The sequence below is a fragment of the Candidatus Accumulibacter propinquus genome (assembly GCF_056856495.1).
This window is the reverse complement of record NZ_JBSEHC010000007.1, coordinates 57672-170864: the sequence shown is the minus strand read 5'-3', so window position 1 is coordinate 170864 and position 113193 is coordinate 57672. Positions and strand designations below refer to the sequence as shown.

Annotated in this window: 105 protein-coding genes and 4 pseudogenes (2 of these 109 running past the window's edge); 46 read left to right on the top strand and 63 right to left on the bottom strand. The window is 63.0% G+C overall.

The genetic code is table 11. The features are described 5' to 3' along the window. The 7 genes from AC15MQ_RS21580 to AC15MQ_RS21550 form a co-directional block, all read right to left on the bottom strand. A protein-coding gene (locus tag AC15MQ_RS21580) for a hypothetical protein (RefSeq protein WP_483081291.1) crosses the window boundary here: on the bottom strand, nucleotides 1-65 show its start. Its footprint begins 130 nt before the window's first position; 65 of the gene's 195 nt are visible here — the first part of the coding sequence; the start codon lies at nucleotides 63-65; the stop codon falls past the left edge of the window. 170 nt (nucleotides 66-235) lie between these two features. Then, on the bottom strand, nucleotides 236-1027 hold the full coding sequence (locus tag AC15MQ_RS21575; protein ID WP_483081290.1) for a hypothetical protein: 792 nt from the start codon (nucleotides 1025-1027) through the stop codon (nucleotides 236-238). A 97-nt stretch (nucleotides 1028-1124) separates the two neighbouring features. After that, nucleotides 1125-1412 (bottom strand): HigA family addiction module antitoxin, encoded by a 288-nt coding sequence (locus AC15MQ_RS21570; protein WP_483081289.1) that lies wholly within the window; start codon nucleotides 1410-1412, stop codon nucleotides 1125-1127. Continuing rightward, nucleotides 1409-1861, bottom strand: a complete 453-nt coding sequence (locus AC15MQ_RS21565) for a helix-turn-helix domain-containing protein (protein ID WP_483081288.1) — start codon at nucleotides 1859-1861, stop codon at nucleotides 1409-1411. Before AC15MQ_RS21565 ends, AC15MQ_RS21570 begins: the two co-directional genes overlap by 4 nt. A 1-nt stretch (nucleotide 1862) precedes the next feature. Next, nucleotides 1863-2180: a DUF4258 domain-containing protein gene (locus AC15MQ_RS21560; protein WP_287668522.1), complete on the bottom strand. Its 318-nt coding sequence runs from the start codon at nucleotides 2178-2180 to the stop codon at nucleotides 1863-1865. A 65-nt stretch (nucleotides 2181-2245) separates the two neighbouring features. After that, entirely contained in the window at nucleotides 2246-3577 is a 1332-nt protein-coding gene (locus AC15MQ_RS21555; protein ID WP_483081287.1) for a tyrosine-type recombinase/integrase, read from the bottom strand. A gap of 341 nt (nucleotides 3578-3918) precedes the next feature. Beyond that, a complete protein-coding gene (locus tag AC15MQ_RS21550) occupies nucleotides 3919-4836 on the bottom strand; it encodes a C1 family peptidase (RefSeq protein ID WP_287655130.1) in 918 nt (305 codons plus the stop codon). Between the two features lie 523 nt (nucleotides 4837-5359). On the opposite strand from AC15MQ_RS21550, the gene AC15MQ_RS21545 reads away from it, so the two are divergent. Continuing rightward, on the top strand, nucleotides 5360-6169 hold the full coding sequence (locus tag AC15MQ_RS21545) for a DNRLRE domain-containing protein (protein ID WP_332336903.1): 810 nt from the start codon (nucleotides 5360-5362) through the stop codon (nucleotides 6167-6169). A gap of 142 nt (nucleotides 6170-6311) precedes the next feature. Here the strand turns inward: AC15MQ_RS21545 and AC15MQ_RS21540 are convergent, their stop codons facing one another. From AC15MQ_RS21540 to AC15MQ_RS21530, 3 genes are all read right to left on the bottom strand, one after another. Next, entirely contained in the window at nucleotides 6312-8606 is a 2295-nt protein-coding gene (locus AC15MQ_RS21540) for a nitric oxide reductase activation protein NorD (RefSeq protein ID WP_483081286.1), read from the bottom strand. Between the two features lie 21 nt (nucleotides 8607-8627). Continuing rightward, a complete protein-coding gene (locus tag AC15MQ_RS21535) occupies nucleotides 8628-9431 on the bottom strand; it encodes a CbbQ/NirQ/NorQ/GpvN family protein (RefSeq protein ID WP_287668531.1) in 804 nt (267 codons plus the stop codon). An 88-nt stretch (nucleotides 9432-9519) separates the two neighbouring features. Beyond that, a complete protein-coding gene (locus AC15MQ_RS21530) occupies nucleotides 9520-10899 on the bottom strand; it encodes a ribulose-bisphosphate carboxylase (protein ID WP_332336905.1) in 1380 nt (459 codons plus the stop codon). 324 nt (nucleotides 10900-11223) lie between these two features. Here AC15MQ_RS21530 and AC15MQ_RS21525 point away from each other — a divergent pair. From AC15MQ_RS21525 to fba, 4 genes and pseudogenes are all read left to right on the top strand, one after another. Continuing rightward, nucleotides 11224-11520 (top strand): annotated as a pseudogene (locus AC15MQ_RS21525) (transketolase); the annotation flags it as partial. Nucleotides 11521-11751: 231 nt separating this feature from the next. Next, complete coding sequence (gene gap, locus AC15MQ_RS21520) at nucleotides 11752-12750, top strand: type I glyceraldehyde-3-phosphate dehydrogenase (RefSeq protein WP_287655136.1); 999 nt, start codon at nucleotides 11752-11754, stop codon at nucleotides 12748-12750. A gap of 54 nt (nucleotides 12751-12804) precedes the next feature. Further along, nucleotides 12805-14238: a pyruvate kinase gene (gene pyk / locus AC15MQ_RS21515; RefSeq protein ID WP_287655137.1), complete on the top strand. Its 1434-nt coding sequence runs from the start codon at nucleotides 12805-12807 to the stop codon at nucleotides 14236-14238. A 62-nt stretch (nucleotides 14239-14300) separates the two neighbouring features. Continuing rightward, nucleotides 14301-15365 carry a class II fructose-bisphosphate aldolase gene (gene fba / locus AC15MQ_RS21510; protein WP_287655138.1) on the top strand — a complete coding sequence of 355 codons (1065 nt, stop codon included), beginning with the start codon at nucleotides 14301-14303 and terminating at the stop codon, nucleotides 15363-15365. Between the two features lie 99 nt (nucleotides 15366-15464). Here the strand turns inward: fba and AC15MQ_RS21505 are convergent, their stop codons facing one another. Next, nucleotides 15465-16529, bottom strand: a complete 1065-nt coding sequence (locus AC15MQ_RS21505; RefSeq protein ID WP_287668534.1) for a methyltransferase — start codon at nucleotides 16527-16529, stop codon at nucleotides 15465-15467. A gap of 107 nt (nucleotides 16530-16636) precedes the next feature. Continuing rightward, nucleotides 16637-17578, bottom strand: a complete 942-nt coding sequence (locus tag AC15MQ_RS21500) for a ThiF family adenylyltransferase (RefSeq protein WP_483081285.1) — start codon at nucleotides 17576-17578, stop codon at nucleotides 16637-16639. A gap of 587 nt (nucleotides 17579-18165) precedes the next feature. Here AC15MQ_RS21500 and AC15MQ_RS21495 point away from each other — a divergent pair. Continuing rightward, complete coding sequence (locus AC15MQ_RS21495; RefSeq protein WP_483081284.1) at nucleotides 18166-19209, top strand: hypothetical protein; 1044 nt, start codon at nucleotides 18166-18168, stop codon at nucleotides 19207-19209. Between the two features lie 136 nt (nucleotides 19210-19345). Here AC15MQ_RS21495 and AC15MQ_RS21490 read toward each other — a convergent pair whose 3' ends face one another. Next, entirely contained in the window at nucleotides 19346-20281 is a 936-nt protein-coding gene (locus tag AC15MQ_RS21490) for a PEP-CTERM sorting domain-containing protein (RefSeq protein ID WP_483081283.1), read from the bottom strand. A gap of 431 nt (nucleotides 20282-20712) precedes the next feature. Between AC15MQ_RS21490 and AC15MQ_RS21485 the strand changes: the two genes are divergently transcribed. The 3 genes from AC15MQ_RS21485 (at nucleotide 20713) to AC15MQ_RS21475 (ending at nucleotide 24506) form a co-directional block, all read left to right on the top strand. Continuing rightward, nucleotides 20713-21918, top strand: a complete 1206-nt coding sequence (locus tag AC15MQ_RS21485; protein WP_483081353.1) for an ABC transporter permease — start codon at nucleotides 20713-20715, stop codon at nucleotides 21916-21918. 31 nt (nucleotides 21919-21949) lie between these two features. Continuing rightward, entirely contained in the window at nucleotides 21950-23161 is a 1212-nt protein-coding gene (locus AC15MQ_RS21480) for an ABC transporter permease (protein WP_287655144.1), read from the top strand. 307 nt (nucleotides 23162-23468) lie between these two features. Next, a complete protein-coding gene (locus AC15MQ_RS21475) occupies nucleotides 23469-24506 on the top strand; it encodes an SGNH/GDSL hydrolase family protein (RefSeq protein ID WP_483081282.1) in 1038 nt (345 codons plus the stop codon). A 19-nt stretch (nucleotides 24507-24525) separates the two neighbouring features. Here AC15MQ_RS21475 and mnmA read toward each other — a convergent pair whose 3' ends face one another. From mnmA to AC15MQ_RS21460, 3 genes are read right to left on the bottom strand one after another with little or no spacing between them, the layout of a single operon-like run. Then, nucleotides 24526-25623, bottom strand: a complete 1098-nt coding sequence (gene mnmA / locus AC15MQ_RS21470) for a tRNA 2-thiouridine(34) synthase MnmA (RefSeq protein WP_483081352.1) — start codon at nucleotides 25621-25623, stop codon at nucleotides 24526-24528. A 13-nt stretch (nucleotides 25624-25636) separates the two neighbouring features. After that, the gene (locus tag AC15MQ_RS21465; RefSeq protein ID WP_483081281.1) at nucleotides 25637-26383 is read right to left on the bottom strand and encodes a hypothetical protein; all 747 of its coding nucleotides are present in this window, start codon (nucleotides 26381-26383) and stop codon (nucleotides 25637-25639) included. A 7-nt stretch (nucleotides 26384-26390) separates the two neighbouring features. After that, nucleotides 26391-26843, bottom strand: coding sequence for an NUDIX hydrolase (locus tag AC15MQ_RS21460; RefSeq protein WP_287655148.1), 453 nt, complete (start codon nucleotides 26841-26843; stop codon nucleotides 26391-26393). 106 nt (nucleotides 26844-26949) lie between these two features. Between AC15MQ_RS21460 and AC15MQ_RS21455 the strand changes: the two genes are divergently transcribed. The 9 genes from AC15MQ_RS21455 to AC15MQ_RS21415 all read left to right on the top strand — a co-directional run bounded on the left by AC15MQ_RS21455 (nucleotide 26950) and on the right by AC15MQ_RS21415 (nucleotide 38266). Next, nucleotides 26950-27870: a branched-chain amino acid transaminase gene (locus AC15MQ_RS21455; RefSeq protein WP_483081280.1), complete on the top strand. Its 921-nt coding sequence runs from the start codon at nucleotides 26950-26952 to the stop codon at nucleotides 27868-27870. A gap of 26 nt (nucleotides 27871-27896) precedes the next feature. Beyond that, nucleotides 27897-28094, top strand: coding sequence for a zinc-finger domain-containing protein (locus tag AC15MQ_RS21450; RefSeq protein WP_287655151.1), 198 nt, complete (start codon nucleotides 27897-27899; stop codon nucleotides 28092-28094). A 38-nt stretch (nucleotides 28095-28132) separates the two neighbouring features. Continuing rightward, nucleotides 28133-29158 (top strand): lipopolysaccharide heptosyltransferase II, encoded by a 1026-nt coding sequence (gene waaF, locus AC15MQ_RS21445; protein WP_483081279.1) that lies wholly within the window; start codon nucleotides 28133-28135, stop codon nucleotides 29156-29158. Continuing rightward, a complete protein-coding gene (locus tag AC15MQ_RS21440; RefSeq protein ID WP_287655701.1) occupies nucleotides 29155-29604 on the top strand; it encodes a YybH family protein in 450 nt (149 codons plus the stop codon). The genes waaF and AC15MQ_RS21440 overlap by 4 nt, the downstream gene beginning before the upstream one ends. Beyond that, entirely contained in the window at nucleotides 29601-30572 is a 972-nt protein-coding gene (locus AC15MQ_RS21435; RefSeq protein WP_287668545.1) for a hydrolase, read from the top strand. The genes AC15MQ_RS21440 and AC15MQ_RS21435 overlap by 4 nt, the downstream gene beginning before the upstream one ends. Nucleotide 30573: 1 nt before the next feature. Further along, nucleotides 30574-31953, top strand: a complete 1380-nt coding sequence (locus tag AC15MQ_RS21430) for a phosphomannomutase/phosphoglucomutase (RefSeq protein ID WP_483081278.1) — start codon at nucleotides 30574-30576, stop codon at nucleotides 31951-31953. 36 nt (nucleotides 31954-31989) lie between these two features. Continuing rightward, entirely contained in the window at nucleotides 31990-33246 is a 1257-nt protein-coding gene (locus AC15MQ_RS21425) for an EAL and HDOD domain-containing protein (protein WP_332336914.1), read from the top strand. Between the two features lie 111 nt (nucleotides 33247-33357). After that, nucleotides 33358-34347 (top strand): ABC transporter substrate-binding protein, encoded by a 990-nt coding sequence (locus AC15MQ_RS21420; RefSeq protein WP_483081277.1) that lies wholly within the window; start codon nucleotides 33358-33360, stop codon nucleotides 34345-34347. Nucleotides 34348-34363: 16 nt separating this feature from the next. Then, complete coding sequence (locus AC15MQ_RS21415) at nucleotides 34364-38266, top strand: PAS domain S-box protein (RefSeq protein WP_483081276.1); 3903 nt, start codon at nucleotides 34364-34366, stop codon at nucleotides 38264-38266. A 138-nt stretch (nucleotides 38267-38404) separates the two neighbouring features. Here AC15MQ_RS21415 and AC15MQ_RS21410 read toward each other — a convergent pair whose 3' ends face one another. The 10 genes from AC15MQ_RS21410 to AC15MQ_RS21365 form a co-directional block, all read right to left on the bottom strand. Continuing rightward, nucleotides 38405-40144, bottom strand: coding sequence for a sensor histidine kinase (locus AC15MQ_RS21410; RefSeq protein ID WP_483081275.1), 1740 nt, complete (start codon nucleotides 40142-40144; stop codon nucleotides 38405-38407). Between the two features lie 21 nt (nucleotides 40145-40165). After that, nucleotides 40166-40726: a carboxymuconolactone decarboxylase family protein gene (locus tag AC15MQ_RS21405; protein ID WP_483081274.1), complete on the bottom strand. Its 561-nt coding sequence runs from the start codon at nucleotides 40724-40726 to the stop codon at nucleotides 40166-40168. Between the two features lie 185 nt (nucleotides 40727-40911). Next, nucleotides 40912-41463, bottom strand: a complete 552-nt coding sequence (locus AC15MQ_RS21400; RefSeq protein WP_287668559.1) for a C-type lectin domain-containing protein — start codon at nucleotides 41461-41463, stop codon at nucleotides 40912-40914. Nucleotides 41464-41578: 115 nt separating this feature from the next. After that, the gene (locus AC15MQ_RS21395) at nucleotides 41579-42313 is read right to left on the bottom strand and encodes a PEP-CTERM sorting domain-containing protein (protein ID WP_350496870.1); all 735 of its coding nucleotides are present in this window, start codon (nucleotides 42311-42313) and stop codon (nucleotides 41579-41581) included. A 312-nt stretch (nucleotides 42314-42625) separates the two neighbouring features. Beyond that, nucleotides 42626-42964, bottom strand: a complete 339-nt coding sequence (locus AC15MQ_RS21390) for a DUF1622 domain-containing protein (RefSeq protein WP_483081273.1) — start codon at nucleotides 42962-42964, stop codon at nucleotides 42626-42628. A gap of 111 nt (nucleotides 42965-43075) precedes the next feature. Next, entirely contained in the window at nucleotides 43076-43561 is a 486-nt protein-coding gene (locus AC15MQ_RS21385; protein WP_483081272.1) for an NUDIX domain-containing protein, read from the bottom strand. Next, nucleotides 43558-44592, bottom strand: a complete 1035-nt coding sequence (locus tag AC15MQ_RS21380; protein WP_483081351.1) for a threonine aldolase family protein — start codon at nucleotides 44590-44592, stop codon at nucleotides 43558-43560. The genes AC15MQ_RS21385 and AC15MQ_RS21380 overlap by 4 nt, the downstream gene beginning before the upstream one ends. Nucleotides 44593-44620: 28 nt before the next feature. Then, nucleotides 44621-47236, bottom strand: coding sequence for an alanine--tRNA ligase (gene alaS / locus AC15MQ_RS21375; RefSeq protein WP_483081271.1), 2616 nt, complete (start codon nucleotides 47234-47236; stop codon nucleotides 44621-44623). Between the two features lie 151 nt (nucleotides 47237-47387). Next, nucleotides 47388-48131 carry a glycerophosphodiester phosphodiesterase gene (gene ugpQ, locus AC15MQ_RS21370; RefSeq protein ID WP_483081270.1) on the bottom strand — a complete coding sequence of 248 codons (744 nt, stop codon included), beginning with the start codon at nucleotides 48129-48131 and terminating at the stop codon, nucleotides 47388-47390. After that, on the bottom strand, nucleotides 48128-49396 hold the full coding sequence (locus tag AC15MQ_RS21365; protein ID WP_483081269.1) for an extracellular solute-binding protein: 1269 nt from the start codon (nucleotides 49394-49396) through the stop codon (nucleotides 48128-48130). The genes ugpQ and AC15MQ_RS21365 overlap by 4 nt, the downstream gene beginning before the upstream one ends. On the opposite strand from AC15MQ_RS21365, the gene AC15MQ_RS21360 reads away from it, so the two are divergent. After that, nucleotides 49391-49678 carry a hypothetical protein gene (locus tag AC15MQ_RS21360; RefSeq protein WP_483081268.1) on the top strand — a complete coding sequence of 96 codons (288 nt, stop codon included), beginning with the start codon at nucleotides 49391-49393 and terminating at the stop codon, nucleotides 49676-49678. The two genes, AC15MQ_RS21365 and AC15MQ_RS21360, sit on opposite strands and share 6 nt — an antisense overlap. 101 nt (nucleotides 49679-49779) lie before the next feature. Here AC15MQ_RS21360 and AC15MQ_RS21355 read toward each other — a convergent pair whose 3' ends face one another. Together AC15MQ_RS21355 and AC15MQ_RS21350 are read right to left on the bottom strand one after the other, a co-directional pair. Continuing rightward, the gene (locus AC15MQ_RS21355; RefSeq protein WP_483081267.1) at nucleotides 49780-50055 is read right to left on the bottom strand and encodes a hypothetical protein; all 276 of its coding nucleotides are present in this window, start codon (nucleotides 50053-50055) and stop codon (nucleotides 49780-49782) included. 183 nt (nucleotides 50056-50238) lie between these two features. Continuing rightward, nucleotides 50239-51348: a PQQ-dependent sugar dehydrogenase gene (locus AC15MQ_RS21350; RefSeq protein WP_483081266.1), complete on the bottom strand. Its 1110-nt coding sequence runs from the start codon at nucleotides 51346-51348 to the stop codon at nucleotides 50239-50241. Between the two features lie 284 nt (nucleotides 51349-51632). Between AC15MQ_RS21350 and AC15MQ_RS21345 the strand changes: the two genes are divergently transcribed. After that, a complete protein-coding gene (locus AC15MQ_RS21345) occupies nucleotides 51633-52325 on the top strand; it encodes a hypothetical protein (protein WP_483081265.1) in 693 nt (230 codons plus the stop codon). Nucleotides 52326-52871: 546 nt separating this feature from the next. Beyond that, a complete protein-coding gene (locus tag AC15MQ_RS21340) occupies nucleotides 52872-53366 on the top strand; it encodes a PEP-CTERM sorting domain-containing protein (protein ID WP_483081264.1) in 495 nt (164 codons plus the stop codon). Between the two features lie 353 nt (nucleotides 53367-53719). Here the strand turns inward: AC15MQ_RS21340 and AC15MQ_RS21335 are convergent, their stop codons facing one another. Next, the gene (locus AC15MQ_RS21335) at nucleotides 53720-54937 is read right to left on the bottom strand and encodes a hypothetical protein (protein ID WP_483081263.1); all 1218 of its coding nucleotides are present in this window, start codon (nucleotides 54935-54937) and stop codon (nucleotides 53720-53722) included. A gap of 206 nt (nucleotides 54938-55143) precedes the next feature. On the opposite strand from AC15MQ_RS21335, the gene AC15MQ_RS21330 reads away from it, so the two are divergent. After that, the gene (locus tag AC15MQ_RS21330) at nucleotides 55144-56568 is read left to right on the top strand and encodes a DUF2252 domain-containing protein (protein WP_287654148.1); all 1425 of its coding nucleotides are present in this window, start codon (nucleotides 55144-55146) and stop codon (nucleotides 56566-56568) included. Nucleotides 56569-56614: 46 nt separating this feature from the next. Then, nucleotides 56615-57225: pseudogene (locus AC15MQ_RS21325) on the top strand (SulP family inorganic anion transporter); the annotation flags it as partial. Between the two features lie 62 nt (nucleotides 57226-57287). Here the strand turns inward: AC15MQ_RS21325 and AC15MQ_RS21320 are convergent. The 9 genes from AC15MQ_RS21320 to AC15MQ_RS21280 form a co-directional block, all read right to left on the bottom strand. Beyond that, on the bottom strand, nucleotides 57288-58202 hold the full coding sequence (locus AC15MQ_RS21320; RefSeq protein WP_483081262.1) for a transporter: 915 nt from the start codon (nucleotides 58200-58202) through the stop codon (nucleotides 57288-57290). Nucleotides 58203-58307: 105 nt separating this feature from the next. Then, the gene (locus AC15MQ_RS21315) at nucleotides 58308-58760 is read right to left on the bottom strand and encodes a tellurite resistance TerB family protein (protein ID WP_483081261.1); all 453 of its coding nucleotides are present in this window, start codon (nucleotides 58758-58760) and stop codon (nucleotides 58308-58310) included. A gap of 10 nt (nucleotides 58761-58770) precedes the next feature. Beyond that, nucleotides 58771-60654, bottom strand: a complete 1884-nt coding sequence (locus tag AC15MQ_RS21310; protein WP_483081260.1) for an ATP-binding protein — start codon at nucleotides 60652-60654, stop codon at nucleotides 58771-58773. Nucleotides 60655-60691: 37 nt separating this feature from the next. Then, nucleotides 60692-61402, bottom strand: coding sequence for a PspA/IM30 family protein (locus AC15MQ_RS21305; protein ID WP_287670444.1), 711 nt, complete (start codon nucleotides 61400-61402; stop codon nucleotides 60692-60694). Between the two features lie 97 nt (nucleotides 61403-61499). Further along, nucleotides 61500-62384, bottom strand: a complete 885-nt coding sequence (locus AC15MQ_RS21300) for a hypothetical protein (RefSeq protein ID WP_287654143.1) — start codon at nucleotides 62382-62384, stop codon at nucleotides 61500-61502. Between the two features lie 2 nt (nucleotides 62385-62386). Further along, nucleotides 62387-63244, bottom strand: a complete 858-nt coding sequence (locus AC15MQ_RS21295; protein ID WP_483081259.1) for an ABC transporter ATP-binding protein — start codon at nucleotides 63242-63244, stop codon at nucleotides 62387-62389. Then, nucleotides 63241-64038: an ABC transporter permease gene (locus AC15MQ_RS21290; protein ID WP_483081258.1), complete on the bottom strand. Its 798-nt coding sequence runs from the start codon at nucleotides 64036-64038 to the stop codon at nucleotides 63241-63243. Before AC15MQ_RS21290 ends, AC15MQ_RS21295 begins: the two co-directional genes overlap by 4 nt. 23 nt (nucleotides 64039-64061) lie before the next feature. Then, nucleotides 64062-65759, bottom strand: a complete 1698-nt coding sequence (locus AC15MQ_RS21285; RefSeq protein WP_483081257.1) for a phosphate ABC transporter substrate-binding/OmpA family protein — start codon at nucleotides 65757-65759, stop codon at nucleotides 64062-64064. A 24-nt stretch (nucleotides 65760-65783) separates the two neighbouring features. Beyond that, nucleotides 65784-66500: a methyl-accepting chemotaxis protein gene (locus AC15MQ_RS21280; protein ID WP_483081256.1), complete on the bottom strand. Its 717-nt coding sequence runs from the start codon at nucleotides 66498-66500 to the stop codon at nucleotides 65784-65786. Nucleotides 66501-66591: 91 nt separating this feature from the next. On the opposite strand from AC15MQ_RS21280, the gene AC15MQ_RS21275 reads away from it, so the two are divergent. Next, the gene (locus tag AC15MQ_RS21275) at nucleotides 66592-67332 is read left to right on the top strand and encodes a M50 family metallopeptidase (RefSeq protein ID WP_483081255.1); all 741 of its coding nucleotides are present in this window, start codon (nucleotides 66592-66594) and stop codon (nucleotides 67330-67332) included. Between the two features lie 46 nt (nucleotides 67333-67378). Here AC15MQ_RS21275 and epmA read toward each other — a convergent pair whose 3' ends face one another. Beyond that, complete coding sequence (epmA, locus tag AC15MQ_RS21270; protein ID WP_483081254.1) at nucleotides 67379-68326, bottom strand: EF-P lysine aminoacylase EpmA; 948 nt, start codon at nucleotides 68324-68326, stop codon at nucleotides 67379-67381. 124 nt (nucleotides 68327-68450) lie between these two features. Continuing rightward, on the bottom strand, nucleotides 68451-69020 hold the full coding sequence (gene efp / locus AC15MQ_RS21265; protein ID WP_483081253.1) for an elongation factor P: 570 nt from the start codon (nucleotides 69018-69020) through the stop codon (nucleotides 68451-68453). A gap of 40 nt (nucleotides 69021-69060) precedes the next feature. On the opposite strand from efp, the gene epmB reads away from it, so the two are divergent. From epmB to AC15MQ_RS21245, 4 genes are all read left to right on the top strand, one after another. After that, nucleotides 69061-70089: an EF-P beta-lysylation protein EpmB gene (epmB, locus tag AC15MQ_RS21260; protein ID WP_483081252.1), complete on the top strand. Its 1029-nt coding sequence runs from the start codon at nucleotides 69061-69063 to the stop codon at nucleotides 70087-70089. 268 nt (nucleotides 70090-70357) lie between these two features. Beyond that, nucleotides 70358-71155, top strand: coding sequence for a PEP-CTERM sorting domain-containing protein (locus AC15MQ_RS21255; RefSeq protein ID WP_483081251.1), 798 nt, complete (start codon nucleotides 70358-70360; stop codon nucleotides 71153-71155). Between the two features lie 86 nt (nucleotides 71156-71241). Next, the gene (locus tag AC15MQ_RS21250; protein ID WP_287654133.1) at nucleotides 71242-72039 is read left to right on the top strand and encodes an alpha/beta hydrolase; all 798 of its coding nucleotides are present in this window, start codon (nucleotides 71242-71244) and stop codon (nucleotides 72037-72039) included. A gap of 100 nt (nucleotides 72040-72139) precedes the next feature. Next, nucleotides 72140-74656 carry a PAS domain S-box protein gene (locus tag AC15MQ_RS21245; RefSeq protein WP_483081250.1) on the top strand — a complete coding sequence of 839 codons (2517 nt, stop codon included), beginning with the start codon at nucleotides 72140-72142 and terminating at the stop codon, nucleotides 74654-74656. 46 nt (nucleotides 74657-74702) lie between these two features. Here AC15MQ_RS21245 and AC15MQ_RS21240 read toward each other — a convergent pair whose 3' ends face one another. The 4 genes from AC15MQ_RS21240 to AC15MQ_RS21225 are packed head-to-tail and all read right to left on the bottom strand — an operon-like array spanning nucleotide 74703 to nucleotide 78045. Continuing rightward, nucleotides 74703-75440 carry an HAD family hydrolase gene (locus AC15MQ_RS21240; protein WP_483081350.1) on the bottom strand — a complete coding sequence of 246 codons (738 nt, stop codon included), beginning with the start codon at nucleotides 75438-75440 and terminating at the stop codon, nucleotides 74703-74705. Continuing rightward, the gene (locus tag AC15MQ_RS21235; protein WP_483081249.1) at nucleotides 75440-76003 is read right to left on the bottom strand and encodes a pyridoxamine 5'-phosphate oxidase family protein; all 564 of its coding nucleotides are present in this window, start codon (nucleotides 76001-76003) and stop codon (nucleotides 75440-75442) included. Before AC15MQ_RS21235 ends, AC15MQ_RS21240 begins: the two co-directional genes overlap by 1 nt. A 60-nt stretch (nucleotides 76004-76063) precedes the next feature. Further along, complete coding sequence (locus AC15MQ_RS21230) at nucleotides 76064-77476, bottom strand: DASS family sodium-coupled anion symporter (RefSeq protein ID WP_287654129.1); 1413 nt, start codon at nucleotides 77474-77476, stop codon at nucleotides 76064-76066. Continuing rightward, nucleotides 77473-78045, bottom strand: a complete 573-nt coding sequence (locus AC15MQ_RS21225) for a hypothetical protein (protein WP_483081248.1) — start codon at nucleotides 78043-78045, stop codon at nucleotides 77473-77475. The genes AC15MQ_RS21230 and AC15MQ_RS21225 overlap by 4 nt, the downstream gene beginning before the upstream one ends. Before the next feature lie 266 nt (nucleotides 78046-78311). On the opposite strand from AC15MQ_RS21225, the gene AC15MQ_RS21220 reads away from it, so the two are divergent. From AC15MQ_RS21220 to cobC, 3 genes are all read left to right on the top strand, one after another. Continuing rightward, nucleotides 78312-80039: a SulP family inorganic anion transporter gene (locus AC15MQ_RS21220; RefSeq protein WP_287654127.1), complete on the top strand. Its 1728-nt coding sequence runs from the start codon at nucleotides 78312-78314 to the stop codon at nucleotides 80037-80039. Between the two features lie 61 nt (nucleotides 80040-80100). Beyond that, nucleotides 80101-80853, top strand: a complete 753-nt coding sequence (locus AC15MQ_RS21215) for an adenosylcobinamide-GDP ribazoletransferase (RefSeq protein ID WP_483081247.1) — start codon at nucleotides 80101-80103, stop codon at nucleotides 80851-80853. Then, nucleotides 80838-81434 carry an alpha-ribazole phosphatase family protein gene (gene cobC / locus AC15MQ_RS21210; RefSeq protein ID WP_483081246.1) on the top strand — a complete coding sequence of 199 codons (597 nt, stop codon included), beginning with the start codon at nucleotides 80838-80840 and terminating at the stop codon, nucleotides 81432-81434. Before AC15MQ_RS21215 ends, cobC begins: the two co-directional genes overlap by 16 nt. Before the next feature lie 30 nt (nucleotides 81435-81464). Here the strand turns inward: cobC and xerD are convergent, their stop codons facing one another. From xerD to AC15MQ_RS21190, 4 genes are all read right to left on the bottom strand, one after another. Next, nucleotides 81465-82379, bottom strand: a complete 915-nt coding sequence (gene xerD, locus AC15MQ_RS21205) for a site-specific tyrosine recombinase XerD (protein ID WP_483081245.1) — start codon at nucleotides 82377-82379, stop codon at nucleotides 81465-81467. Next, nucleotides 82366-82845 carry a methylated-DNA--[protein]-cysteine S-methyltransferase gene (locus AC15MQ_RS21200; protein ID WP_287654123.1) on the bottom strand — a complete coding sequence of 160 codons (480 nt, stop codon included), beginning with the start codon at nucleotides 82843-82845 and terminating at the stop codon, nucleotides 82366-82368. The genes xerD and AC15MQ_RS21200 overlap by 14 nt, the downstream gene beginning before the upstream one ends. 21 nt (nucleotides 82846-82866) lie before the next feature. Further along, complete coding sequence (locus AC15MQ_RS21195; protein WP_287654122.1) at nucleotides 82867-83439, bottom strand: chalcone isomerase family protein; 573 nt, start codon at nucleotides 83437-83439, stop codon at nucleotides 82867-82869. Nucleotides 83440-83553: 114 nt separating this feature from the next. Further along, entirely contained in the window at nucleotides 83554-84810 is a 1257-nt protein-coding gene (locus AC15MQ_RS21190; protein ID WP_483081244.1) for a glutamate-5-semialdehyde dehydrogenase, read from the bottom strand. Nucleotides 84811-84928: 118 nt separating this feature from the next. Here AC15MQ_RS21190 and AC15MQ_RS21185 point away from each other — a divergent pair, with 118 nt between their 5' ends. Continuing rightward, nucleotides 84929-85180: a hypothetical protein gene (locus tag AC15MQ_RS21185; RefSeq protein WP_483081243.1), complete on the top strand. Its 252-nt coding sequence runs from the start codon at nucleotides 84929-84931 to the stop codon at nucleotides 85178-85180. A gap of 15 nt (nucleotides 85181-85195) precedes the next feature. Here the strand turns inward: AC15MQ_RS21185 and holA are convergent, their stop codons facing one another. From holA to AC15MQ_RS21150, 7 genes are all read right to left on the bottom strand, one after another. After that, the gene (gene holA, locus AC15MQ_RS21180; RefSeq protein WP_287670512.1) at nucleotides 85196-86200 is read right to left on the bottom strand and encodes a DNA polymerase III subunit delta; all 1005 of its coding nucleotides are present in this window, start codon (nucleotides 86198-86200) and stop codon (nucleotides 85196-85198) included. Continuing rightward, complete coding sequence (locus AC15MQ_RS21175) at nucleotides 86200-86724, bottom strand: LPS-assembly lipoprotein LptE (protein ID WP_483081242.1); 525 nt, start codon at nucleotides 86722-86724, stop codon at nucleotides 86200-86202. The genes holA and AC15MQ_RS21175 overlap by 1 nt, the downstream gene beginning before the upstream one ends. 40 nt (nucleotides 86725-86764) lie before the next feature. Beyond that, complete coding sequence (gene leuS / locus AC15MQ_RS21170; protein WP_483081241.1) at nucleotides 86765-89380, bottom strand: leucine--tRNA ligase; 2616 nt, start codon at nucleotides 89378-89380, stop codon at nucleotides 86765-86767. Between the two features lie 88 nt (nucleotides 89381-89468). Further along, nucleotides 89469-90269, bottom strand: coding sequence for a hypothetical protein (locus AC15MQ_RS21165; protein ID WP_483081240.1), 801 nt, complete (start codon nucleotides 90267-90269; stop codon nucleotides 89469-89471). Between the two features lie 129 nt (nucleotides 90270-90398). Beyond that, entirely contained in the window at nucleotides 90399-94031 is a 3633-nt protein-coding gene (locus tag AC15MQ_RS21160; protein WP_483081239.1) for a PAS domain-containing hybrid sensor histidine kinase/response regulator, read from the bottom strand. A 248-nt stretch (nucleotides 94032-94279) separates the two neighbouring features. Then, the gene (locus AC15MQ_RS21155) at nucleotides 94280-95098 is read right to left on the bottom strand and encodes a hypothetical protein (RefSeq protein WP_483081238.1); all 819 of its coding nucleotides are present in this window, start codon (nucleotides 95096-95098) and stop codon (nucleotides 94280-94282) included. Then, nucleotides 95095-95685, bottom strand: coding sequence for a sigma-70 family RNA polymerase sigma factor (locus AC15MQ_RS21150; RefSeq protein ID WP_332336809.1), 591 nt, complete (start codon nucleotides 95683-95685; stop codon nucleotides 95095-95097). The genes AC15MQ_RS21155 and AC15MQ_RS21150 overlap by 4 nt, the downstream gene beginning before the upstream one ends. Nucleotides 95686-95948: 263 nt before the next feature. Here AC15MQ_RS21150 and AC15MQ_RS21145 point away from each other — a divergent pair, with 263 nt between their 5' ends. The 7 genes from AC15MQ_RS21145 to AC15MQ_RS21115 all read left to right on the top strand — a co-directional run bounded on the left by AC15MQ_RS21145 (nucleotide 95949) and on the right by AC15MQ_RS21115 (nucleotide 100148). Then, nucleotides 95949-96530, top strand: coding sequence for a class I SAM-dependent methyltransferase (locus tag AC15MQ_RS21145; protein ID WP_483081237.1), 582 nt, complete (start codon nucleotides 95949-95951; stop codon nucleotides 96528-96530). A gap of 82 nt (nucleotides 96531-96612) precedes the next feature. Next, on the top strand, nucleotides 96613-97275 hold the full coding sequence (locus AC15MQ_RS21140; protein ID WP_350497246.1) for a TetR/AcrR family transcriptional regulator: 663 nt from the start codon (nucleotides 96613-96615) through the stop codon (nucleotides 97273-97275). Further along, complete coding sequence (locus AC15MQ_RS21135; protein ID WP_287654107.1) at nucleotides 97235-97669, top strand: acyl-CoA thioesterase; 435 nt, start codon at nucleotides 97235-97237, stop codon at nucleotides 97667-97669. Before AC15MQ_RS21140 ends, AC15MQ_RS21135 begins: the two co-directional genes overlap by 41 nt. Before the next feature lie 32 nt (nucleotides 97670-97701). Then, on the top strand, nucleotides 97702-98430 hold the full coding sequence (locus AC15MQ_RS21130) for an SDR family oxidoreductase (RefSeq protein WP_483081236.1): 729 nt from the start codon (nucleotides 97702-97704) through the stop codon (nucleotides 98428-98430). Between the two features lie 283 nt (nucleotides 98431-98713). Then, nucleotides 98714-98764, top strand: coding sequence for a hypothetical protein (locus AC15MQ_RS21125; RefSeq protein ID WP_350497253.1), 51 nt, complete (start codon nucleotides 98714-98716; stop codon nucleotides 98762-98764). Between the two features lie 296 nt (nucleotides 98765-99060). Then, complete coding sequence (locus AC15MQ_RS21120; protein WP_287670401.1) at nucleotides 99061-99330, top strand: hypothetical protein; 270 nt, start codon at nucleotides 99061-99063, stop codon at nucleotides 99328-99330. Continuing rightward, the gene (locus AC15MQ_RS21115) at nucleotides 99330-100148 is read left to right on the top strand and encodes a class I SAM-dependent methyltransferase (protein ID WP_287654160.1); all 819 of its coding nucleotides are present in this window, start codon (nucleotides 99330-99332) and stop codon (nucleotides 100146-100148) included. The genes AC15MQ_RS21120 and AC15MQ_RS21115 overlap by 1 nt, the downstream gene beginning before the upstream one ends. Before the next feature lie 150 nt (nucleotides 100149-100298). Here the strand turns inward: AC15MQ_RS21115 and AC15MQ_RS21110 are convergent, their stop codons facing one another. After that, entirely contained in the window at nucleotides 100299-100886 is a 588-nt protein-coding gene (locus AC15MQ_RS21110; RefSeq protein WP_287654103.1) for an AraC family transcriptional regulator ligand-binding domain-containing protein, read from the bottom strand. 146 nt (nucleotides 100887-101032) lie between these two features. On the opposite strand from AC15MQ_RS21110, the gene AC15MQ_RS21105 reads away from it, so the two are divergent. After that, on the top strand, nucleotides 101033-101902 hold the full coding sequence (locus AC15MQ_RS21105; protein ID WP_483081235.1) for a hypothetical protein: 870 nt from the start codon (nucleotides 101033-101035) through the stop codon (nucleotides 101900-101902). A 16-nt stretch (nucleotides 101903-101918) separates the two neighbouring features. Then, complete coding sequence (locus AC15MQ_RS21100; protein WP_483081234.1) at nucleotides 101919-103121, top strand: Vgb family protein; 1203 nt, start codon at nucleotides 101919-101921, stop codon at nucleotides 103119-103121. A gap of 170 nt (nucleotides 103122-103291) precedes the next feature. Here AC15MQ_RS21100 and AC15MQ_RS21095 read toward each other — a convergent pair whose 3' ends face one another. Both AC15MQ_RS21095 and AC15MQ_RS21090 read right to left on the bottom strand, forming a co-directional pair. Next, a complete protein-coding gene (locus AC15MQ_RS21095; RefSeq protein WP_483081233.1) occupies nucleotides 103292-105145 on the bottom strand; it encodes an autotransporter outer membrane beta-barrel domain-containing protein in 1854 nt (617 codons plus the stop codon). Nucleotides 105146-105310: 165 nt separating this feature from the next. Then, nucleotides 105311-105474, bottom strand: a pseudogene (locus AC15MQ_RS21090) (IS3 family transposase); the annotation flags it as partial. A 165-nt stretch (nucleotides 105475-105639) separates the two neighbouring features. On the opposite strand from AC15MQ_RS21090, the gene AC15MQ_RS21085 reads away from it, so the two are divergent. From AC15MQ_RS21085 to AC15MQ_RS21075, 3 genes are all read left to right on the top strand, one after another. After that, entirely contained in the window at nucleotides 105640-106527 is an 888-nt protein-coding gene (locus AC15MQ_RS21085) for a GTPase (RefSeq protein ID WP_483081232.1), read from the top strand. Between the two features lie 102 nt (nucleotides 106528-106629). Beyond that, entirely contained in the window at nucleotides 106630-107958 is a 1329-nt protein-coding gene (locus AC15MQ_RS21080) for an alpha/beta fold hydrolase (RefSeq protein WP_483081231.1), read from the top strand. A 472-nt stretch (nucleotides 107959-108430) separates the two neighbouring features. Further along, the gene (locus AC15MQ_RS21075) at nucleotides 108431-108715 is read left to right on the top strand and encodes a hypothetical protein (protein ID WP_483081230.1); all 285 of its coding nucleotides are present in this window, start codon (nucleotides 108431-108433) and stop codon (nucleotides 108713-108715) included. Nucleotides 108716-108739: 24 nt separating this feature from the next. Here the strand turns inward: AC15MQ_RS21075 and AC15MQ_RS21070 are convergent, their stop codons facing one another. From AC15MQ_RS21070 to AC15MQ_RS21050, 5 genes and pseudogenes are all read right to left on the bottom strand, one after another. Then, complete coding sequence (locus AC15MQ_RS21070) at nucleotides 108740-109336, bottom strand: hypothetical protein (protein WP_287654096.1); 597 nt, start codon at nucleotides 109334-109336, stop codon at nucleotides 108740-108742. A 430-nt stretch (nucleotides 109337-109766) separates the two neighbouring features. After that, nucleotides 109767-110054: pseudogene (locus AC15MQ_RS21065) on the bottom strand (type II toxin-antitoxin system Phd/YefM family antitoxin). Nucleotides 110055-110151: 97 nt separating this feature from the next. After that, nucleotides 110152-110568: an ExbD/TolR family protein gene (locus tag AC15MQ_RS21060; protein WP_287654093.1), complete on the bottom strand. Its 417-nt coding sequence runs from the start codon at nucleotides 110566-110568 to the stop codon at nucleotides 110152-110154. Between the two features lie 13 nt (nucleotides 110569-110581). Continuing rightward, nucleotides 110582-111316, bottom strand: a complete 735-nt coding sequence (locus tag AC15MQ_RS21055) for a MotA/TolQ/ExbB proton channel family protein (RefSeq protein ID WP_287654091.1) — start codon at nucleotides 111314-111316, stop codon at nucleotides 110582-110584. 13 nt (nucleotides 111317-111329) lie between these two features. Further along, nucleotides 111330-112049, bottom strand: a complete 720-nt coding sequence (locus tag AC15MQ_RS21050) for an energy transducer TonB (RefSeq protein ID WP_483081229.1) — start codon at nucleotides 112047-112049, stop codon at nucleotides 111330-111332. Nucleotides 112050-112141: 92 nt separating this feature from the next. On the opposite strand from AC15MQ_RS21050, the gene thpR reads away from it, so the two are divergent. After that, on the top strand, nucleotides 112142-112702 hold the full coding sequence (gene thpR, locus AC15MQ_RS21045; RefSeq protein ID WP_483081228.1) for an RNA 2',3'-cyclic phosphodiesterase: 561 nt from the start codon (nucleotides 112142-112144) through the stop codon (nucleotides 112700-112702). Between the two features lie 170 nt (nucleotides 112703-112872). Further along, a protein-coding gene (locus AC15MQ_RS21040) for a DMT family transporter (RefSeq protein WP_287670390.1) crosses the window boundary here: on the top strand, nucleotides 112873-113193 show its 5' end (the start). Its footprint extends 594 nt past the window's final position; the window shows 321 of its 915 coding nt (coding positions 1-321); its start codon is at nucleotides 112873-112875; its stop codon lies off the right edge, out of view.

Genomic DNA, 113193 nt, shown 5'->3' with positions numbered 1-113193 from the left:
GGCTGGAACCGCACGACGGCAGCGGCCTCTATTGTGGTGTAACGGCGTGGGGTGTTGTTTTGCATGGCATTCGCTCATTATCAACAAGTGAGCGCTTATTTTTCTGGCCTGACTGGCCAGAGTCTGCAACCATTTACCTCCGGAAAATAAAAACGGCAGAGACTCTAAGTCACTGCCGTCATTTGTTTTTTTGCGGGAGCAACGTGGCGTCACTCAACCTCAAAAAGTCTGTCCACTAACTCTGTCCACTCGGGCCACCTTTCGGTGGGGAAAATTTCCACTTTGAAGCGCCCAGGTCTTGGCGGATAGTGCTTGTTCCTACCGGGCCGCGCTGACCATGAAGGCTTGCGTCACTCTCCAAGTGGGTTTGTACGAAAGTCGCCACGCTGCGCTGAGAGATTTGCCGTTCGCCTCGTGCCCATTGCTCTTCTCCTGCTATTTGGGCCAGAGCCACTACTTTGGCTCTTCGCTTGTCTATTCTCTCCGCTTGCTCGGTGCGTTTGGCATCTCTTCGTGCTCCAGAATGGGCTGCGTCGGTCTGCTCTGCCGTGTTTCCGGATACTGCTTGCAGAGTGTCTGCGTTCTGCTCCTGCGCCTCACTCGCTATGGGCGCCGTGGTATCGGCTTGCTCCGTGTCTTCTTTCAGTCTGGTTGCCATTAATTTGGCCAAGGATTCCTCGGAGATGGCGCCCGCCAGTCCCTCGTTCTTGAAGAAACGACGCAACTCTGAAACTGAGCAAGGGAATTTCAGAACAGGCTTGCCTGGTTTACTTGGCGAGGATGTGAGACCGTATCTCAAAATCTCTTGCTCTTCTTCGGACAGCAGCGACAAGGCGAACTTATCCCACTTCCGAAAGTAAATACCCTTCTCTTTGATGGAAAACCCACCGAAATCGTCCTTGTCTATGCCGCGCTTTTCCCACTTTAATAGACGCGGAAAGCCGTCGTCATCTTGGTCTGGAGGCATGCATATCTTGAGTAATTCGCGCATTCCGATCCACTCGTCGTCCTCATAATTGATGCTCACTGCGCTCCTTCTCTACGCTCCTTCGATTTTGATGCCGCGCCAGCCGGGTGAAGGAAAACCCGGTTTTCTCCCTCGGGATGGGCGCGGCAAAACTCCGTCAGGCAGCGATTCGGGCCACCGGCGCGCGTTCCTTGGCACGCTCGCCGGCCATCCACAGGTCACGCTGCGTCTGCATGCGCAGCCACAAGCCGGGCGAAGTACCCAAGGCTTCATGTAAGCGCAAATCCATGTCGGCGGTGACGGCGGCGTGTCCGTGCAGGATGCGCGACAGCATGACGCGACTGATGCCCACATGGGCAGCAAATGCGGTAACGCTCATGTCGATGTCATCGAGCCAGCCAGCGAGCACTTCGCCGGGCGGCGCGGGGTCGTGCATTCCCGTCATGCCGCCAGCCGCCACCCGTGCTCAGTGTCCTCGAACACCCGACGCAGTTCATCCTCTTGGCGATCGGTGTCATTCCACTGCGCGATAAGTTCAGCAACCTTGGTGGTACCGTCCATACGTTCCAGATACAGCAGTCGCAACATTCGTTCTGCCGCAATTGCCGGCCGGCGCTTGGTACGCTCCCACAACGAAACGCTCTGCTCATCAACGCCCAGGCTATCGGCCAATCGCTTCTGAGACATTCCCATTTCGACGCGAAGAAAGCGGATTTCGGCACCCGTCAGTCGCTTGTTGTAATTCACAAGGCGGTGCCCGATGGCGCGGTGCAAGCCGTCGATGTCGTCGATTTCCAGGCAGCGGCCGACTCCCTCCAGATCCTCGTAACGGAAACCGTTCGCCAGCCAGATGTTCTTCAGGCCGCAGTCTTCGTACTTCAGCATTTGGTTCATTTCATCCCTCGAATACCGTCGCGATGACCACCCACTCGCCCTTGTCGGACAGCTTGAAAACTACGCCCACAGTGAGGCGAACCCCTGCATAGAACCAGCTCACGTTGCATCGCCAATCGCCCCTGACATCCTGATGCAGAGGCTCGCTGATATGGCCATTCTGCAAGGTCTGCAACACTTGGCGGCGGCCAATGCGGCGCTCTTTCATCCGCAACTCCACGTGGTCAGTGAAAACAAGGCGGCGCTTTTGGCTGCCAGCCTCCTTGACCCACTCGATAGCCTGCCTATCGGTAGGCTTGATGCAGGAAATCTTGCTCATGGCAATACATTGTATGTCTCAGAGGGTGATAGTTCAACGTAAGTTCATCTTCCTTGCTTGACCTGTCAGACAGCACTGACAACTCGCAGGCCGTGCCCCCGATCCTCGGCAGGCTGCTCGATACCTGCCTCGTTGAGAATCCAGCCTTCAATCTTGGTGTGCCACATGCGTAGCAGATCGAGCGGGCGGCGGCGGTAATGCTTCTCGGCAATGGCGCTTGGCTTGTGGCCCATGATTTGCGCTGAGACTCCAGCCGGGCATTCTGTCCACTCCGCCAATGTACCAAACGAACGGCGCAGGCCATGCAGGGTAAGCGCAGGAAGGCCAGCGGCGGCCAGCGCCTTAACGTGCATCGTTCGCTTGTCTTGTATCGCGCAATCGTCCAGTCGAGGACTTGCGAACACCCATTGATTGCGACGGGGCAGCGCGGCCAGCAGCGACGCGACGTAGGGTGTGAGCGGAATGACGCGCTCGCCTTCCACCTTATCCCTGATGGTCATTGACTTCCATTGAAAGTCCAAATCTTCCCACGTCAGCCCGGCCAGTTCTTCCCGTCGCGCTCCGGTCAGCAGCAAGGCTTGCAGATACGCAGCAACAACGGGGTTGCCAATCTGGCGAACGTGCGCGAACCAAAGCGGCAGTTGTTCCCGCTGTAGGCAATCGTCCTTGACGCCTTGCTTGGGTAGCTCGTCTTTTGCCTTACTGGCGCACGCGTCGGTGTGTACCTGCGCCTTGTATTCGTCCCGAATCGAACACCAGTTCAGGAAGCCACGCAGCAGGCGGAAAGCAAGGCTTGCTTGAGTCGGCCGGCGGTCGGTTTCGTCTTTCAGCCATGCGCACACACGGTCGGCGGTTATCCGTTCGAGAGGAAGCTCCAGCAAGGGGCGCAGGATGCCCGGCAGTGTTGTTTCGCCCTCTCCTTGGTGACGCGCACGCGCTTTTGGTTTGCCGCCAGCGTCAGAGACACTCTGATGGTCAAGCAGCGAGCGTGCGCCCCATTTCGGCGTGCGTGCCACGAGGTAGGCTTCCCATGCGTCGAGTGCCGGTGCTGCGACACGCTTCGCCTCTTCGCGCTTCGCTTCATCTTCGACACGTTTGGCCTCGGCTTCGGCGATGCGTTCGCGCTTCTCTTGGCGCGGGTCTATACCCTGGTCAATCATCGTTTGCAGCCGGCGGGCTTCGTCGCGGGCGGCGGCGAGTGCCCATGCTCGAACATCGCCGATGGTCACACGTACAGTTTGCCGGTTCAGCTTGGCCTCGAAGATAAACGCCTTGGCACCAGCAGTCACACGCACGGCGAGGCGCGGTGCGTCGGTGTCCCAAGTGAAGTCTTGCGCCACACCAGCGGGCAGGGTCAGGCGGCGGATTCGGTCAGGGGTCAGGCGTTCGCGGTTCATGTCGGCGGCTCCGGTTTGGCTACATGGGGGATTCCGTGTAGCCACCATGTAGCCATTTTACCGCAATCCGCCTCAACGTCAAGCAACGCCTATATACGTAAGCTCTTTGTTTTTACTGTTTTTTACAGCCTACCTCGCACCCCGATCAACGCCAAGAAATGCCGTAACTTCCGGATTGCAAATCCGTGTAGGTTGGTTCGACTCCCGCTCGCGCCTCCAGGAATACCAAGACTGACCGCAACGAGAAAATCGCCTCACTGTCAGAAACCCTTGGCGTGCACTCGCAACCCGGTACACAAGGCGGTGAAGGAACGCTGCGAAAGGCCCCAGCCAAAAAGGCCTCAGCCAAAGTTCCCCGTATCGACCCATGACTGTTTGATCAGCGCCCACCAGTCGACCGCCAGTCCGTTGAGAACGTAGGCATAGGGCAGCCAGCCATAGCCGGCCGCCCCCCATCCTGTTCCCCAGGAATTCCTGATCAGCAAGGCCCCTTTGGTTTCGGTGGCGCCGGGGTTGGCATTCTTGATCTTCATGCTGTCATCGTAGCCGACGGCGACGATCGCATGCCCGCCAATGATCTTTTCGCCGGCCGTCGGATAGGGAAATTTACCGGTGGTGCTGGCCTGGCCGTACGAGTTGTACACCGTAAACCCGAACATTGACGGCAACCCCGCAACCAGGTTGGACTTGATACGATCAAGCAGCAGCGCACACGATGTTCCCGGAGGATCGAGACGATAGTAGTTGATGGCCTGGTAGTTCTGCCCGAAGGCGTAACAGAACGCCGATGGCTCTTTGTCGAAAGCTGTGGCTGCCGTGCTGTAGGGCCAGTATTCTTCGGGTGGGACGCCGAACAGCACCATGGCCTCCATGGTGCTGCGCAGGAACGCGCCGGTGTCGCCGGTCCATTTGAGCAGGTTTCTCGTCGTTTTGTACAGGAACAGGCGTGAAGCGTCGATGTGTTTGCCAAATGCCCGTCGCTCGTAGTATTCGATCATCGCCACGCCTGCATTCGCGGTGCACGAACCCAGGGTGCCCTGGTTCTCGATCGGCGGACACCAGTCGCGCAAATCCGCGGTCGTCGGCAACTTTGCCGGCACAGCCACAGGATTTACGCTCGCCAGCAGGCTCTTGATGGACTGCGTCTGCCCCAGTTCCTTGAGTCTTGCCGACACCACATCATGGTTCACCGTATGGTCGCGCAAACTCGGATAGTCCGGCAGCCAGCCCATACCCAGCGTTTGATTTGCATCTGACATGTTCTTGCCCTCCAGTACATACTGACCCACTTGCAATGTTCACGGTCCAGCCGGCCTGTACCGCGCCCGCCAGTTGGCTCGCGCCCCTACAGATGCGGTCGTCCGCCGAGAAGCATTTCCGTGCCATCACTCCTTCATCTGACAGCACGATCCGCAGCAGTGGCCGATCGTTGATATCTGTCGCTGGCCGGTCGGATCAATGCTCCCTGAACATGGCCTTGACGGCAGCGACATCGATCACCGAGGAATCGTCCGCCCACTCCCGCCACGGCTTGCGTCGCAGTGTACCGCTCCGGCAGAAGCTGGCGAACAATCCGAGTGCATCAGTTCCAGCTTCTCATCTCAGCCATATGGTAATCAACTGATTTTTTGACTTCCGGGCTTGATCCGGGCCGCCGGCAGAAGCTGCGGTCGGACACTTCGCCAGCGTCAACTGCATCCGTTGCCGGATTTCTCCCGTATGAGGGAGGGGCAGGCGCGTAGCGTGCGCGCCTGCGGCCAACCTGACTATTGGAGGCATTACATGCGACACACTTTTCCTTCCACGGCACTCTCTCTCGTACTTGCTGGCGTACTGGCGGGCGCTGCGCACGGCGCAACCATCCTGCAGCCCGACGAAGCGACGAGCGAGGATGTCTTTGTCTATGAATTCGGTGTTCCCGGCGCATTCCGTATCGCCACCGCCGCGCGCGTGACCAACCTCGACAGCCAGACGCTGAACGCGCTGAGCCCCCTACCCGCCGTACCCTTCGGGAATTTCCTGGGCAGCAGCAACACCGTACCGCAGATCGGCGCCCTGGGTGAGACGCGCGCACATGACACCAGATCGCTGTTGCGTTTCGAACTCGGAGCGCTGGCACTCACGGCCGACCGGGTCCGGAACGCGACGGTCAACCTCTTCGCCCTCCCCGGTCTGCCGCCGTTCGCCGACCCGACAGCAGCCAAACCAATCTCCACCGAGTTGCATCGCGTAACCGAAGCCTGGAGCGAGACTGCCGTTACCTGGGAGACGCAGCCTGCCGTCGCCGGGACGTTCACCTCGACCGTGCAAAGCGGCGTTAATCAATGGGTGTCTTTCGATGTTACCGCGCTGGTTCAGGACTGGCTTACGGACCCATCCACGAACTTCGGTTTCGAACTGTTGCAGCCGGACATAGCCATTGCCGACTCCGGCAAACCGATCGCTTCGCTGTACGCGTCTTCCGCCTCGTCCAATGCGGCGCTGCGTCCCTTCCTGGAAATCACGGCGATCCCCGAGCCATCCACACCTTCGCTGCTGCTCGGCGCCCTCGGCCTCGTCGGCGGCATTTCGCGGTGGCGCAAGGCAGCCTGAGTCAGAGTGGTGCGGCCTGGGGACTGCGTCGGCCAAATTTTGAGCGCGTATGCAAAAGTGATCCCCGGCCGGCAAACTGGCGATTGTCGGCCGCCGGCCAACGACGCCGATGGCGGCGCGGGGTCTCTTGCAAGCCTCCGCGCTACCTGGTCAAGGCCAGGAACAACTCCGGCAATCTCTCCGGTAGCCGCTCGACGTTGTCGATCACCGCGTACCGCCGCCCGAAGATATCGCCGACATACACATCGGCTTTGCGGTCGAGGCTGATGCAGTAGGTGAAGATACCCTTCTGGTCGAGTTCTCCGACCGCTTGACGAGCGTCTTCGATAAGCAGCCGCTCGTCCGGCACATCCACGTCGGCCGGCTGGCCGTCAGTGAGGACCAGCAGCAGTTTCTTCTCTGCTTTGCGGGCAGCGAGGTAATGTGCGGCGTGACGCATGGCCGCCCCCATGCGTGTCGAATAGCCGGCCTGCATCGCCGCGAGACGAGCCTTGACCAGGTCGCCCCAGCTTTCGCTGTAGCCCTTGAGGTGCAGGTAACGAACATCGTGGCGGGTGTCGGAATGAAAACCGGCGATGGCGAAGGGGTCGCCGAGTTGCTCGATCGACCAGGCGAGCAACGACACCGCTTCCTGACTCAGTTCGAGAATGCTCTGCCCAGGGACACCGTTTCCGACCTCGACCCGCTCGGCAAGCGACTTCGACAGATCGAGCAGCAACAGCACGGCGAGATTGCGACCGTTGGTGCGATGGCTCATGTTGATTCGCGGTTCAGGGTTGGCACCGCTCTTGAAATCGATCAGCGAACGAATGGCGATGTCGAGATCGAGTTCGCTGCCGTCTTCCTGGTAGCGTATGCGAGTCCTCTCCTGCGGCCTGAGGAGGTCGAGCAGACGCTTCAGGCGCCTCGCCAACGGCGCGTGTTTTTCCAGCAGGCGGTCGATGTGACCGGCGTCGCCACTCGGATGCAGCGATTCGTAAAGGCTCACCCAATCGGGCCGGTAGCTCTGGGTCTGGTAATCCCACTCCGGATAGTGGCGTGGCGGCAGGCGGTCGAGTTCGGTCCCCGCGGACGCCGGGCGCACCTGATCGAACATCTCCTCGTCGTCGCTCAACTCGTGGAATCGCCACAGGTGGCGATTGTCGTCGCGGTAGGCCAGTTCGGTATCTGCGAAATACACGCTCGCCAGTTGGTCGCTCTGACGACGGGTGCGCGCGACGTAGGCCAGCGCGAGGGCAGCCATTTCTTCGCTGCCGGATTCGCCGCGGGACATCGTTTCCCGGAAGCGACCCACGAATTCCAGTAGCGGCACGTCCAGATAGCCATGTTCGGCGTCGAGCAGAGCGCGCGACAGCATGGTCAGCCGGTGGCGAAGGCAGGAACTGGTTTCCGGGTCGCAAGCGCCTTCCAGCGGCTTCGGGTGCAGGGCGAGCAAGATGCAACGCAGGCCGGGATATGCGCGCAGGATCAGCGCTTCGATACGACTGTCCTCGAAGACCTCGATCGCCAGGCGCTGCATCGGGCTGAAGTTGTCGGCAAATATCGGGCGGCTCCAGCGCCGATGGCCCGCGATGTGCGCCAGCAGCGCGCGGTAGCGGTCAATGCCGGAGACGCCATGCGCATCGTCGAAGACATCCGGCAGGCGTATTCCAGAAGCGTCGTAGTAAGGAACAGATTGCGGCGATTGCTCCAGGTTTGTCGCATAGGGCACCAGGAGGGCGCTATCGCCCCATAGACCTCGCAGGTAAAGATCGAGCTGGCGCTCATGGTCGACCAGCAGCGTGCCGTGACGCTCACGCTGCAGGACTGCGCGACTGTCCGGCGACTGCAGGCTGAAGTAGGCGCGCTGTCGTTCCGGATGGTTGTGGTAATTGCGTATGCCGTATTCAACCCACTTGCTCAGTCCGGCGATACTCAGCGCATGCAGCAGCCGTGGTGCCTGGCCGAAGAACTCGGGCAACGCCGGGCTGGCGAAGGTCTGGTGAATGCCGTGGATCGACCCGCTGGTACGTTGCATGAGATCAAGCGCCAGATCCAGATAGTGCTGCATCTGTGCCGCTGCCGGCAAACGCCGCGCGACTGCGGCAAGCGTCTGCAGAAAGGGGAAAATCGCTTTCGCATTCGGAGATTTGCCAAGCGTGAAAATGGTCCGGGCAATCGACGGCAAGGCCTGTTCACCGAGAATTGCAGCGATCGACGGCCACTCCTCGAGAAACACCAGCACCGGTTCGACGCCGCGCCCCATGCGGCTCAGCACCCGCGCATGGTCGATGTAGGCATTGACCCCTTCCGTAGAGAGCACGGCAAGCGCATCGATCAGGCATCGCTCGAATACCTCGGCGACTTGCGGAAAGCGACAGTCGAGTTGCGCGCGATAGCCTTGCAGGCGCTCACCCCAGGTCGCTGGATCCCTGCTTTCAGTGATGTTCTCGGGCATGGCTGGGAGCTTCGCCCTGGCCTAGGCGAAGATCGCGTCGATGGCGTGATCCAGGGTGTCGCGAATATCTCGGTCGTCGGTGATTGGCCGCACCAGGGCCATGCGACAGGCCTCACGCGGTGAAACCCCAGCCCGGATCAAGGTCGCGGCATAGACCAGCAAACGCGTCGAGATGCCCTCGTCAAGCCCGTGCCCCTTGAGCCGGCGGGCGGCCGCGCCGACATTCACCAGTTGTTCTGCGGTGACGGTATCGATACCGCTTTCGCCGGCAAGAATGGCGATCTCCAGTGCCGCCGCAGGATATTCGAACTCGAAGGCGGTGAAGCGCTGCTTGGTCGACTGCTTCAAATCCTTCATCAGGCTTTGGTAACCGGGATTGTACGAAATGGCCAACTGAAAATCGGGGTGAGCGCGCAGCAGTTCTCCCTTCTTGTCGAGCGGCAGCGTGCGCCTATGGTCGGTCAGCGGATGGATGACGACCGTGGTGTCCTGACGCGCCTCGACAATTTCATCGAGGTAACAGATGGCACCGATGCGGGCAGCGGTAGTCAGCGGACCGTCGAGCCAGCGCGTGCCGTTGGCTTCCAGCAGGTAGCGCCCGACCAGATCGGAGGCGGTCATGTCTTCGTTGCAGGCGATGGTGATCAAGGGCTTGCCCAGCCGCCAGGCCATGTATTCGATGAAACGCGATTTGCCGCAACCTGTCGGCCCCTTGACCATCACCGGCAGACGCGCCGCATAGGCCGCTTCGTAGAGCGCCACCTCGTTGCCTTGTGGCTGGTAGAACGGTTCGTCGAGAACCCTGAATTGCCCCTTGTCGGTCACTGCCCGTCTCCAGAAGTATTGTCGGCGCTCAACCCGTAGTCGGGGCAACGTTCCAACTGCACGACACCCTTAACCCCGGTCCTTGCCTCTAGCGATGAACGCCGAGCTTTTCGCGCCAGCCCGGATAGAGCTTGTCAGCGTCACTCGGGAAGGACTCAAAAGCACGCGCGAATTCCTGGTGCTGCCTGGCCCATTCGATCGGGTCGGCGCCGGCTTTCCAGCACTCGTAAGCCTGTCGTAGCGAAATGGCGCCAGCGGCCGGGCTGTCGATGTGACCATAGGAACCGCCACCGGAAGTGTTGATGACGTTGCCGTGTCCCAGATTGGCGAAGAAACCCGGCAGCCGCAAGGCGTTCATGCCGCCGGAAATGATCGGCGTGGTCGGCTTCATGCCATACCATTTCTGGTAATAAGCCGGCCCCTGATACTCGTCGCGCTCGATGACGTAGGCAATCGCCCGATCGTCGGCACTGCCCTCCATTTTGCCGTAGCCCATGGTGCCGACGTGAATTCCCGAGGCACCCTGCAGACGCGACATCTTGGCCAGCACATAGGCATCGTAGCCACGCCTGGAACTCGGCGAAGTGACGGCACCGTGACCGGCACGGTGGTAGTGCAGGTACTGGTTGGGATACTGCCGGCGAGCCGTGGTGACCATGCCCGGACCGCCGACGTAGCCGTCGACGAGAAAGGCGACCTTGTCGGCATCGGGCCCGAAAGTCTCCAGGATGTAATCGGCGCGCGCGCACATTTCATAGTGGTCGTCGGCGGTGATGTTGGCCGAGAACAGCTTTGCCTGACCGGTCTCGTCCTGCGCGCGCTTCATGGCATCGTACACCAACGGCATCACCTTCTTCATTGGTGCAAAAACCTGGTTGCCTTGCGGTTCGTCATTCTTGATGAAGTCCCCGCCCAGCCAGAACTGGTAAGCAGCCTTGGCAAACGGCTCCGGACGCAGACCGAGTTTCGGCTTGATGATCGTACCGGCAATATAGCCGCCATCCTTGACCGGGCGACCCAGGATCCGCCACAGGTCGGAGATGTCCTTGGCCGGGCCGTCAAAAAGCTGAATGGCACGCTCGGGCATGTAGAAATCGTAGATTTTGGCGTGTTCGATGTCGCCCATGCCCTGGTTGTTGCCGATCACCAGCGTCAGGAACGATACGATCATCATCCGTCCATCGGTGACGTTACGGTCGAAAAGGTCCAGCGGGTAGGCGATGCGCATCTCTTCGCCGGCCTCGTCGATCAGGTAGACCAGGGCATCGACGCCGCGGGTAAACTCGTCGGTGGTGCACACTTCGACATTGGTACCGGTGGACGACTCGGCGGCGAAGTGGGCTGCCGCCTGCAGATAATCGTAGCCCGCTTTCGGCTTCATCTTGTAAGCCACGAGAATGTGCCTGCCACCCTTGATCAGGTCTTCTTCCCTGAGGCTGAGGTCGGCGTAACGATTTGATTGGTCCATGTTGGTCTCCGTGTCGATAAGGGTGAAGAGAGGCGTTCGTCGTTGGTTGCGAAGCAGTGTAGGACGCGCAATAGATTATTAAAAGTTAAACTTTTTGTGTTTTATGTTTAGCTTTTACTTTCAATAAATCATTTGACAACGAACCGATCAAGCCGATGATCAATGCCCGGCAGCAATTCCGAAACCGGCGTCGATACGGAAAGTGGCAAAGCCTCCCGTTTTGGCGGATAATTTGCACATGCGACTAAAACCCATTTCCTGGATCGGCGAGTCATCGTGCCCACTGCTTCTGCCCCCCTGATCAACGCCATCCGCGCCCTGGAGATGGACGCGGTCCAGCAAGTCAATTTCGTTCACCCTGGCGTGCCGATGGGCATGCCCGATATCGCAGAAGTTCGCTGGCGTCGCCACTTGCGCGACAACCCGGCCAATCCAGACTGGCCTGAGCCCAACCGATCCGTGCTCTCGAACGTTCACGGATCGATGCCGATCTTCACGCTGCTGCACCTCGGCAGCCATGACGTGTCGATCGATGACCCGCAGAATTTTCATCAGTTTGTCTCGAAGACTCCGGTGCACCCGGAAGTCGATCATCCCCCCGGAGTCGAAACCACCACCGGGCAGGACGCCTCTTATCGGGAGATGTCCTGCCCCACGCCGTGCCGCGTCTGGCCATCGAAGCGGGCGTCGGCAGCTTCTGGTGCAAGTATGTTGGACTCGTACCGTGATCGGTATCGATCGTTTTGGAGAGTCGGCTCCTGCCGGCCCGTTGTTTGACTTTATCGGTTTCACGGTGGACGACGTGGTTAACACCGTGAAATCACTGTTGTAATTTCTCAAGGAGACCGTTTCATGACAATCAAGGTAGGAATCAACGGCTTTGGCCGTATCGGACGGATGGTGTTTCGCGCAGCGGTACAGCACTTTGACGACATCGAGGTGGTCGGCATCAACGATCTGCTCGAACCCGACTATCTCGCGTACATGCTCAAGTATGACTCCGTGCATGGCCGCTTCCAGGGCACCATCGCCGTCGAGGGCAACACGCTGATCGTCAATGGAAAGAAGATCCGCCTGACCGCCGTCAAGGATCCGGCAGAACTCAAGTGGGATGAAGTCGGCGCCGACATCGTCGTCGACTCCACCGGCCTCTTCCTGACCACCGAATCGTGCCAGAAGCATATCGCCGCAGGCGCCCGGAAAGTCATCCAGAGCGCTCCGAGCAAGGACGACACACCGATGTTCGTATTCGGTGTGAATGATCAAACCTACGCTGGCCAGACGATCATCTCGAACGCCTCGTGCACCACCAACTGCCTGGCACCGGTGGCCAAGGTCCTGCATGACAATTGGGGAATCAAGCGCGGCCTGATGACCACGGTGCATGCCGCAACGGCGACCCAGAAGACAGTCGACGGCCCATCCAACAAGGACTGGCGTGGCGGCCGTGGCATTCTCGAGAACATCATTCCGTCCTCGACCGGTGCCGCCAAGGCTGTCGGCAAGGTCATTCCGGAATTGAACAAGAAGCTCACCGGCATGGCTTTCCGCGTCCCCACTTCCGATGTGTCCGTCGTCGACCTTACCGTCGAACTGAACAAGGATGCCACCTACGAGGACATCTGCGCAGCCATGAAGGCCGCTTCCGAAGGCCCGATGAAGGGCGTCCTCGGGTATACGGATGAGAAGGTGGTGGCTACCGATTTCCGTGACGAAGTCTGCACTTCCGTTTTTGACGCAGAAGCCGGGATGGCCCTCGACAGCACGTTCGTCAAGGTCGTCTCGTGGTACGACAACGAGTGGGGCTACTCCTGCAAGGTTCTGGAAATGGTCCGTGTAATGGCCCGCTAGACGGCCACAGAGGGGCGCTTACGGGCGCCCCTCGTGTTCTCGCATAGGAAATTCATGTCACGAGATACCAAGATCGTCGCCACCCTCGGGCCGGCGTCATCGGACGCCGAGGTGCTGGAACGGATGATTCGCGCCGGCGTCGATGTCGTGCGGCTCAACTTCTCCCATGGCAAACCGCAGGACCACGTCGACAGGGCGCGACTGGTGCGCGAGGTGGCTGCCCGCGTCGGGCGCCCGGTGGGCATTCTCGCCGATCTCCAGGGCCCGAAAATCCGCGTCGGGAAATTCGCCGACGGCAAGGTTCGGCTTGAAACCGGCGAGCGCTTCATCCTCGATGCCCGCTGCGAACTGGGCAACAACGAACGTGTCGGCCTCGACTACAAGGATCTGACCCGGGACGTCTCCGCTGGCAGTGTCCTGCTGCTCGATGACGGTCGCATCGTGCTTGACGTACAGCGGGTCGTGGCGTCGGAAATCTTTACCGTCGTTCGCCACGGTGGCGATCTGTCAGATAACAAGGGCATCAACCGTCAGGGCGGCGGACTTTCGGCACCGGCGCTGACCGCCAAGGACATGGAAGACATCCGGACCGCGGCCAGCATCGACGCCGATTTTATTGCCGTTTCCTTCCCCAAGAGCGCGGCCGACATGTACATGGCTAAACAACTGATTCACGCTGCCGGGGGACAGGCGCAGACCATCGCCAAGATCGAACGTGTCGAGGCCGTGGCCGCTCTCGAAGAGATCATCTCCGCTTCAGACGGCATCATGGTCGCGCGCGGCGACCTGGCTGTCGAGGTCGGCGATGCCGCCGTACCGGCCTTGCAGAAGCGGATGATCCGCCTGGCACGCGAGAAAAACAAACTGGCGATCACCGCCACGCAGATGATGGAATCGATGATTCTCTCACCGGCACCAACGCGTGCCGAAGTCTCCGACGTGGCCAACGCGGTGCTCGACGGTACCGACGCCGTGATGCTGTCGGCCGAAACCGCCTCCGGCAGGTATCCGGTCGAAACCGTCGAGGCAATGGCAAGGATCTGCGAGGAAGCCGAAAAGTCGGCGGCTGTGACGCTCGACCACGAGTTCCTCAATCAGGTCTTCACGCGCATCGATCAGACCATCTCGCTGGCCGCGATCTGGACGGCGCACCACCTCAAGGTCAAGGCCATCGCGGCACTCACCGAATCCGGGGCGACCGCCCTGTGGATGAGCCGCCTCAACTGCGGCGTTCCGGTGTACGCGCTGACGCCGCAGGCCGAAGCAGTAACCAAGATGAGCCTCTACCGGGCGGTGTTCCCACTGTTCATGAAACAGCGCCCGACCACCCGCGACGAACTTCTCTACGACGCTGAACAGTTGCTGATGAACGAGGGAATCGTCGTCAAGGGAGATTTCATCGTGCTCACCGCCGGCGACCCGATGGGCACCAGCGGCGGCACCAATACGCTGAAGATCGTGCGTGTCGGAGATCAGCAGACCTGCTGACGGTCAGCGAACGTGCACGCTCCTTCACTCAAGCAAGCAGTCCTCACTGGAGAAGGTACATCATGCCCATCGTATCGATGCGTCAATTGCTCGACCACGCCGCCGAGAACGGCTATGGTCTGCCCGCTTTCAACGTCAACAACATGGAACAGGTCTGGGCCATCATGGAAGCCGCCGCGGAAGTCGACGCGCCGGTGATCATGCAGGCCTCTGCCGGTGCCCGCAAGTACGCCGGTGAGCCGTTTTTGCGTCACCAGATCCTGGCGGCGCTGGAGGCCTACCCGCAAATCCCGATTGTCATGCACCAGGATCACGGCCAGTCCCCGGCGGTGTGCATGAGCGCGATCCGCTCCGGTTTCTCCTCGGTGATGATGGACGGCTCGTTGATGGCCGACGGCAAGAGCGTGGCGTCTTATGAATACAACGTCGAGGTCACGCGCAAGGTGGTCGACTTCGCGCACGCCATCGGTGTCTCGGTCGAAGGTGAACTCGGCGTTCTCGGTTCATTGGAAACCATGCGCGGTGACAAGGAGGATGGCCACGGCGCCGACGGCCAGATGACCCGCGAGCAGTTGCTGACCGATGTCGAGCAGGCTGCCGACTTCGTCAGACTGACGCAATGTGATGCCCTGGCGATCGCCATCGGCACGTCGCACGGCGCCTACAAGTTCACCAAGAAGCCCACCGGTGACATTCTCGCCATCGAGCGGATCAAGGAAATCCACGCGCGCATCCCGAATTGCCACCTGGTCATGCACGGTTCTTCGTCGGTGCCGCAGGAACTGCTTGCGGAAATTCGCCAGTTCGGCGGCGACATGAAGGAAACCTACGGCGTACCGGTCGAGGAAATCGTTATCGGCATCAAGCACGGCGTACGCAAGGTCAATATCGACACCGACATCCGCCTGGCAATGACTGGCGCCATTCGCCGCTACTTTGCCGAAAACCCGTCCAAGTTCGACCCGCGCGACTACCTCAAACCAGCCCGTGAAGCGGCCAGGAAAATCTGTCGGGCCCGCTACGAGGCTTTCGGCACCGCCGGCCAAGCCAGCCGGATAAGGGTCATCCCGCTGGACAAAATGGCCGAACGCTACAGCCAGGGCGAGTTGACCCAGACCGTCCTCTGATCGCCGGCAACGGAACACGCCGCTGGCGTGTTCCGTTTCTTGCCAAGGGTGGGGATGGCGGCGCAGCGCCTTGTCTGAAGACTCGCTGGAAGTGCCGTTTTACGGTTTCCTGCCGACGATCAGCCCGTGATCCCGCAGCAAGCGGTGCCGACGTACATCATTGAAGCCGGCGTCTCGCATCCACGTTTCATACTCGTTCCACGTATAGAGCATCCCCACCCCTGTGGCAAGGGTGAGAAAATACGGTGAACCGACAGCAGCACTAAACGGGCCGCTCTCGTCGTCATGCTGCATCATGTTGAAAATCACGACCTGACCGCCCGATGGCAGGGAGTCGTAGCATTTCTTCAACAGTTCGCGGTCCTGCTTTTCGCCCCAGATCGTGAAAAAGTGAGCGAACACCAGGCAGTCGGCGTCCCGCGGGAAAGGGTCGGCAAAGCATTCTCCGGGAACCGCATCCAGGCGGTCGGCAAGACCGCAAGCGGCAATATTCTTGCGGGCGATTTCACACACCGTTGGCGAGTCGAAAACCGTTGCCCGCAGGTGCGGCCAACGACGCGCAATGGCAATGATGTTGGTGCCATCGCCACCGCCCACGTCCACCAGATGTTTCACCCCACGCAGGTCGATGAAGCGCGCCATGTCGGCGTTGGCCTGCAGCGACAGTTCCTGCATGGCTTCCTGAAAAATCTGCTCGACTTCCGGATCATGTGCCAGGCGTTCATAAAGCGTCGCTTCCTCACCGGCAAATTCCTTGATCCCCACGTTACGGTACTCGCGAACGGCCTCCAGCATCCAGTACAGCCCCTTGTACATGGCCCGGTGCTGCAACTCGACGTAGGCTGTGATCTTGCGCGGGCTGTCCTTGACGAGCAAGGTTCCCGCCAGGCGACTGTTGGTGTACTTGGCACCGCTCTTGCGGAGTAGCCCGACCACCGTCAGCCCCAGGATCATGACCCTTGCCGGCTGTTCGGCAACGCCAAGACGCTTGGCAATCTCCTGGCGGGTGAGCGGCCCCTCTCTGGACAGCAGCGTAAAGAGGTCCAGCTGCACGGCCGTACGCAAGGTTTGAAAGAAGATGTGACCACCGAAGACCAGATAAAGGCGCTCGATGTCTCGCCGGAGCAGAACGCCCTCGACAAATCGTGTGGCGGGCAACGCCACGTATTGATCCCAGAGCCTACCGACTGCGCTTTGTGGGCCAGAGTCGTGTGAATTTGCCATTTGAAATGTGCCCCTATATCGAGGTTGAAGAATGCGTTGGCACGCCCTTATGCTTTGGACTTGAGGCGCTGCCTGATGTAGTTGACCAACCAGCGACGCTTGATCCTCTGCAGAGGGTTGCGATTCCCTCCGAACAGGCGTTTGCGGACAAAACGACCGAGATACGCATCAAATTGATGGTATACCGGTGCCGTGTAAATTCGGCCGCGCGCCAGGAGGATTTTCAGAACCTCGGCGGCAATGACCCCTGACGCCAGATGGCAGGCCAGGCCTGCCGAGGGTCCGGTGTGCCCCTCGAAGTTCAGGTACGACAGATCCATGTAGCCGCGCTGCAAAGACGAGGGAGCCATTCCTGTGACGTAAGCGACAAAGGTTTCAACCCCGTCCATCTGGTCGGCAAGATCGAAGTAGCGATCGAAACTCATGCCCTGGGGCCCGAATATCACCCATACCGTACTGAAGCCGACAGGCCCCGCGCCTAGCGCATGGATGCCGCGTTCGCGGGCCTTGCGGAACAACAGGCGACGCAGATCAATCTCGAAGGCGTCTATCCCATCCACCAGTACGTCAGCGCCTTCGAGAAAGGCGTCCGCGTTCAACGGCCCGATGGGCTCGCGAAAAACGCGGACATCCGCCTCGGGATTGATGTCTCGCACGATCTGGCACATGACGTCGGCCTTGTAGCGGCCTTCCGCCGAACGTGTTGCGCCATATTGCCGGTTGGTATTGCGCATTTCAAAGATGTCGGGATCGGCAATGCTGAATTTGCCGATCCCGAGTCGGGCCAAGGCGACCAGATCGACGCCGCCGACCCCTCCCAAACCGACAACCGCCACACGACTCGCTCGCAGGCGCTCCTGCTCGGCAGCACTGACCAGTCCGAGGTTGCGTGAGAAGGCTTCGCCATAGGACCACGACGGCGCTCCTCGACCTGGCAGCGGCTGGTCGGAAAGCGGCGTTACTCCCTGTGGTCCAATCAAGTTTTCCATGCAACCAACCCTAGCGGACAGTCAAGCCGTTACTGGGCAGGAAGAAGCCGGACTGCTTCCTGCAGATTCAGGCCCTGTTGTTTCATTTCGGCGATTGGATTCTACCGCCTTTCAGCGCTATCCGTACCACCCGGCGTCGGCCGACCGGCAAATGCTGCTGGTCAGGCGCATACCAGTGTACGCGGCCATACGCGCACTGGCGAAGTTTGCGATGACCGGGCCGCTGCATCCCACTTCTGCCGTTCGACGGCTGCAACCATAGCACAAGTAATGAGATCTTCAACGCGAAGCGCATTACGGTGCTACCCCGGCAAGCCTGGGAAAGGCGTCGCCTCGCAGCCAGCCACCTCCTGTCTGCACTCCCTTCGACTTGTACTGGATGGGGCTATTTGTTAATGTCGCTCGTACGCTACGAAGAATCGACTTGGCGCCGGGTCAGGCAAGCTCGCCGACGTGGCAGATGTTCTTGGAGTCGCGGCTGGCCGAGTCGACGATCATCCATCAATTCCTCGTCCATCGCCCTGGCGACAGGGATCAGGGACATGTGCGCCGGCGCAGCGGGAATACCACCCAAGAAGGGAAATCTCATGTCCACCGGGATTGCTGCCAATCTGCGAAGCATCGCTGAGGCCGCAGTAATGGCGCCTTCGGCCGATAACCAGCACTGTTTCGAGTTGCGGGCGAGAGACGACCGCATCCTGCTCTCCGGCAGCGAAGCGTATGTCGGCGCGCCATTCCACAAGAAGCTGCTGAGCCTGATCTCGTTCGGCGCGGTGGTCGAAAACATGACCATTCGTGCTACGCGACTGGGATACCAAACGAGCGTTCTCTGGCTACCCGACCCCTTGCGGCAGCCACTGATCGCCGAGTTGCGGCTGGCGCGCGGCGTACCGACCGAGGCCCCCCTCGACGCTGCCATCGCAAGACGGCACACCAATCGCCGAATCCGGTTTGGCGGACCGCCACTCAGCGAAAGCGAGCGCAGTCAGTTCCAGCATCTGTTGCTCCCCATCGACGGCGTGACGCTGGATTTCTTCGATCACGGCAGGCAACGCAGCGAGTTACTGCACCTCATACGCATCGCCGAAGCCGAGCGGTTCAATAGCCAAGCCCTGCACGCGGACCTGTTTTCGGCCGTGCGCTTTGACGTCGGCTGGCACGCGTCGGCGGACGTCGGTCTGCCACCAGCCGCGTTGGCCGTGGAACCGGGGGCCCGCTGGGCGTTTACCCAGCTCAGACGCTGGCCGGTCATGAATGGCTTGCGTCGATTCGGGGTGCAGCACGCATTGGGATTCCGAGCGGGCTACCTGCCATGCCGTCTCGCCCCCCAGCTCTGCGTGCTGAGCACCAGCCTGCCACTCGACCAAGGCGCACCCGCGGTCGGCAGGGCCCTCGAACGCTTCTGGCTCGAGGCGGAGACGCGCGGCCTGGCGCTGCAGCCTTTTGCCGGTTCCGCCCTGCTGGCGCTGAAGGAGTATCCGGATGTGCCGCCGGCAACCAGCGAGGCGCTGCGTCGCGGCTGGAAGCATCTTGTCGACGCGCAGCCGCTGATGGTCTTTCGCCTGGGGAAAGCCAGGCGGCCTCTGATCCGGACCAGCCGGCAGGCACCTGAACACTATCTTCGCGACTGACGGTCGCCGCAACACGGCACTATCGGACTCGGTACACTCGACGGACCGTCGCCTGTGGAGCGTGGTGATGGCACACAAAAAAACCCCGCCGGAGTGGCGGGGTTTTTGATCCGTAAGGCTGAAACTATTCGCTGCTTCAGACCGCCTTCTTGGCTTGGCGGCGACGCAGACCCTGCAGGCCGAAGAGGCCCGCGCCCAGGAGCGCCAGGGAGCCCGGCTCGGGAGCGACATACTTCTGCGCATCCAGGTCGCTGTGAGCGATGGCGCCGTTCGACAGGCCTTGACCACCCAGCACCGTACCGCTGACCGAAACCTGCACGCAACCGTCAGCAATGTAGCCGGGGTTGCCGCAAGGCAGGCCAGTCGCGATGTTGATGAACTCGACGGGCTCCGAAACGTTGTAGAAGTTGCTCAGTTGCGCGTTGAAAGCGGCAATCAGCACCGCATTGTTGGTGCCATGGACGGTACCGATGTCACCGCCACCAGCGAGAATCAGCGTGGCAGCCCAGACTTCATCGGGGTCGCCTGCATAACCGTCCAACTGGAACAGTTCGCCACGGGTCGCCTGGTCGGTACAGTCGGCGAGGCTCGTGCAGTTGGTGGCCGGGTTGGTCGAGCGGTTCAGGTCGAGGTTCTTGTCGCCACCAGCGCCCGAAGTGCCATTGATGTACATGGCGATTGCTGCGCCCGGGTTCCAGGCCTCTCCGAGCAGGGCACCGAGACCACCGCCGCTGTAAGCGCCGTAGATGTACTGAGCACCCGGTCCGGCACCGATGATGGCCTTCAGTTGAACCGCGGCGACACCGGTCAGTTCCTTGCCGGCAGGCAGAGCGTTGCCGCCGTTGATCCGGAATTGGCCCATCTCGAACACGCTGTAGAAGATGTCGCCCACCGCCAGTGCGCCCGAGGTCACGAGGTCGAGAGAACCTGAGGTGTTCGCACGCAGGATGAACTCGATGTTGTCGTCCTCGAAGGACCACAGGGTTGAGGCCTGGGCGGATGCTGCCGCCAGCGCCATGCCGCAACCCAGACCGATGGCTGAGAGCGAAGAAACAAGCGTCTTGAGTTTCATGATGATTCTCCAAAAATTGGGGGGGTGTTGGTCAGGGTCTCTGGTAAGTTCCCACAGACACTTACTAGTCTGCTTGGCTACTTTATAGCAGTTACCGTGCCAGCCCCATGCACATGCATACACCACATTGATTTATAGCTACAAAATTTTAATTCCGACAAACGGACTCGGGCACTCCAAGAGTCGGATGTAAAAATTTCCGACACATCAAGCCGGAAAGACAGGCGTCAACGCAGCACAAGGTGCGCGATTTCGCGGGTTGGTGGCGCAGGAACGGGGCTGCCTGCGCCGCCAACCCGGCTTGTTTGCTGCCAGAGTGCAAATTCGCCTTGCCGAAAACCCTTGCGGGAGCGCGCTCGGTGGGTGAATCGGGTAAACTTCGACGACTTCTTTGATGGTAACCAGGAGTGCATCCTTTTCTTACCGACCTCATGTTAGCGTTGCGCAACGTCTTGCGCCAGAAGAGGCGCTCGGCGGTGGCAATCTCGGCGGTCGGCTTCGGCGTCGTCGCGCTGATCCTCGCCGCCGGATTCATCGAATGGATCTATCAGGCGATGCGCGAGGACACCATCCATTCACATCTTGGCCACGCGCAGATTGTCCGTCCGGGCTATCTCGATTCGGGGATGGCCGATCCTTTCGCCTATCTCCTGCCCGCGGCACCTGACGAACTGAAAACCATCGAAAGCCTGCCGCATGTCCGGACCGTCGCCCCGCGGCTGGCCTTCAGCGGCTTGATCAGCCATGGCGAAGCGACGATCTCGTTCGTCGCCGACGGCGTCGATCCCGAGAAGGAGGAACTGCTCAGCCGAACGCTGCTGATCTCGAAAGGCGAAGGACTGTCGTCCAGGGATCCGCAGGGCATCATCATCGGCGACGGACTGGCGGCCAATCTCGGGGTGACAGTGGGCGACCGGGTCGTCCTGCTGGCCAACACCGCCTCGGGCGGCATCAACGCCGTCGAGGCGCACGTACGTGGCCTGTTCTCGACAGTCACCAAGGCCTACGACGATTCGGCGTTGCGCCTGCCCTTGCCGGTAGCGCGGCAACTGCTGCGGGTTACCGGTGCGCATCGCTGGCTGGTGCTGCTCGACGACACCGCCCGCACGGAGTCGCTGGTCGCTGAGCTGCGGCAGCGTTTGACCGGCACGAAGCTCGAAGTGGTGGCCTGGCATCAGTTGGCGGATTTCTACAACAAGACCGTCGCGCTGTTCTCGAAACAGGTCGGGGTCATGAAGCTGATCATCGCCATCATCATCGTGCTCAGCATCTCGAATACCCTGATGATGAGCGTCATGGAGCGCACCGGCGAAATCGGCACGTCGATGGCGCTCGGTTACAGCCGGCAGGCGATTCTCCGACTATTCGTCAGCGAAGCCGCCCTGCTCGGACTTTTTGGCGGCTTGCTCGGGATCCTGGTCGGTGTGGGCCTGGCGCACCTGATTTCGACCATCGGCATTCCGATGCCCCCCCCACCCGGTATGGCGCGCGGTTTCACCGGCGAAATCCATGTCACTTGGCGGCTGACCCTGGACGCCCTGGGCCTGGCCTTCGGCACCACCCTGCTGGCGAGCGTCTACCCGGCCTGGAAAGCGTCACGGATGGAGATCGTCGATGCCCTGCGCCACAGCCGCTGATCCACCGCGCATCAACCGGCGAGACTGACCGATGCTGAAACTTGCCCTGCGCAACATTCTCCGACACAAACTCAGGACAGCGATGACTCTGGCGGCGATCGTCTTTGGCGTGGTCGGGCTGATTCTCAGCGGCGGCTTCGTCGAAGACATCTTCCTGCAACTCGCCGAGACGACCATCCATTCACAATCGGGACACCTGCAGATCTACAAGACCGGTTTTTTCGCCCAGGGATCGCGGGCACCGGAAAAGTACCTGATCGACGAACCTGACAGCATCAGGAGCGCTCTGGATCGTTTCCCGGAAATCGACGACACCATGGCGCGGGTCAATTTCTCGGGCCTGCTCAATAACGGGCGCACGGACCTGTCGATCGTCGGGGAAGGCGTCGAGGCCGACAAGGAAGCCAGGCTGGGCAGTCATCTCAAGATCTCCGCAGGACGCCAGCTCGGCAAGGCGGATGCTTATGGAATCCTCGTCGGCCACGGCGTGGCGGCCAGCCTGAAGCTGATACCCGGCGAGCGTGTGACGCTGCTGCTGAATACTGCCGAGGGTGCCATGAACAGCCTGGAGTTCGAGGTGGTCGGCGTCTTCCAGACCTTCTCGAAGGAATTCGACGCCCGCGCGGTGCGGATTCCGCTGGCTGCGGCACAGGAACTGCTCAATACCCAGGGCATCAACCGCATCGTGCTCTCATTGAAGAAGACCGAGGATACCGAACGCGTCACCCGCAGCCTCGCCGCGCAACTCGATGGGGCGCTCTATGAGTTGAAGACCTGGCGGCAACTCAATGACTTCTACCAGAAGACCGTCGACCTATACGCCCGGCAGTTCGGCGTATTGCGGCTGATCGTCCTGATCATGGTCTTTCTCGGCGTGGCCAACACCATCAACATGAGCGTCTTCGAGCGCACCGGCGAATTCGGCACGATGATGGCCCTGGGGAACACCAGAATGACCATCTTTCAACTGGTGCTGCTCGAAAACGTCCTGCTCGGCCTCATTGGGGCGAGCGTCGGTGCACTGCTGGGGGTCGCCCTGGCAGTTCTGATTTCGACGGTCGGGATCGTCATGCCGCCGCCGCCGAACGCCAATATCGGCTATACGGCGCTGATTCGCATCGTGCCCTCGGTGGTGGTGATGGCCTTCCTGGTCGGTCTGATCGCGACCATCCTGGCAGCGATCTTTCCCGCCAGCCGGGTAGCCCGAACGCCGATCGACGAAGCACTGCGTCAGAATGTGTGAAGGCGGCGGGACGTAGGGATCCGGCCACTTGCGCGCCAAAGCAACTGTCGATAAATTTTACACCTCGCTGCAGAACAGTCTCCTTCGGCGCCTGATCTGAACTCCGTATTTTTCTGCATCAATATGATTTTCAACGATTTTCTACCATACACAAGGGATCTCGGCGTATTTCTTGCCTTGTTTGGTTAGTCAATCCAATCGGCAAACTCTCGCCCTGCTCGGGCACCGGTGGTTTGCGCGTGCGGCCAGACCTCTGCACCCCGCGATCTGGTCGTGTGTCGTCCCTTTCGATCTGGAGAACCAACCGATGCGTCGAATGCTCGCTGCTGCAGCGTCACTGTTTTTGTCGGTTCCTGTCCTGGCGCTTCCGACGGGCATCTATTTCTTTGGCGACAGCCTGACCGATGTGGGCAACGCCAGCGCCGTTTATGCGACGCTGCCGCACGCACCAGGAGACCCCGCGACGATCCCGGGCCCACCCTACGACCCGCCAGGCGGCGGCAAGCGCGGCAGCAACGGCAAACTCTACGCCGATGTCCTGGCCGAAGGCCTCGGCTTTACGGCAACGCCTTCGGAGGGCGGTGGAAACGACTTCGCCTTCGGCGGCGCACGCACCCGCTACCAGATTTTCGGCTCGCCCTATCAGGGCATCCTGGAGCAGGTGGCGACCTTCAAGGCGCTCCCCGGAGCGGCGGACAGCAGCGCGCTGTATGTACTCTGGGGCGGCTCGAACAACCTCCAGGACATCATCACCCGCAAGGCTGTGGATGTGAACGGCAATCCGATTCCCAACGTCGCGCAGACCATCGGCGACATTGCCGGCGCCATCAGCGCCCTCCATGCCGAGGGCGCACGCAAGATTCTTGTACCGAACGTGGTCGACCTGGCCCTGGTGCCGCGGATCGCCGGCCCACTCCAGGAACTGGCGCTGACCAACCCCACCCTGGCGGCCTTCCTGCGCAACCAGTACCTTACCCTGAGCCTGGGTTACAATGCCGGCTTGGCCACGACGCTGGAGGCCCTGGAGCACAGCCTGGCGGGCCTGGACATCATCGAGTTCGACGCTTTTTCGAATCTCAACGAGATCATCGCCCACGCCAGCCGCTATGGCTTTACCAACACCAGCGCACGCTGCTATACCGGCGACGATCAGAACTTCAGCGGCGGCGGTAGCGTTTGTGCGCACCCGGAAGACTATCTGTGGTGGGACGGCATCCACCCCACGGCGGCGCTGCACCACATCCTTGGCCAGCGCATGCTGGCCAGCCTGCCCGAACCCGGAACCTTGCTACTGATGAGCCTGGCCCTCGCCGCAAGCTTGCGGCGGCGGCGCGCGCACCACTAGCCGGGCCGGGCCGGCCTCACTAGATCACGCCACCACCGAGGCAGACCCGGCTTTCGTAGACCACCACCGACTGACCCGGCGTGATCGCCCATTGCGGCTCGGCAAACCTGATCATGCACTTGCCGGCATCGACATGTTCGATCTCGCACGCGGCGTCAGGCTGCCGGTAGCGGGTCTTGGCGGTGTACACCCAGTGCGTGTGCGGCGGCGCGCCGGCAACCCAGGACAGATCGCCGGCGCGCAACTCGTCGGCCAACAGGGCAGGATGCGCGTGTCCCTGCACGACGTAGAGGGTGTTGCTGGCGATGTCCTTGCTGACCACGAACCACGCGTCGTGGTCACCGCTTTCGCCGGCCTTGCCACCCTTCACTCCGCCGATATGCAGGCCCTTGCGCTGGCCGATGGTGTGATAGGCCACACCATCGTGCTCGCCGAGCAGTCGGTCGTCGTCCAGACCGCGAATCTCGCCCTTCTTTCTGGGCAGATAACGCATCAGGAACTCCTTGAACGGTCGCTCACCGATGAAGCAGATGCCGGTCGAATCCTTCTTCAGCGCGACATGCAGAGCAGCCGTTTCGGCGATCCTGCGGACCTCGCGCTTGTACAGCCCTGCCAGTGGAAACAGGCTCATCGCCAGTTGCTGCTGGTTGAGACGATGCAGGAAATAGCTCTGGTCCTTGGTACCGTCCTCGGCCTTGAGCAACTGGAATTTCCCCTGGAACTCGCGCACGCCGGCGTAGTGGCCGGTCGCAATCCGGTCGGCACCGATCTCCAGGGCATGCTCGAGAAAGGCGCTGAACTTGATCTCCGAGTTGCACAGCACATCCGGGTTCGGCGTGCGGCCCGCCTGGTATTCGGCAAGAAAGTGCGCGAAAACGCGCTCCCGGTACTGGCTGGCGAAATTCACCACTTCGACGTCGATGCCGATGCTGTCGGCAATGCTCATGACGTCGATCAGGTCCTGGCGCGACGAGCAATAGGCATCGGTATCGTCATCCTCCCAGTTCTTCATGAACAGGCCGAGCACCCGCCATCCCTGCTGCTTGAGCAGCAACGCCGCCACCGCCGAATCAACGCCGCCGGACAAGCCGACGACCACCGTTTTTCCCTGGTCCATCATCGCACCCCTGCTAGTGTTCGTTTGGCAAGCCGTCGCCGGGAACACCGGCAACCATTACGGCACCCGCACTCTCTTCTACACCACCGCCATCGAGCCATTCCGGCAGGGCCATCACCACGGCCGGCTGCCCGTTGTCGCGAAACCAGCTATCGACCACGTAGCGCTCGGCCGGCTCCGGCGTATCCGGTACATCGTTCGCCGCCGCCACAGCCTCCAGCACCTCGACCTGCGCCGAATAGTGGACCTCGAACAGATATCGAACACGCTGCACCGGCTCCAGGACACGGTGAAACTGCAGCCAGCCACGCGCTTCGAGCATACGCAGCAGGCGCGTGCCGGTGGTCGAGTGGTCGATGCAGTCCATCCGTCCATAGACACCGGCGTCGGCGTAGTTGCCGCCACGATCAGCCGAGATCGGCGTCTGCTGACCGGCCCAGCCGAGCAACCGGCCGACCGCCAGCGACAGCTTTTCGCGCTCCTCGGCGGCATTCCGGGCGACACCCAGCAAGGCCCGCACCTGCGTCAACTGCTGGTCGCCGAAGTACACCTCCGCCTCGGCCACGCAGCCGTAGTTGTAGCACACCCGCAGCACCTCGGCCGTCGCGGCAGGCGCCACCCCCAGCAGCACCCACAGCAACAACAACCAGAACGCCGCCGCGCCAGCAGCCTTGGCAAATCGCGAATCCGCGCTTTCCGGCAGGCGGTCGGAGCCGGTGGGGAACGAAGCGAGCATGCCGCGGTCCGGGTTCGGGGTCACCAGCGGCTCATTCCGCCGGGAATTGGGTCAGCAGTTCGAGCGGGAAACGCCGACCGGCCAGCCAGTCCTCGATGCAGCGCAGAACCAGCGGACTGCGGTGCTGCCCCTGCAGCCTCATGATCTCGTCGAGCGTCAGCCAGTGCGCCGCCAGGATGCCGTCGTCGAGCTGCCGCAGCGGATCGTGCGCACTGATTTCGCCCCCGAAGGCGAAGCGCAGGTAGCTCACATCGCGAGCCTCGTTGCGATAGTTATACACCCCGATCAGGTATTGCGGATTCAGGGTGTAGGCCGTCTCTTCGAGCGTTTCCCGGATCACCGCGGCAAGCAGCGACTCGCGGCACTCCAGGTGACCGGCCGGCTGGTTGAAGCAGATACCGTACTCGGTTTCCTCTTCGACGAGCAGAAAACGACCGTCGCGTTCAAGCACCGAAGCGACCGTGACATTGGGTTTCCAGACCATTCGAGAAGCCTTGCGGAGGGCCAAAAGTGCCATTTTACCGCCAACCGGGAGGCGAAATCGGCTAGAATTTCCGCTTCATGATTTCCGGCAAAAGGGAGACAAGACGATGTCCATGGCGGATCGCGACGGCTTCATCTGGTACGACGGCAAGCTGGTCCCCTGGCGCCAGGCGACAACGCACGTGCTGACGCACACCCTGCACTATGGCATGGGCGTCTTCGAAGGGATCCGCGCCTACAGGGCCGAAAACGGCACCGCCATATTCCGTCTCGAAGAGCATACCGACCGCCTGTTCAACTCGGCGTACATCTTCCAGATGAAGATGCCCTATGACAAGGAAACGCTGCTCGAGGCACAGAAGGAAGTGGTGCGCGCCAACCACCTGGAATCGTGCTACATCCGGCCGATCGTGTTCTATGGCTCCGAGGCAATGGGCATCGCCGCCACCTCGATCAGCACGCATGTGGCGATTGCCGCCTGGCCCTGGGGCGCCTACCTCGGTGCCGAGGGGATGGAAAAGGGCATCCGCGTCAAGACCTCGTCGTTCACCCGCCATCATGTGAATATCAACATGTGCCGATCGAAGTCGGTCGGCACGTATACCAACTCGATTCTCGCCCACCAGGAAGTGGCGCACGATGGCTACGACGAGGCGCTGCTGCTGGACGTCGACGGCTACGTTGCCGAGGGTGCCGGCGAGAATGTTTTCATCGTCAAGAAGGGCAAGCTATACACGCCGGATCTGACGTCCTGTCTGGAAGGCATCACCCGCGCCTCGGTTCTGCAACTCGCCGACGAACTGGGCATCCCGGTGATCGAAAAACGGATCACGCGTGACGAGGTGTATTGCGCCGACGAAGCCTTCTTTACCGGCACCGCTGCCGAAGTGACTCCGATTCGCGAACTCGACAATCGCCAGATCGGTGCCGGCCACCGCGGCCCGATCACCACCAGAATCCAGAGCCTGTTCTTCGACTGCGTAAACGGCCGTGTGCCGGCGCATGCGGACTGGCTCGCCTACGTCTAACTGTGTCCGTTTGCAAGGTTGCCACCATGCCTCAGAACACCCAGCAGAAGCCCATCGAGGTCAGCGCTCACGACCTGCCACTGCACTGCCCGACCAAGGATTCACCGCTGTGGGCCAGGCATCCGCGAGTCTTTCTCGATGTCCTGCACACGGGTGAAGCCGTTTGCCCGTACTGCAGCGCGCACTACGTGCTCACCGGCGAACGTCCGAAAGGACACCACTGAGCGCTACCCGGCCCGCGTAGCCGGCTGAACCGCCAATCATGAAAGCACTCCTCGTCGCACCTTCCTGGATCGGCGACGCGGTGTTGGCGCAAGCGCTGTGCATGCGGCTGCACGAACGCAACCCCGGTCTGCAGCTCGACGCGCTGGCCCCGCGCTGGGTGGCACCGGTACTTGAGCGTATGCCGGAGATCGCCCGAGTCTTCGACAGCCCCTTTGCACACGGTGATCTGTCGCTGAAAGCACGTCACCGCCTGGCTCGCGAACTGGCACGGGAAGGCTACCAGCGCGCCTACATCCTGCCCAATTCGATCAAGTCGGCGCTGATTCCGTTCTTCGCCGACATCCCCGAGCGCATCGGCTTCGTCGGCGAAACCCGCTATGGACTGATCAACCGCCGGCACACGCTGAACAAGGCGTTGCTGCCGCAAATGGCCGAGCGTTTCGCACAACTTGCCGAGACGCCGGGCACCGCGCTGCCCAGACCCCTGCCACGGCCACGCCTGCGCTCGACCAGCGCGCAACGCGCGGCCACGCTGGCAGCGCTGGGCATCGAGATCCCCGAGCGCCTGGCGGTGTTCTGTCCGGGCGCCGAATACGGGCCGGCCAAGCGCTGGCCGGAACGGCATTTCGCGGCCCTGGCCAATGCCCTGGCCGACCACGGATACGCCGTCTGGCTACTGGGCTCGGCCAAGGACCGGGCCATCGGCGAGGACATCGTCAGCCGCACCGACGCCGCCAGGCTGCCGCTCAACCTCTGCGGCGCCACCTCACTGAGCCAGGCGATCGACCTGTTGGCCGCCGCATCCTTCGTCGTCTGCAACGATTCAGGCCTGATGCACGTCGCCGCCGCCCTCGACCGGCCGCTGATTGCGCTCTATGGCTCGTCGTCACCCGGCTTCACGCCGCCGCTGTCGCCACAGGCCCGGATCCTCAGTCTGCATCTCGAATGCAGCCCGTGCTTCAAGCGCGAATGCCCGCTGGGTCATCTCGACTGCCTCAACAGACTCGAACCGCAACGCGTTCTCGACGCCTGCCTGCGCTTTCCCGGTCAGGTTTCCGGATGATTGCCGTTTTTGCCACCCCGGAGGATGTCGAGACGGCCTTCTACGAAGCGATCGCGCGGGCCGACCTGGCCGCCCTGATGAGCGTCTGGGCCGACGACGAAGAGATCGTCTGCATCCACCCGACCGGCCAGCGCCTGACCGGCACCGACGCCATCCGCGATAGCTGGCGCGGCATCTTCGCCAACAATCCCCGCCTGATGGTTCGCCTGTCGCGCGGGGTACGCTGGAGCGGCATGCTGCTGGCCGTGCACAACGTCGTCGAAACGCTGTACATCGGCGACGAGCGCCGGCCGCACGGCCCGATGCTGGCGACCAACGTCTTCCAGCGCGGCGCCAGTGGCTGGCGCCTGCTCTCGCATCACTCGTCGACGGCCGCCGATCGGGACGCGGCCGACACCGGAGTGGCCGGCGAACGCAACGCGAATACGCCGCGGACGCTGCATTGACCACCTACCGCGCACCTGGCTGGCTGCCCGGCGGGCACGCGCAGACCATCTACCCGCTGCTGATCAGGCCCGACCCCCTGCCCTACCACCGCGACCGCTGGGAAACGCCGGATGGCGACTTCATCGACCTGGACTGGAATGTCGTACCACCGGCGTCGAACGGCGCCGACACACGGCCGCTGCTGGTTCTTTTTCATGGTCTGGAAGGCAGTTCGGTCAGCCACTACGCGATTACTCTGATGCGCGCCGCCACAGCCATCGGCTGGTCTGGCGTGGTGGTGAATTTTCGCGGTTGTTCGGGCGAGAGCAATCGCCTGCCGCGCGCCTATCATTCCGGAGACAGCGACGAAATCGACTGGATCCTGCGGCGCCTGCGGGCGCTTTGCCCGACGCGCCCGTGTTACGCCGTCGGCGTCTCGCTGGGCGGCAATGCCCTGCTCAAATGGCTGGGCGAAAGGCAGGCAGGCGCCGGCGACTGCCTCCGCGCCGCGGCGGCGATCAGCGCCCCGCTCGACCTGACCGCCTGTGGTCACCACCTCGCACGCGGTTTCAACCGCATCTACACGCAGTACTTCCTGCGCACACTCAAGCGCAACGCCACCGAGAAGTTGCGCCGCTATCCCGGTCTGTTCGACGAACGGCGCATGTCCGCGGCCAACAGCCTGTACGAGTTCGACGACGTCGTCACCGCTCCGCTGCACGGCTTTGCTGGCGCCGACGACTACTGGCGCAAAGCGTCGAGCAAGCCCTGGCTGACCGGCATCCGCTTGCCGACGCTGGTGCTCAACGCCCAGAACGACCCCTTCCTGCCGGCCCAGGCGCTGCCTCTGGCTCGCCAGGCCGCGGCCAGCGTACGCCTCGAATTCCCGCGCCAGGGCGGACACGTCGGATTCGTCACCGGCAGTCTGCCGGGGCGACTCGACTGGCTGCCACAGCGCCTTCTTCATTTTTTTCAGCACGAGGTTTGACATGAACGCTCTCCTGCCCACTGAAATCTTCAAGGCCTACGACATTCGCGGCATCGTCGGCAAGACGCTGACCGTCGACATCGTCCGGCGAATCGGCCACGGCCTGGGGTCGCTGGCGGTGGAGCGTGGCCAGCAGGCGATCGCTGTCGGCCGCGACGGACGCCTGTCGGGACCGGAACTGTCGGCGGCCCTGATGGAGGGCATCCGACTGGCCGGCATCGACACCATCGATGTCGGCTGCGTCCCGACACCGACGGTCTACTTTGCGGCACACGAACTGGGTTGTCAGAGCTGCGTTGCCGTCACCGGCAGCCACAATCCACCGGACTACAACGGCCTGAAAATGGTCATCGGCGGCGAGACCCTGGCCGGCGCAGCGATTCAGAGTATCCGGCAGCGGGTTGACGGCGGTGCCTTGCACCACGGTGCCGGGCAAGGCAGCAGCGCCGACGTGCGCTCGGCGTACCTTCGCCGCATCACCGCTGACGTCACGCTGGCGCGGCCGATGAAGATCGTCATCGACTGCGGCAACGGCGTCGCCGGCGGCATCGCCCCGGAACTGTTTCGCTCGCTGGGCTGCGAACTGGTCGAACTGTTCTGCGAAGTCGACGGCACCTTCCCGAATCACCATCCGGACCCGTCGAAACCCGAGAACCTGCAGGACCTCATCCGCGCGCTGCGCACCACCGACGCCGAAATCGGCCTCGCTTTCGACGGCGACGGCGACCGCCTCGGGGTGGTGACCAAAGACGGCGAGATCATCTACCCGGATCGTCAACTGATGCTCTTTGCGGCCGACGTGTTGCGACGTTGCCCGGGCGGGCAGATCATCTACGACGTCAAATGCACGCGCCGACTGGCGCCCTGGATCCGCGAACATGGCGGCGAACCGCTGATGTGGAAGACCGGGCACGCGCTGGTCAAGGCCAAGCTCAAGGAAACCGGCGCGCCGCTGGCCGGTGAAATGAGCGGCCACGTTTTCTTCAAGGAACGCTGGTACGGCTTCGACGACGGCCTCTACGCCGGCGCCCGGCTGCTCGAAATCCTGTCACGCGCCGACAATGCCAACGCCATCCTGAAGGCCCTGCCCGACAGCAGCTCGACGCCCGAGCTGAACATCGGCATGCAGGAAGGCGAACCCTTCGCGCTGATCGACGAATTGCAACGGCACGCCCACTTCGAGGGCGCGCGCGAAATCATCACCATCGACGGCTTGCGTGTCGAGTACGCCGACGGCTTCGGGCTGGCGCGTCCCTCGAATACCACGCCGGTGGTCGTGCTGCGCTTCGAGGCCGACAATGCGGCCGCGCTCGAACGCATTCAGGCCGATTTTCGCCGTGTCTTCGTCACCGCGCGCCCCGGCCTCGCGCTGCCGTTCTGATCCCTTCGACTCCGCGTATCCGGGACCTCCGCGCCGATGACCGAACCCGCACTCCAGAACGCTTTCCTCTTCCGGCAGCCGATCCTGAACCACAGGGAGGAACTCGCCGGTTACCAGTTGTCGTTCGGCAGCGGCGACGAAAGCGCCGCCGCCTGCAGTCGCACGGGCAGCGGCGCCACCGCCGCACTCTGCGCCGCGTATTCCGAACTCGGCATGCAAAGCGCGCTGGGCAACAGCTGCGCGTTCATCGATATCGATAGTGACTTCCTGCAGGAAAGAGCCATCGAGCTGCTGCCGCCGGCCGGCGTCGTCCTCGAACTGATGCTCGACGACGTGCCCGACAAGGCGACGCTGGCGCGTTGCCACTATCTGCGCGATCGGGGCTATACGCTGGCGCTGGCGCGATACCGGGGCATCGACGACCGCAGCCGACCGGTGCTGCCGATGCTCCAGGTCATCAAGATCGACATCGACACGGCGAGTGAAAGCGAACTCCGCGACCTGGCCGGATCACTGCGACACCTGCCGCTCAAACTCCTGGCGCAGGGCGTCGCCAGCCGCGAACAGATGGAGTGCTGCCGTCGCCTGGGCTTCGAGCTTTTCCAGGGGCGCTACTTCGCGCAGGCGGAAGTCGTCAGCGGTCGCCGCCTCTCGGCTTCACAGGCAGCACTGATTCGTCTGATCAACCTGGTCGGACGTGATGTCGATACGATAGTGATCGAGGACGCCTTCAAGCACGAGCCGGCGCTGACGCTCAATCTGTTGCGCGTGGTCAACGCGGTCGGGCACCGCGGTGGCGGCCTCGCGCAACCGGTGACTTCGCTGCGACACGCGATCACCCTGTTCGGGCGGCGCCAGTTGCAGCGCTGGCTGTCGCTGCTTCTGTTGGCACCGCATGGCGGCACGGCCGACCCCGCCCGCTCACCGCTGCTGCAGGTCGCCGCCCTGCGCGGACGGATGATGGAGCTGCTGGTCCCGGTCGGGCACGTCAACGACCACAAACTCGCCGACCTGGCCTTCATCACCGGCATCCTGTCGATGATGCCGGCAGCGCTGGGTCTGCCGATCGAAGAGATCCTCGAACAGATTGCCGTCGAGCCCAAGGTGCGCCACGCGCTATGCCAGCACGAGGGTCTGCTGGGCACCATCCTGGCGCTGCTCGAGCGCTTCGACAGCGACGACGCCGAAGGCTGCGACCGCCTGTTGTCCGTGCTCCCCGGCGCCTTTGACCGTCATACGCTGAACACCTGCCTCAGCGTCGCCCTGCGCTGGCTGAACAGCGCCGGTGAGTAGCTGTCGACAGGGCGCGGTGCTCGCCGGACAGATCGGCAACCGGCGAAACGGTGCTTGCCCCACCGCCGGGAAGAACCCGGCCTGGCAATGACATATCGGAGGATTTCATCGATGAGGATCCTGTGTTCCGCGGTATTGCTGGCGGTCATTCTCTGCTCCCAGGTAAAGGTTGCGCTGGCTGCCGAATTCAAGGTGCTGGTCGTCATGAGCTACGAGGCGAACAATCCGTGGGTGATCGAGATCCGTGAGGGAATCGACTCGGTTTTGGCGGCATCCAGCGAAATCACTTACTTCTACATGGATACCAAGGTCAGCCCGGCGGCAGGTCCCAGGAAAGGGGAGGAAGCGTACGCGCTCTATCAACGCCTGCAACCCGATGGCGTCATCGTCGCGGACGACGATGCGCAGGCCATGTTCGTCGTCCCGTTCCTGAAAGACAAGGTCAGGACGCCGGTCATGTTCAACGGAGTCAACAACTCGGCAGCGAAATACGGTTTCCCGGCCACTAATGTCTCCGGAATACTGGAGCGGGCGCATGTCCGCGAATCCCTGGCCTTTGCCAAGCAATTGATCCCGTCGATCAGGACAGCCTGCTTCATGACCAATGACGTGCCGGCCGGGCGGGCCCTGCGCGCCCAGGTGGAAGAAGAAAAGGAGACTTACCCGGTCAAGGTCGGAGCGTTTCACCTGATCAGGAATACCAGGGGAATCGATGCGCTCGTGAAGAATGGCCATTCCGCTTGCGACACGATCCTGATCGACAGCCTGGAGGGGATTGTCGACGATGCCGCCCGGCCCTTGAACAACAAGGAGGTTCTCGAAGCCCTGCGCAAGGTCTATAGTGGCCCCATCCTTGGCGGCAACCGCTATCAGGTCGAGCAGGGGGCCTGGGCCGCGGTCGTCAAGACTGGTCATGAGCAGGGTGAAACATCGGCAGAGATGCTGCTGAAGGCCATGCGCGGTACCCCGGTGGCCAGGATTCCCGTGGTTTCGAATGTTCGCGGGCAACGGGTCATCAACGTCACCGCCCTAGAGGCCCACCAGGTGGTACTGAAACCGACCCTATTGAGAGGCGCCACCCTGGTGCGACAGCAACCCTAGCGGAGAGCAAAAGGAAGTGTTTTTCATCCGTCCGGGAGTCGGCAAGAAGCTGCTCGGGTTGGCGCTATTCCATGCGGCCGCCTTTGCATTGATCGCCGTAATTGCCGCCACGGCTTTCAATCGCGTCGAGATTCTGGCCACCGACATCGCCCGCAACCAGATGACGGGGGTGCTGGAAAATGCCTTGATTGCTCGCGAGCTGTCCGATGCGCTTTCGGAAATCGATTTGATCAGCCGAAGTTGCCGTAGTGGTTCAGCTTCGGAGGACAACGGCAAGCGGATGTCGGCAGCCCTGCTGGCAATCGCACAAAAGGACCAGGACAAACAACAGGCGGATGCCATCGCCGCGCTGTCCACCACGGCAACCGAACTGCTTGACCAGTGCGCCGCGATCCGGCGGGTCCTGCTCAGCCTGGATGGTATCGACCAGCAGATTCTCGCTGAACTCGCTAACCTGGAAAACCTCATCGGCCGGATTCTGATCGACCAGACCCTGTCAGGCAAAACAACCGATTACCTCGATCAGATCATGAATCTGATCACAGGCTTTCGGGAAACCGTGCTCCAGATAGGCAAGAACATTGCCGAAAGGACTGTACTTGCTTCGGCAGATCCGCAGAACGGCAATCCCAACATAGCGCTCATCGACGATCTCAACCTGAGGTTGCAGACGCTCACTGCATCGAGTCCCGAGATTGCGCGAATCGCCAGGCGGGCAATTCGTCTGACCGTCGCCTATCGGCGGGAAATCCTCGAACTGGATATCGCCAGCCATCGCTTCCATGATGCCGTCACCCGCAGCCATGCAGCCCAGGCGGCGGTACTGAAAACGATGAGCCGCCTGGACGAACAGGCGTCCGGTCGTGTGGCGGATCTGGGTTTGCAGATTCACCAGGCCATTGCGGCGGCCAGCCGATGGGTTTTCGGGCTGTCGGTGCTGATTGCACTGATGTCCTTTCTGGCGATTGCGGTCATCGTCAGACGCAGCATCAAGCGGCCGCTGCAGAAGGTGCTGCAACACATCGACGCGGTGCACCATGGCGCGGCGACACCCGATATTGGTACGCCTGGAAGTGATGAATGGGGAACCATTCATACCGCCCTGCTCGACATGACGGCCGCGCTGGCCAGCTCCCGGAGCTTGCTGCAATCCGTCGTGGACACCGCGCCAATACGGGTTTTCTGGAAAGACCGGGACCTGCGCTACCTGGGCTGCAACCCGGCCTTTGCCCGCGACGCCGGCAAGGCCCATCCGGAGGAACTTCTCGGCAAGGATGATTACCAGATGGGCTGGGCCAAAGAGGCCGAGCGTTATCGCGCCGACGACCGGGCGATCATGGATTCGGGCGTCCCCCGGCTGTCCTTCGACGAGCCGCAGCCGACCCCGGACGGTCGGACGATCTGGCTGCGCACTTCCAAGGTTCCGCTCAGGGACAGCAACAACCAGACGATCGGCATCCTGGGCGTCTACGAAGACATCACGGAACGCAAGCGCATCGAGCGACGGCTGGACATGGCCATCAAGGTCACCCAGGTGATCCTTTGGGAACTCGATCTCACGAATGGCCGCCTGGCCTACGACCGGGCGATGCTTCCTGTCCTGGGGCTGACGCCGGACGAAGAACTGGATTCACTACAGCGCTGGGTCGCACGGGTGCACCCGGACGACCGTATGCCATTCCAGGAGGCCGTCGCGCGCGCCATCCAGCCGGAGGCTGGAGCCTTCGACTTCGAGTACCGGCTACGAGACTCGACGGCACAGTATCAGTGGATTCACACCCGGGGCTCCGTGATCCAGCGTGACCCGCAGGGAAATGCCGAGCTTGCGGTCGGTACTTCGATGAACATCACCGAGCGGAAGTCCGTCCAGGAGGCCATGCGCCAGAGCGAAGAGCGTTCGCGCCTCTTGGCCGCACTGTTGCGCCGGATGGCGGACAACGTGCCGGACATGATCTGGGCCAAGGACCTTGAAAAGCGCTACCTGTTCGCCAATCGGGCGTTCTGCCGGGAACTCCTGAACGCCGCCGACTCCGATGAGCCCTTGGGCAAGACCGACATGTTCTTCGCGCAGCGGGAGCGCGACAGTCATCCCGACGACCCGCAATGGCACACCTTCGGCGAACTCTGCCAGGACAGCGATTTAATCACGCTACAGCACGACGGACCCTCGGTATTCGAGGAGTTCGGCAACCTCAAGGGCCGCCTGACTTACCTTGATGTGCACAAGGCGCCCTTCCTCGATGAAAGGGGCATGGTCATCGGAACGGTGGGCTCGGCGCGCGATATCACCGGACGCAAGCAGGCGGAAGCCGAACTGGAAAGTCACCGCCAGCACCTCGAAGAACTGGTCGAGCAGCGTACCACCGAACTGCTGGCCACCGAAGCGCGCGCCACGCGCATCCTCGAATCGAGCGCCGACGGCCTCTATGGCGTCGATGGCGAAGGCCGGATCACCTTCACCAACCCCGCTGCCTGCCAGATGCTCGGCTATACCGCTGAGCAGGCCATGGGCCGTGGCGCGCACGATCTGTTCCACCACCGCCGTCCGGATGGCAGCCCCTACCCCGCCGCGGAATGCACGACCTGCCAGGGATGGCGGGAGGGATGTGACTCGCGTATCGGCGACGAAACCTACTGGCACGCCGATGGCCATGCCGTGCCGGTGACCCTGGCCAGCCGCCCGATTGTCGAGAAAGGCCAGATCGTCGGCGCGGTCGTCAGTGTGGTGGACGTCAGTCTCCAGCGCGCTGCCATCCAGGCCCGCGAACAGGCGCTGATCGCCGCCGAGAACCTGGCGCGCGCCAGGAGCGAATTCCTCGCCAACATGAGCCACGAGATCCGCACCCCGATGAACGGCGTGCTCGGCTTTGCCCAGATCGGCAAGCGTAACCATCAGGATCCCGAAAAAGCCCGCAACGCCTTCGAGAAAATCCTGACCTCCGGCAAGCAGTTGCTCGGCGTCGTCAATGAAATCCTCGACTTCTCAAAAATCGACGCCGGCAAGCTGCAGGTCGAAGCCAACGAAATGTCTCTTGGCGAAGTCCTCGAACACGCGCTCGAACTCGTCGCCGAGCGTGCCCGCGTGAAAGGCCTCGCACTGCGCCTGGAGAAAGCGCCCGACTTGCCGCCGACCTGCATCGGGGACCCGCTACGCCTGGGCCAGATCCTGCTCAACCTGCTCAGCAACGCCGTCCAGTTCACCGTAACCGGCGGCGTCACCCTGTCGGCCGCACGCCAGGGCAGGGAACTGTTGTTCCGCGTCACCGATACCGGCATCGGCATGACCGCGGATCAACTCGGCTTTGTCTTCAACCCCTTCCAGCAGGCAGACGGCTCCACGACGCGCAAATTCGGTGGCACCGGGCTGGGTCTGGCAATCTGCAAACGCCTGGTGGAACTCATGCAGGGCGAAATCCGGGTCGAGAGCACTCCTGGTGCCGGCAGCATGTTCGAAGTGCGCCTGCCTTATGTGCGGACGGCACCGCATCCCGACCCCAGGGAAGCGACTTCGGTGACGCTACCCGACGAACCGCTGGCGGGCCTCTGCATTCTGCTGGTCGAGGATGACCCGATCAACCAGATGATGCTGGAAGTCAATCTGGAAGACGACGGCGCGCGCCTGGTGATCGTCGGCGATGGCGCCACGGCAGTGGAACGGATCATCGCCGACGGCCCGGATGCCTACGATGTCGTGCTGATGGACATCCAGATGCCGGTGATGGACGGTTACCAGGCCACGCGGCGGATACTCGAACTGGCGCCCGAGCTGCCGATCATCGGTCAGACCGCGCACGCTTTCGACGAAGATCGGGACAAGTGCCTGGCGAGCGGGATGGCCGGCCATATTGCCAAACCCATTGAGCCTCGGGCTCTGGCTGCGCTCATCCTGGAGGTTGTTGCCGACAAGCGAGGCCGGTGATCGAGGGATGATCCATTGATTTCCTTGGGTCCTTTGGCGGTTATTGACCACTGCCGCTGACCGGCGAGCCATTCACCCTGGCCCTATCGAAAGCTCGGCCCCTAGGCTTGCCGCCGCGTTCCGCCGTTCCACAAGTGCCTAAGCAAGAGTCGGGTCGGGTGGGACGGGTGGGACGGCTGCGGCCGACTTGCCCAGCCGGGCGGTGAACCAGAAGTTGCTGCCTTGCCCCAGAGTGCTCAGGACCCCGACTTCGCCGCCCATCATGCGAGCGAGGCTCCTGGTGATCGCCAGCCCCAGTCCGGCGCCGCCATACTTCCGGGTCATCGAGCCATCGGCCTGCTCGAAGGCCGTGAAGAGGCGTTTCTGATCTTCGGCCGAGATGCCGATGCCGCTATCCTCCACATCGAAGCGCAACAACACATCGTCCGGGGTATTTTCGACCATCCGTACGCGCAGCCTGACCGCACCCTGGTAAGTGAACTTGACGGCATTGCCAGCCAAGTTGAGCAATATCTGGCCGAGCCGTACGGGATCACCCAGCAATGAAAGAGCCGTGATTTCAGCCGGTAGATCGGCTGCGAGATCAAGCCCTTTGTCCATGGCATGCTGCTTGATGACGGCCAATACGCTTTCCAGCACCTTGCCGAGCTGGAAGCATTTCCGTTCAAGCGTGAAGCGCTCGGCTTCAATTTTGGAGATGTCCAGAATGTCGTTGATCAGGACAAGCAGGTGCTGGGAGGCATTGAGCACCTTGCCGAGCTGGTCCTGCACCTTGGGATCGGCGATCTTGCGCAGCGCCAGGCCAGTCATCCCCATGATCGCATTCATCGGTGTCCGCAACTCGTGGCTCATGTTGGCAAGGAAAGTGTTCTTGGCGCGACTGGCGGCCTCGGCAGCCTCCTTGGCCAGCGACAGATCCGCCGTGCGGGCAAGGACCAGTTCCTCCAGATGCTCACGATGGCGCTGCAATTCGGCCTCGATCCGCAGGCGATCAGTCACATCCCGATCAACGCCCTGAAAACCGACGACTTCGCCATTGTCATCGATGATCGGCGAGGCATTGGACTCGAATCCCAGGTAGTTGCCGTCCTGGGTACGCCAGCGAAGCAACACATCACGCCAGCCACACCTGTTTTTCACCGCCGCCGAGAAAACGTCGAGATACCTGGCTTTGTCCTCGGGATGGACGAGTTCTACGGGATCGGTCCGGAAAAACGCTTCCCGACTCAAACCCAGCCGTTCCAGGCCGCGATCGTTGGTGTATGAGGCCTGCCCATTTGCACCTATCGACCATACCCAGTCGGCGGAATTCTCTGCCAGGCCGCGATAGCGGATCTCGCTTTCACGCAGCAGGCGATCGGCCTGGCGACGGCGCAGGATGCCGGAGATGCGGTCGGCCAGGTGACCGCCAAACAGACGAATGAACTTGTTGTCGAGTTCGTTGAACGGCTCATGCCTGGCCGCGACGCTGAGCAGGGCAATACAGCGTTCAGCACGGATCAAGGGGAGGACCTGGATCTCGGTAATGCCGCGCCCGGCCAGATGCGCGGGCGGATTTCCGCACCCCGAGGGGTCGGCAAGCCGTAGCAGGCGGGGGCGCTGCTGGGACCAGTGGTACTCATCCCAGGCCGAGAGTCCCTGTTGCTCGGCCAGCGAGGCTTCGCCACGCGCCCCGTCGATGACCAGATAGCCTTCGGCATCGACTACCACCAGCCGCCAACTGGCGACATTGGCGAAATACTTCCAGCGCGTCGCCACGCGCCTTGCGATCTGCGCTACGTCATCGACAGCGAGGATGTCCTCGAAAAGCTGGACCAGCGCCTCATACCGGACCAGTTGCTGGGTGGCGGGCACGTTCCATTGAGGAATGCTGCTCATGCGGAGGGGTCTGTTTCCGGATCAGAGTATGGCGCGATATTCCGGGTCAAGGTCCAGGCGCAGCGTACTGGTATAGACATTGAACATGGTGGCGAGATCGATCACGGCAATGATCTCGCAGATTTCCTCCTTGCTGAACCCGTCGTCCATCAGGACTTCGAAATCCTCATCGGGCACGCGATTGGCGTCGGCGACAACCTTGGACGCAAAATCAACCACCGTCCGATAGTAGGCCGGCAAGTTGGCGGCCGCATCGGAACCGAAGAAACCCTTGAGATCATCAAAGGCCAGGGTCTTGTCGAGGCTCAGCACGCTCTGGGCATGGCAGGCAGAGCAATAGCGCGCGCCATTCTTGGCGGAGACGATGAAAACGATCATTTCCTTCAGCGGCAAGGGCAACGAGCCACCGAACAGGGTGCCCTTGGCGCGCTCCCAATAAGCCCGGGACAACGCGGCGCTGTGCCCGAGGCTGCGCAACCAGAGAGGTACCGAAGTCGCACCGGTGGTCCGCATGAAATCGTCGTAAACTGCCCGCGTTTCTGCACAGGCGTCGGCATATTCGGTCAGGAGGTAACGTTGCATTGGCTCGCTTCCTTGGTCATCGAGATCCGCCAGGCTGGCTGCTGGAATTGAGATGATACACCTCCCCCTACAAGGATCGGGAAGGTGAATCAGCAGCCGCATCAGTCGGCATGCCGTCACTCGGACCATTCCAGGAAAGCAGAACGGGAGCCGAAGCTCCCGTGATCGTCCGAGTTGCGAATGAATCAGGCGGCTTTTCTGCGACGTGTCGCGCCAAGCCCGGCAAGACCCAAGGCGAGAAGGCCCAGAACGGCCGGCTCAGGGACCTTCGCCACCTCGACGATGCCACGGTGTCCGCCACCGAAGCCGGCGCCGGTGTTTGGCAGGTCGTTCCAATGCCCACTGGTCAACCAGTTGATCACGGCGTAGTCTTCCTCGTAGCTGCCGCCGCCGGAATTGGGCTCGCCGCTGTTCCAGTGCGAGTAGGTCACGGCATCACCGCTCACCCAGGCCCATACCCCTTCACTGGTCTGGTCGGTAAAACCGATCCAGAAACGCTCGGTAGCGCCAAACTTCGAGCGCAGCCAGGACTCCTCGGCGGCATTGTTGATCGCCACCAAGTTACCGCCGATGCCCACGGCGGCGGCTTGCGCGTCGGTCCACAGCAGTTTGCCGTCAAAATCGTCGGTAACCGTGTAGTAGTCGCTGCCGCCGTAACTGGCGACGAAGGTTGTAACCGGTACCGCAGAGGCGACGCCGGTGGCGGCAAGGGCTAGAGCGGCGATCAGTGTTTTCATGGTATATCTCCAACTGGCTGGTTTTCTTGAATGAATCTATGCAATACATGTGCCATCAACAAATGGAGCTCGCTCTGGAGTTCGGACCCTGCGTGCAGCACAGCGAGGTCCATTCCTAGATCGGAGCCGGTTGCGGCCGGTTGCGTCGGCTGACACAGACGCCGGTGAGACCAACGGCGAGCAACAACAGCGATGCCGGCTCCGGCACACTGGAAACGGACGCTGGCGGCAGTGTCGTGGAGGCCGTCGACTCCGCCATCAACGTGAAGCGCACGTCGATAAGGTTGTCCACCGGATGGCCGTAAAGGCAGTGATTCTCGCCTTGGCAGTTCCATGCCAACGGCGAAAACTCGATCTTGATCTCGCCCCCCGTGCCAAAATCGAACAGAATCGACTCGAAGGCGATCTGCAGATCGGTGTTCGGAGATCCCCGATCCTTGAGCAAGCCGCTGCTTGCCGTCACCAGCGCTTGATGGCTTGTCGCGGCAAAGAGCGGGGACTTCAAGGCGAGGATGGCGGAAAGCGTGAGGTGATCGGTTTCGTCCGCATCAAGCAGAGCGTTTTCCTCGGCAAAGCTTGCCGAGCCAAAACGCACGCTGTGCGAATCGCCGACGTGGTTGAGCGCGAAGGTGATGGTCGATAGCCCCGGATCAACGGCCCAGGCCACGTTCAGTAAACTGTGCGCGCTATCGCAGGCACTATCCGAACACGCTGCACCCCAACCGCTTCCCAATTCCCAGGCACTACCCGTTCCGATGGCGATAGTGACCGGACTGGCATTGGCCATGCCTGCGTTCAGTAGAGTCGATGCGGCCAGCACGGCGCCCATGAGCATCTGCTTGTTCTTCATTTTGTCTTTGTCATCCTGATGAGTGGTACGGTGGGTGTCGCACACGAGATTTCCGCTTACGGCAGATCTCGCATGATCGAAGCCCAGGCATTCCGGGGGCGACGGCAGACGGGTGCGGCAATTATGGGGCGGCGGCTGGAGACCGAGTGTGCGATATGGCACGATGGCTCGACAGCACCTGGCAGGCGCAGGTCAGCTGCGAGCGCATTCCAGGTGGCTGCGGGAGACGACGTCCGGTGCATTCAGGAGGGCAGGCAGCGCAATCGTTCCGGAGCGACGCCAGGTCGAGGGCTGCCGGCACGGGCCGGGCAATCAGTTCCGGACTTCAGAACTCCGGAGTTCCCGCTCCAGGAAATAATTCAAGGCGGTACGCAATGCGGCGATTGCCGCCAGTTGGCCGATTTCGGTCCAGCCTGGTGAGATGGCGGTTTTCAGGATGTCGGCTCCCAACAGCAACTCCAGGGCAAGGGCCAGTGATTTGCCGAGGTTGAGCCTGATCAGCATGCCCGGCACGCCTCCCTGCGCGCGGTCGAAGCTGTCGCGGGCAAACTGCGCGAACGCCTTCGCCGAGGCAAAACAGACGATCACCGCCGCCATCAACTCGACGAATTGCGCCAGGACAAGCATAGCGGTCTTGATCAGTTCTTCCATCGCCACAGCCCATCATCAAAGCGAGAGGCAGGCGGGGCCATCCAGACACACACGACAATGCTGACCCGAACAGCAACGCCAGTTACAGCGAGCGGCGGCAACCCGATGCCTTCAGGACACACGCCGTGCCAGCCAGTCCCTGACCGCCAACCCGGTTCCGAAATCCCAGGCCTTAAGCTTTTCGGGTGCGAACAGCCGGAATTCGGCAAGCTCCTCGTTGAGTCGGATCTCACCTTCGGCGCGCACGTGGTAGGCCACGATCACTTCATGCTGGCGCGCAAAGGGATACACACCGATCAGCGTCACGGCCGTCGCGTCGAGGCCCAGTTCTTCCTTGACCTCTCGCGCGACGCCGGCCGCCGGATCCTCTTCGCGTTCGAGAAAACCGGTGATCAACCCGAACGCACCCGCAGCCCAGCCCTGGTTACGCGCCAAGACGACCCGACCGTGATATTCGACCAGCGCCGCCAGCACCGGCGCCGGGTTGTCCCAATGCACGAAACCGCAGTTGGCGCCGCAGGCGAGTCGCGGCAGTTCGGCGACCGCGCGCACCTGCAAACCGGCGCCGCACAGCGGGCAGAAGCGCCAGGCGCTCATGCCGGTGGCGCCGACAAGTCGCGGATGTCGTCGAGCAGGCGATCGACGGTTTCCGGGGCGGTATCCCAGCCACACATCAGGCGTACCCCCCCGGCACCGATGAAGTTGTAGAACAACCAGCCGCGCGCGCGCAGCCCCTCCTCGATGCGGCTCGGCAGCCGCACAAAGACGCCGTTGGCCTGCACCGGGAAAAGCGCCGGCAATCCGGTGCCTTCGGCCAGACCCGCCGCCAAACGGCGGGCCATGGCGTTGGCGTGCGCGGCGTGCCGCAACCAGGCGCCGTTCTCGAGAATTCCCAGCCACGGTGCGGACAGGAAGCGCATCTTCGACGCCAGTTGCCCGGCCTGTTTGCAGCGATAGGCAAAGTCTTCGGAAAGGCTCCGGTCGAAAAAGACCACCGCCTCGCCCACCGGCAAGCCCATCTTGGTGCCGCCAAAACACAGCACATCGACCCCAGCCCGCCAGCTGACGTCGGCAGGGCTGAGGCCGAGACCGGCGACGGCGTTGGCAAAACGGGCGCCGTCCATGTGCACACGCAGCCCCAGTTCGTGCGCCGTGTCGGCGATGGCACGCAACTCGTCGGGCTGGTAGACGGTGCCGACTTCGGTCGCCTGCGTCAGCGTCACCACCTTCGGCCGGGGATAGTGGATGTCGCGGCGGCGGGTGACGACGTCGACGATCGCTGCCGGCGTCAGTTTTCCCTGCTCGCCGGCGACCGCCAGCAGCTTCGCGCCGTTGGAGAAGAACTCCGGCGCGCCGCATTCGTCGGTCTCGACGTGCGCCAGTTGCTGGCAGATGACACTGTGGTACGACTGGCAAAGCGCGGCGAGCGCCAGCGAATTGGCCGCCGTGCCGTTGAAGACGAAATAGACGTCGCATTCGGTCTCGAACAGCTCGCGCAGGCGGTCTGCCGCACGCAGCGTCCACTCGTCGTCGCCATACGAGCGGACGTGGCCGTCGTTGGCCGCCAGCAGTGCGGCCAGGGCCTCAGGACAGATGCCGGCGTAGTTGTCGCTGGCGAAGTGCTGCAGTGCCGGCTCGGGTCGCTTCACTGCCGGCTCACAGCCGCTGTTCGACCCAGGCCCGAACCGAGGCCAGCGCCGCCGGCAAACCTGCCGGGTCGCTGCCGCCGGCCTGCGCCATGTCCGGACGACCACCGCCCTTGCCGCCGACCTGGCGGGCGACCATGTTCACCAGTTCGCCGGCCTTGACCTTGCCGGTCAGGTCGGCGGTGACGCCGGCGATCAGCGTGATCTTGCCGTCGCTGGTCGAGGCGAGCACGACGGCGGCGCTCTTCAGCTTGTCGCGCAGTTTGTCGATGGTCGCGCGCAAGGCGTTGACGTCGGCGCCGTCCATGACCGCGGCGAGCACCCTGGCGCCCTTGACTTCGGTCGCCTGCGCGAGCAGTTCGTCGCCTTGCGCCGATGCCAGCCTGGCCTTGAGGCGTGCCAGTTCCTTCTCCAGTGCGCGGACGCTGTCGAGCACCTGGGCGAGCTTGGCCGGGACTTCCGCGAGCGGCGCCTTGAACGCGGCAGCCGCTTCGGCCAGCGTCGCCTGCTGTTGCTGAACCAGCGCCAGCGCGTTGTCGCCGGTAACCGCCTCGACACGGCGGATACCGGCGGCGACGCCGGTCTCGGAGACGATTTTGAACAGGCCGATGTCGCCACTACGGCGGACGTGCACGCCGCCGCAAAACTCCTTCGACGAACCGATGGTCAACACCCGCACTTCGTCGCCGTACTTCTCGCCGAACAACATCATCGCGCCCGACCGCTGCGCCTCCTCGATGGGCATGATGCGTGCCTCGGTCGCCGCATTGGCAAGGATCTCGTTGTTGACCATGACTTCGACGCGACGAATCTGGTCGGCGCTCATCGGAGCGTTGTGCGCGAAGTCGAAGCGCGTCTTCTCGGCATCGACCAGCGAACCCTTCTGCTGCACGTGCCCGCCGAGCACCTCGCGCAGCGCCTTGTGCATCAGATGCGTCGCCGAATGGTTGCGCACCGTGCGTGCGCGCGCCAGCACGTCGACCCTGGCGGCGACAGCGTCGCCGACGCGGATCAGCCCGGTCCGGACGACGCCCTGATGACCGAAGACGGCGGCCTGGATTTTCTGCGTATCCTCGACCGCAAAAATGCCCTGCGTGCTCTGCAGCACGCCGCGGTCGCCGACCTGACCGCCGGATTCGGCGTAGAACGGCGTTTCGTCGAGCACCACGACGCCCAGGTCGCCCTCCCTGAGGGCATCGACCGGGCTGCCGTCCCGGTAGAGCGCCAGCACCTGACCGTTGAATTCGAGCGATTCGTAGCCATGGAAGTTCGTCGTCGGCCCGCTGTAATCGAGCACCGCAGCCAACCTGAACTTGCCGGCGGCACGCGCCTGTTCCTTCTGCTGCGCCATGGCGGCATCGAAGGCGGCAACGTCGACGCTCACCCCGCGCTCGCGGCAGACGTCGGCGGTGAGATCGAGCGGGAAACCGAAAGTGTCGTGCAGTTTGAATGCCGTCGCACCGTTGAACACGCCTTGGCCGGACATCGTCGCGAGTTCGCCTTCGAGGATGCTCATGCCATGCTCGATGGTTTCGAAGAAACGCACTTCTTCCTGCCGCAGCACTTCCGACACGCGGTCCTGGTTTGTGACCAGTTCGGGATAGGCCGCACCCATTTCGGCCACCAGATCGGGCAGCAGGCGGTGGAAGAAGGCCGCGCGCGCACCGAGCTTGTAGCCATGCCGGATGGCGCGCCGGATGATCCGGCGCAGCACGTAACCACGTCCCTCGTTGCCGGGGATGACGCCGTCGGAAATCAGGAAAGCGCAGGCGCGAATGTGGTCGGCAAGCACACGCAAGGACGGGTTGTCGAGGGCGGACGCAGCAGTCTCGCGCGCGGCGGCGGCGATCAGCCGGACGAACAGGTCGATCTCGTAGTTGCTGTGTACGTGCTGCAGCACCGCGGCCGTGCGCTCGAGTCCCATGCCGGTGTCGACCGACGGCTTGGGCAGCGGGTGCATGACCCCGGCCTCGTCACGGTTGAACTGCATGAAGACGTTGTTCCAGATTTCAATGTAACGATCGCCGTCTTCGTCCGGCGATCCCGGCGGTCCGCCGGGGATCCCTTCGCCGTGGTCGTAGAAGATTTCCGTGCATGGTCCGCAGGGACCAGTATCGCCCATCATCCAGAAATTGTCGGAGGCGTAGCGTGCGCCCTTGTTGTCACCGATGCGTACCACGCGTTCGGCCGGGATGCCGATCTCGCGTGTCCAGATGTCGTAGGCCTCGTCGTCCTCGGCGTATACCGTGACCCACAGCCGCTCGGGTGGCAAGTGGTACACCTCGACCAGCAATTCCCAGGCGTAGCGGATGGCGTCAAGCTTGAAATAGTCGCCGAAGGAGAAATTGCCGAGCATTTCGAAGAAAGTATGATGGCGCGCGGTGTAGCCGACGTTCTCGAGGTCGTTGTGCTTGCCACCGGCGCGCACGCATTTCTGCGATGTCGTCGCGCGCAGGTAAGGCCGCTTGTCGAAACCGAGGAAGACGTCCTTGAACTGGTTCATGCCGGCGTTGGTGAACAGCAACGTCGGGTCGGCATGCGGCACCAGGGAACTTGAAGCGACAATCTGGTGGCCTTTGGAGGCGAAGAACTTGAGGAACTTGTCGCGGATTTCAGCGCTGGTCATGGTGATCCATCCCGGTTCAGGGTCGTTCAAAGAGCTGCGATTCTAACGTGAAAGTCGGATTCGCGACCGCCGAATCGCCGCGCCGGGCTGCCGGCGGCCGTGTGGAATGAGGGAGCAACAAGCCGCCGGGTGGCCCGGCCGGGAAGCGCTCCTAGTCCTCGCCGACGCAGTCGATGCGGTCGCTGAACACCGCCGTCACGCCGCGCCGCAGGAGGGCGGCGGCAACCAGCGGGTCATTGACCGTGTAGCACAACACCGGGATGCCGGCGGCGCGGGCTTCGCACAGCAGGTCGTCGTCGAGGAATTCGGCGGCGCAATGCAGGGTCTGCGCAGAGAACGCCCTGGCCCCGGCCAGCCAGTCTGCCGGCGGGCGTTCGTAGAGCAAACCGAACGGCAGTTCGGGCACGGCCGCGCGCGCTGCCGCCAGCGCCGTTTCCGAGAATGACGACACCAGCGGCAGTGCCGCACCCGCCCACAGGGTGCGCACCTGGCGCGCCACGACTTCACCGGTCAGCGCCTCGAAACCTGCGGCCGGCTTGATTTCGACGTTGGCCGACAAACCCAGTTGCCGACAGGCTTGCGCTGCCGCAGCCAGAGTCGGGATCGCCTCGCCGGCAAATGCCGGGTGCAGGTGGGCGCCGGCGTCGAGCACGCGCAGTTGCGCGTCGCGCGTCTCGCATACCCGCCCACTGCCGTTCGTCGTACGTTGCAGGGACTCGTCGTGCAGCAACCACGGCGAAGCATCGGCCGAGAGCATCACGTCGAACTCGACGGCCCGCAAACCCAGCCTGGCGGCAAGGCGCAGGCCGGCCAGCGTGTTCTCGGGCGCCAGCGCACCGCCACAGCGGTGCGCGAAGACACGCGGCAAGGACCAGCCGAGCCGCGGGCGACTCACTTCTTGCGCGGTGCGGCGGCTGGTGCCGGCGCGCCCGGCATGACGAGGTTGCCACGCTGGACGGCGACGTCGAGCGCCTGCTTGGCGGGTGTCTTGCCGGCCCAGGCGGCCTCGAGTTCCTCTTCGGCGATGATCCGCACCCGCTCGATTTCGGAAACGCGCAGCGTGCGCAAGGCGCCGGGCCCCTGCAACTGCTTGTAGGCCACGTTGAGACCGGCAACGTCGGCCTTCAACAGTTTGCTGCCGGCGGCGGCACGGGCGGCCGAGGTCATCGGCAGGAATCCGGCGGCGGCCGAGAGTTCGACCTGCAGGTCCGGTTCCATCAGGAAATTCACAAACTGGGCCACGCCCTTGTAATCGGCCGGCTTCTGCCCGGCACCCACCCACAGGGAAGCGCCGCCGGCAAGCGTCTGCTGCGGCGTGCCCGGCACGTCGTCGTGATACGGCAGCGCCGAAACACCGGTGTCCAGCTTGCCTTTCTCATGCAGCGTTCCGTAGAACGAAGAAGAACTGGTCAGCATGCCGCACTCGCCCGCCGCAAAGCGGTTATCCGCCTCGTCGCGGCGGCCGAAATAGATGAAGAAACGGGCCTTTGCCCAGGTGGTCAGCATTGCCGTATGCTTGACTTGGACCAGACCATTGAAATTGAGTTTGCCTTTTGCATCAGCCACCTCGACGCCGTTCCAGGAGCTCAGGTTGTCGATATGCACCCAGGCTGGCCAGGAGGTGGTGTAGGGGCAGGTGCTGCCGGAGTCGAACAGTTTATCGGCCGCCTGCTGCGTTTCGGCCCAGGTCTTTGGCGGCTTCTCCGGGTCGAGGCCGGCCTTGCGGAAGGCGGTCTTGTTGATGAACAACACCGGGGTGGACAGCGCGATCGGCAGCGCAAAAAGGTTTCCCTGGGCGTCGCTGAGGCCGACGCGCAGTTCGGGCGCCAGTTTTCCGCCGTCGAGGGGCAGATTGGCTTCCTTCATCACCTGATGCAAAGGTTTGAAATTCGCTTTTGCGGCGACGAAACGCGCCTGCTCTTCGCGCGTCACCAGATTCAGGTCCTTGGGAGCATCGCCCTGCACGCGGCGCACGAGTCTGACCTGGTATTCCTTCTGCTGCGCATTGAACCGTTCAACCAGCTTCTCGAGACGCTCGGCGCGCTCTTCGTCAAGCTGATGCGAGAGATCGATCTCTGTCGGTGCGGCGACCGCCTGCGTGGAAAACGGGGCAGCCAGGGCAAGTGCCAGTGCGGCGGGAAGGATTTTGAGTAAATGCATGCGGAAGATCCTGGAAGTGAGGAGAAAGCCGGCAATTATAATCGCAGCGGTGGCCAGGCCATACAAGGTTCCGCCGGCTTCGACGGGCGTCCGGCGTTGCTGTCCGTGCCGGCTGATCACACCCGGTACGACCCAATCCTCGCAATTCAGCATATAGGCATCATCACTTGTAAGCGTGAGACAGATGCGGTTTGGGGTGAAGTTTGCGAGGTTGCGATTGATCGGGAACGAACTTCTGGAGGTTCAATGCATTTGGGTGTGGATCTTTCTGGTGACGAATGAAGATAGGCAGATCAAAGAGAGGAGGCATGAAGGAGTTGGCGAAGAGAGGCCTCTCGGGCGGTATGTAACAGGTTACGAAGCGATGACGTACCGCTCTGTGATCAGTCGTTCTTCATCTCTTCAGCTTTTTGCCGCATCGTCTTCCTGGGTGCGATCAGATCGAGCCTGGGACAAGGCGCCCCGGGATCGTTGATGATGACCAGATGCCCTTTGGGCACCCTTTTCTGGACTTCGGCGTCCAGCAGGAGGGTGTCCATGCGAACGGGCGGGGCACTCCCCTGCCATACCAGCTCGTTGGCCGACGTGTAGATCAGATAGCACGCCGAAGATGCTGAGGTGGAAACGGCGAATGCCAGTAAAGCGAAGATCGTTTTCATGATCAGACCTCCTGAAAGTCCTGTGCGGTCATTCTAGCGCGCTTGCCGCTGTCTTGATCGTGGATTCGCTGATGACCGTCGGCGAGGCCTGCTGAAAACTGGCGCGGGGTACGCGCCACACGCGGGCGAGACGCCGTCTCATCATCCCCGTGGTGCTGCGCGGATTCGACGGTGGCCACCCGCTCAGCCGCGATAGGTGATGCGATAGATCGCACCGGCGAAGTCGTCGGAGACCAGCAGCGAGCCGTCGGGGAGCACCAGCACGTCGGCGGGGCGTCCCCAGGCGCTCTCGCCATTCAGCCAGCCGCTGGCGAAGGGTTCGTAGGCGATGACCCTGCTGCCTTGCAGGCGCACCAGCGTCACCCGGTAGCCGATCTTCCGGGAGCGGTTCCACGAACCATGCTCGGCGATGAAGATCTGGTTCCGATACTGCGGCGGGAACATCGTCCCGGTGTAGAAGCGCATCCCCAGCGCGGCAGCGTGTGGCGCCAGTTTCTGCGCCGGCGCGGCAAACTCCCGGCAGGCGTGCCGGGCGCCGTATTCCGGATCGGGCAGATCGCCGGCGTGGCAATACGGATAGCCGAAATGCATGCCGGAGCGGGGCGCATGGTTGAGTTCGTCCGGCGGCAGCTCGTCGCCGAGCAGGTCGCGGCCGTTGTCGGTAAACCAGAGCTCCCCGGTCTGCGGCTGCCAGTCGAAGCCGACACTGTTGCGCACCCCGCGGGCATGGACTTCGGCGCCGCTGCCATCGGCATGCATGCGCAGGATATTGGCGTAGCGCTGCGGATCGGGCTCGCAGATGTTGCAGGGAGCGCCTACCGGCACATAGAGTTTGCCGTCCGGGCCGAAGGCGATGAATTTCCATCCATGATGCGTCTCGGTTGGCAGCCGGTCAGTCACCAGCACAGCGACCGGTGGCTGCGCCAGGTGTCGCTCGATATCGTCGTAGCGCAGGATGCGGTTCACCGCCGAGACGTAGAGACTGCCGTCCTTGTAGGCCACGCCGACCGGGCGCTGCAGGCCGCTGGCGACGACGCTCACGGCTTGTGCCTTGAAGCCGGCGTCGAAGCGCACCGCATGCACTTTTCCGGCCTGCATCGAGCCGACGAACAGCGTGCCGCCGTTGCCACCGTGGCGGCCGAGCGCCATCTGCCGGGCGTTGTCGACGCGCGCCCAGAGTTCGATGGAGAAACCCGGCGGCAAGCTGATGCGCTCCAGCGGCAATTCGACTGCCGCCACGCGCATCGAGATCAGCGCCAGAACCAGTCCATGGCGGATAGTGATGCGGCGCATGTTGACTCCTCCCGGGGGCTGAAGCGGCAATGCGAGTATCCCCGAGCCGGGGCCTGGCCGCAAGGACCGGAACTCGACTTGCCACTCCGGCCATCGCCACCGCAGGCGGTGGCGTCGATTCCGGGTAACCGACGAGCAGTCCGGGTTGATTTGCCAGTCGGCGCTTGCGCGCTGCCAGCCTTGGTCGACCAACAAGTTCGGTATTACTTCATTTCCAAGAATAATGCATGATGTCTGGCATTTTATTGACGTCACCCGGGTACTTGCCCAGAAAGGAAAACTGAATGAACCCCTCGAAGAAGATCTGTTTGAGTCTTGCTGTGACAGCCCTGCTCGCCGCACCGAGTGCTTTTGCCTACAACGAGTTCAATGCCCGGATGGATTGCTTGAGCAAGGTGGTTCATTGGGGCTCATCCTATTCGAACCCCGAGGACGTTCGTGCCGACGAAACCGGTCACCATTCATTCAACGTGAGCGGAAGAGTGAAAGATCGGGAGAACCGTAACCATCGCTTCGATTGCCGCATTGACCACAAGGAGGTCGTCAGTTGGAATGTCGGCTCGGATGACTCGGATTCCGACAGGAAAAAGGACAAGAGGAACAAGGCTCTGATGATCGGCGCCGGTGTTGTGGGACTGGCGGCCTTGGCCGCCGTGATTGCCAGCAGTAACAGCAGCAATGACCAGTCGCATGCAGAAAGCCGTACCGTCTACAACGCCGGCAAGGCCAATCCCTTTGACGACATGCGTTACCTGAGGAGCGAGTGCAGGAACGTGGTTCGGCAACACCTGGTTCATGATCACGGCTCGGTAGACGATCTTGATCTGGAACAGGTGAATCTGAACGGCCGGACGCTGAGCGGCGATGGCCGCGTTTCCTTCGAAACAGGTGGCGCGCGAAATCTGGCTTATACGTGTCAGTTTGATCGTGGCGGCAACATCGTCGATGGCCATTACAGCTATCGCGGTCGCATGTAGGTCGTCGGTGTGACGTCGTCAGGGCGACCAGGTTGGTCCGTTTTTTCAATGGCAAGGGGGGACAAGCCTCCAGACGCAGTGCTGCAGGCGCACGCTCGCCAATCAGATCCGCGGCCAGCGTCCTCCTGGCAGGTTCCACGAAGCCTGCAACAGGCTCGACGAGCTGCGTTGGCCATCGAACACCAGCGGCCAAGGTCCTGCCATGATCGATCGCCTCCGACAGCCATACCCGACCACACCGGAAATTATGCCAAGATACTACACCAGCGCCGTTGTGGATTGCGCCTGCAACAGCCATCAAATCTGAACCTGCGTATACGCCGACAAGTAATCAGCGGCGTGTCGCGGAAGTGTCGAAAAATTTTACAGTTTTGGGGATGCCGATCTCATTGAATTCGCAAGCCATTGAAAGAATTAACGCAAGCAATCATTGGCACACGTTTTGCTTATTACACTTCCGTAGGCTGCCCCATTTCATCGATACTCCAGAGTCACGGGCGATTGATGCGGTCTTTCCATCACGACACTTTGTAAAGGATCCTTCCCATGAAAAAATTTCTCTCTGCAGTTGCCACCTCTATCGCGTTGTTCGCCTCGGCTCCCGCCTCCGCAGCGCTCATCAATCTCGACACCCTGGTCGGATGGGACATCCAGGACCAGTTTGATGGTGTGCCCTTTTTCTACGCCAACAGTTTCACCACCTCCGTTGGCAAGACTGTCAAGGTGACCGACCTCTACGTTTGGGGCGATGAATACAGGTACTACATCAACGACGTCGCTATCGGGACGATCTTGGCCCCCAATCCGCCTGCCGCCTTTGACGCGGACCCGGACTCGGCTTACAACAGCGGGTTGTTTGCACGCGCGTTGATCTCGGTTGCGCCGGGCGATGTGTTGAAATTTGAAGCCATTACGCTGCCTGCAGGTTTTCCAGACGGAACTATTGCGGTCTCGGTCGCTGCCGCGCCTGAACCCGGCGCGCTCGCCCTTCTCGGTCTCGGCCTCGCCGGTCTGGCAGGTTCACGTCGGCGCAAGCAGTAATCGGCAACGCCTGAGATCAGTTAAGTCGGCCTGGTTGTCTTCTTCTGGATCGCCGTCAGTGGTATGGCGGCTCCAGATACTCCAGCATCTTGCTTGCCCGCCTGACCATGTTCTCGAGGACCATCTCTTCCGTTTGATCGCGCGGAGAGATGATCTCCGCAAGCCTCATCGCGGCACCCGGTCGTTTCGGCCGCATTCGCGTGGAGCGTAAAACTGCCGGCACTCGCCACCGGCTGGACATTCTTCATCGTCGCGTCGTTGCCGGCGATCATCGCCAAGATGATCGAATTGACAGTCACCAAATCGAGAAGGTCAGAGGCAGTTCGGAGTGCTGGTGCCGCTATCGCCGGATTTCAGAACAACACGCCGAACAGCTTCTTCAGCAGATCTTCCAGCGACATCATGGTCAGTGCGAGTGGCACGATCGGCGCCAGCGTGGCGACTGTGAGCTGGAGGAGGATCTCCTTGGTGACCGGCAGCGAGCGCATGGTCCGTACCACTTCGTAGCTGTTGCCCAGGTCGGCAAGCGACTGGATGTCGCCGCTACCGACAAACGGTTCGCCGGCAGGCGCGCCGCCACGCTGCCACTTCGCATCGAACTCGCGTACGTAACGCTCGGCCAGTGTGCCATATTCGCGCAGGCCGAGCCGCTTCGCCTGGGCAAGCTGTGGAGCAAATACCAGCAGGGGGCCGAGGACCAGGCACAGCATGAAGATAAGCATGACGGCGATCTCGGCCTTGAACTGCGGTAACGAGGCGCCGAGGAAGAAGATCCGGTTGGCGATCTGTCCCGCAAGCAGCGCGCCGTGCGCTGTTGCGAGCAGAGCGAAAGCATAGACCGTATTGGAGAGAAACCCCAGGCCGCCGAGGCGATCGGGATGCAGAGGAACCAGACGCAACTCGATGCGTGACACCTGCCAGAGGAAGCGCATCCAGACGAACAAGCGAAAATACCAGCGGACCAGCAGAAACTGGAAAATCGGCAGGCTCACGTAGCCGTACCACATCCCGGCAAACGAGAGCCGCGAACCGTCAGCGCTGGCTGTTGCGTACCAGGTTGCCGCGTCGAGTGCCGTGTAATGCCGCCAGACGATCAGGACGCCGACGCCATACACCAGAATGATCAACAGCACTTCGGCGAGCACCGAGTTGCGCAGCCGCATTGCCGAAACGATGGCTGCATCGAAGCTCGTCCTGGCGCTTTCGGGAATCAGGTTGCGCTCCAGGAACAAACCGACTACTGAACGCATGCGCCGATGCACAACCAGCTCGGCAAGGATCAACAGCGGCATCGCCAGCAGGAAGCGGACGTGAACATCCACGTCGAGCAGGAAAGGGACGCTCTCACTGCCACCAAGAATCTGCCCCTGCAGCACGGAGAGCAGCAGCAGTGGCAACCAGGCCATGAGCGAGATGACGACGATCCGTTGGCGAACCATCATCAGCGCATCGTCGGCGAGATGCACCCGCCGCAGCAGTTGGAAGAGCGGCCCGCCCAGGACGAGTGAAAAGTCTGGCTGATCGTTGCACAGGTCCAGAGCGTCGCACGATATAGAGGTGTCTGATTTCATTGGGTGCATCTCCTTGGCAGGCAACAAGGGGGCGTCTTCTCAATGTTCCTCGGCCAGGTTCGCGGCGCTTACGGATTCGGCGATTCAAGAGTACTCACGGCCAATGGCCACAAAAGGGACTGGCGCCGGCGCCACTGGCATTGCCCATATGCTGTGACTATACTCCAGTTATGTGATACGTCTTTGTGACCGCGGAGGTTCTTGAAATGTCCAAAGCCAGGTTTGATGATCATCCGGAGAGCACCACCGAGAACAGCCAAACGGCGGTTCTTTCGCCGGAGGAGCGCCGTGCACAGGGGAGTGCCTTACGCGACGCCGTATCGCGCGAAGCTCAGGGTGGATGGAAGCCGCCGAAGAAGCGACGCGATCCCATTGACTTGCTCGTCGCATCGAACGAGGGGCGGATGCCCGAACTCGTGCCGATCCGCTTCGGGCGAATGTTGCAGTCGGCGTTCACCTTTTACCGCGGCTCGGCGGCGATCATGGCCGCCGACCTCGCGTCCACCCCGAGCTCCGGACTCCGAGTACAGGCCTGCGGCGACGCGCATCTGTTGAATTTTGGTGGCTTTGCCACGCCCGAGCGGCAGGTGGTCTTCGATGTCAATGACCTTGATGAGACACTACCGGCGCCTTGGGAGTGGGACCTCAAGCGTCTGGCCACGAGCATCGTCATCGCCGCGCAGTATTTGCGCCTGCACGAGAACGAGGCCGCACGGGCGGCGACGGCGACGGTGCGCGCCTACCGCGAGCGGATGATCGAATATTCGTCGATGCGCTCGCTCGACGTCTGGTACGACACGATCCCCCTTGAGCGCGTCCAGGCCGAGATGGGCGGAAGCAGCGACAAACTCAGGAAACTCATCGCCAGGCGGATCGAGAAAGCGCGCCAGCAAAGCACTGTCGAAAGCGTTTTCCTGAAGCTCGCGGAACATCACGGGGCACTGCCGAAGATCAAGGACAATCCGCCACTCGTCTTTCATTTCAGCGAGGAGCAGGCGCCGGCGATGCGGACACAGTACCGGGAAGCGCTCGCCACGTACCGCGAGTCACTCCCCGAGCACGTGCGCGTACTGTTCGACCGTTTCCACTTATGCGACCTGGCGGCCAAGGTCGTCGGCGTCGGCAGCGTCGGTACCCTCTGCGCCGTCGGGCTGTTCATGGCCGCCGACAATGACCCCCTCTTCCTGCAAGTCAAGGAAGCGCGGGCGTCGGTGCTCGAACCCTATGCGGGCCAGAGCCTGCATGCCAATCACGGCCAGCGCGTCGTCGCCGGGCAGCGCCTGATGCAGGCGGCGAGCGACATGTTCCTCGGCTGGACGACCGGGGAAAACGGCCGGCACTTCTATATCCGCCAATTGCGCGATGTCAAGATCAGCGCGATTGTCGAGGGCTGGGATGTCGACCGCCTGATCATCTATAGCCGGTTGTGCGCGCGGGCGCTGGCGCGCGCGCACGCGCGCTCGGGCGATGCAGCGCTGATCGCCGGCTACATGGGTTCAAGTTCCCTCTTCGACAACGCGATCTGCGAGTTTGCCGTCGAGTACAGCGACCAGAACCAGCGCGACTACCGGACTTTCGTCAAGGCAGTCCGGGAAGGGCGACTCGAAGCGCAGGTGGAGGAAAATCCATGAACCCGGGCGCTGATACCGAGGAAGCGCGACCTGCGAGTACACTACACTGGCGCGCGCAACCCCGGTCAGCTGCTGGCGCGCGGTCTTTCCCCCGGCGCTGTGGCTCACCACATACCAGACCAGGTGGCTGGCCAAGGACGCGATCGCCGGGGTAACGCTGGCAGCCTACGGCATCCCGGTGTCGCTCGCCGGCTTGCCGCCGCAATACGGCATCTATTGCTATCTGGTCGGTGGCCTGTTCTACGCGCTGTTCGGCTCGTCGCGCCAACTGGCGATCGGCCCCACCTCGGCAATCTCGATGCTGGTCGGGGTCACGATCGCCGGCATGGCACAGGCGCTCCACCAAGCTGGGCGTCGATCGCGGCGCTGACCGCGGTGCTCATCGCCACAATGTGCGTAGTGGCGTGGCTGTTGCGCTTGAGTTCGCTGGTCAACTTCATCAGCGAAACCATACTGCTCGGCTTCAAGGCCGGCGCAGCGCTAACCATCGCCATGACCCAATTACCCAGGCTGTTCGGGGTCAAGGGCGGTGGGCATGGATTCTTCGAGTCCGCCGTCACCCTTGGTAGCCAGCTCCCCGATACAAACTTCGCCGTGCTGGCTTTCGGTCTCGCCGCGCTCGCCGTGCTGCTGCTCGGCGAGCGCCCTGGAGCGCCAACTCGCCGAGTCGACCACTTGTCCTGTCGCGAAGCGCCCGCCTGGCAAGTCTTGCTGCCGCGTCACAACCCGCCGCCCCAGCGGTACTGCCAGGCAATTCCGATAAGATCGTAGTTATTGTCGGTGCGTGCCGACACCCCGCTGCTCGCGTAGATCTTGATGGAGTGGCGAACGTCCACGGGGAACGCCAGCGTGCCGCCGACACGCCAGTTCTGCTGGCGGTCATCGCCGCGCACGCCGTTTAGCGTCGTGCGGCCACCGGCAAAAGTGGTGGCGTCAAGCGAAGCCCAGACCCCCGAGCGGAAGCCGTAGATCACATGCCCCTGCAGCGAGTAGATCGGGTCCTGCGAACGCGTGTGGCCACCGTAGAAATCCCGGTTATCGGTGTACAACGTTGCCGCGGCCTGGAATTCGAGCGTCCATGGACCCACGGCTTTGGAAATTCCCACCTCTGGCCTGAACGACCAGCGGTTGGTGCCGATATTGACCACCCGGCTGGAGTCGTACTGGCTCGCCGGCATCGACACCTGCAGGCTTGCGCCGATGATCAGGTCCTGCTCGTAATTCCTGAACTCTCGCAACGTCAGCGCTGGCGCCCCGTACAGGTTGACCGACAAGCGGAAGCGTGGATCGGCAAAACCTGTAACGTTGCGCTCGAACGGTTGCCCCGCGACCTCGGCCGTTCCCGAGAGCCCGGTGTACGGCACGATGGCATCGAACTTGCCCGACTGGCCCCACACATCGAACACCCGCGCATAGGCAAGAACCGCATTGGACGTCTTGAGTTGCGCGTTCTTGACGGGCAGCGAGGCGTCGAAGGGCACCGCGCCTTGCGTATAAGCGTAGCCCGCAATCACGAAGTTCATCCCCAGCGGCGCGTTCGAGTAGGCGCGCGGCTCGATCTCCTGCGCCTGCGCGACGGCCAGCGTGCCGACCGCCAACCCGCCGGCAGCAGCCTTCAGGTACAGTGGATGCAACCGGCTTTCCGTTCCAGGAAATGTCTTCCCCGCCAGCCATGATCAACCCGAACGATCCGGCCAGGGCAGTGATGAACCCGCTCCATGCTCGCCTGGTGATGCACTTCAGCCGAGTTCGCGCGCCACCACGGCCACCGAGCCGGCATCGGGTAACCTGGCCAGGTGCGCGAGCATGTAATCCCTGACCAGGGCGAGCAACTCATCGACGCGGGCCGGCGGGGCGCCGATGTCGTCGGCCACCGCTCGCACTGCCGCCAGTTCCTCGCCGGTCAAGGTTCCATCGGCGTAGGCCACCATCAGACAGGTGGCAAGCACCAGATCGCGCTCGGCGGCTTCACCAAAAATCCGGGTCAAGTTACCGCCCCGTCCGTCTTCTTCCAGAGTCGCGAAAGCCGGCCAGTCGGCGCTTCCATTGCGACCGCCATCGTAAAACAGGCGAATCAGGGCCACTTCCTCGTTGGTCTTCGCGCCATCGACATGCGCGATGCGCAACAGCAGGCGGGTGGCGGCAATGCACTGGTCGGCATTGAGGGATACGTCTTGCAGCAGAGGAAACATACGAACTCCTTCAAGAGTGGATCTGGCGCCGCAGTTCGGCAAGCTGTTCCTGCACCGCGCGCGCGGACAGCGATCGGAAGCGTTGTGGCAGCAGCGAGCGTCGCGAGGTCTCGGCCACCGCGAGCATTTCCATATAGCGCACCATCGTCGTCTCCTGCGGTGGCATGAAGTCCTCGATGGCCCGCGCGAGAATCTCCGGACTGACGACCGGCGAAGGCACCCCCCTCGCCTGCGGATCGACACCGCACGGAGCCTCGTCGGTCCGGAGCGCGCGCTCGGCAAACTCGGCGGCGAGCAGGGCAACGGCTTCGAGGTCGGCGTTCGAATAGCCTTCGAGGGGTTCGCAGGCGGCGAGCAGGTCGTCTTCCGAAAGCGCGACGGGCACCCGGTAGCGCTGAAAAACGGCGCTGACGACGGCGGCGCGTTCGCCGGCGCTCTCGGCGTAGAAAAAGGGAATCTTGCGATCAAGGCGGCCGGGGCGTTTGATGTCGGTATCGAGCTTGTCGGGGCGGTTGGTCATCAGGATGAACAGCACCTGGCCGCGATTCTCGGGATCGGACATGAATTCCTTGAGGCGGGCGATAACGCGCGAGCTCGTTCCCCCGTCGGAATCGTCACCCTGCCTGCCGAAGCTGCGGTCGCCTTCGTCGATGACCAGAGCGATCGGTCCCATGGCCTTGACCGTCGCCAGGACGCGTTCGAGATTGGCCTCGGTCGAGCCGACCCACTTCGAGCGGAAGTTTTTCAGGGCGATGCCGGACAACCCCGCCTCCTTGAGGAAGGCCTTGATCACGAAGGTCTTGCCGGCGCCCATCGGCCCTACCGCGAGCAGTCCCATCGGCGCGCGCGCTCGCTCGCCACTGACGATCAGGCGCGCGATGTCGAGCAGTTCACCCTTGATGTGCGCGTTACCGCCGACGCTGTCCAGGCCGTGCCGCGGTTCGATGAACTCGATCAGACCGGCGCACTCCTTTTCGATCAGCTCGCGCTTGCGCTGGCGCACGACGGCCATCATTTCGCTCGCCGGGTCGCCGCCGTCGGGCAGCGCGCGCGTCGGATCGACGAGTTGCCGGATCTCGGCAGGGGTCATGCCGGCGGTGATCGCGGCCAGCTTTTCGGCACGCTCGGCAGCCTGCGGGCTGCCTTGCAGCAAACCGGTGATCAATGTCCGCCGCTGCGCGTGACTCATGCCCTGCGGCGCTTCGCTGGCGACGATGCTCGCCAGTTGCAGCAGGCGCAGGCCCGCGGTCTGGTCGGCGAGTTGCTCGGCTTCCGCGGTCTTCATCGCCGGTGCATAGTGACGGATCGCCGCGTGCCGGCCGGCGCGGTCCGGCATCGGCACCTCGATGGCCAGCACGCGCGGATGCGTCAGCAGTGCCGGACTGAGATCGGCCAGCGATTCGCTGACCAGGATGACGACATTGTCACGGTCGGCAAACTGTTCGTCGAGCGACCAGCGGTGCAATGCGGTGAAGGCGCCACGCTCCTCGAGCGAGAGAAAGTGCAGCTCGGCGGCGGGAAAAATGGTCCCCGCATAGGGAATCAGCAGCGCGCTGGAGCGCTGCTCGCGCATCTGACGTTCGAGCGATTCGAAGATCCCGGCGAGACCCTTGCCTTCGAGATGGCGGTAGAGTTCCGCCTTCTCGTCGATGCCGCCACCCTGGATCACCCGTACGCCACGATCGATACTGAGTTCGAAGATGCGCTGCTTGTTGTCCTTGAGCAGCACCTCGCTGAGGAAGGGCAGCAGCGTGTAATAACTTTCGCCGACCTGGTAGCGGTCGAACACGTTGCGATAGAGCACGAATACCGACGCCTCGCCAGCCAGGTACTTCTGGCGCAGGGTCTCGGCCCAAACCGGGAGGGCTGGCCGGCCGCCGCTCTCGGGACTCACCGACGTCCTCCAGCCCGGCTGCGTGACACGTCGCGCATCACATCGCCTTGCCGGCGGTATCGGTCTGCACGTTGCGCGCGCGTTTCATTTCCTCGAGTTGCTGGCGGGCGGTGATCGCGCCGCTGCTCTGCCGCAGCTTGGCGAGCTTGACGTCGAGATCGGAATCACGCAATTCGCTGCCCATCTTGGCCTCGGCGACGGTGTTCTTGATGTGCTCGCGGACGTTGTCGAGCGCCCGGACTTCGGCATCGACCGACAGGCCTTCGAGCTGGTTCTGAATCTTCAGGCGCGCCTGCGCGCTGTGCATCTGCGCCAGCATGCGGTCCTTCTCGTCCTTCAGCTTCTGAATCTCGGCCTTGACCTGGATCAGCGAATCCTTCGCCTCCTGCGCGTCGGTACGCGCCTGCTCCATTTCCTGTTCCAGCAACTTGGTGCTGGCCTCAAGGGCGTTCTTTTTCTGAATCAGCACGATGCCGAGTTCATCCTGGCCGGTGGCCAGCGCCGCATTGAGGTCGGCGGAGATCGCCGCCAGTTCGCCACGTTCGCTTTCCAGGCGCGCCGAGATTTCCTCGCGCCGACGCATGATCGCCGCCGTGGCGCTCTTCAACTTGCCATACTTCTCGATCATCGAGTCGATGGCACTCTGGTAAGCAATCTCGGGATGCCGTTTTTCGACATCGGAGATCCACAGCGAGACAAAGCCCGACCAGAGATTGGACAGGCGCCCCATAAAATTGATGTCAGCCATCGCTTTCTTCCTTTCGTGAGCCGGTCAACCGGCCGTTCCTGAGTTACCCAATGATACGGCGCAACGGTCAATCGTCGACCCCACTCGTCGCCGTCGGCTAGCCGGCACTGCCGGAACTGCCCACCGCCACCAGGCGCCGCTGCCGCCCGGCCGCCGCCGCGGTCGGCATCGCCACGCCCGGCACGGCTTCGGCAAGATCGCTGGCCAGGTCGGCCTCGATGTCTTCCTGCAGCCGCAGCTTGCCGATCGCCTCTTCGAGCCGCGTCCCGACCTCCTCGCTCACCGGCAGGGTCATGATCGTCTGATAGATTTCGTCCAGTTGGTCCGGCATCGACAGCATCGCCGCTTCGAGCGCCCGCCGCCGACTCAGCATGCGGTTGTGCCGCTCGATGACGGCCAGGTAATCGGCGCGGGCCTTCTGCAATTGACGCAGGTCGGTGCCGGGACGCGGCGCCGCCAACTCCCGTTCCAGAGCCGCGACCTTGGTCTCGACCTCACGCAGATTGACCGACTCGGCCCGGTCGTCCATGACCAGCAGCGCCAGCCACAGCGCCAGATATTCGAGGGAGACGTCGTCCAGTTGCTCGACGTCCCGGTAGGCGAGCCGGCCATGCCCGGTTTCTGCCCGCTGGTACAGCGACTGCACGCGTTCGTACATGCGCTGATAAGTGCGCAGCGTCGCTGCGGGCAGCGCGCGCTTGCCGGCCCTTTTCTGAATCTCCAGCATCAACTGCTCGCGCGAGGCCTGGCGGGAGCGCGCCCGCCAGCGACGGTCGACCTTCTCGCGGAAGGTCGGCAGCGACGGGATGTGCAAGGCCGCAAGGATGTCGCCGGCGGCAAAGGCGATCAGCGGCAGTGCGCCAATGCCGAAGCCAAACGGAATCGACAGCACGACGCCAAGGGCCAGCGACCCGAGACCAGCGTACAGGTTGGTCTGACTGGTCAGAACCTCCCTGACGTAGGAGGGCTTGGCGGCATCCATGCCTAGACCGTAACCCGGACCTGGCCCTTGCCGGGACTGGCCTGGTGCAGTTGATTGAGAATGCGCTCCTCGAGCGCCTGCGCCTCGCGCGAGCGTTGCCAGGCGGCCGACCGCGGACGCGCTTCGTCGATCAGGAAATCGTCGGCGACGCGCGCCGGCTGTGTGGACAGGACGATGACGCGGTCACCGAGCATCAGCGCTTCGGTGACGTCGTGCGTCACGAAGACGACCAGGCACGGCCAGGCCTGGTACAGGCCGATCAGCAACTGCTGCATCTCCTCGCGGGTCTGCGCGTCGAGCGCCCCGAAAGGTTCGTCCATCAACAGAATGCGCGGCCGCAGGACGAGCGCCCGCGCCAACGCCACGCGCTGGTTCTGTCCGCCCGAAAGCTGCGCCGGCCGCAGGCCGACCTTGTCCGAGAGCCCGACCGCCTTGAGGATGTCGGCGACGCGTTGCCGCCAATCCGCTTCCGGCACCTGCGAACGCCAGAGCTTGAGGCGAAACGGGAACGCGACGTTGTCGAACACCGACAGGTCCGGTCGGTTGGCATAGCGTTGAAAAACCATCACCGCGTCGTCGTGCGGAGCGTGGCATGCGACCCCGTCGATCAGTACGCTGCCCGCAGTCGGGGTGTCGACGCCCATCGGCCGCACGCCGCCGAGCATGTGCAGGATCGTGCTCTTGCCGCAGCCCGAAGGGCCGAGCAACATGTTGATGCCGGGCTGGTCGAAGCTCAACGAAACCTTGTCGATGACGCGCGTGACGCCCCCGCCGGGCGCCGGGTACTCCTGGACGATGTCCTTGATGACCACCGCCACGGGCTTTGCCGCCGCCACGGGTTTCGCGGCCGCCAGGTTCATAGCTGCGTCTCCCAGGGATACAGACGGCGCTTGAGCCAGACCATCAGTTGATAGGTGGCCAGGGCCAGGGCGATGATCACCATGATGCCGGCAAAGACCTGGTCCCAGGCACTGAAGCGCCGCGCATTCTGGATCAGCTGCCCGAGTCCTTCACGCGCATTGACGTATTCGGCGACGGTGATGTAGGTCCACATCACCGAGAAGGCAACGATGACGGCATCGGCGATGCGCGGCATGGCCATCGGGATGACCGCCCGGTGGATACATTCCCACGGCGTCGCGCCGAGGTCGCGGGCGCCGATCCAGTAGCTCTGCGGCACCGCCTGGATGGCGTCGCGTACCATCGGAATCAGGTACACCACGGCGCCGATGAACAGGAAGGCGATCTTCATCGTCTCGCCGATGCCCAGCCACATCACCAGGATCGGCAGCAGCGCCACCACCGGCGCGGAACGGAAAGGATCGACCAACGGCGACAGGGCGGCGTTCACCTGCGGTGCCGCACCCATGACGATGCCGATCGGAATGCCGATGCAGATCACCAGCACGCCGGCGACCAGCAGGCGACCGACCGACCACAGGGTGGCGGTGAGCAACATGCTGCCGCCGTCATGCCAGCTCAGGTACGACAGCGCCGTCAACACTTCCCACGGCGCCGGCAGCTTGGTCGAGCTGACCAGTCCCGATGCCGCGACAAGGCTCCACAGCAACAGCACCGCCAGGGCAGCGCCGACGCCGAGCAGGCGCCGCCGCCGGCTATCGAGCGGCGCGTAGGGGTTCCAGAATTCGGACATCGATGGGCGCTGGCGGCTCGGGTTCAGCGGCCGCCGAACACGGCCACCCGGGTGGTCCGGTTCATCGCCCGACAGTCCTCGGCCGACAGACCCTCGCTGGCGGCGTTGGCCTCGACGCAAAGCGGACGATCCGGGCCATTGCCGACGATCTTGAAACGCTCGCGCGGAAACTCCCACTGCGTAACCAGATAATCGACCACCGCCCGCGCGCGCGCCGCCGACAGGCGAAGATTCACCTCGCGAGTCCCGGTCGAATCGGAATTGCCGCTGACCTCGAAGTAGGCCTTGCCGTTGTTTTCGATGAACGGCACCATCTCGGTATCGACCGTCTTCTGCGCGCGCTTGGTCAATTCGGCGCTACCCGAGGCAAAACCCACCGTGACCGGCTTGGTCACCATCGCTTCCTGCTGTGTCGCTTCCCTCAGCGCCGACTGCGTGAACGTGCTTTGCGGTTTGGCAGCGGCGTCGGCGGCGGCCTTGTTTTCCCCGAGCATGGACCTGATGAAGCGGTAGTCGAAGCTGTCCTGCGGCGCAATCACCGGCGACTTCGGATTCGCGAGCGCGCCGGCCTTGCGATAAATCTCGTCGAAGCGCTTGTAAACCCGTTCGTAGTGATTGGTACCGCCGGCCAGACCGAGAATGCGCGCGTTTTCCTCGACACCGGTCCACACCAGGTTGGCGAACAGGCTCTTGACGAATGGCCGGCCTTCCTTGTCAGCCAGCAACTTGAAGAATTCCTGCGTTCTGACCAGCGCTTCCACGGCGTTGTCCGGGTTGCTGCGTGCCGCCTGCACGCCGTCCATCCAGCCGGCGACAAACTTCTGCACCACTGCCTGTCCTTCCGGCTTGGCCAGCAGGCGCGAGTCGCAGACCATCACGTCAAAGATCAGGTTGGTCGCGGTCTTGGTCGAATAGACGACATGCGCCCCCTTGACGTTGCGCAGGGCCAGCGCGAGATCCGGGTCCCACAGCACCGCCGCATCGACGGCACCGGATTCGAGCGCGGCGCGCACGCCGGCTGTCCCCTCCTCGGCGTTGATGAACACCATCTTGACGCTGTCCTTCTTGCGCGCGGTCAGCGAGGAATTGTCGAGGGCGTCGATCAGCATCCCATGCGAGGGGGTGAACTGGAGCAGCGCAACCGAGCGACCGGCCAGATCCTCGACGGCCTTTATCGACGCATCGCGGGCAATCACCGCGTCGCCACCCTGGGTGTTGTCGACGATCATCACCGCCTTGCCGTCGAGGCCGGCGTTGCGCAGGTTGGGCTGCTCCTGTGCCCAGAAATCCGAGGTCCGCCAGGCGCACTGGGCGGCACCGGACTCGAAGACGGTGGCCAGCGTCGGAATGTCGTCCTGGATGACGAAGCGCACATTGACGCCCTTGCTGCCGTAGATCGAACCCGGCTGCGTGTTCAGATCGTTGCCGTTGGCCACCAGCGCCGGTGCGTAGCCATGAAAACTGACCAGACTGACCTTCAGCGGATTGGCGGCGCTGCCGAGCGGCGCATTCTTGTCTTCCACGGTCGAGGTTTTCGATGGCGTGGCCGGCGGCGACTTGCCCTTGGCCGCCGCCTCGGGTGCCGACGCTGCCGGCTTCGGCAACGATGGCTGGCCACCGCCAAAGCGCTCCTTGAGCCCGAAATTCCAGGCCAGCGAACCGGCCACGCCCAGAACGATGACGGTAATCAGCCCCTTGGCCAGCGGCGTGAGTTGAGCCATGTGATCTTCTCCTTGCTCGGGACTTCAGTGTGCGGCGCCAGGCGCCTTGAAAGTGTTGGGAATTTCACGCAGGCGCTCGATCTCGGCATCCATGCGGCGGGCCTCGCGCGCGGTGGCCTCGCGTGCGGCGCGCAAACCGGCTTCGACACTGGTCGATTCCTGGGCCGCACGCGTGACTTCGCGTTCGAGCAACTGCTCGAGTTCGGCAATCTGCTTGCGGATCGCCGCGCTGGCTTCGTCAAGCACCACCCTGATCTGACTGACGAGTTCGCCCGACTGCCGCTCGCGCTCCTGCATCTGCTCCGCCAGGCGACGCTTGTGCTCCTCGAGCGCCGCAATCTTGAGATCGGCGTCGCGTACGCAATCGTCAATCTGCCAGTTGTCGTCGGCGGCGTCCATCGCCAGAACGGCGGACTTGCGCGTGCCGGCGTCCATCGCCCGCAGCCCATCCAGCAGGCGCAGCAGCTTCTCGGCCGGATACGGCGATGCGGGTACACCGGCCGAAGCGAAGAGATCGCTGAAGGTCGCGCCGTCGAGGTCGGCACAGGCGTCGGCCAGCGACGGCAGGTCGGGCGCGGCGGCGGCAGTCCCCGCGTGCATGCGGGTCTCTGCTACCTCGGCAGGCGGCGCGGCGGGGGCGTCCGGCACCGCCACCGGGCGCTCCGCCGTGGCGGCCAGTTGTTCGTCTTCCGAAAGCTCAATCAGCTTTGCCTTCGCCAGCAGACTCAAGATCCCCTTCATCCCCACTCCCGGAATGCTTGCCTGGTTGCAGAACCGGGCAGAGTCAGGGATTATACGAACGAAAGGTCGCAATGCAAGAATTTGCCCCACAATGAGCTTCCCGCCAAACGCGTCGGCACGCGCGCCGACGCCCCCTGCCGACGCCCATCCGCTGCGCAGTCTGCTCTGCGTACTGGCGATCATCGCCGTGGTCTGGCAGCTTCCGTACGGCCGCTGGATGCTCTACCCGCTCTCGCTGCTGGCGACCTGCGCCCACGAACTCGGGCACGGTTTCACGGCCATGCTCGTCGGCGCCGAATTCCGGAGCTTCGCGCTGCATGCCGACGGCTCGGGGCTGGCTTTGTGGCAGGGTTCGGCGGGTCGCCTCGCAACCGCTCTGGTGGCTGCCGGCGGCCTCCTCGGGCCGACGCTTGCGGGCAGTCTGCTGTTGATCCTGGCGCGCTCGTCACGGCTGTCGCGAACGCTGCTCTGGCTGCTCGCCGGTGGTTTGCTGGCGGTCGTCGTCTGCTGGACCCGCAATCCGTTCGGGGTGATCTTCCTGGTCGGCGCCGCCACCTTCTTCGCCGGTGTGGCGCTCTGGCTGGGCGACCGCAGCGCCACCTTCGTCCTGCGCCTGACCGGCGCGGTACTCTGTCTGAGCTGGCTGCAGCACGTCGACTACCTGTTCTCGGCCGGTGCGACCATCGACGGCATGCGCCACGCCTCCGACACGGCGGTCATCGCCCAGGCATTGTGGTTGCCGTACTGGTTCTGGGGCGCGGCGATCGCCCTGCTGTCGTTTGCCGTCCTGGCCTGTGGTCTGTGGGCGGCGACTCGGCCACGCACGCCGTAAGCGACGCGGCCAGTGGCGGCGGAAGCTCTGGCGGCGCCAACAGTCTTTACCGGTGCGACCCGGGGAAGGCCATTACCTCATCTAAAGCGTCACCGCCGACGGCGAGCATCACCAGGCGGTCGAAGCCGAGCGCGACACCACTGCAGTCCGGCAGACCGTGTTCGAGCGCGGCCAGCAGTTTCTCGTCGAGCGCAATGGCCGGCAGGCCAAGCGCTTCACGTTCGCGCAGATCGGCGGCAAAACGTCGGCGCTGTTCGCCGGCATCGAGCAATTCGTGATAACCATTGGCCAACTCGACGCCGCGATAGTACAGCTCAAAACGCGCAGCCACCTGTTGGCCTTCCGCATCCACGCGCAGGCGCGCGAGTGCCGCTTGCGACGGCGGGTAATCGACCACGAAACACAGGGCGTCGTTACCGAGTCGCGGTTCGATGACGTGGCTCATCAACAACTCCAGCCAGGTATCGCGATCGGCGTCGTCGAAGGCGATGTCGATGTGCCGCCTGGCCACGGCGGCGAGTTCGCTGATGTTGCAACTCAGCGGATCGAGATCGAGATGGCTGCGAAACAGGTCGCGATAACGATGGCGGACACTGTCCGCCTCACCCAGGGCGAGGCGGGCGACGGCAGCAACGTCGTCGATCAGTTCGTCAAGCGAGAAGCCCAGGCGGTACCACTCGAGCAGGGTGAACTCGGGGTTGTGCCAGCGACCTTCTTCGTCGGCGCGGAAAACCCTGGCGATCTGGTAGATCGAGCCACTGCCCGCGGCCAGCAGGCGCTTCATGGCGTATTCCGGCGAGGTCTGCAGGTAGCCGGCAGCCGGCACGTACAGGCTGTTCAGATGCGGATCGCTGACCGTGGTCAGACAGAGCTGCGGGGTCTCGACCTCCAGCACCTGCCCGGCAGCAAAATGGGCGCGCAGTCGCGCCAGGATCTGCGCACGGCGACGCAGGTTTTCGAATGAGGCGCTGGGTTGCCAGCTGACTTGCGGCATGCGGGATTTAGTCCTAGCGCAACACCGCGCACCGACCAGGCGCGCGGCCGTGCAAGCGGTGAAGGGTATGCCCTCCCCACGACCAGGGGAGAGGCGGACTGACGACCGACTCGGACGGAAGCGATCAGGCCTTCACGCGCGACACATATTCGCCCGAGCGCGTATCGCACTTGACGATTTCGCCCTGATTGACAAACAACGGCACCTTGACCACCGCGCCGGTGGTCAAGCGCGCAGGCTTGGTGCCGCCGGTGGCGGTGTCGCCGCGCACGCCCGGTTCGGTCTCGACGATTTCCAGTTCCGCGAAATTCGGCGGGGTTACCCCCAGCGGCACGCCGTTGTAGAGCATGATGGTGCAGATGTCCTGCTCCTTGAGCCACAGCGCGGCATCACCGACGGTCGCCGCGGCCGCCTGAAACTGTTCGAAGCTCTCCGGCTCCATGAAGTGATAGAACTCGCCGTCGTTGTACAGGTACTGCATCTCGCGGTCCATGACGTCGGCAGCCTCCAGACTGTCACCCGACTTGAAGGTCTTTTCCCACACGCGGTTGGTCTTGAGGTTGCGCAGTCTGACGCGGTTGAAAGCCTGGCCCTTGCCGGGCTTGACGAATTCGTTTTCGAGGATCGAACAGGGATCACCGTCCAGCATGACTTTCAGGCCGGATTTGAATTCGTTGGTAGAATAGGTTGCCATTGCATCCCCTCGTGAAACCATCTGAAAAATGAAGGGCGCCATGATAGCGCGAAGCCCCGATGCGCAGGGCAAAAACGCGCACCGTGAGCCGTGGCAAATGGCGCTGCAGGATGTCGTCAGCGACAGTGACGAGTTGCTGGCGCTGCTCGGCCTCGCACCCGCGGCGCTGGCCATCGACGGCGACCCGGCTTTTCCCTTGCGCGTGCCGCGTGCCTTTGTGGCGCGCATGCGCCGACACGATCCCGACGATCCGCTGCTCAAACAGGTGCTGCCGCTGACCGCCGAGCGCGCGCTGCGGCCAGGGTTTTCGCACGATCCCCTGGCGGAACTGGCCGCCAACAAGCTGCCGGGGCTGCTCCACAAATACCACGGTCGTGCACTGCTGATCGTCACCGGCCATTGCGGTATCCACTGCCGCTACTGTTTCCGCCGCCATTTCCCTTATGCTGCCAGACAGCCGTCGCGCCAGCAGTGGTCGCAGGTCTTCGACCATATTCGCCGTGACGATTCGATCAGCGAGGTGATCCTGTCGGGTGGCGATCCGCTGGCGGTACCGGATCGTCAACTGCAGTGGCTGATCGACCAGATCGAGGCAATTCCCCAGGTCAGCCGCCTGCGCATTCACAGCCGCTTGCCGGTGGTCATTCCGCAGCGCATCACCGCCGCGCTGGTCGCCATGCTCGCCGACACCCGCCTGCAGGCCAGCATGGTCATTCATGCCAACCATGCGCAAGAACTCGACGAAGACGTCGCCGCTGCGCTGCAGCCCTTGCGCCGCGCCGGCATCGTCCTGCTCAATCAGACGGTGCTGCTGGCCGGCGTCAATGACCAGGCGGAAACCCTGAGCGCACTCTCGGAGCGTCTGTTCGCGATCGGTGTCTTGCCCTACTACCTGCACCTCCTCGATCAGGTCGCCGGCGCCGCGCATTTCGAGGTCAGCGAACCGCTTGTGCACGGCTTGCGCGCAGCACTGCTCGAACGCCTGCCCGGTTATCTGGTACCGCGATTCGTGCGCGAGTTGCCACATGCGCGGTCGAAGGTTCCGGTATTCCCCGGCGCGTCACCTTGACGTCGGCGTCGACACACCACTTTCTGGAGAAAACTAGCGGCAGACCAGTCCCTTCCGTTCAGCGATCTGCAAGCTCCGATCGGCTTCTTTCCCGCGCCGGGCTTGGTGGTCAACGTGCCATGCAGGTCACGGCCTTGGCGAGGGCCTGATGTCCAGTCGGACATTGACAGCAGTCGCTGGTGCTACCTACACTGGCCACCGTGCCAGCGGGTTGTTCTTGCTTGTAAATCCATCATCCACAGAAAACGAACCAATTCAGGGGTATGCCATGCCTTCCTTGTCGCTCTTGACCCCCGCCAGCCTGGTTGCGGCCGTACTGTGCGCAGCCTGCCCTGGACTCGACGCACACGCCGCAGTCATCCTGTCCGATAGCCGTTCGTATGCCATCGACCAGGCGATCCGCGATTCAGGTGGCGTCGTACTGGCCTACATCTTTGCGGGCAACGGCTCGGCCAGCAACACCGAAGATCTGGTCAACACCGTCGGCGGCGGCCATACCTCGCTGTCCGACTGGGGCTACAATGGGATCGCCAGCGTCAGTCACCATTCAGGTTTCGCGCCGTCAATGCCAGGGATTGGCGGTGACGTCGACAGGATCCTGTTCAGCACCGCCCGTGCCAGCCTTGACTCGTCAAAGCTCGACGGGTACGAGGGCAGCAGCGTCGAATCGGTGGCTTCGGATCTGCGTGTGCTCTTCTCGGTTGCCGTCGCGACGCAATGGGCATGGGAGGCGGCAATCGGCGGTTCCAGCAGTGGCGACGCGTTCAACAGCTATACGTTTGAATTGTCGGGCGTCGCCTCCGACTATCGGACCGGATCGTTCGCCGAGAGCGTTAACCAGACCGGACTGTTGAGCGCCGGAGATTACGAACTCCACATCGGCGTGGCGGCGACTGCCAGCCGACTGTCGGGCATTGGCAGCGCCAATGCCTTCCTCGAAGGTGGCGTGTTCAGCCTGAAGGAGTTCGCCGTGCCAGAACCCGCCTCCCTGCTGCTGTTCGGTAGCGGTGGCCTGCTGCTGATGCTGGCACGCCGGTATCGGCGGCACTGCGCCACGGCCACCTAGGCCCGACCGAACAATCCTCGGACGGCCATTGCCCGGGCCTGCCCGACCCTGCCATACTGCGGTGTTGCGTTGGACTGGGCACAGTAATGAAACCTCGACGGATCCATACCCTGCACCGGCCTGCGGTCGGCGCGAAACGTTATCCACCGCTCCTCTTCGTCCATGGCGGCTATGCCACGGCCGGTTGTTGGGACGCGTATTTTCTGCCCTGGTTCAGTAGCCGCGGCTTCGATTGCCACGCGCTGGACCTCGCCGGCCATGGTGCCAGCGAGGACCGGGCACGGCTCGACTCCTACGGACTCGACGACTATGCCGAGGATGTCGCGCAGGTCGCGCAGGAGCTCGATGCGCCGGCGATTCTGATCGGACACTCGATGGGCACCGCTGTCGTAGAACGTTACCTCGAACGCCACCAGGCGCCGGCGGCGGTGCTGATGGCACCGGTGCCGCCGACGGGCATCCTTGGCGCAACGATGAAGATCGCCCTGACCGACCCCGCTTTCTTCGGCGAGCAGGCGCGGGCGACCCGTGGCGAGTACACGGCGGAAACGCTGGAGTCGATTCGCGACGTCTATTACTCGGCTGAAACGACAAGCGAAGATCTGATCCGCTTCGGTCCGCTGTTCCAGTCCGAGTCGCGGCGTGCCATCCTGGACCTGACGCTGTTGGCCATGCACTTCGGTGGGCGACGACCGGCACTGCCGGTTCTCGTCGTCGGCGGCGAAAAGGACGCGGTCTTCCCGCCGGCCGTGCTGGGCTTCACCGCCGCCCGCTGGCAGGCCGAGGTGGCGGTGATTCCACGCGCCGGACATACGCTGATGCTCGACGCCCACTGGCAGACCGCGGCGTCAAGAATCGCCGGCTGGATCGAACGCCAACCCTAGTGCCACGCAGGCTTGCCGTGCCGCGCGCCTGCCCCGCGAGTTGGGCGGCATGAACAGCGACTGCGCCGCCCGGAGCGCTCTCTTGTCCGGATCTGCCACCATGCCTGAGCACGCAACCGCCAATATTCTGCTGGTCACGCCGACACCCGCCAGACTGGGACGGCTCACCAGCACGCTGAGCGAGGTGGACGATTTTTGCGTCCGCAATGTTGCGGACGTTGCCCTGGCGTCGGCGGCGCTGGCGGTTCACTGGCCGGACCTGATCCTGCTGGACGCAGACCTGCCGGAACGCGCTGCCTATACATTCTGCCGAAGCCTGCAGGCCAGTTCACCTGCCCGGGACGTCCCGGTGATTTTCGTCGATGTCTGGAACGAAGGCTGCGATCGAAGCGAAGGTTTCGCAGTCGGTGGCGCGGACTATCTGAGTTCGCCCTTCCCTGCACCGGAAGTCCTCGCACGGGTACGCACTCATCTCGAACTGGCGCGCTTGCGGAACAGCGTGCACTGCGCGCAACTGACCAGTGATCGCGGCGGCACCACCGCCGGCGACGACTTCGGTGAGCCCCTGCGGATGCTCGGCGCGCAGGTCGACATCACCATCCGCAAACGCGCGGAGGAAGCGCTGCAACTGACCCAGTTCGCGGTCGATCATGCATCGGTGGCGGTGGCCTGGGCCAAGGCCGACGGCCGTTACCTCTACGTCAACCAGCAGATGTGTCGCATGCTCGGCTACTCGCGGGCGCAACTGCTCGAAATGCACGTCATGGAAGTGAACGCGGAAGCCGCTGCGGTAGAAATGTGGCATGCGCACTGGCGAGAGCTCAAGGCCAAGGGCTCGCTGACCTACGAAGCCCGGCGCCGGCACAGCAGTGGCCGGATCTTTCCGATCGAGATATCCGCCAATTATTTCGAGTACGCAGGCGAGGGCTACAGCATTGCTTTCGTTCGCGACATCAGCGAGCGCAAACAGACGGAGAAAGCCCTGCAACTCACCCGCCTCTGCATCATGCGTGCCTCGGACGCCATCTTCTGGATCAGGCCAGACGGGCGATTCATCGACGTCAACGTACAGGCCTGCGCGGCCCTGGGGTATGCACGCGACGAGTTGCTGGGCATGGCGGTGTGGGACATTGATCCGAACCTTGTCGCGGCGCAATGGCCACCGCATTGGCAACGAACGCGCGAACTCAAGACGCGCCGCTTCGAAACCCTGCACCGACGCAAGGACAGCAGCCTCTTCCCTGTCGAGATCACGGCGAACAGCGTCGAATATGACGGTGAAGAATACGACTTCGCATTCGCGCGCGACATCAGCGAACGCCGACGTGCTGAGACGGCGCTGCGGGAAAGCGAGGTGCGCTTGCGCACTGCCATCGAAAGCATCCCCTTCGACGTCTTCCTGATCGGCGCCGACGGCCGCTACGTGCTGCAGAACACGGAATCCCGCAAACATTGGGGAGACGTCGTCGGCAAGTATCCGGCGGAAGTCACCGATGACGGTGAAACACTGATGCACTGGGACAGCAACAATCGCCGGGCGTTTGCCGGAGAAATCATCGAGGAAGAGGCCTGTATTGCCGTTGCCGGCGAGGAGCGATGCTTCACCAACATCATCGCTCCGATCAAGGATGACCACGAGATCCGGGGGATCGTCGGGCTGAACATCGACATCACCGAGCGCAAGCGCGCGGAACAGGAACTGCAGCGCCACCGCGAACACCTCGAGGAATTGGTCAGCGAGCGCACCGCCGCGTTGCGCCAGGCCATGCACCAGCTGGTCCAGGCCGAGAAACTGGCAGCCCTCGGCCACCTGGTCGCCGGTGTGGCCCATGAACTCAACACCCCATTGGGCAACGCCCGCCTCGTAGCCGGAACGCTTGGCGAGCATCTCCACGAGTTCGCCAGCACGGTCGAATCCGGCACCCTGCGCCGCTCGCATCTGGCAACGTTTCTGGCACGGGCCCGGGAAGCAGTCGAACTGCTGGCTCGCAACACGGCCCGCGCGGCCGACCTGGTCGGCCAGTTCAAGCAGGTCGCAGTGGATCAGACCAGCATGCGCCGCAGACCTTTCGACCTTCGCCAGACCATCGAGGAACTGCTGGTTGCATTGCGTCCACAGTTCAAGCGCAGCGCGCACCGCATCGAACTGGACATCCCCACGGCACTGCATCTGGACAGCTACCCCGGGCCGCTGGAACAGGTGATCAGCAACCTGATCGGCAACTCCCTGATCCACGGATTCGTCGGCATCGACGCCGGCTGCATCGGCATCGATGCGGCGCCGGTGGACGCCGGGCACATTCGCCTGTGCTACCGCGACAACGGCACGGGCATTCCCGAGCCCATCCTGAATCGCATCTTCGAGCCGTTCTTTACCACCCGGCTGGGTTGCGGCGGCAGTGGCCTGGGGCTGTACATCGCCTACAATCTGGTCACCGGCGTGCTCGGCGGCACGGTCGCTGTGCGTAGCCAACCCGGCCAGGGCACCGTCTTCGATCTCGTCCTGCCCATGGTTGCCCCATCGCCCACAGTTCCCGGCCAGGCGTCGCTGCCGCCGGGATCCCGGCAGCGCCCCCACGAGCCGCGTCAATCAAGCGACGATGCCACCAATCACTGAAACTCGGCAGTCGCCGTCGACCCGCTGATCGACCCGGCGGTAATCCTCAACCGCTCGCGCCCTGCTCGGCGAGCAGATCCGGCAACGCCGGCATGTGGCTGAACACCGCCCCGGCGCCAGCGGCAAGCAATTTGTCGGCAGTTCCCGCACGGGTGTGGCCGCCGCCACAAAAACCGAGCACACGCATACCCGCCGCGCGCGCGGCCAGAACCCCGGCCTCGCTGTCTTCGATGACCAGGCAACGCGCCGGCGCTGCACCCATGCGCTCGGCCGCCAGGAGGAACAAATCCGGGGCAGGTTTGCCGCGCGGCACCATCCCGGAGCTGAACAGGTGCGGCTCGAAGTAGGCCAGCAAACCGGTCAGCCCAAGGTTGCAGCGAATCTTGTCGAGGCTCCCGGAAGAGGCCACGCATCTGGGCCAGGACAAGCTGCGCAGCACATCCACCACCCCGGCGACTGGACGCAACTCGGCGAGAAACGCTGCACGATCACGCTCGCCAAGGCGGACGGCGAAGTCCGCCGGCAAGTCCCGGCCCAGCTCCGCTGCCACCAGCGCCAGGACCGTGGGCAGGCTGAGCCCGGTATAACGGTCGACCGCCTGTTGCGCGGTCATCGGAATTCCGATTTCGGTCAAGGCTTCGGCGAGAACGCGGCTGGCGATCGGTTCGCTATCGACCAGCACACCGTCGCAATCGAAAATCAGCAGCTCTGGACAGCGGCCGTCCATCAGCGGTGCCGCCGCCGCAAACGCAGCAGGTCGGTCGCCGCACCCTCCCGGAATCATCACCGCACGCGCCACTCCTGCACCTCCTGGAAATCCCTGACGACGATGTAGGACCTCACCCTGACGCGCATGACGGCGCATGACGGCGAAGTCGCGAATCCCGCAAGGTAGGGGTGGCGTGCCAGGTAGGCATCGCGCAGGCGCGCGCAGTCTTCGCTGGCAACCTCTTCCGCTTCGCCCAGGGCAGTGATCGCCACCGCCTCCAGCGTATCGGCGCCGACGTTCTCGCGGTTGTCGATGAACACCGCCACCCGCCGGTTGGCCATCAGATTCGCATACTTGTGCGTCGCGCGCTCGGTGAGCAGAATCAGGTCGCGCAAGTCCTCGCTGACCGAAAACGCCATCAGGCTGGTGTACGGCTGCCCGCCGCTTTCGGTCGCCAGTACCGCGTATTTCTGAGCTGCAAGCAGATCCTGCAGCAGCGACTCCAGTGCCGGCTCGCCACGCTTGATGTTCAAGGGATCCGTAGCACCGTTCATCGCCTCACCCTTCGGCCAGTGCAGCAGACTGGCTGCCTCATCAGAAACCCAGGCAGTTCGCGCGTCGGCTGTCTGAACCGCCATGCTCCCCGCGCGACCGCGGACGAAATCCCGATCCCGTCGACAGCATGCGGCACACCGTAATCAGCCAACCCAGAGCACCCACGGCGTGCCGATGACCAGAAACACCAGCGCACAAAAGGCCGTCGTCAGTAGCCCGAGCCGGTACAACTCTCCCTGGGTGAGGTAGCCGCTGGCAACGAAGATGACATTCTGGCTGCCGCCCTGCGGCGTCAGCGTGGAGAAGTAGCTGCTGGCGAAGAGCAGCGCAAAACCCATCAGGGGTACGGGCACGCCGGCCTGGACTCCGACATCGAGGAACACCCCGAACAGGGCCAGCACCTGCGCCGACTGGCTGACGAACATGTAGTGCATCAGTACATAGAGCAGCAGCAGCACGACATAAGCGACCGGCCAGTCGAGGCCACCGAGCATCATGGCCAGCCGTTCGCCGACATAGCTCATGAAGCCCATTTCGTTGAGTTGTCCGCTCAGCGCAAAAAGCACCGCCAGCCAGAGAAAGGTTGCCAGCGTGCCGCCCTGCAGGTAGATGTCGTCGAGGGTCAGAACCCTGGTCGCCAGCAGCGTGCCGAGGCCGGCGATGGCCACGGCCGTGAGGCTGAGGTTGAAGGTACCGGCGAGAATCCAGGCGCAGACCATGACCGCGAAGACCACGGCCGTGATCCACTCGTCACGCGACAGCGCTCCCATCGCGCGCAGCGCCGCGCGCGCCGCCTGCGGTGCGTCGGGGGTATCGGTTACCCCCGGCGGAAAAAGACGATAAAGCAACAGCGGCAGCAGGCCGATGGCGACCAGTGCCGGCACCGAAGCGACGAGCAGCCAGGAGCCAAAACTCACTTGCAGGCCTTTCTCCGCAGCCAGCGAAACGCCGATCGGGTTGGCCGAAGTGGCGGTCAGCCACAGTGCCGACGAGACGCTGATACTGGCCATGCCGCAAAACATCAGGTAGCCGCCCAGGCGGCGCTTGCTCTCGTCCTCCGGCAACGAGCCGCTGCTCTGGGCGAGCGCCAGGATGATCGGGTAGAGCACGCCACCGCGCGCGGTGTTGCTCGGGAACCCTGGGGCGATCAGGGCATCGGTAATGAAGATGCTGTACGCCAGGCCAAGCGTCGATTTTCCGAAGACGGTCACGACGCGCAGGCTGATCCGCCTGCCCAGGCCGCACTTGACCACCGCCTGCGCCACCAGAAAGGCAACCACGACCAGGAGCACGCTGGGGTTGGCAAAGCCGCCAAAGACCTTGGCCGGATCCAGTGTTTCGCTGAGCACTGCGACCGCACCGGCGAGCAGTGCCGAGGTCAGCAGCGGCAGCGCATTGACAATGACCGCGAAGATCGCCGCCGCAAAAATGGCAAACAGGTGCCAGGCCTCGCGGGTCAGCCCCTCCGGAATCGGCGAGAACCAGATGCCGATGGCCAAGGCAAACACTGCCAGCGTCTTCGCGGTCTCCCGAAAGCCGGATGCCGGAGCATTCATTGCGACCCTCCTGTCGTGGGCGGCAGCGGCGAGCCCAGCCGCGCCCAGCCGGTGAGACCGACGACCCGCCCGCTCACTTCACCCTCTTCGTTGTCGGTCAGGTACTGCCATCTGAACGTATATTCCCCACTCACTCCGGCGTAACGGCCAGTGCCACCGATAAACCGGCCATTGACCACCTTCCCCGGGCCCATCTCGGCGCCGCGCAACTCGCTGAACACCCTGTCGCCATGCTCGTCGGTCCACACACTGCGCGCCTGCACACCGCTCAGACTGTCCGAGAAACCGATGACCTCGGCCCTGAAGCCGAGATGCGGCCGCTGTTCCCCGCTGAGCAACAGCGAGCCGCCGACCTTGAAGACCGCCGCCTGCTGTCCCGGCGCGAGGGGCAGCGTCTGGCGGGTACCGGTGGCGGACCAGGAGCCGGTGAAGGTTCGAATGCCCTCCGGTGCCGCGGTCGCGGGTTGCGGGTTCGCTGGCCGATCGCAGCCGCAGGTAGCCAACAGCCCGATGGCGACCACCAGACTTCGCCAGTCATGCCCTCCAGACCCGTCGCGCAGACCAAACATCTTCGTGTATCTCCTGCATTGTGCGCACCGCCAGCCCACAGCCAGTACCGGCGGCTGACGCGGGCGCGATTGGTTGCCACGATTTTACTGCCGCGAAGGAGAGCATGCCGAGGCCCGCGCGATTCGTCAACAGCCGCGCATCCGGGGCAACTGCCCGCGTCAAGTGCCCGCCGCCTGATTCGCCACGCGCCGGCTTTCCAGTACAATCGCGGCGCACCGGTGCCAGACGCTCCGACGTGCGCCCAACGCCACACCAAGGATCCCGCATGCCAGCCCTTGCCCATCTGAATCGTGTGCTGCCCGGACTGCAGCCCCTGCTCACCTACCGCGCAGCGGACTGGCCGCACGACCTGAAGGCTGGCCTCTCGGTGGCGGCGGTGGCCATCCCGGTGGCCATCGCCTACGCGCAACTCGCAGGCTTCAGTCCTTCGACAGGCTTGTACGCGTCGATCCTGCCGATGATCGTGTACGCGCTCGCCGGCACCTCGCGGCAACTGATCATCGGCCCCGACGCCGCCACCTGCGCGATGATCGCCGCCGTGGTCGCGCCACTGGCCGCGGGCAACAGCGGCCTGTACCTCTCGTTCACCATCGCCCTTACGCTGCTGACCGGGATCTTCTGCGTGGCCGCAAGTTTCCTGCGCCTCGGTGGTCTGGCCGACTTCCTGGCCAGACCGATCCTGGTCGGCCTGCTCAACGGCGTCTCGATCTCGATCATGATTGGCCAGGTCGGCAAGGTCCTCGGCAGCAAACCGGAAGCGACCCGCTTTTTTCGCCAGGTGATGGAAATTCCCGATCTAATCCTGAAGGCGCACTGGCCGACCGTCCTGCTGTCGATCGGCAGCGTCGTGGTGATGCTGGTGATGCCACGGATCTCGAAGCGCGTGCCGGCCTCGCTGGTGACCATGCTCGTCGCCGGTCTGGCCGCTTATCTGCTGCGCCTGGACCAGATGGGGGTGGCCCTGATCGGGCCGGTCGCCAGTGGGCTGCCGGACCTTGAATGGCCGGATCTGCCGTTCCACGAAATCGGCGATCTCGCCGGCTCGGCGGCCGGGCTGGCTCTGGTGCTGTTTACCAGCGGCATGCTCACCGCGCGCAGTTTCGCCGAACGCAACGGCTACGACCTCGACGTCGACCGTGAATTTGCTGCTTTCGGCATGGCCAACATTGCCTCGGCGCTGTCGCAGGGTTTCGCCGTCACCGGAGCCGATTCACGCACGGCGGTGAATGATGCCAACGGCGGACGCACCCAGATGGTCAGCGTCGTCGCCGCGGCAGCCATTTCCCTGCTGCTGCTGCTCGGAACCGGTTCCCTGGCCTGGTTGCCGATTTCCGCGCTCGGCGTGGTGCTGCTCTTCGCGTCGTGGTCGCTGCTCGACATGCAGGTTTTCAGGCGCTACCACCAGATCGAGCGCGCCGCCCTGGTGCTCGGCGCGATCACCATGTTCGGCGTACTCGCCTTCGGCTCGATCAAGGCGATCATGCTGGCGGTCACGCTGGCCCTGCTGATGTTCATCCGCCGGGTAGCGCGCCCGGTCTGCGAGGAACTGGTCAATGTCCCCGGCCGCGCCGGCCTCTATAACCATCAATTGTTTCCCGATGCGGCAACCATCGATGGCCTGCTGCTGCTGCGCTTCTGCGGTCCGCTGGTGTTCTTCAATGCCAACCATTTCCGCAGCGAAGTCCACCATGCGATTGCCCGCCAGAGCGCTCCGGTGGAACGTGTGGTGATCGATCTGATCCCGATGACCCATCTGGACATCACCGGGATCGACACCCTGGAACGGCTCGACAGCGAACTCGCCGCCCGGCAGATCTCCTTGTCGCTGGCAGGCCGACAGATCGAGTTCGAACGCTGGCTCGAAAACACCGGCCACCCAGACGAGTCGCTGCGGCAGCGCGCCTACCCGACGATGCGCCAGGCCATTCGCCAGTGGCACGGACGTGACGAGGTGTCGTCCTCCGAAGATGGGGAAGAGATCAAGGCAGACTGAGCACGGCTGCGCCGCCGCCGTCTTGCCGGCATCGACAGTGCTTCAATCACGTGGAGGTGGCATGCTCAAGCGCGAAATCGAGTATTTCTTCGGCGCGCTGCGTTTTTTCACACGCTTGCCGGTGCCCGCCTGGGTCGGGCACAGCAGCGAAGCGCTGGAGCGGGCCACCCGCTATTTTCCGGCGGTTGGCCTGCTGGTCGGTGCGATCGCGGCGTCGATCTTCAGCGTGACTTCGACCCTCTGGCCGACGACGCTGGCCGTGCTGGCGTCGATGGCCAGCACACTCTACCTGACCGGCGGATTTCACGAGGACGGCTGGAGCGACATGGTCGACGGTTTCGGCGGCGGTTGGGAAAAGGCGCAGATCCTGGCCATCATGAAGGATTCGCGAATCGGCAGCTTCGGCGCCATGGCGCTGGTGATGCTGCTGCTCACCAAGTTCTGCGCCCTGGTCGAGATCGATCCGCTGGCCATCCCGGCGGCGCTGCTGGCCGGGCACGCCGTTTCCCGCTTCGCGGCGGCAACCCTGCTGCGCGCACTCGACTACGTGCGCGAAGAGGGCAAGGCGAAACCCCTGGCCACACGCATCGGCGGCGGCGAATTGCTGTTTGCCGGCGGCACGGCGCTGCTGCCGCTGCTGCTGCTCCCCCTGCCGGAGGTGCTGTGTGGCCTCACTCTGGCCACCCTGGCCACATGGTGGCTGGCGCGGATGTTCCACAGGCAGATCGGCGGCTATACCGGCGATTGTCTCGGTGCCACGCAGCAGCTCTCGGAGGTCGCATTCTACTGCGGACTGCTGTGCAGCTTTTCCTGATCCGGCACCCCCGCCCGCTGCTGGCGGCCGGCATTTGTTATGGTCAACTCGATGTCGAAGCGGCCGACCCGCAGCCCCTCGCCGAGCGCCTGCGTGGGCTGCTGCCCGCCGGCACACCGGTGGTCGCCAGTCCCTCGCGGCGCACGCGCGGCCTCGCCGAGGCCTTGCAGCGACGACCACGCTTCGATCGGCGACTGCTCGAAATCGATTTCGGCGCATGGGAAGGCCAGCCCTGGGATCAGCTCGACCGCCTTTTGCTCGACGCCTGGGCGGCCGATGTCCTGCACTTCGTCCCGCCGGGCGGCGAATCGGCGGCGATGCTGCAGGCACGCGTCGTCGACTGCGTCGAGAGCCTGCGCGGGCCACGTTGCGCACTGGTCACGCACGCCGGTGTGATACGCGCCGTGCTCGGGCACTGGCTGGGGTTGCCGGTCGGCGAATGGAGCCGGCTGACGCTCGATTTCGGCAGCATCACGCGGCTCGAAATCGAGCGCGCGCAGGACGAACTGCCGTCAGAGAGAAGGGAGGAACGGCAACGCCACTCCCCTGCAGCCGGCGTGTTGCACTATCTCAACCGTTGAAACCGGGAGCGTGCCGCCGGCCGTCGAACGTCAGCCGCGCGGGTGGTGTTGGGCGTGCAGAAGCTTGAGGCGTTCGCGCGCGACATGCGTGTAGATCTGCGTCGTCGAGATGTCCGAATGGCCCAGCAGCATCTGCACGACACGCAGATCCGCGCCATGATTGAGCAGGTGCGTGGCAAAGGCGTGCCGCAGCACATGCGGCGACAGGCGCGCCGGATCCATCCCGGCCGGCAGCGCGTAGCGCTTGATCAGTAGCCAGAACGCCTGTCGGGTCATCGCCGAGCCACGCGCGGTGACGAACAGGTCGTCGCTCTGCCGCCCTTCGAGCAACGCCAGCCGGGCGTCGCCCAGATAGCGGCACAGCCAGTCACGCGCCTCTTCGCCGAGCGGTACCAGCCGCTCCTTGCTGCCCTTGCCGAAGACCCGCACGACGCCCATGTCGAGATTGAGTTCGTGCAATTTGAGTCCCACCAGCTCGCTGACGCGCAATCCGGTCGCGTAGAGCGTTTCCAGCATCGCCCGATCGCGCTGCCCGAGTGTCGTCTCGACCTGGGGGGCTGCGAGCAGACGTTCCACCTGTCCTTCGGAAATCACTTTCGGCAGGCGCGAGGGTTGCACCGGCATGGCGACCTGCAGCGTCGGATCGTTGCTCCTGCGGCCGCGCGCCAACTGCTGCCGATAGAAACGGCGCAGTGTCGACACATGCCGAGCCTGCGAGGAAGCGCGCAGCGTTTGCGAGAGCATGGCCACGAAGCGCAGCAATGTCGCTTCGTCGATGCTGCGCAGGCTGCCCTGCTGCTGCTCCGCGAGCCAGGTCGCGAGCTGCATCAGATCGCTGCGATAACTGTCCAGCGACGCCCTGGCCAGCCCGTCCTCGAGCCACAGCGTGTCGCAGAAGGCATCGATCTCGGCGAGATCGGCCGGATCGATTTCAACAGCCTTCATGCGCCAGCAGCCAGCGCTTCACGTCGAGCAGGAAACCCGCCCTTTGCCCGGCAAAGCCACCGAGTCCGCCGGCAGTCGCCACGACGCGATGGCAGGGAACGATCACCGGAAAAGGGTTCGCACCGCACGCCTGGCCGACTGCCCGTGGCGCGTTGTGCAGGGCCTTGGCGATTTCTCCATAAGTGCGCGTCTGGTGCGTCGGAATCGCCGCGATCTGCTGCCAGACGCGGCGTTGAAAGGGGGTTCCGGCGGGGTGCAGGGGCAAGGCCGGAACGAATTCAGCGTCGACTAGGTAGGCCGCAAGCTGATCCGCGGCTTCGCCGGCGAGCGCATTGCGCGCAGCGACCGCCGGCCGTGGCGGGAGAAAGGCAATGCGGTGAATCTGCTCCTCGTCGCAGCAGACACCGAGGCTGAATCCGGCAGCGCTGATCACCGCCTGGTATTGCGGCTCGGCAGGCGGGCTCATCGCTGCGCGCTGCACCGCTCTTCAGGAAGCCTTGCCGAGCAGCGCCTGCTTCAGATCATCCTGCACCGGCTTGTTGCCGAGCCAGATTTTCAGCAGCGCCTTGTAAAAATCCTCGCCGGCGATGTCCTTGCCTTTCGCCTGCCCGTTGACCGTCAGCCGGGTGCCGTTCTCGGGCAGCCAGTCGATGAGCACGACGGTACCGGTCTTGGGTTCGCCGGCGGCCAGCATGCTGTCGGAAAACTGCTTCAGGCGCTCCTTCAGGCCGGCCATTTCAGCTTCCGAATGATTGCTGGTCACGCCTTCCTGCAGCGCCTCGACGAACTGCTGCGGCGAGAGGTCGCGCAGCAGGCTGAGCGAAATCCGCTTGGCACCCCTGGCCGCCAGCACGGCCTCGGCGTCGGTGCGCTTCTCCGGCAGGTAAAGCGCCATCGCATAGACCTTGAAGACGGCCTTCTTGCGTACCCCGGCACCGTTGACCAGCAATTCGCCGGATCCCACGCGGGTCTTGTCGTCGAACTTGACACCGCCGACTTCGACGGCAGCCGCGAGATGGAACGACAGGGCGGCAGCGACCGCCAGCAACAGATGTTTCATCGAGTCTCCTTTGGTGGGTGTGCTTGCTTCAGCGGGTCTGGGCAAACCTGCAGTGGCCTCCGCCTGCCACTGCAGCGCTACGGTCGGCAGGTACTGCCGACCAATCGAATGCGGCTAGGCACGGACCTCGCCGTTGCCGAGAACGATCCACTTCTGGCTGGTCAGCCCTTCAAGACCGACCGGGCCACGCGCATGGATCTTGTCGGTCGAAATGCCGATTTCGACGCCGAGTCCGTACTCGAAACCATCGGCGAAACGCGTCGAGGCGTTGACCATCACCGACGCCGAATCGACTTCGCGCAAAAAGCGCATCGCCGAAGTATAGTTTTCGGTGACGATGGCGTCAGTATGGTGGGAACCGTAGGCGTTGATGTGCTCGATCGCCTCGCCGAGCCCGTCCACCACCTTGACCGAAATGATCGGCGCCAGAAATTCGCTGGCGTAGTCTTCCTCGCTGGCCGGCCGCGCCTCCCTGACCCGGTCCAGTGTTTCCGGACAGCCGCGAATCTCGACGCCCTTCCGGGTCAGCATGGCCGCGATCACCGGCAACAGGCGAGGCACCACCGCGCGCGCGAGCAACAGCGACTCGGCGGTATTGCAGGTGCCATATCGCTGGGTCTTGGCGTTCTCGACGATCTGCAGCGCTTTTTCAGGATCGGCATCAGCATCGAGGTAAACATGACAGTTGCCGTCGAGGTGCTGGATCATCGGCACGCGCGCCTCGGCGAGCAGGCGCGAGATCAGTCCCTTGCCGCCGCGCGGAACGATCACGTCGACGAACTCGCGCATCCTGATCAGGTGGCCGACCGCGGCGCGGTCGGTGGTTTCGATCACCTGCACGGCTGTCGCCGGCAGCCCGGCGCTGGCCAGTCCTTCCTGTACCAGCGCGGCAATGGCCTGGTTGCAGCGGATCGCTTCCGAGCCGCCGCGCAGAATCGACGCATTGCCCGATTTCAGGCACAGTGCCGCGGCGTCGGCGGTGACGTTCGGACGCGCCTCGTAGATGATCCCGATGACGCCCAGCGGCACGCGCATCCTGCCCACCTGAATGCCGCTCGGCTGGAATTTCAGGTCGGTGATCTCGCCCACCGGATCGGGCAGCGCCGCGACCTGCTCGACACCCTCGGCCATCGCCGCAACGCCCGGCGCCGAAAGCGTCAGGCGATCGAGCAGCGCGGGTTCCAGACCGGCCGCATGGGCCGCCGCCAGGTCCTCCCGATTGGCCGCGACCAGCGTGCCACACTCCCGCCGGATGGCCGCGGCGATGGCCCGCAGCGCAGCGTTCTTGGCCTGGCTGTCGGCGCGGGCCATCTGCCGCGAAGCCTCGCGGGCCTGCCTGCCGACGCTCTGCATGTACTGCTCGATGTTCATGAGGTTCCCTGTTTTCCCGACAGAGTGATTATAGCCACCGACAGTGCGCAAGCGTCAACGGAACCCCTGGAAAGGAATACACTCTGAGGCTTATCGCAATTTTCCGTCGCCGCCGACCATGAAGAAGAAACTGATTCTGCCCGCTGAAGTGAAAGTCTGCGCAACCTGCAGCTACTGGGACGGTGAACGCTTGGTCGATCCCGAACTTCGTCTGGTGGTCGTCGCCGAGGATTGCGCGGGTGAGTGCCTGGTGCAGACCAAATGCAGCCATGGCCTCAACGACGTACGCGCCGAAACCGAACAGTGCGCCTGGGAACATCTGGCACCTGACGTCGCCCCCGTTGACGAGGAAAAGGGCAACAGCGCCTGACCCGGTGCGCGGGCTTCAGGCGGCGGCGAGACGCAGCCCCAGTTGCCGGAACTCGTCCCATACGTCGCCGCTGGCCAGCCCCTTGATCATCCGGTCGATACGCGCGGCGTGCGCCAGCGCCAGCTCGGCCCGCGCCCTGTCGAGCCGCTTCAATGCCTGCCTGATCAGCGTCTGCCGTGCCCCCCAGATACGCGCGTCGCGCAGCAACGCATCGAGCGGTTGCTGTCTGGCCAGCCCGGCGCTGATCTGGGCCAGCGCCCGCACTTCCTCGGCCATCGCCCAGAGGATCAGCAGAGGCGCCTCCCCTTCCTGCTGCAGCCCGTCGATGGTGCGCACCAGACGCGCGACATCGCCGACGAGCAGCGCTTCGCGCAGGCCGTCGAGGTCGTAACGGGCGACATTGAGGACCGCGTCGCGAATCTGCTGCGGACTCAGCTCACCATCGGGATAAAGCACGCCCAGCTTCAGTATCTCCTGGTGTGCCGCCAGGAGATTGCCTTCGACGCGCTCGGCGATGAAGCGCAAACCCTCGGCGGACGCGCTCTGCTTCTGGCGGCGCAGACGGCCGGCTAGCCAGGCCGGCAGTTCGCCGAGACCCGGCGTCGGCAACTTGACCACCACTCCGGCGGTGGCCAAGGCACTCATCCACGCGGATTTTTCCTCTCGCCAGTCGACGCCGATCATGCTCACCAGCAACAGCGAATCGGGTGAAGGACGCGCGCAATACTCCTGCAGCGCGGCACCGCCTTCGCGCCCCGGTTTGCCGGTCGGAATACGCAGATCGATGAGCGTACGACCACCGAAGAGCGACAGGCTGCCGGCGGCGTGATACAGCCCGTTCCAGTCGAAACCGGCGATTGCGGTAAGCACTTTGCGCTCGTCAAAGCCTTGCCGGCGCGCCGCAGCGCGAATGGCGTCGGCCGCTTCGATGACCAGCAGGGGTTCGTCGCCATACACCAGGTACACCGGCTGCAGCCCGCGTTCGAGATGGGCGGCGAGTTGTTCCGCCTTGAGCTGCATTACCGGCGAGTTTCTTCCGGGGGAGGAGCAAACACCGGTTTGGCGGCTGCCAGCCGGCGCATCAACTGCTGCACGAGGTCGTTCTCCATGTCCCGCCAGAGCAGGGTTTCCTCCTGTTGCTTGGCGAGCACGTTGGAATCATCGTAAGTCAGATCGCGGACCAGTTCGATGGTCGCCGGCGGCACCAGATCGCGCCCCTTGTCGTCGGTGAGCCGGTAGTTGTAAAGATAACGAAGGCGCAGCTCACTGATTCGGCCGGTGCCCGAGAGCGAGAGGATCACCCGGTCGCGATACTCGGCGCCCGGCAACAAGGTGGCCTGCGCGTCGCTGGCGGTCAACGCCAGACGCGTCGACCCTGAGGCACGAATGGCCCGCTTGAGACTGGCACCGATCACCGAATACTCCGGCATCGACAGATACAGGCTTTCGAAAGGCAAGGTGTAGGCGCCGCGCAACTGAAAGCCGCAACCGGCAAGCAGCGCGAGCACAACGGCAAGCCAGGCAGACGGTAACGCTGCACGCATGGTGATCGTCCTCGAAGTCTTGATGGGCTGGCGCTGCGCGTCAGGCAACGATATTGACCAGACGGCCGGGAACGACCACCAGTTTCCTCGGTGCGGCGCCGGCCAGATGCTTGCGCGCCACTTCGCAGGCCAGCGCGGCACTCTCGATGGCCGCCCGATCGGCAGCGGCCGGCACGCGCAGGCTGCCGCGCAGCTTGCCGTTGATCTGCAGTACCATTTCGATTTCATCCTGTACCAGAGCGCCTGCGTCAACCACCGGGAACGCCTCGCTGCTGGCCGTGTGACCGGGCCTGAGGGCCGCGTACAGGGCTTCGCAGACATGCGGGACGATCGGGCTGAGCATCAGCGTCACCGCTTCGAGCGCTTCCTGCCTGACCGCGCGCGCGGCAGGCGAGTCGTCGGCGATCCTGGCATAGGCGTTGAGCAGTTCCATCACCGCCGCGATCGCGGTATTGAACTGCTTGCGGCGGCCATAATCGTCGGCGACCTTGCCGATCGTCTGATGCAACTGCCGGCGCAAGGCTTTCAGTTCGCCGGACAAATCGGCTGCCGGGGCGGCCGTGACAGGCCCTGCCGAGACATGCTCGTAGACGATGCGCCACAGTCGCTTGAGGAAGCGGAAAGCGCCCTCGACGCCGGCGTCGGACCATTCGAGCGACTGGTCGGGCGGGCTGGCGAACATGATGAACAGGCGCGCCGTGTCGGCCCCATACTGGTCGATCAGCGCCTGCGGGTCGACCCCGTTGTTCTTCGACTTCGACATCTTCTCGATGCCCCCGACGACGACCGGCAAACCATCGGCGCGCAGGGTCGCCCCGCTGGCACGGCCACGTTCGTCATGGACGGCATCGACGTCGGCCGGATTGAGCCACTGCTTCTTGCCCTGGCTGTCCTCGCGGAAGAAGGTCGGCGCGACGACCATGCCCTGCGTCAGCAGCCTGGCGAAAGGCTCGTTCAACGCGTGCTCGCCAAACAGCCCGAGGTCGCGCATCAGCTTGGTCCAGAAGCGCGCATAGAGCAGGTGCAGGATGGCGTGCTCGATGCCGCCGATGTACTGGTCGATGCCGCCTCGGCACCAATAGGCCACGCGCTCGTCGACCATCGCGCGATCGTTGTCCGGACAGCAATAACGCAGGAAGTACCACGAGGACTCGACAAAGGTGTCCAGCGTATCGGTCTCGCGCCGGGCCGGGCCACCGCATCCGGGGCAGGTGGTTTCGTAAAACTCGGGCAGTCTGGCCAGCGGCGAGCCGGCGCCGGTGATGGTGACGTCTTCCGGCAGCACCACCGGCAGGTCTGCGTCAGGCACCGGCACGTCGCCGCAGGTCGCGCAGTGGATGATCGGGATCGGGCAGCCCCAGTAGCGCTGCCGGGAAATGCCCCAGTCGCGCAGGCGGAACTGCACCTTCTTCTCCCCCAGGCCCTTGGCCGCGAGATCCGCGGCGATGGCGTCAACCGCCGACGCACAGCCCAAGCCGTCGTATTTCCCGGAGTTGACGCAGACGCCGCGCTGTTTGTCGGCGTACCACTCCTGCCAGCCTTCAATTGAAAAGTTTTCGCCCGGCACGGCGATCACCTGCCGGATCGGCAGGCCGTACTTCCTGGCAAAAGCGAAGTCGCGCTCGTCATGCGCCGGCACCGCCATCACCGCGCCGTCGCCGTAACCCATCAGCACGTAATTGCCGATCCATACCTCAACCTGTTCGCCGCTCAAGGGATGGGTGACGAAAATGCCGGTCGGCAGGCCCTTTTTCTCCATCGTCGCAAGGTCCGCCTCGGCGACGCCGCCGCGCTTGCACTCTTCGACAAAAGCCGCCACCTGCGGGTCGCGCGCCGCCGCATAACTGGCCAGCGGATGCTCGGCGGCGACGGCGCAGAAGGTGACGCCCATGATCGTGTCGGCACGCGTGGTGAATACCCACAACTGGCCGGGCTGGCCATCGAGCTCATAGGGAAAGGCGAAGCGCACACCGGTACTCTTGCCGATCCAGTTCTTCTGCATCAGGCGCACCTGCTCCGGCCAGCCATCGAGTTGATCGAGGTCGGCGAGCAGTTCTTCCGCGTAGGCGGTGATCTTCATGTAGTACATCGGGATCTCGCGCTTCTCGACCAGCGCGCCCGAGCGCCAGCCACGGCCATCGATGACCTGCTCGTTGGCCAGCACGGTCTGGTCGACCGGATCCCAGTTGACGGTCCCCCGGCGCTGGTAGATCAAGCCCCTGGCGTACAGACGGGTAAACAGCCACTGCTCCCAGCGGTAGTATTCCGGCGTACAGGTGGCGAGCTCGCGCTGCCAGTCGATGGCAAAGCCCAGCCGTTTGAGCTGGGTCTTCATGTACGCGATGTTGGCGTAGGTCCATTGCGCCGGCGGCACATTGTTCTGGATCGCGGCGTTTTCCGCCGGCATGCCGAAAGCGTCCCAACCCATCGGCTGCAGGACGTTGTAGCCCAGCATCCGGTGGAAGCGCGTGAGGACGTCGCCGATCGTGTAGTTGCGCACGTGCCCCATGTGCAGCTTGCCCGAGGGATAGGGAAACATCGACAGGCAGTAGTACTTGGGTCGGCTCGGGTCCTCGATGGCGCGCGCGGCGCCGCTGCGGTTCCAGAGTTCCTGGGCGGCGACTTCAAGCTCCGCGGGTTGATACTTTTCCTGCATGGTGGGTAACGATCCGGAAATGGGCCAAGTCGCGAATTATACGCATACGCGCCTGACGCCGCGCCGCCGGCAGCCGAGTGTTGCCGCCTCAGCGACGCGGATCGGGAGTGAAACCACCCGGAAAGGGATTCGGAGCCGGTTCGCGTTTTGGCCGCGGAATGATGCCCTGGGCGAGAAGGTTGGCGTAGCTGTCGTAATGGATGGTGAGAATCTCGGCCGCCGAGTCAGTGGCGCGGCGAAACTCGGTTAACTGCGTCGGTGCATTGATGCGTTCGCCGTGACCGGTACCGAGACGACTTTCGATCTGTCTGGTGGTGATTTCGTCACGCGCCGGTGGAGCAGCCGGGGCGGCAGCCTTGGCCGCTGCGTTCGCCACCGCCCCCGCGGCAGCACCAGGCGCATCGCGCTCACGCGACGGCATCGCCACCGCCGGCGGCGGCGCGGCCTCAGCTTCCCGGTAGACGGCCACGCCAATCACACCGACGTTCTGCGGGCGATCGGTGCGACCGGCATAGCTGTCGGCGATGCTGGTGAAATAGAACGCGGCGACGTCGTCCATGCTCTTCCGCCAGCCGGAGATCTCGGCGACCTGCCCGGCCGCCAGGACGTATCCCGACTGTGAAGTGGCGGCGGTCTGGCCGTTCAGCGCATTGATGCCGTCCACCGAGAGCACCGTCAGCACCCGGCCGGCGCTGTGATTGCGCAGCAGCACCGTATAGCGATTGCCGGGAGTGCCGGCGACATAAAGCCGGCCGCGATGCGGGTACACCTCCAGCGTCTTACCGCTGCTGCGGTCCATGACGCTGACGTCGACCAGGGCTCCGGCGTTGGCAACGGCACCGCCACCGGCCAGCAGCAGGGCGGTAAACAGGGCGACGAGTTTGTTCATGACGATCTCCAGGAGTGAGGTGGGTAGATGAGCGTGTAAACGCCGGTCGCCGGCAATCGGGGTTAAACCGGAAGTCTACTGTCGGGCGTTCGTACTTTTGCCCGCCCGGCGCAAAGCCGTCCTGCCCCGCTAGGGCCGGGAGCCGGTGCGCGCATGCCGCAACACCACGGTCACCAGCACCTCGATGTCGATCGGCTTGGCCAGGTGGTCGATCATCCCCGCCGCCAGACACTTGGCCCGCTCCTCGGCCAGGGCGTGGGCGGTTTGCCCGACAACCGGCAGCGCCGGCGCAAAGGCATGGATACGACGCGTCGCTTCGTAGCCGTCCAGGCAGGGCATCTGGATGTCCATCAACACCAGGTCATAGGTTTCGGCACCGTCGCACCGGATCTGATCGACCGCCTGCTGGCCGTCGCCCACGACGGTAACCCTTGCGCCCTCGGAAACGAGAATTTCCTCCAGGATGTACTGATTGATTTCGTTGTCGTCGGCGGCCAGGATGGTCAGACCCGCCAGCCGTGCGACGGGCGGCGCCTGCGCGTCACTTTCAGCATGGGCGGGGGCAACGACCAGCGGCGCTTCGAGACACGGCAAGCGCACCTCGAAACGGCTACCGCCCCCCGGCCGACTGCTCACCGTCAGGCTGCCGTGCATCATGTCCACCAGCCGCCTGGTAATCGCCAGCCCGAGGCCACTGCCGCCATAACGCCGGGTGGTACTGTTGTCGGCCTGCTCGAATGGGGCAAACAGCCGCGCCACATGTTCCTCGCTCAGACCAATGCCGCTGTCACTCACCTGGAACAGCAGATCTTCGCCGCTGCGCGCCGCATGCAGGCTGACTCCGCCCTGCTCGGTAAACTTGACCGCATTGGACAACAGGTTCATCAGAATCTGTTCGACCCGCAGCGGGTCGCCCAGGCAGGTGGAGGGGAGATCCGCGCGCACCTGCCATTCGATCCGGATGCCCTTCTCCTGCGCTCGCCCGGCAACCAGTTCACAGGCGTGCTCGCTGATCCGCGCGGGCGAGTACGGGATACTCTCCAGATGCAGTTTGCCGGCTTCGATCCTGGAGAAGTCGAGGATGTCATTGATGATGCCGAGCAGCAACTGACCGGATTCGAGAATGCGCGTAAACGTCGCTTCGCTCCGGCTCCCGGCCTCGGCGCGTGCGCCCAGCTGCGCCCATCCGAGGACGCCGTTGAGCGGTGTCCGGATTTCGTGGCTCATGTTCGCCAGAAACTCGCTCTTGGCGCGGCTGGCCGCTTCGGCGGCGTCACGGGCCGCGACCAGTTCGGCGGTACGGGCGGCCACCAGTTCCTCCAGGTACTGTCGGTGACGCTGCAGTTCCAGATCGACCAGCTTGCGCTCGCTGATGTCCTGGAAGGTGCCGGTAAGATAGGTGCCCTCGTCGGGGTCCTGCATCCGTCCGATACAACGCAGCTCGGCCCAGAAACTCTGCCCCGAGGCATGAAGCATGCGACATTCCAGGGTGAACGGCTCGCCCGTCTCGAGGGTGCGTTGCAGGGCAGTGCGCACCGCCGGCAGCGATTCCGGCGCGTAATAGCGCAGGCCATCCTCGAGGTCGACAGGGGGAGAGTCCAGGGGATGCCCCAGCAGGCGGTAAACCTCCTCGGTCCACTTCACGCTGTTGGTCGTCGGGTTGGCCTTCCAGCCGCCCACCTTGGCGATCGCCTGAGATTCCCGCAGGAACGCCAGCGTCTCGCGCAAGGCCAGGTCGGCTTTCTTGCGATCGCTGATGTCGCGGCACAAGGCGATCACCACATTCTCGCCGGCGACCGTGGTACCGCTGACGCTGACCTCGACGTCGAAGATCGTACCGTCGCTGCGCCGGTGGCGCGTCTCGAAGGTCCGGTCAACCTCCTTGAGGTCGGCGAAGGCCTCCCGAACCTGCGCCTCGGCCATGTTCGCCTCCCAGTCCCAGGTGTGCAGGTGAAGCACGTCCTGCGGCGAGTAACGGAGCATTTCCGCGAAGCGTCGGTTGGCCTCGACCACCCTGTGCCGCTGGCTGATGATCACGATGCCATCGCGCGAGGTGTCCATCAGCAGGCGACGACGCTCACCCGCTTCGCGCAGCGCCGCCTCAGCCGCGCGTGCCGCGGTGACGTCATGGGCGATACCCAGCACACCGATCAGCCTTCCCTGACTGTCGCACATCGGGGTCTTGGTGGTTTCGAACAGACCGCGGTAGCCACCGTCAGCGAAATCCAGCCACTCCTCGTTGACCCGGGGCTGCCCGGCGGCAATCGCCGCCAGGTCATTGGCGCGAAAGAAGTCGGCGAGGACCGGTTCGACAAAGTCATGGTCGGTCCTGCCGACGATAGCGCCTTCCTTGGCGCCGAACAGCGCCTCGAAGCGCGGGTTGCAAGCCAGATACACGCCTTGCGGGTCCTTCAGCCACACCAGGTCCGGAATGGTGTGGATCAGGGTCTTGAGAAATCCTCGCTCGCGTTCGAGCTCGTCCTGGGCACGGCGGCTCAGGGTGACGTCGCGAAACGACCAGATGCGCGCCCGCTCGCCGCCGATGCGCATCGCAGCCGAATAGCGTTCGAACACCCGCCCATCCCTGAAGTGCAGGCTGTCCCAGGAAGTCGCGTCGGATTCGTACAGGGAATTCACCTGATGCTGAAAACTCTCCGGATCGACCAGCTGTTCGACGACAAAGGCCAGCAGGCGCTCGTCCGCATGCAGGGCCAGCAATTCCTCAGGAACCCGCCACATTTCCTGGAAGCGCCGGTTATAGGTGAGCACCTGGCCCGCGGCGCCGACCACCAGAATGCCGTCGGCGGTCGCATCGAGGGTGGCGCGCAGCATCGCTTCGCTTTGCTGCACGGCCTGCCGGGCAGTGATGCGCTCGGTGATGTCGCGGGCGAAACCGACGGTGCCGATGACCTTGCCGTCGACGGAAACCGGCGATTTGAAGGTTTCGATCCACGCACGGCGACCGGCCTCCTCGATTTCTTCCTCGACGATCCTGGAATGGCCGCTTTCGAGGACCGCACGGTCGTCGGCACGATAGCGATCGGCAAGGTCGGACGCCCAACAGTCGAAATCGCTGCGGCCCACCAGATCCGCCGGCTGGCCTTTTCCGGTCGCTTCGGCGAAAGCACGGTTGACCGCCAGAAAGCGGCTGTCCCGGTCCTTGAGCCAGACCAGGAAGGGGAAGTTGTCCAGCACCGCCCGCTGGTAGCGATCCCGCAGCAGCATTTCGTACTTGAGTTGCGCCAGCGGGCCGACGTCACGCGCGATTCCCAGCAGCGCATCGTGCCCGTCCCAGCTTCCCCGAACGACGCGCGCATCGACCACCAGCGGGTCGCCGTCGGCGCGCTGCAAATGCAGCACGCAGCCCTGGCAGTTGCCGGCCAGCATTTCCGCCAGGGACTGCCGGGCTTCGGTACGCTGCACGGGGGAGTGCAATTCAAGCAGTTCGCGCCCGATGAACTCGTCGCCACAACCCAGGCTTCTTCTGGCTGCCGGATTGAGGTGGCGTACGCGACCTTCGAGGTCCAGGACGAACACCAGATCCGGGATGGCCTGAAACAGGCCTTCCAGGTTTTGATGCCGGGTGGCCACTCGCGAACGCGCCGACAGGCGCTGCCGGAGCCGCTTGAACTGGCGGGCCAGACCGCTCAGCATCGCGACGGTCGACCGCAGCAGCCTGGCCGAGTGACCGGCGCCGCCGACCGGTGCTGGACTGACGCGCACCCAGGTGTTACCCAGGGATACGGCCAGAAGACCGCACACTTTTCGCGAGCCGCTGATTTATTCCTTGAGAACAATCGCTTGATGATACTTACCGGGAGAAGTGAGCGGAAACTGCAACGACCAAGTGCGGAGTGTAGGAGCTGTCGCAACAGCGGTCAATCGCGCATCCTGACACGCACGGCTGCGAACGCCTCCGGATCGCGGCAGAACCCTGCCGGCACCACCGGCGCAACCTCCCGGGACGACGCGCTCGCCGGTGTCGCCGGCACAGACAATACGCGAGCACCTCATGGACGCAGGTCCTCGGGCAAGGGGTAGTCCGGGTATTCGCGACGGAACTCGCGCAACTGCCGTTCGGCCTCCTGAAGATTGCCTTCGCGTCGGAGGGCACGGATTTCATCGAGCCAGACGCTCGCCGTGCGGACGGCTTGCGCCCGCGATTTCGCCAGCGCGGCCGCCGGCACTCTGCCGGGAGCGGCAGCCAACGGCGCTTCGGAACGGTTGCCGGTGACCGTGCCGGCGACGGCGGGGGCAACGTCCGTACGCTCGGAGCGGGTTGCAGCCGGCTCTGTCGCCGGCGGTGCGGGTTTCGCCGCTGCCGCGCTCGAAACCCGCTCGGCAACGCTCTCGGGCTTCACCTCGCGGTCGCGCTCGCCGACCCCGGTCGACGCTGGCCTTGCCTGCTGCCGCGTTTCGGCCTGCCGATCCGACAGGGCGCCAGCCGCCCTGGCCGGCGAGGGAGGCGCGACCGCGGCAGCGGGCCTGGCTTCCGGATCGGCAAACTTCGCCGGCGGCGCAGCGGCCGGCGCCGGCGCGACTTGCGGACCGGGAACCGCAGGCACGAACCCGTCTCCCGGTGGCGGCTGTTGCAGCAGGGAAAGCGTCAGGGTCAGCACCAGCGTCGTGGCCAGCGCCAACGGCGTACGCCAACGCCGCCACCAGCGGCCGCGGTCGGCGCCCGGCGACCGTTCACCCGCGCCAAGCGCCGCCTTCGCGGCGGCCAGAATCCGCTCGTCGATAGCCTGCGACGGCTCGTCGGTCGCAAACTGCCGATACAGTCGCGAGAGCGGAGGATCACTCGGGAAATTCTGAAGCGGTTCGGTCATAAGAGATCCTGCAGCGAGTGCCTGAGCTTGCTCAGCGCGTAACGCAAACGGCTCTTGGTCGTTTCGCGACCGCAATCGGTCGCGGCGGCGATTTCTTCCAGGGTCAGCCCACCCTCCTCGGCCAGCAGAAAGACATCGCGCTGGGCAGCCGGCAGCGCCGCCAGCGCCAGACTGATCCGTTCGGCCACCTGCTGCCGCTCATGCACGGCATGCGGCGTCTCGTGGCTGGGCGCCGGCAGCGTGGCCAGCAGATCATCCGGACCATCGGCAGCGGGGTCACCCGCGTGCGGCGCAAACTGCAACGGCAACTGGTGCGCGTGCTGTCGATAGTGGTCGATCAGGCGATGACGCGCGATCCGGAAGATCCATGTCGAAAAGCGGGCCAGCGGTTCGTAATGGGCGCGTGCGTTGATCACCTTGATCCATACCTCGTGGTACAGTTCTTCAGCCAGCGTCGGATTGCCGCATTGCCGGGCCAGATAGCGATGGAGCGGGCCGCGGTAGCGGCCGTAGAGCGTCGTGAACGCATCGGCGTCACCGGCGCGGTAGGCCAGCATCAATCGTTCGTCGCTCCACTCTCCGTGCATTCCGGCAGTCTAGCCGCTGTCCGGGCAAACGCAAGTCCCGCCCGTGTCGCTTACTTTCGAGGAATCTGCGAGGCGTTCGAGTCCATGCAAGACTCCCCGATCCGACTCATGAAGATGAAGATTCCACCTTTTCCCAAGATCCAGCCCAGTCGCCAGATGGAGCGAGGCCACGGCCTGCATGGCGCCGGCTGTCCAACCCGAGCGTCCACCGGCCCATGAACAACCCCTGGCTTGAGATTCCACTCTCGGACTACGAGTCCCACATGTCGCTGCCAAGCATTGCTCAGGATGCAATGTTGGCAGCCCAGTTCGCCGACGCCTTGCGGCAGTTCTCGCCGGAGTCGGTGGCGGTGATCGGCTGTGCCGGCGGCAACGGCTTCGACAGGATTCCCTGCGCAACCAAGCGGGTGGTAGGCGTCGACATCAACCCCGACTATATCGCTGTCGCATCCTCTCGCTATCTTGGGCGTGTTCCTGGCCTCGAATTCCATGTTGCCGACATTCAGGCTGGTGCGTTGCCATTCGCCCCCGTCGACCTGGTTTACGCTGCCCTGGTGTTCGAGTACGTCTCGCTGCCTGCGGCATTGGCCAATCTGTCGCGGGTGTGTCGTCCCGGTGCGCGTTTGGTCTCGGTGCTCCAGCAGCCATCGACACAGGTACATGCATTGTCACCCTCGCCGTATCAGAGTATTCAAGTGCTCGCCCCACTGATGCGGCTGATTCCTCCTGCGGAGCTGGCCGAATGTGCCGCCTCGTTCGGCTTCACGCTGGAGCTGGAAAACACGCAGGTGCTCAAGTCAGGGAAAGCGTTTGCCATTCAGGTCTATCGCCACGCCGACGGCTAACGAATGAGCCTGCCTGCAACCAGGTTGACATGATGCACATCATATGAGATTTTTTCGCATGATAGACATCATGTGAAAACCCATGGCCAGTCGATCCGATCTCAAAGAAGCTTCACTGCGGCGCATTTTGACGGCGGGCGCCTCCCGTCTGCGTGTCGAAGGGCTTGACGGTGCCGCCATCGCCCCGGTGATGAACGAAGCGGGACTGACGCATGGCGCGTTCTACGCGCATTTCAACAACAAGGACGAGTTGGCTGCGGCGGCCTTTCGCTTCGCCTTACTCGACAACCGGCCGCGCTGGACAGGGCAGGCCACTAAAGAGTCCTGGCCGAGCCGGCTGGTGCGACTCGGCAAACGCTATTTGACGATGGCGCATCGCGATGACCTGGCCGACAGTTGTGCGCTGGCCGCGCTGGCATCGGATGCGGCGAGAAGTGCTCCTGGTTTCAAAATGGTCTACGAGGAAGAGTTGCGCAAATCGTTGCGCGCCATCTGCATCCCTCACGACGACGGAAACCTGATCGATCCGGAACGCCTCGACGACGCCGTAGCCTTCATGGCTTTGTGTGTCGGCGGCATTTCTCTGGCCCGCGCGGTCGACGACCCGGTTTTTGCCCAACACATCCTCGAAGTTTGCCGGCAAGCGGTCGAGCGAATGGCCCCGCCGGACAATGCATCGCCAACCCACGCGGAAGGGCCCGATCATGCAAGAACCCGAGACAACGCTCGAAACGACGAGTATTGATGATTTCCCGCTACGGACCTACGAGAAACTGCGCTACGTCGATACCGACCGCCAAGGCCACGTCAACAACGCCGTCTTTGCCAGCATGCTGGAAACCGGTCGTGTGGAATTGCTTTACAGCCCGGATCGACCATTGGCCGATCCGCAGTGCTCCTTCGTGATCGCCCGACTGACCCTCGACCTTCACGCCGAAATCACTTGGCCCGGCCGAGTCGATATCGGGACACGCACCGGCAGAATCGGTCGCAGTTCCCTTACCCTCGAACAAGGGCTGTTCCAGAACGGCCATTGTGCGGCGACGGCTACCACGGTGATCGTCCATGTCAATGGAACGACGCGCCGTTCGCAAGCCTTTTCCGACGTCGCCCGGCAGGCGTTTGAATCGCTGCTGTGACGGCGATTTATCATCACCCTGAGGAACGCCTGATGATGAATGCCTTGCTGCTGACGCATGCACGCCAATACGTTGGGCCCGGAGTGGTTCCAGTCGTACTCCGGGAGCAACACCGGCTGGTTTGTCACGATACCGGCTTTGCCGACCCCGACGTCGCCCGGAATTTTGAACTCGCGCACGCGGGCGCCGTGGCGCTGCGCGAGCAAACGCCTGATGGCATTTCCGAGGAGCTGAAAGAACGCGGGCTCGAGATCGCTGCGGTGATTTCCAACGATGTCTTTCCCAATACACCGTTACCAATAGAAGAGGTCTCGCTCGAAACACTGCGCCAGAGCGTGGAGGCCCTGCTGATCTTTCCGTATCGTCTGACGCAGCTTCTGTTGCCGCCGATGAAGCTGGCACGTCGCGGCACCTTCGTGTTCATCACCTCCGCGCGCTATCTGCAGCCTGAACCCGGGTTTTCCGTAGCCACCTCGGTACGTGCCGGCACAACGGCCTTCGCGTTGGCGTTGGCGAAAGAAGCGGCGCCGTTCGGCATCCAGGTGAATGTCGTGGCACCGAACTACCTGTACAGCGAAGCCTATTATCCGCGTGCGCGATTCATCGACGACCCTGCCGGACGCCGGGAAATCGCGAGCAAGGTGCCGATGGGGCGTCTCGGCGAACCGCGGGAAATCGGCGAATTGATCGAATTCCTGGCTTCCGGGCGTTCCCCATTCACCACCGGTCAGGTAGTCAATTTCAGCGGCGGATGGCCATAGGTCACCAACAGTCGCGCCGCAAGTCATGGATAGTAATCGGGACGTGCCGCGTGGCGATCCATGCGCCCATTGGCCGACGATATGCGGGGGCGGGGTGAGGCCATACTCCGCGGCGGCACGCTGCCGGATTTGGGCGGGCCCATGGTGGAGCATTACCAATTCCCGACCTCACGGTGCAGGTGCGGTGGGTGGACGGAACCACGAGCGGGCCGCTCTACTGGAGCCTTGATTCGGGCAATAATCTGGCAGATACCAGCCCGGTGCTCTACCCGGCACCCTTGCCCTGCTCGGCCTGGCCGTCGCAGGTATCGCGGCGTCCCGCCGGCGCCGGTGATAGTCGGCTTTGATCGCACGGCAACCCCGCCCCGGCGGGGTTTGTTGCGTCTGCGGGCGGCTGCAGTTCCTGGGTATCAGGCATCCGCAGTGTGACCCATTGGTCGCCGCCGGCAAACGACAGCCGCGGCAGCTTCTCGCCGGCCGTCACGCGCACCGGCCACTCGCCGGGATCGTGGCCGGTGATCATCCTGGTGTCCGGGTGCACGATCCGCGGCCGGAGGTTCAGGCCATTGCCGTTCGCATCGGCGAAGCCCTGGACCGCGACGTGCCGTGACCGCTGCGGGGACTTCTCGAATGGTGATCATGGTGATGGTTGTGGCGAGGCATACGGCCGCCGATGGGTGGGCAGTTTGCGAGGGTGGCGAAGTGCATCCGCAGCGCACTCAAGCCACAGGCAATGGATATCCGTGCGCTCCGGAACCCAGTGAGAAACTGATTGTCATCATTACGAGTGCGCCCGATCCAGCCGGGCAACTCCAGCGCCATTTGGCGGAATTCAGCCAGGAAGTGATCGAGAACAACGCCGCCCAGGAGCGAAAGTGCAGAAAGCGCAGGCCAACGTGATGACCAGTGCCGATAACGACCATGGCTTCACAGGCTCGATTCCGAATCTTTATGAGCAGCATCTGGTGCCGTTGATTTTCGAGCCCTATTCCGCACACCTGGCGAACCAGTTGGCGGAGCGATCGCCTGGCCGTGTGCTCGAGATTGCGGCCGGCACCGGGGTCGCCACCCGCAGTCTGGCATCCCTGCTTCCCGAAAACGTCTCGATCGTCGCCACGGACCTGAATCAGCCGATGCTGGACCAGGCGGCTGCGATCGGAACCAAGCGTCCTGTAGAGTGGCGCCAGGCAGACGCCATGCAATTGCCATTTCCTGATGGTATGTTTGACGCCGTTGTCTGCCAGTTCGGAGCGATGTTCTTTCCCGACAAAACGAAGGCGTTTGCGGAGGCACGTCGAGTGCTCCGGTTGGGAGGTGTTTTGATGTTTTCCGTGTGGGATCGGATCGAAGAGAACGAGTTCGCCGACACCGTGACGCAGGCACTGGCGTCAATGTTTCCACAGGACCCGCCGCGCTTCCTGGCCCGTACGCCACATGGCTATCACGATCGTCCAAGCATCGCTCGAGATCTTGCCAACGGCGGGTTCACCGCGCCGCCTCGGATCAGCACGGTTGCCGCGCGCAGCCATGCAACATCTTCCCGCGACCCGGCGGTCGCCTACTGCCACGGCACCCCATTACGGAACGAGATCGAGGCGCACGACGCCTCTCGGCTTGGCGAGGCAACCGACGTCGCGGCGGCGGCGATTGCCCGGAAATTTGGCCGCGGGACTGTTGAAGGCAAGATTCAGGCACACATGATCATCATCGAAAACTGATGGTCGCAAATCGAGCGCGTTGCGCTCTACCCCCGGGTGGCCACACACATGACATCCGCTGCATCAGTAACCCGACGTTGGACTTTGCGGACCGTCGCAAGTATCGTCGTGCGTCAATGACTGCTTTGCGGGGACCGGCTTCAAGGGATACTATCGGGCAACTCGGTCTGACCGGTCATTGGCCTCTTGATGGGTCAGAACGGCTGCAATGGAATGCTCAGCAGCCATAGGTATTACACCTTCACCCTCCGCATTCAGGCTACGCTGCAAGGTCCGCGGACTCATCGCCAAGCGCTGCGCGATCACGTCTAGACTGGCCGTACCCTGCGCCAGAAGGTTGCGAATCAACGGCGCCACGCGTTCAGGCAGCTCATCCTGATAGAGATTGTCGAGGCGTTGAACTTGTTCCTGCATCAAACGCCGCAATTCCGGATCAGCATTCGAAATAGGGCGGATCAAACAATCTGCGGCAAATGTAATGGAATTTTCGGGCGCATTGAAACGAGGCATGACGCCCAGCAGATCCCGATAAATGTTGATGGGTTCCTGGGGTGGCATTCGGATCGAGATGCTTTTCGCCTCCCATTGGGCGCCACAGAGAGAACGCATAACCCGGATGCCAAGGCTGAAGGCCCGCTCGACCTCCTGGCGCAAGCTGGCATCATGGCCTGGAGGCTGTTGGTATACGAAACTGGCGCTGTCGGACCCGACTTTCAGGCTGACCGGGCTGGTCGTCAAGTATAGTTAGGACCCGGATTCCTTCAGCGAAATTTCCAGGGAGATGCCGCGCTATGGCCGCCAGTGGCATGGGGTGGCAGGACGATAGTTTGCCATGGCTTCCATGAAGCTTGGTATGGGAGACGAATTCAAAAGGAGGTCAAGAAATGCACATTGGCATTCAAGGAAAAAAAGACTTCAGGATGCCGGCGGTGATCTTCGCGCTGACCTCGACCGCACTGTCGCTGCCAACTTGTGCGACAGCCGCGAGCCTTGGTGGACAAGTGCTTGGAGGCGGCGCCCCGATCGCCAACTCGACGGTGACCCTGTGGGCTACCAGCGCCGGCGCCCCGAAGCAACTCGCACAAGTCCTCAGCGGCGCCGATGGCCGCTTCATGCTGACGGCGCCCACGGCCCATGCCGATTCCAGTCTCTATCTGGTCGCGCAGGGTGGTCAGCCAACGGCCAACAAGGCCGCTGGCAACAACCCGGCCATCGCCATGATGACGGTACTCGGCAGCAAACCGCCGGCCAGGGTCACGATCAACGAGTTCACCACCATCGCCTCCGTATGGACCCACAACCAGGTCGTCGACGGCAAGGTCATCAAGGGTTCCTCGCTGGCCCTGCGCATCACCGCCGGCAATGTACCCAACTTTGTCGATCTCGCCACCGGCGGTTGGGGCACGACCATCCAGGATCCGCTCAACAGCAGCCAGACGCCGACAATGGCTAATTTCGCGACGCTCGCCAGCCTGCTCGCCGGCTGCGCCACGCAGGTCGCTGCCGATGCCTGCACCAAGCTGTTCGCCGCGGCGACCACACCCGCCGGGGCGGTGCCGACCGACACGTTGGCAGCCGCTGAGGCCATTGCCCGGAGCCCTGCGCATCAGGCGGACAGGATCTTCGCACTGCTGGATCAGTTTTACCCGGTGCCACAAGGCAAGAAAATGCGCGCCACGCCTTTCCTGCCCTACCTGACATTCGCACCAAGTGCCTGGGTGTTTCCGCTCAAGTTCGCCGGGGGGCGGGATTAGCGGCGGCGGCAAGTTGATGTTCGACAGCCAGGGGAATGTCTGGGTCGGCAACAATTTCATCGTCGGCGCGCAGAACCAGTCCATCCTCTGGAACGGCAATCTGTCCAAGTTCGCCCCCAACGGCAAGGCGCTTTCACCGATCACGACAGGCTTTAGCGGTGGCGGTCTGTCCGGCGTCGGCTTCGGGCTGGCAATCGATGCACAGGACAATATCTGGCCGAGCGGCTACGCCAGCCAGAACCTCACCAAGTTTGATTCAGCCGGCAAGCCGCTGTCTCCGCCGGATGGCTGGAACTTCAACGGCCAGCTTGGTGAAATGCAGGGCATCATCGTCGCGCCCAATGGCGACATCTGGGCGGTCGATGAAACCAGGAATCAAATCGTTCATCTGCCCAAGGGTGATCCGTCCAAGGGGCGCATATATTGTCAGAATCCAAGCAAAGACCCGCTGAAAAACCCGTGCGGCCTGTTCGCGCCGTTCCATCTGGCCATTGATCAACAAGACTATATCTGGGTCAGCAACAGTATTGGCTCTTCCGTCATCCGCTTCCACGTATCCGATCCGACCAAGGTCGAGAAATTTGACGTCGGCTTCAGCGGTAGTGGGATGGCAATTGACAGCCAGGGGAACGTATGGCACGCGGAACGTTTCGGCACTTCCGAACGCGGGCGACTGAAGATCATCGAAATGATGGCAGCGTACGTCATCAAAGGCGAAAAGGCGGCGACCGAATCGCTGGTACATAACCTTTCCGCGCAGAAGGCGGGCTACTTCGAAGGCGGGAGTGTCTCGGTGCTGCGTCCAGATGGCTCCAAGGCGCTCTTCTCGCCGGTTACCGGCAAGGGATTGGCTGGCCCTTGGGCCGTGGCCATCGATGGCAATGACAATGTCTGGGTGTCCAACCTGGTTTCCGACTCGACCGGCATCGTGCAGTTGTGCGGTGTGCGCAGCGAAACCTGTCCGCCGGGAATGAAAACCGGTGATGCCATTTCGCCGCCGGGCGGCTATGTGGGTGGCGGAATGCAGCAGCTGGTCGATATCGGCGTCGGACCGGCCGGCGATGTCTGGGTTACGAACAATTGGGACATCGACGCGGCTGCGTTCGGCAATGCCTCTGAAGCGCTGAGTACCCGCGGTGCCGGTCAGGGCGTCGTAGTTTTCTTTGGCATGGCCAAGCCGGTGAAGACGCCGCTGATCGGGCCACCGCGTCAGCCGTAATCACCTGCCCCCCGTTCTGCAACCGGGAGACTTATCTATCGATGGAGTATCCAACAAATAGGGGAGAATGAAGACGAAAATTGGCATTTTATTGGTGTGAGGTTCCCGCTGCATTTCGTCTTCCAACCCTCGCGAAGGTCGTCACCATTTTTATATGTGGGAAGGTCAAATTAGAAAGGGGCGCTAAGTGTGATGTTGACTGCCGAGTTTTTCGCCCCTGGCTGACTGATCGTGGCTGAAGCGCCAAAACCCAGCCGCATGCCATGGCTCAATTCGGCATTGATGCCGGCAAGCAATGTTCCATATCCTCCCGTCCGGTTGGCCGTCGAAATCTCCATGGCAGAATTGCCACCGACAAAACCAGCGCTATAGCTGCGCTCATCTTTCTTGTGCTCGTAGTCATAGCTGAGTTGCGCATAGGGACGAACATTGACTTCTGCCCAGCGGGTTTCGGCCGCCACCTGCCAGCCGAGTCGCGAACGCAACGACTCGCGGGTCTGATCTCCAAAGGTCATTGCGGTCAGGCTGTTTGATTGTTCGCTGAAACCATCCACGTTCACGCGTTCCCAAGCCAGACCAACGAGAGGGCCGTGGATGATATCGCCATGCGTGAAGTGATAGCCGATCTGTCCTTTCACCCCAGACTGGTGTCCGCGCGTATCACCACGTTCGCTGGTGTTGAATGAGCCAAGGCTAATGTTTCTTTTGCTCGCGTAATCAAGCCAGGAATAAGTGGCGATTCCGTTCGCGTAGAACGATCCGAACTTATATGAAGCAAAGGTCGAAAGTGACCAATCGTTATATTTGACCGTGCCCTGGCTGTTCCCCAAGTCAAACGGTGCATTGCCGTACCCCAGAGTGATACCACCAAACAGTTGCTCGGCAAAGGCCTTTTCATAACCGATGATCAGGCTGCCGCCAGAGCCATCTGCGGAAGGCACTCCGGCATAAGCCTCTTTTTGCGAATTGGCATAATCACCTGTCACGAAAAAACCCTGGCCTTTGTAGCCGTAGTTCTGGAATTCATTGAGCCGGCCATCAATCGATCGCCACTGCGCACCTGAGCGCCCCAGCGGGACTTGCGACATCAGACCCACTCGGCTGGCACCTTCCAGCGAGGTGTATATCCAGTCAGAGATGATGCGGTGAAACTTGGCTGAAGGATGCCGTACATCGGCAAACAGATAACCTCCCGTACCTGCGGGGGGAGAGCAACCCAGGGAAACTGTTGGAAGAGGACCGCAGGCGGGATCTGTGGTGTTGGTAAATCCGTAAGCCATGGGGTTGGAAATAACGGTGTTCAGCAATCTCCCGGTATTGAAATAGAGTAGATTTTTGCCAGCCAGATCCGCGTCCAGTGTTGCGTCAAACGTCGTCACAAGATTTCCGAGCAACACCTGGTCCGCGGGGGTCTGTAGTGCGGCAATGGGTGCTTTGGTGAGGTCCATAATCCCGATTACGATCAGATTGCGTGCACCGGCTGACTGCAAGCGCACAATTTGCGCGGTCAGATCATGCGCCGCAGTGACGATGCCTGGAATAGCGCCAGCACCACCAGAGAGTTGGGTAAAGACGTCGTTATGTCCTCCCGAAATAGCGTAGAGGGCTTTTGAAGCCAGCGGTCCACGGGCAAGGATGTCGTTAACCTGGCCGCTCACGGGCGGAATATTGATGCCTTGACCCGCCGCCGCCGCATTGATCAGAGCGCTACCCACTGCAAAATTGTTGCCATTCCCGATGCCATTAAAAGCATAAGGACCAGGACCCGTGCCAGCCGCCGCGTATGCCGGTGTAACCGATTTGCCATAACTTGCACCAAGATTCTGAGACCAGACTGTTCCTGGGTTGGTGGAAAAATGATCATTGACCCCAACCAGAGGAGCATAGACCCCTGAATCGGTGAGGCTGTCGCCAAAAAAGAAAACACTGGAATAGCTTCCAGCCTGGGCCCCCGTAAGCATACCCGCCATCAATAAAGTAAATGCAGTACCTTGCTTCACCGAAAAACCGTGGCAATAGAACACCTGGTAAATCCTTTCACGAAATATTTATCCAATCAAAATGGCGAATTTGGCTGGCCTCGGAACTTTCTGCTCCCGTCAGGAAGAGGTTATTCCTGCAAGCCGGGCAGGTGAGTACCTAGGGCTATAGTATACACGCAAGCGCGCCAATGACGGTTTTGGGCAAATCCAGGCCTGGTTCGGCGCCGCTGACGTGAAGTTTAGCTCCAGCAGGTTCGGTTCCTCCGGCAGGGGCTGCGCACAGAACTCTTCGTTGCCTTGTAGCGCCGTTTGTGCCACGCATGAAGACCGTTCTCACGCATCAGCCACTCGACGCGTTCCTGACTTGCCGGGTGTGGTAGCCCATTTCCTGGAAGACGAAATTTCGGGGGATCCTCACTTCCGAGCTTTATGTAATATCAATATAGCGCTTCCTCGACCTTCCGCAAGGACGTTGTTATGGTGATATACTTTCTGAGGTTAAAGGTCGTTAACTTTCAGGTTAGGCAAATGAACCAATGAGGAACATTCGCGTTCTCGTTTTTGGTGCAACTGGCACCGGCAAGACGAGTCTCTGCAATACACTGACCGGAAGGAAACGGCCAACCGACAACGGCGCAAGAGGTATCACAGCGAAATCTCATCTCTACCCCGCGTTCCAAACCGATGATTGCCGGATTGAGATAATTGACACCGTCGGCTTGCACGAAAGCAGTCACGGCACTGTCCCTGCAGAACAAGCTGTCGTTGAACTCATAGATCTGCTCGAAAAGGCGCGCGATGGATTCAGTCTGCTGGTTCAGGTCACTCGCGCATCCCGAATCACCAAGGAGCACGACGAGGACTACAAGTTCTTTGTCGAGAAAATGACTCAAGGCAATATCCCGGTAATCCTGGCCGTTACCGGATGCGAAAACGAGTATCCGATGACTTCCTGGGTTGATAGGAATCAGGAAGCTTTTTCCCGATTTGCTTACAAAGAACTTGTCCCAACCTGTTTCGCATCTGGTGGTCCCATGGAAGAATTCTTCGCACCCCTCAGATTGCAATCGCGGGAACATCTACTCGGTTCGATCATCCACAACGCGCTTGTTGAGCCACGCAAGCTCTACGGTACCGGCACCAGCAGTTCGTTTAACCAATCGTTAACCCGAATCTGGAATGAATTCGTAGCAGTAACCGGTCTACCTAAAAAGTACAGACGGCAGGTCAACGAATCAGCCTACACACTGATGAAGCGCCTTGGCGTACCTCAGGCAATTGCCGATACCGCCATCAAGCACATACCGGATCTCCATGAAGAACTGGGCAACAAATCGCCGGTTCCAGGCGGGGGAAAGCTCTTGCGCAAGCTCTCTGAACTATTCCTCAACAGGCTTTCCAATGGCACCCGCAAGAATGACTGACGGGAATCAACAAGCCATGCATGTCGTTTCGTGTGGAAACGACATGGACCCCAATTTACCAATCAATATCTAGTCTGAACTGGCAGATAGACAAAGAGACTTATGGCCACTTGTGAAGAAACCGGATGCATTGTCGAGTTTGGTGTGCTGAACCATAGATACATCTGTTGCGTGTGCTCGAAGGAATTTTGCGACGACCATGCCTGTAGCTCTGCCTATTTGATGCAATTCGGAGGGTTGCATTATCCGGACATTGAAAAGGTTCTGAACGAGAACGGCTATATCTGTCAGACCTGCTTTGCCAAGGCCGGCCCGGGCCTCCAAGCTCATGCAAAAGGCCTGTTTCGGAGAACCTGTTCTCACCCCGAGTGCGATGTTTCATTAAAAAACATCTTCAACAGAAAGTTCTCCTGCCTCTCTTGTGGACAATGGTATTGCCGAAGTCATTGCAAACTGGGAAAAAATGAAGTGTCCAATGCCTGGTTGCACGAGCATACACATTTTCCGTTGGCCGAGATGGTCTGTACATTATGCCATGAACAAAAGAGCGCCAAATTTCTTGCGCCCCACTACCCTGAGCACCCGAAGTCTCAATCGCTGAAGCTGTTGGCCGGCTCGGAAAAAGGGCCGAGAACCGCGATTCTCGTGCACGGCATTCTTTCCGATTTCAAAGCATTGTCGGGTTTGGCCAACGCACTGGTTTCTCGTGGGGGGTTTGATTCCGTTTGGGCCTTCGATGATATTGCCTATCATGGCCGTGTGAATGAGGCCAAGGCGCTGAGTGTTGCAGATATCCCCATAGGTTTTGATGGCGCGTTGAAAGCACTGATTTCCTCCATTGGGGCCAAAGCGCTCCAGGTAATCAATCTCCCTGCCTATATCGTTGAAGGGGCTGCGAGGAACCTATTTCTGAACCTTGATTTTCTGGGTCAGACGGATGTCACGGTCATTGGCCACAGCCTTGGCGGTGTTGTAAGTCGCTGCATGGTTGAGACGTATGACGTGTCCCCTTTCCTCCGCTCTGTTGTGACCCTGGCGAGCCCGCATTATTTGTGGCTATTAGCCCAGCGCAGCAATCTTCAGTACTGGAAGGGCCTGCCAAGTCCAGATGTCAAGTATTTGGCAGTATTAGGCAAGGGGGACTGGGTCTCGCGAGAAATGTACTCCAACTACACGGCTGATGACCGACTCTACGGAAATCTTACCAAGGTACTGATCAAGGGCGACCATACGTCAATTCATGGCCAACCCTTCGGCACTTACGTACCAGAATTAATCAAGGGGTTTCTCGATGAGTTCCATGGATTCTACATTCAGGTTCAGGGAGGCAAGCCGTACTTGCGCTATGCCCCTCTACATGGAAATTCAGGAGAACAGGTCGTTTCCTTCCCGCAGGGGAGATGGCTTGAATTCACTCCATCAAGTTCATGAAACGGGCTGCTGCGGATTTGGGTGCAGCCTGCCCAAATTGAACACGTCGTTGAACAGCGTTTTTTTCGTAGTGACGTGTCTATCTCTCTCGACTGGACGAGGCTTCGCCAGGACCATCACGACACTGTCAAGCAACCCGATTCAACCAGGGCGTCAGCAAGGCCAGGAAGCCGGCAGAGACTGCCCAGTGTTCTTCCCGGACCACGGCCGGCCTGCGCATGTACTGCTGACCATCGAGGAATACCTGAAGCTGAGCAGCAGGCTTCCGGGAACCGGCGATCCGGGGCTTCGCTCCTCCTGATCTGGCTTGATCTGGCCGCCGGTCCTGCGTCCTTCGCTGCGGAGCGCGGCGTCGTATGATCATCGAGTTGCCACGTGAAGATCGCACGGCACCGATGAAACCAGACGCTTGAGCGGAGCCACGATGGAATTCCATCAAGCCGTTCAGAATCGAGCTATACGGACGGCGGCGGTGATCAGGCAGTTCCTGCCGACGCCGAGCGTCGGCAACGTGACGGTCGAAAGTCTGTTCGGCCTATCGCAAACCCTCGACGAACTGGCACAACGACGCGACGATGCGCTGGCAGATTTCGAGGCAGCGGGAAATGCGGAGAATCAGGGCTTCGTCGCCCTCCGGGCTCTGACGCTGCCGAAGGCGGCGCAGGCCAGCCTCGAGGACGGCATCGACGCAGCTCGACCTGCTCTCCTACAGATCGTTGCGAGGATGCCGCTCAGGAAGCCTTGCCCGTTTCGCTAGGCTTCCCGAAAGCCAGCCGGGAGCTTAGCTCCGGCGGCGAGCCGAGGCCAGGCCAGCCAGACCCAGCAGGGCAAGCGCAAGGGTGCCGGGGATTGGTACCGCGTGCTCGTCGAAACTGACCGTAGTGAGGATGACGCCACCGGCACCGCTTGCCGATCCCGGCAGGACACCGCTGTTGCCCGGATCAAACACCGCTTTCCCGATCAGGCCGAGGCCCGCCAGGTTAAGGGTGTACCACTCAGGCTCGCTCGGTCCGCCGAACTGCGGGGTCGTGAAATAACCCAGGAAGTTGCTGGTACCGAATTCGTAGAGCGAAACACCAAAGGCATCGAGATCACCGCCACCATCGCCGGCGCGCAGAGACAGGGAGGAAACCCCGCTGGAGAAGCTCAGCGTAATATCATTCGCGCCGCCAAAACCGTCATAGATGCCCGCCCCATAGGCGCCGGTGTAGATCAAGGTACCCGCTTGCCCGGTAAAGGTCACGCCACTGAACGTGGAACCTTGAACGCTCTGGCCTTCAGCCAGGCCCAGGGAGCCGAAATTGATCACCGTTGCCGAGGCGTTGGCCGAAGCAAGAACCACTGCGCCAAGCAAGGCGCTCATAGCAAGTTTTTTCATCATTACCCCCAAGAGTGAAGTTGCAATCCGCAAGTCAAACTGTTCAATTGACGACCATCTTCCCGTCTACGTATTTGTTGCCCACTGGCCGAAACCTGGAGTCAGGCGATGCAAGCACGGCCGCGGGAATTCCTGTGCGCCCACCAACCTTTCGCAAGAATCACGCCATTGCGTGCGCAAGACATAAATGGCCATTGCATCAGAGACCTATCGCGCTGCGCCGGGGTGAAGACATCGGCAATGTAAAATTTTTCGACAGTTGGCCGTGATTCGCTGCTGTCGGGATGCTCATGGTGAGTTTCCGCCATCGCGGTGTCCTTGCCGATGGCACATTCGCGTGTTGCGGAGCGCCGCTGGAATGTACCGGGCGACTGTTCGTGCGCCACGCCAACGGCAGTTCAACCGGCAGCGTGCGCACGCTGACCATCCTCTAGCCGAGCGCGCCGGGCGGTGGCGACTGCAGCATCCGGGCACCCTGGATGCCGGCGGAACGATCCCTGATCCCGGCGTGCGCCACCGACGCCAGCAGGCGGCTGGCGTTTGCCGGGCTGCGCAGGAGGTATGCCGTCGCTTCGAGCGTCTGTTAGTCCTCCAGCGAGAGCATGACCACAGATTGTTTCCCGTTGCGGGTAATGTTCAGAGGCTCGTGGTCTTCGCAAACGCGGTCCATCGTCCTGGCCAGGTTCGCGCGCGCCGCGCTGTAGGTCATCGCATCCATTTCCAGACTCCGCTTGTACATGGTCGCATTACTGTTCCTATTGCATTTGCCTGAGGCAGAAGCAGCGGCCATGGGATGCGCCGGTCGAGCATCGCGCTTACCGCGTCGCCGGCTCGGTGACGAAGGCAATACGCACCAATCCCGCGCGCTGTGCGTCGGCGAGGACTTCGGTGACCCGCTCGTAGCGCGTGCCGCGGTCGGCGCGCAGGTGCAGTTCGGGCTGGCCGGCGGCGCCGATGGCGGCCAGCCGGGCTGGCAGTTCACCGCGCGCAATCTCCCGGCCATCGACGAAGACCTTGCCGGCGGCGTCGATGGCCACAGACACGATGCGCGGTCGGTCGTCGAGCCGGCTGGCGTCGACCCGCGGCAGGTCGATCGGCACCGCTTCGTGGAACAACGGCGCGGTGATGATGAAGATCACCAGCAGCACCAGCATCACGTCGACCAGCGGGGTGGTGTTGATTTCGGCCATCGGCTGGCTGGCACCGCTGTTTTCGAAGGAACCAAAGGCCATCGTGCCCTCCCCCTCAGCCGCCGCGGCCGGCACGCACGGCGCCGAGGTCGACCAGCTTGTCGCCTGGGCGGCCGCGCAGGCCGGTGGTCAGGTAGGCGTGCAGGTCGTGCGCGAAGCCATCGAGGCGAGCCAGCGTCAGGCGGTTGCCACGGGTGAAGGCGTTGTACGCGAGCACTGCCGGAATGGCCACGAACAGACCGGCGGCGGTCATGATCAGCGCTTCGCCGACCGGCCCGGCGACCTTGTCGAGCACCACCTGCGTCGCACCCGAGAGCCCGACCAGGGCGTGGTAGATGCCCCACACCGTGCCGAACAGGCCGATGAACGGCGCCGTCGAGCCCACCGAGGCGAGAAAGGTGAGCCCGGATTCGATGCTCGCCTGCGCTTCGACAATCTGGCTGCGCAGCGAGCGGGTGACGAAGTCGCTGACGCTGACGCCGGCGCCAATGCCGCGATCGGAATGCTCGCGATGCAGACCGGCGGCGTTGGCGCCGGCGACCGCCAGGCTGGCCAGGATGTTGGTGCGGTCCTCGCGGCGGATCGCTTCGATCGCCGCCGGCAGGCTGGGCGCGCCCCAGAAGGCGGCCAGCGCCCGCCCATGACAACGCCTGGCCTGCCAGACGCTGTGCGCCTTGGCGGCAATCACGCACCAGCTGGCCACTGACAGCAGCACCAGCAGGATCGCCACGGCCTGCGTCAGCAGGTCGCCCTGGGCCCAAAAATGGGCCAGACCCATCTCCATTCGCATTGTATTTGCCTCTTCAACTGTCCAGTGTGAATTGCAGCGGCACCACCACCGTCGATTCGACCGCTTCCGTCCCCTGTTTCGCCGGCACGAAGCGCCAACGCTCGACGGCGGCCCGTGCCGCCTCGTCGAGACGCGGGGAGCCACTCGACTGCCGGATGTCCACGCTCAGCGGCAGGCCCTGCGCGCTGACCCTGACCCGCAGCAGGACCCGCCCTTCCTCGCCGAGCCGGCGCGACGCCGCCGGGTACACCGGTTTGGGATTGTGCAGGTAGTCAGCATCGAAACGGGCGCCGACCAGCGCCGGCGGCGGGGCTGCTACCGCTGCCGGCGCTGCCGCGGGGGCTGCCGCCGCCGGCGCGACGGCGAAGGCAGTCGGCGCGGACGCGGTGGCTGGCGCGGCCAACACCGGCGCGGCCACCGGCGATGCCTTTTTCGCGGGCGTCGGTGGCCGCGGCGCGGCGCTGGGCGGCGCGGGCTTTCGCGGCGGTTCGGCGCGGGCAGGTTCCGGCGCCGCGACCCTGGGCGGCAGCGGCGTTGCGGCCAGTACGCGCACCGTCAGCGCCGGCAGGGTTTCCGGCAGGGCCGGCCGCAGCAGGGCACCGAACGCCAGCACCAGCCCGCCCAGATGAACGCCGAGGACCGACAGGACGAAGACACTCCGGCGCCAGAGCGGCGGCCGCGCGGCCTGCGGGAACTCGTAGTACTCGGACAAGGCAATGATCTGGCTCGACATCTCGCTCGGTACGGCGATCGATGTAGCGGAAAACCGGCTATTCTATGCTGCCGCGTCGAGATCCGGGCGCGGCATTTCGCCTCAGTCCAGGCATGCCCATCGACACCGTCGCCACGCCGCAGTCCGATTTGCCCGCCCAGGCCCGCCTGTTCCTGGCGCTTTGGCCGGCCGCCGGCGAGCACGCGCAGTTGCTGCAATACCAGCAGCAATGGTCGTGGCCCAGGGGGGCGTCGCCGGTCAGGCCGGAGCGGCTGCACCTGACGCTGCACTTCATCGGCCCGCTCGAGCGCCGCCGCATCGCTGCTGTGAGCAGCGGCCTGCGGGTGCCGTTCATGCCATTTACGCTGCAGTTGAGCCACGCCGAAGTCTGGCCGCGCGGGCTCGTCGTGCTGCGGGCGAGCGCGCTGCCCGCCCCCCTGGCGCAACTGCACGCCGAGCTGGCTCGGGCGCTGCAGGCGCTGGCGCTGCCGGTCGAAGCCCGCGCCTTCCGACCGCACGTGACGCTGGCGCGTCGCGCGGCCGGCGCCACCCTGCCCGCCACGGCGACGCCGCCAGCGGCCTGGCCGCTGTGCTGGCCGGTCGACGGCTACGTCCTGGTCGAGTCGCTGCCGGGTGCCGGCGGCGGCTACCGGATCCTGCGACGCTACGCCTGATCGCCGGGCGAAGCGGGCCAGCGGCGAGTGGCAGCGTCGGCAGCGGCCGCGCGGGGCCTGGAAATCACGCCGGCAGCGGCGAAATGCCTCACAATGGCGGCCTTTTGCGCGCTCGCGGTCGGACGTGATGTTCTGGCGTTCACGGCTGGCCCGCGGCTGAAAGCATTCGCATGTCACACCGCCGTGCAGTCGCCCTGATGGTGCTGGTCACCCTGCTGTGGAGCATCGCCGGCGTCGTCGCGCGGCACCTCGACAGCGCCGGCAGCTTCGAGGTCACCTTCTGGCGCAGCGCCTTCAATGCGCTGGCACTGGGCATGCTGCTGACCGGCATGCGCGGGCCCGGACTGTGGTCCGGCCTGCTGCGCGCCGGCTGGCAGGTGTGGTTCTCGGGCGTCTGCTGGGCGGTGATGTTTACCGCCTTCATGCTCGCCATCACCCTGACCACGGTGGCCAACGTGCTGGTGACCATGGCCATCGGGCCATTGATCACC

Bases quoted from the DNA above. Each gene is read 5' to 3' on its own strand.
- AC15MQ_RS21570 (WP_483081289.1), bottom strand. From the start codon at position 1,412: ATGACGGGAATGCACGACCCCGCGCCGCCCGGCGAAGTGCTCGCTGGC.
- AC15MQ_RS21565 (WP_483081288.1), bottom strand. From the start codon at position 1,861: ATGAACCAAATGCTGAAGTACGAAGACTGCGGCCTGAAGAACATCTGG.
- AC15MQ_RS21560 (WP_287668522.1), bottom strand. From the start codon at position 2,180: ATGAGCAAGATTTCCTGCATCAAGCCTACCGATAGGCAGGCTATCGAG.
- AC15MQ_RS21555 (WP_483081287.1), bottom strand. From the start codon at position 3,577: ATGAACCGCGAACGCCTGACCCCTGACCGAATCCGCCGCCTGACCCTG.
- AC15MQ_RS21550 (WP_287655130.1), bottom strand. From the start codon at position 4,836: ATGTCAGATGCAAATCAAACGCTGGGTATGGGCTGGCTGCCGGACTAT.
- AC15MQ_RS21545 (WP_332336903.1), top strand. From the start codon at position 5,360: ATGCGACACACTTTTCCTTCCACGGCACTCTCTCTCGTACTTGCTGGC.
- AC15MQ_RS21540 (WP_483081286.1), bottom strand. From the start codon at position 8,606: ATGCCCGAGAACATCACTGAAAGCAGGGATCCAGCGACCTGGGGTGAG.
- AC15MQ_RS21530 (WP_332336905.1), bottom strand. From the start codon at position 10,899: ATGGACCAATCAAATCGTTACGCCGACCTCAGCCTCAGGGAAGAAGAC.
- gap (WP_287655136.1), top strand. From the start codon at position 11,752: ATGACAATCAAGGTAGGAATCAACGGCTTTGGCCGTATCGGACGGATG.
- pyk (WP_287655137.1), top strand. From the start codon at position 12,805: ATGTCACGAGATACCAAGATCGTCGCCACCCTCGGGCCGGCGTCATCG.
- fba (WP_287655138.1), top strand. From the start codon at position 14,301: ATGCCCATCGTATCGATGCGTCAATTGCTCGACCACGCCGCCGAGAAC.
- AC15MQ_RS21500 (WP_483081285.1), bottom strand. From the start codon at position 17,578: ATGGAAAACTTGATTGGACCACAGGGAGTAACGCCGCTTTCCGACCAG.
- AC15MQ_RS21495 (WP_483081284.1), top strand. From the start codon at position 18,166: ATGTCCACCGGGATTGCTGCCAATCTGCGAAGCATCGCTGAGGCCGCA.
- AC15MQ_RS21490 (WP_483081283.1), bottom strand. From the start codon at position 20,281: ATGAAACTCAAGACGCTTGTTTCTTCGCTCTCAGCCATCGGTCTGGGT.
- AC15MQ_RS21485 (WP_483081353.1), top strand. From the start codon at position 20,713: ATGTTAGCGTTGCGCAACGTCTTGCGCCAGAAGAGGCGCTCGGCGGTG.
- AC15MQ_RS21480 (WP_287655144.1), top strand. From the start codon at position 21,950: ATGCTGAAACTTGCCCTGCGCAACATTCTCCGACACAAACTCAGGACA.
- AC15MQ_RS21475 (WP_483081282.1), top strand. From the start codon at position 23,469: ATGCGTCGAATGCTCGCTGCTGCAGCGTCACTGTTTTTGTCGGTTCCT.
- mnmA (WP_483081352.1), bottom strand. From the start codon at position 25,623: ATGGACCAGGGAAAAACGGTGGTCGTCGGCTTGTCCGGCGGCGTTGAT.
- AC15MQ_RS21460 (WP_287655148.1), bottom strand. From the start codon at position 26,843: ATGGTCTGGAAACCCAATGTCACGGTCGCTTCGGTGCTTGAACGCGAC.
- AC15MQ_RS21455 (WP_483081280.1), top strand. From the start codon at position 26,950: ATGTCCATGGCGGATCGCGACGGCTTCATCTGGTACGACGGCAAGCTG.
- AC15MQ_RS21450 (WP_287655151.1), top strand. From the start codon at position 27,897: ATGCCTCAGAACACCCAGCAGAAGCCCATCGAGGTCAGCGCTCACGAC.
- waaF (WP_483081279.1), top strand. From the start codon at position 28,133: ATGAAAGCACTCCTCGTCGCACCTTCCTGGATCGGCGACGCGGTGTTG.
- AC15MQ_RS21440 (WP_287655701.1), top strand. From the start codon at position 29,155: ATGATTGCCGTTTTTGCCACCCCGGAGGATGTCGAGACGGCCTTCTAC.
- AC15MQ_RS21430 (WP_483081278.1), top strand. From the start codon at position 30,574: ATGAACGCTCTCCTGCCCACTGAAATCTTCAAGGCCTACGACATTCGC.
- AC15MQ_RS21425 (WP_332336914.1), top strand. From the start codon at position 31,990: ATGACCGAACCCGCACTCCAGAACGCTTTCCTCTTCCGGCAGCCGATC.
- AC15MQ_RS21420 (WP_483081277.1), top strand. From the start codon at position 33,358: ATGAGGATCCTGTGTTCCGCGGTATTGCTGGCGGTCATTCTCTGCTCC.
- AC15MQ_RS21410 (WP_483081275.1), bottom strand. From the start codon at position 40,144: ATGAGCAGCATTCCTCAATGGAACGTGCCCGCCACCCAGCAACTGGTC.
- AC15MQ_RS21405 (WP_483081274.1), bottom strand. From the start codon at position 40,726: ATGCAACGTTACCTCCTGACCGAATATGCCGACGCCTGTGCAGAAACG.
- AC15MQ_RS21400 (WP_287668559.1), bottom strand. From the start codon at position 41,463: ATGAAAACACTGATCGCCGCTCTAGCCCTTGCCGCCACCGGCGTCGCC.
- AC15MQ_RS21395 (WP_350496870.1), bottom strand. From the start codon at position 42,313: ATGAAGAACAAGCAGATGCTCATGGGCGCCGTGCTGGCCGCATCGACT.
- AC15MQ_RS21390 (WP_483081273.1), bottom strand. From the start codon at position 42,964: ATGGAAGAACTGATCAAGACCGCTATGCTTGTCCTGGCGCAATTCGTC.
- AC15MQ_RS21385 (WP_483081272.1), bottom strand. From the start codon at position 43,561: ATGAGCGCCTGGCGCTTCTGCCCGCTGTGCGGCGCCGGTTTGCAGGTG.
- alaS (WP_483081271.1), bottom strand. From the start codon at position 47,236: ATGACCAGCGCTGAAATCCGCGACAAGTTCCTCAAGTTCTTCGCCTCC.
- AC15MQ_RS21360 (WP_483081268.1), top strand. From the start codon at position 49,391: ATGCATGCGGAAGATCCTGGAAGTGAGGAGAAAGCCGGCAATTATAAT.
- AC15MQ_RS21365 (WP_483081269.1), bottom strand. From the start codon at position 49,396: ATGCATTTACTCAAAATCCTTCCCGCCGCACTGGCACTTGCCCTGGCT.
- AC15MQ_RS21355 (WP_483081267.1), bottom strand. From the start codon at position 50,055: ATGAAAACGATCTTCGCTTTACTGGCATTCGCCGTTTCCACCTCAGCA.
- AC15MQ_RS21350 (WP_483081266.1), bottom strand. From the start codon at position 51,348: ATGCGCCGCATCACTATCCGCCATGGACTGGTTCTGGCGCTGATCTCG.
- AC15MQ_RS21345 (WP_483081265.1), top strand. From the start codon at position 51,633: ATGAACCCCTCGAAGAAGATCTGTTTGAGTCTTGCTGTGACAGCCCTG.
- AC15MQ_RS21340 (WP_483081264.1), top strand. From the start codon at position 52,872: ATGAAAAAATTTCTCTCTGCAGTTGCCACCTCTATCGCGTTGTTCGCC.
- AC15MQ_RS21335 (WP_483081263.1), bottom strand. From the start codon at position 54,937: ATGAAATCAGACACCTCTATATCGTGCGACGCTCTGGACCTGTGCAAC.
- AC15MQ_RS21330 (WP_287654148.1), top strand. From the start codon at position 55,144: ATGTCCAAAGCCAGGTTTGATGATCATCCGGAGAGCACCACCGAGAAC.
- AC15MQ_RS21315 (WP_483081261.1), bottom strand. From the start codon at position 58,760: ATGTTTCCTCTGCTGCAAGACGTATCCCTCAATGCCGACCAGTGCATT.
- AC15MQ_RS21305 (WP_287670444.1), bottom strand. From the start codon at position 61,402: ATGGCTGACATCAATTTTATGGGGCGCCTGTCCAATCTCTGGTCGGGC.
- AC15MQ_RS21300 (WP_287654143.1), bottom strand. From the start codon at position 62,384: ATGGATGCCGCCAAGCCCTCCTACGTCAGGGAGGTTCTGACCAGTCAG.
- AC15MQ_RS21295 (WP_483081259.1), bottom strand. From the start codon at position 63,244: ATGAACCTGGCGGCCGCGAAACCCGTGGCGGCGGCAAAGCCCGTGGCG.
- AC15MQ_RS21290 (WP_483081258.1), bottom strand. From the start codon at position 64,038: ATGTCCGAATTCTGGAACCCCTACGCGCCGCTCGATAGCCGGCGGCGG.
- AC15MQ_RS21285 (WP_483081257.1), bottom strand. From the start codon at position 65,759: ATGGCTCAACTCACGCCGCTGGCCAAGGGGCTGATTACCGTCATCGTT.
- AC15MQ_RS21280 (WP_483081256.1), bottom strand. From the start codon at position 66,500: ATGAAGGGGATCTTGAGTCTGCTGGCGAAGGCAAAGCTGATTGAGCTT.
- AC15MQ_RS21275 (WP_483081255.1), top strand. From the start codon at position 66,592: ATGAGCTTCCCGCCAAACGCGTCGGCACGCGCGCCGACGCCCCCTGCC.
- epmA (WP_483081254.1), bottom strand. From the start codon at position 68,326: ATGCCGCAAGTCAGCTGGCAACCCAGCGCCTCATTCGAAAACCTGCGT.
- efp (WP_483081253.1), bottom strand. From the start codon at position 69,020: ATGGCAACCTATTCTACCAACGAATTCAAATCCGGCCTGAAAGTCATG.
- epmB (WP_483081252.1), top strand. From the start codon at position 69,061: ATGATAGCGCGAAGCCCCGATGCGCAGGGCAAAAACGCGCACCGTGAG.
- AC15MQ_RS21255 (WP_483081251.1), top strand. From the start codon at position 70,358: ATGCCTTCCTTGTCGCTCTTGACCCCCGCCAGCCTGGTTGCGGCCGTA.
- AC15MQ_RS21250 (WP_287654133.1), top strand. From the start codon at position 71,242: ATGAAACCTCGACGGATCCATACCCTGCACCGGCCTGCGGTCGGCGCG.
- AC15MQ_RS21245 (WP_483081250.1), top strand. From the start codon at position 72,140: ATGCCTGAGCACGCAACCGCCAATATTCTGCTGGTCACGCCGACACCC.
- AC15MQ_RS21240 (WP_483081350.1), bottom strand. From the start codon at position 75,440: ATGATTCCGGGAGGGTGCGGCGACCGACCTGCTGCGTTTGCGGCGGCG.
- AC15MQ_RS21235 (WP_483081249.1), bottom strand. From the start codon at position 76,003: ATGGCGGTTCAGACAGCCGACGCGCGAACTGCCTGGGTTTCTGATGAG.
- AC15MQ_RS21230 (WP_287654129.1), bottom strand. From the start codon at position 77,476: ATGAATGCTCCGGCATCCGGCTTTCGGGAGACCGCGAAGACGCTGGCA.
- AC15MQ_RS21225 (WP_483081248.1), bottom strand. From the start codon at position 78,045: ATGTTTGGTCTGCGCGACGGGTCTGGAGGGCATGACTGGCGAAGTCTG.
- AC15MQ_RS21220 (WP_287654127.1), top strand. From the start codon at position 78,312: ATGCCAGCCCTTGCCCATCTGAATCGTGTGCTGCCCGGACTGCAGCCC.
- AC15MQ_RS21215 (WP_483081247.1), top strand. From the start codon at position 80,101: ATGCTCAAGCGCGAAATCGAGTATTTCTTCGGCGCGCTGCGTTTTTTC.
- xerD (WP_483081245.1), bottom strand. From the start codon at position 82,379: ATGAAGGCTGTTGAAATCGATCCGGCCGATCTCGCCGAGATCGATGCC.
- AC15MQ_RS21200 (WP_287654123.1), bottom strand. From the start codon at position 82,845: ATGAGCCCGCCTGCCGAGCCGCAATACCAGGCGGTGATCAGCGCTGCC.
- AC15MQ_RS21195 (WP_287654122.1), bottom strand. From the start codon at position 83,439: ATGAAACATCTGTTGCTGGCGGTCGCTGCCGCCCTGTCGTTCCATCTC.
- AC15MQ_RS21190 (WP_483081244.1), bottom strand. From the start codon at position 84,810: ATGAACATCGAGCAGTACATGCAGAGCGTCGGCAGGCAGGCCCGCGAG.
- AC15MQ_RS21185 (WP_483081243.1), top strand. From the start codon at position 84,929: ATGAAGAAGAAACTGATTCTGCCCGCTGAAGTGAAAGTCTGCGCAACC.
- holA (WP_287670512.1), bottom strand. From the start codon at position 86,200: ATGCAGCTCAAGGCGGAACAACTCGCCGCCCATCTCGAACGCGGGCTG.
- AC15MQ_RS21175 (WP_483081242.1), bottom strand. From the start codon at position 86,724: ATGCGTGCAGCGTTACCGTCTGCCTGGCTTGCCGTTGTGCTCGCGCTG.
- leuS (WP_483081241.1), bottom strand. From the start codon at position 89,380: ATGCAGGAAAAGTATCAACCCGCGGAGCTTGAAGTCGCCGCCCAGGAA.
- AC15MQ_RS21165 (WP_483081240.1), bottom strand. From the start codon at position 90,269: ATGAACAAACTCGTCGCCCTGTTTACCGCCCTGCTGCTGGCCGGTGGC.
- AC15MQ_RS21155 (WP_483081238.1), bottom strand. From the start codon at position 95,098: ATGACCGAACCGCTTCAGAATTTCCCGAGTGATCCTCCGCTCTCGCGA.
- AC15MQ_RS21150 (WP_332336809.1), bottom strand. From the start codon at position 95,685: ATGCACGGAGAGTGGAGCGACGAACGATTGATGCTGGCCTACCGCGCC.
- AC15MQ_RS21145 (WP_483081237.1), top strand. From the start codon at position 95,949: ATGTCGCTGCCAAGCATTGCTCAGGATGCAATGTTGGCAGCCCAGTTC.
- AC15MQ_RS21140 (WP_350497246.1), top strand. From the start codon at position 96,613: ATGGCCAGTCGATCCGATCTCAAAGAAGCTTCACTGCGGCGCATTTTG.
- AC15MQ_RS21135 (WP_287654107.1), top strand. From the start codon at position 97,235: ATGCAAGAACCCGAGACAACGCTCGAAACGACGAGTATTGATGATTTC.
- AC15MQ_RS21130 (WP_483081236.1), top strand. From the start codon at position 97,702: ATGATGAATGCCTTGCTGCTGACGCATGCACGCCAATACGTTGGGCCC.
- AC15MQ_RS21120 (WP_287670401.1), top strand. From the start codon at position 99,061: ATGGTGATCATGGTGATGGTTGTGGCGAGGCATACGGCCGCCGATGGG.
- AC15MQ_RS21115 (WP_287654160.1), top strand. From the start codon at position 99,330: ATGACCAGTGCCGATAACGACCATGGCTTCACAGGCTCGATTCCGAAT.
- AC15MQ_RS21105 (WP_483081235.1), top strand. From the start codon at position 101,033: ATGCACATTGGCATTCAAGGAAAAAAAGACTTCAGGATGCCGGCGGTG.
- AC15MQ_RS21100 (WP_483081234.1), top strand. From the start codon at position 101,919: ATGTTCGACAGCCAGGGGAATGTCTGGGTCGGCAACAATTTCATCGTC.
- AC15MQ_RS21085 (WP_483081232.1), top strand. From the start codon at position 105,640: ATGAGGAACATTCGCGTTCTCGTTTTTGGTGCAACTGGCACCGGCAAG.
- AC15MQ_RS21080 (WP_483081231.1), top strand. From the start codon at position 106,630: ATGGCCACTTGTGAAGAAACCGGATGCATTGTCGAGTTTGGTGTGCTG.
- AC15MQ_RS21070 (WP_287654096.1), bottom strand. From the start codon at position 109,336: ATGAAAAAACTTGCTATGAGCGCCTTGCTTGGCGCAGTGGTTCTTGCT.
- AC15MQ_RS21060 (WP_287654093.1), bottom strand. From the start codon at position 110,568: ATGGCCTTTGGTTCCTTCGAAAACAGCGGTGCCAGCCAGCCGATGGCC.
- AC15MQ_RS21055 (WP_287654091.1), bottom strand. From the start codon at position 111,316: ATGCGAATGGAGATGGGTCTGGCCCATTTTTGGGCCCAGGGCGACCTG.
- AC15MQ_RS21050 (WP_483081229.1), bottom strand. From the start codon at position 112,049: ATGTCGAGCCAGATCATTGCCTTGTCCGAGTACTACGAGTTCCCGCAG.
- thpR (WP_483081228.1), top strand. From the start codon at position 112,142: ATGCCCATCGACACCGTCGCCACGCCGCAGTCCGATTTGCCCGCCCAG.